Raw genomic sequence first — 85,750 nt, 5'->3', positions numbered from 1 at the left:
AAATTCATTAAACCACTACAAACTGATCTGCAAGGTTATCAAGAATTTTATATTCAGAGTCAGTGTTCCTATCGATAGGCCTACCATCACTAGGCTGTGTCCCTTAATTCAGTTTTTATACAAGCCAATACGATAAAAGCAGCAGGTTAGAGTGATTTTTGAGCCAAAATACCAGAGTCGCCCCCTAAAAATGCTTAATTTGTGAGCATTTTTCCATTCCTAGCAATTAAGGGACACACCCTAGCTTTCAAGGTTTGGTATTGGAAATTCTGACTTCCTTCTCCTACCAACCCTTTACCAGCATTATCGACTCGACTATGTGCTGCCATCTGCTTTGGCATACCAGGTATATCAATTTCAGCAACAGCAGCATTACCAGAATTTTTTACTTTTGAAGATAATCCAGCCCGAACATCAATTACCATCTGTCTAAAAGGCGTTAATTGGGCTTCTGTCACCCTTGTCAGAGTGAACCCCGCAGCCTTAGCACCATAAACCATCCCCACCGTATCCTGGATGGTCATGGCTATCTTGGCCCAGCCGGGAACATCGTCCATCGCCTGCTGGTATTTGGCTGAGTACGCTGCATCCTGAGACATTTTGGCCTTGGCCTGTTCAGGCGTATAACCTTGGTCCACCAACTTGATCAGATCAAGCGAGTAGTCACCGATTAAATCACCGAACTTCGCCATTTCCTCTGGGAACTGGTCACGTAAGTCGTAATAGGTCTGGTATTCGGCATAATCCTGATAGCTTTCTTTAGCTGCCTGTGCCAGCTTCAGTTCATGGATACATCCCGCACTGGCTCCATTGGCGCAAGCATCCTTCAGATTTGCATCACTGGTAAGATCCTTTTGCGTCAGCTCGGCCAGATCTTTCACTTCACTATCAGTAATCGTGTCATTCGCCAGTTTGGCTTCCAGTTGCTGTTTGAGGATCTTATCGTTGGCATTGAGATAGTTATTCTCCACAGAGCAGATTCTACGTCACAACCCGCCGCACCCCAAGCGCGTAAAAGCGTGGTCGGTTACCGCACCAACGGCGGCAGGCCGAACCCGCTGCCACAACTGACCGATGGCTGGAAGCATTAGGCTTTACTCAGGGCCAACCGGTGAGCATTACCGCCGAACAGGGCCAACTGATTATCCGCACCGCGCCCACCACGGAGGGGAACGCATGAACATCACTTTTACCCCTCAACCGATACCGGAACTGACACTGGCAGGCGGCGCGTTGGCCGTATTGGGATTTACCACCAGCACGCCGCTGCAACTGACGCTTCAGCATCACACACTCTGGATCACTGTCGTCACCGATGATGCCACCTGGGAAGCGCTGTGTGAGGCCAGCCAAGACCGGCAGGATTTAGGAGCGGATTGGGTGCGGGAGAACGGCGAGGTAATCATTGGCGGCGACTGGCTCACCGAGTCCGGCATTGCCAGCGCTGAACAACTGGAAGTGACCGCCGCGCCTGGTGTGATTCGGTTGCAGCAGCGGGAAGTCGATGTTTTTAAGGCATAAAAGCAAAAACCCCGGCCAGTTGGCCGGGGTTTTGTTACTTTAATTTAAAAGTATCTGTATACGGATTTTTAGTGAGGATATCATCAATTTCATGCTGAGCTTTTAATCTCCACTCATCACTAATACTCCCCATAAGATCAAGCGCTTTATTAAACGCAATTCGCCGCCCATCTCTGTTCTCAACACGATTTTCCAGTTCATACTGAAAGGCGACTTTATAAATAAAGTCAGACATAATCCAATAAAACAGCTCATCTTTTGAACTCGTTGTTTTTCTAAAAAACTCTACCCCTCTCTCTGCATATATATAATTGTACAACCCACCATCATAGGAAATATGTGGCCTACCATCACCAGGTGATGATGAGAAAATGTGCAAATCACTTTCAGGAATCCCCACACTCTTCCCTAGTTCGTTGATTTTTTTTTGTATCTCAGAAAAAGAGAGCAGCATATTACTTTATCTCCCGTAGATATCCATTTTTCACCAGCCAGTCAACATTCACTCGCTCTTGCATGTTGGGTAATATTTGGACACCCCCACCTGGCTGACCAAAAGCAGGAGCAATTTCTCCCTGTATAGCAGGCAAAGGTTTTATTACCTCATACTCATAATATTTTTCAGCTTTAGCACCAGGCGCAAGGGCTCGTTGTTCGTAAGGTGTCCCTTTCGGTGCAAGGAAAGAACCATTGGGCTCTCCATATCTATCCAAACGAGTGCCTACTGGGATTGTAGTTTTGACAGGATCACCTTCAAATCCCAAATTCTTAGGCCAATCCCATCCCCCATTAGCATTCTTGAATTGGTCATAGTAAGAATACCCGCCTGCCTCAACATCGGTAATAGCACTTGAACTGTTAGGGTTACCAGATGGTGTTTTAAGGTTTGGTGAGTCAATTTTGCCAACCACTTTCGCTGCAATTTTCTCTGTGAGTGCTGTACCCACTTTTGCAACACCAACGCCACCTGCAACAGCACCAATCAGATCAGACACTAGTTTACCGGCTTCAACACCCGCGTTATACGCACCACTCGCGCCAGCTTTCTGATATTCAGACTCCATCAGGTTGATACGATCAATGTAGCTTTGCTTAACCGCATCCGACATCGTGCTAAAGATGTCATCGCTCGCTATCAGTTGCTTGATTGCATCATAAGCCGCAGCAGGATCGCTGATGGATTTCGATAAACTCTCGACTGAGTCATAAAGCCCTTGAGGAACACCAACTAACATGCCTGCACTGTAGGCGGTATCTTGCCCCAGACTGATGGCATCCCATTTGGCACCCACTTGCAATTGGCACGACACACTGCCTTTACAGGCATCGAACTCTTTATCTCTATCTGAACGCTGTTGATTGCTCAGATAGTTATTCTCCACCGCGTTCTTCCCAGCCTGGCCTCCCGCTACCGCATTCGCCGTGCTGTCGCCCACGACACCACCCGCTAACCCTGCCGCCAAGGTCGCCAGAGCGCTGATCCTCTGCTTCTGCTCCTCACTCAGGTTTTCGGGTTTCACGTCAGGATACAACTGACCCGCCAGATAACGTGCGGCCAGTTCGCCACCTGCCGCACCCGCTGCGCCAGCCGCCGCAGAGTTGCCGCTCATCTCTGCCGCTATTGCACCCCATACTGCGTGCGCCAGCACGTTGGCGGTATCATTGTCCCCGGTGTACTTCTTGATTTGCTCTGCTGCATACGGGCTTAATCCACCCGCAATCGCCGCCGCCATATTGCCACCGGCCAGGCCCTGCAACGCTGCTGTGACGGCTTGTGCCGCTTTCTGCAAGTCGCTGCCCGTACCGTATTTCTGCATCTCTGCTTTATAGGCATCGGTATTGCGCAGTGCTTCGGTATCACCTTTTAGCTTCGGATTGGCCTTCAGTGCCGCCTCAAGCCCGTTGATATCCCCTTGTGTCCGGACGATATCCATCGCCTGTGCACCGATTTCACCTATCAGCTGCGCCGCCTTCAGCCGGTTTTGTTCTTTCTCTTTGTCAAATATTGGCCCAATACTGCCGTTAGCATTGTCGGTGTCTCGACTCAGCTCCGCCACATCCTGTTTCTGGTTGGCCTGGTCACGGATGATGATAGTGCCATCACTGACTGCGGCCTGCGTTGTGCCTTCTGCATGCCCACTGTTACCCAACCCCGACAGCGCCATGCTGCCCAGATTGCTCAGCAGGTCAGAGCCCACCGGGCCACCAGTGCTTAGGCTACCGCCCTGATGCTCGGCCTTGAAGTCTGCCTGGTTATGGATATTGCTAAAGCCCAGTGTGCCGGTATCCAACCGGTTTTTATCCGCGTCTGCCGTGCTGGCTATCACCGCACCGTCAAGCTGCGTATGCTCACCCACCGTGATATCAAAGCCGCCTTTACCCGCGTAGATACCCGTCTGCTCCTGCACGCTGTCATAGTTGCTGTGCAGTTTGTCACGGCTCATGCTCAGGTTGGCCGAGCCACCGCCGCCCACCACCGCCACGCTGACACCGCCACTGACGCTGGTCTGCTTCGCATCATAGTTGTCGCTGTCCTGCTGGCTTTGCAGCGTCAGATTACGCCCTGCATCCACCTTCACCGTGTCACCGCTGGCCTGCGCACCCACCAGTGCCGTGTCGCGGCCACTGTGCAGCGACAGCGTACCGCCACTGTCGACCAGGGTTTCGCTCCAGAAGGTGCCGTCGCCGTGCTCATTACCCTGACTCTTGTTGGCGTTGGCAAACACACTCAGACCGCTGCCTGAGCCACCCACGCCCAGGCTGACGCCAATATTGCCGCCGCTGCTGCTGTTGCTGCCTTCAGTTTTTTGCGTATTGGCTGCACCCAGTAACAGCAAATCACGTTGCGCATCCAACGTGGTATCACCACCGGCTTTGAGCTGGCTACCGGCAATCAGGAGGTCGCCGCTGTTTGCCGAATTTCCTTGGCCAGTGGCAGTGACCGTCAGGTTATTGCCCGCCGTCAGTGTCGAACCACTGACGGTTTTCTGTTCCTGATGTTGCTGCGAGGACGATTTCTGCGAACCTAGTGAAACGCTGACGCCCACCATACTCGCCGCATCGCCGCCCTCCGCCTGCACCAGTTGCCCGGCTTGCACGGCCTGAACACCTGACAGCGCCGCTTTGGTCCCTTGCAAGGCGGCCAAGCGCCCATCAGTTTCTTTTTTTGCCTGTTGTGCGGTGGTGACCGCACTGTTGACAGCACTGCCCACCGGGCCAGACAGCGCGATGGTCAAGCCACTGCTCTTCTGCTCAAAGGTCTCATCCCGGCGCGTGATATCGTGCCCTGGGTCAATCTGTACGCTGTCACCGGTCACCGACAGGTTCTGGTTGGCAATCACATCCGCACCGCCGATATGGGTTTTACCGCCCGCCACGATGCTCACATCGCCACCGGTCGACCCGATGGTGCTCACGCTCTGGCTCTGAGTGGTACCGTCTTCGTTCACCTGATGGCGTGACGAGGTGCTGCCGACAGTGAAGCCCAACCCACCGCCGCTGAACACACCGCTCTTTTTCTTCTCATCCAATCGGTAGCTCGATTGCTCTTCGGTGGCGGCCACAATCTCGACGTTATTACCTGCTTTTAGATTAATATTGCCGTCACCGACCACCGCAGAGCCTTTCACCGTCAAGTCATTACCGGCAGACAACGACACGTTGTTGCCGCTGAGCAGTGAGCCTTTTTCCTGCGTCGCGTAGTCTTCACGCACCGTATGGGTGGTGGTCTTCGACAGGAAGCCTTTCTTGGTTTGGGTTTCTTCGAAGAAGGAATAGTCACTCTCGGTGGCAGTATCAAGATTGATATCACGCCCGGCAGTCACACCGATATCACCTTGTGCGTTCACCTGCGCAGCCTGACTGTTGACGTCACGGCCTGCCTGGATCGTGGTATTCCCACCACTGGCTATGTCGGTATTCTGCTGACGGACAGACTCATCGACCTGCTGACGACCGCTCGAGCGGCTTTCTTCATACTCACGTGTCTGTTGAGAAGAAAGATTGACATCCCGACCAGCACGCAAGCTCACATCATTCTCTGCAATCAGGGTCGATGACTGTACATTTACGTCCTGTTTGGCCTGCAGAGACAGATTGTTACCCGCAGCCAACTGACTGCCCTGATGGCTTTCCGTGACCTTCTGCCACGTTGTGCCATTAAATATCCTGTCAGACGTCAACGTATTATTGCCTGCCTTGATAGAAACATCATTCCCCGCCTGAACGGACAGCGTGTTATCTGCCTGGATATTCCCGGAAACAACATTGACATCATGGCCAGCAGCAACATTGATATCACGCCCCGACAGCGAACTTCCCTGAGAAGATGTGGCATCAAGAGTCAGTGTCTGCGTGTAGTTACGGTTACGCCCTCCCCCTGTTTTTCCGCTGTATTCATGATGTGCATCATAAGCAAAGGTATCGGTAACATCGTGAAGATTAACATCCCTTCCAGCCTGGAGAGCGAGTTGCCCCTCCGCAGACATTCTGGCGGCCTGGGTGTTTATATCCTGTCCCGCTGACAGGGTGACATCCCCCTGACCCGAGACCACTGACCCCGTATGCGCTGTTGAACGTTGCGCCACTGTATTATTGGGTCCGAAAACATACCGCTCACTGTTGCTGGTTTCCACCGCATTCAGGTTCAGGTCGCGCCCCGCCGTAATAGAGGTCGTGCCGCCTTCGCCGCTGTTGACTACCTGCGCTGCCGTCAGATTGACATCGCGCCCGGCCTGCAGCGCCAGCGTGCCATCCGCTTGCTGCACATACAGCCCGGCAACGCGGTCCAGCGTATTACGTGCAAAGTCACCGCCCGCGCTTTCGGCACTGCGGGTGGTGGTGATGGCGTTGATATCCCGTCCGGCGGTCGCCACCAGGCTTTGCTGCCCGGCGATCACCCCGCCGACATTATTGATATCGGTGCGCGCTTTCAGCGCCACATCGTTACCCTGGATCAAGCCGCCCAGGTTGTTGATGTTCTCCGCCAGGATCTGCGTGCTCTGCTGGCTACTGATGCGCCCGCTGTTGGTCAGATCGCCACTGAGATTCAGGCCGACGGTTTTCCCGGACAGCAACGCACCGCTGCCGTCCAGATCACCCGCCTTGACGGTGGCATACACCTGCGGCACCAGTACCTGCTGGGTGCTACCATCCGGTAGAGTCACGGTCTGCGCCACCATCCAGACGATATCGCCCGTCAGCAATGCCATCTGTTCAGCGGTAAGTGCCACACCGAGGGTCAGGTTGTATTTCTTGCCAAATTCCACCCCGTTGTTCATCAGGGCCTTGAACTGCTCTTCGTCGTTGGTAAAACCGTCGAGGTAACGGTTACCGCTCAGGGCAATCACCTGCTCGCGGATCAGCCGCTGCTCGTAGTAGCCATCCCCCAGACGTTTGAGCACGTTGTTCGGGTCGGTGGTGAAGGCGTTCATCATGTAATCCGAACCCAGCCACTGTTTCTGGTTGGTGAAGCGTGGATCGGTTTCCACCAGATACGGGCTGCTGTCCGGGCGCACCAGGAACAGGCTGTTGTCCGGCAGTTGGGTATTCGGCCCAACCAGGCGTACTACCTTGCCAGAGTCCCCGAGGCTCACCTCAAAGGTTTTGCCCGCAGGCAGGGTAATGGCACCCGGCACCACCGGCAACAGGCTACCTGCGCCCGGCCCGGCAATCGGTGCGGCGTTAATGCCTGCAGTCCCCTGAATATCACCATTGATCTCCGCCTGCTGCTGGGCGTCAATCACCAGATTACTGCCCTGACCCTGGGTATATTCCGCCAAGGTACTGGGCTTCAGCATGATAGCCTGGATCACTGTCGGGGGCTGATAAGCAACCTCTTCTTTGCCACTCTCATCTGTCCCTTTCTGAGGAATACGCCAGTAATAGGTGGCGTTGCCGACCTCATTGATCTGGCGGTTGGCCTCCACCTCAACGTTATCGACTGACCCCGCCTGTATCGCCAGTGCCCCACCGGCAATAATCTGGCTCTTGTCATTCAGCACACTGCCCGCGTTGATGCTGAGATTGCCGCCAGCAATGATTTTGGCCGGATCAGACTCTTTCACCCGATCTTCGGTGATGGTGCGGGTGTAATCATAATGGGTAAAACGATCGCCGTCGGTGGTGTGGCAGATCACCCCTTCGATACACAGGATGTTCACTTCGTCCTGGTAGATATAGATGGTGTAGTCCTGGTCGTTGTAACGCACGCCGTTGTTGAGGTACGGCACTTCGTATTCAGAAATATGCTCCTGAGAAACCAGCACGTTTTCCAGCGAGAAGTGATCGTTGATGTTGTTGATCTGCCCAATGTTGAGCGCCATGTCTCCGGCAGATTCAATGGTGGAACTGTGATTGTTCAGTACCCCACCCTGGCCGATGGCCTGGTAGTTGCCATCCAGTGCGCCGCCTATAGCCATAAAACCGTCACTGTAAATCAGCGCATGGTCATAGTTGTTGAGGGTGCCGACACCCAGATCCAGCCGTTGCCGTGCCGCGATGGTGGCCGCCTGGCCGTTCTCCGCCAGATTGTTCAATGTCCCCGCCTGGATAGCCAACGCATCACCATAAATGCGGCCACTGCCGATATTGTTGACGGTGGTGCCGTTGAGGCGGGTATAGAAACCGTCAATCAGGCCGGTGTTGGTCAGGGTCTGCGTAGCGGTGAGTTGCGTGGTGCCAGCACTGATTTCTGCCGTGGCGCTGTTGAACAGGTTGGTCGCCGTCAGATCGAGCTGGTTACCGGCCTGGATCAGTGACTGGTTGGTCAGATTACCTTGGGTGCTCAAGACCAGATTATTGCCTGCCTGCACCGTACCAACGTTGAAGAAATCCTGCGCCAGAGTGAGCGACATATCCCCCAGCGACAGCAGCGAACCGTCGCCGGTCAGGGAACCACTGTTCAGCGTGAGTTGCTGGCCTGCTTCCATCGCCCCGGCGCTGTTGGTAATCTGCTGGGCCTGGGTGTGCAGGCTGTTCTGCGCACTCAGCAGCCCCGAGGTGTTGTTGAGATTACCGCTCAGGTTGAGCGTCAGCGCATTATCCACGCGCAGCGCACCCTGGCTGTTATCGACATCTTGTGCATTCAGCGTCAGGCTGCCGCCCTGAATGCCACTGGCTGCATCGAGGGTGTTCTGGTTAAGGATGCTGGCAGCGTTCAGGGTGACATTCAGTGCTCCCTGGATCAGCCCGGCCCCGTTGTCGATCACCGATTGAACGGCGCTAAGCGCCATATTCCCCAGCGCCTGGATCTGGCCCTGCTGGTTATTGATGTTGCTGGCAGTGAGATCCAATGTCCCTTTGCTGAACAGATTACCTTGCAGGCTGTTGTCAAATGCGGTGGTATTGAGCGTCATCGCCCCACCGGAAGCCAGCAGCCCGTCCTGGTTATTCACCTCAGCGGTGGTCAGCGACAGATCACCCTGCGCACTAAAGGTGCCATGCTGGTTATCGAACGCATAACCTTGGGTATTCCACTGTAAATTCTGCCCGGACTGCAAGCTGCCCCAGGCGTTATTCAGCGCCTGCGTCAGCGCATTGATAGAACCCAATGCCGCAATCTGACCTTGCTGGTTATTGACGGCCCCGGAGGTCAGAGTCAGTTGCTGGTTGCTGATCAGCACACCCTGCTGGTTATCCAGCGTGCCGGTTTTCAGCGTCAGCGAACCTTGGCTGGTAATACCGCCCTGGTCACCACTGCGGGTGTTGCTGAGTGTTCCGCCCTGAGTGTCAATCAGCAGGTCGGCAGCGCTTTGCAGCAGACCACCGTCATCGTTGAGCAAGCCGGTATTGAACAGCGATAGAGTGCTGAGAGAAGCCAACTGACCGCCCCGGTTATCGAGTAAGCCGGTGTGTAACACGGTGTCACCACCGCCCACCAGCTTGCCCTGGCGGTTATCCAGCGCCCCGCTGGAAAGCGACAGAGAGCCTGTAGCCCCAACCAGGCCTCCCGCCGTGTTATTGATGCTCTGACCATGAGTATTGAGCGTCAGTGCTGCATCGGACTGAATGTTTCCCGCCTGATTGTTGAGGGCACCGCTGCTGAGCGTCAGCCCATTGTCTGCCAGAATGTTGCCTGCGGCGTTATTGAGTGTGCCGGTCTGGGCAGTCAGGGTGCTGGCGGCAATCTGGCCATGACTGTTGTCGAGGTTGCCTGTCGCAAGCTGCATATCACCTGCGCTGACCAGCCCGCCTTGTGCGCCGCTGTTGCGGTTTATCACCTCAGCGCCGCGACTGTTAAGACTCAAGGTGGAACCGGCCTGCATCAACCCACCAGTGTTATCCACCGCACCGCTGAACGAGGTCAAACGCCCATCGGCGGCAATCAGGCCATCGCGGTTGTTGAGCGCACCGTCCAGGGTCAGCGTCAGGTCGTGCTTATCGGCAGCAATCAGCTGGCCCTGCTGGTTATTGAGCGTTCCGGCGGTGAGCGACAACGCACCGTTGGAGAACACGGAGCCGTCCAGATTGTCGAACAGATCGGTGACGTTGAGGTTCAGCGTGCCGCTGCCGGTCTGGGTCATCTGCCCGCCACGGTGCGACAGGCTAGCGGCGTTGAGGGTGATATTTCCCGCCTGGGTGGCGGTGTTATCCAGGTTCAGTCGGGTGCCCGTCAGTGCCAGGCTGCCGTTGGAGACCACCGCGCCGCTGTCGCCATTCATCTGCCCCGCCTGAATCGACAAGGCTCCATCACCAGCATGGATAATCGTGCCGGTCTCGTTATTGAGGTTGGCAGTATTGAGTGTCAGGTTTTTGCTGTTGCTGGCAATCGTCCCCGCACGGTTGTTGATGCTGGTCGCGTGCGAGAGGGTTAAATCCTGCTGACCCAGTTGTTGCACGGTACCCTGCTGGTTAGACAAGCTACTGGCGGTCAGCGAGAGCTGGTCGGCACTGAGTTTACCGCCGTCGTTGTTGAGCATCCCACCGGTACGGGCAGAAAGTGTTTGTGTGGCTGCCAGATTGGCCCCAACGGTGCGGATATCACCCACCGTGGCCTGAAGGCCAATATTGTTGCCATAAGTCTGGCTGCCGCTGAAATCCAGCGCCGTGCCGGTAGCGGACAATTGCCCGGCTGCGGAGTTCTGGCCGTTGGCGGTCAGTTGCCCCTGGCTGTTGAGCGTCAGGTTGCCGTTGCTGCCGAGTTTGCCATCGCTGGCCATGCCTGCCGCCAGCACACCCTGTGAGGTGCTGTTGATACCAACAGCAGTAAGTGTGGTGTTACCCTGCGCCGCCAGAATGCCGCTGTTGGTCAGTGCTCCTGCAGTCTGAACCTGGGTACTATTTCCGGCATACAGTTTGCCGCTATTGGTAAGATCACCAGAGGTTGTCACCTGGACGGTCTGAGACGCGGTCATCGCTCCGCTGTTGGTGAGCGTGCCATCCGCATTGACCACCACGTCACCGGCAATCGCATTGAGCGCCCCGGCATTATGCACGCCGACCCCGGCTTCGGTGCCGCGCAGCAGGATTTTATTGGCATACATGCCGCCCAGTTGGGAGACATCCACCGCGACAGAAGGACGGGGGCTGCCATCAGCGGTTTTTGCATTCACTGTCTGGTGCGCTGCATCCACCTGGTTGCGCCCGGTGGTGACGTTGAGGTCATTGGCCCAGACTCCGGCATTGATTTTGACCGAGCGGGCAATCAGGTCGGTGTGGTCCTGCAGGCTGCTGTCCAGCCCATTGCCCTGTACCACAATCTCGCCACGCTCGACGTTGTACCCCGTCAGTTGGCCGTTGGTCATTTGTGCCTGGCCGGTGGTGAGCGTGGCACGGTTGGCGTTGATAAAACCGCAGCCGCTACAGGTGATGCCTGCCGGGTTGGCAATCACCACCTGCGCTTTCTGCCCGGCCACTTCAATAAAGCCGTTCAACTGGCTGGGGTTACTGGCATTGACTTCATTGAGAATGACTTTGGCTTCACCTTTTGCCAGCCACGGGTTGGCGGTGACCATCCCGGCGATCTGGGTCTGGGTGTTGAGGTGGCTGTTATTGAGCACCACACCTTTATTATCGACGTCGAACTGGCTGTAGACGTTGCGCGAAACGCCCTCTGCGCTTGGCGTCTGGATATTGACCTGCGGCGTGCCGTTGGCACTGCTGATAATGGTCGGCTGCTGGTTGCCCGGTGCACTGCCATCGGCCACGATGTTGGCCTGCACCGGCTGAATAGCCCCCAGGGCCAGCAGCACCGCAAAACTCAGTCCATGAACTTTACCTATCATCTGGCTGAGGGTGTGGCCCGTGCCGGACGGCGACGACGCGGCCCCCATACGACCAGCCCCGGCGATATCGGGCACCACCATCAGCATGCCACGGGCGGTATTAAAAACGATACGATAGAGATTCTTGTTCACGGTAACATCCTTGACCGGTCTTGCGGGTATTCGGGAAGAGAAACAGATAATGGGTTGGCCACACGCCAGGCGCGGGCCTGTGGGTGACTGATCTGGTCACCCTTGAAATTCATCACGCGTTTACCGTGTTGTGCGCCACGGTGATAAAGGGAACGAAAACAGTGCTCGGGGAACAGCGTCTCGGTGACCAGGCGGCTCATGGCGCGGGTTTCACCAAACGGGGCGATCCAGTCACGGATCCACAGGCGCTCGCCACTGGCCCAGTCTGCGTCCTGCACCAGAATGGCCGGTTGTGTAAGATAACGCGCTTCCGCCTCAACACTCAGCCACATCCAACTGAGAAAAAACAGCGGCTGGGTGCCCCGGCTAACCAGCATGTAATGCTGGTATTTGATAATCGGCAGCAATACCGTGGGCAACGCGTGCAACGGCACATCCCGGTGCTGGGGCGAGTGCATCCACAGCCAGACGGCAGCCCCGAGCACCTCGGCTTCACTGCGGTCGCCCCCCAGTATCAATGGGGCATGCACGTCATACGCACCTATCAGCATCGTCTTACCCTTAAAAATCCCAGTTCAGGGTAAAACCCAGCGTCACCGGGCTGGTCTTGAAGCCATCCGGTTTGGAGAGCGGTACCCCGGCAAACAGGTCATAACGGGTTTTGAAGGCGCTGCCGCGCACACCGAGCACGCTACCGGCCAGGTTGGTCCCGGTCAGGTTTTCGGTACCGCGACCGCTGACATGGCCGTAATCGGCTCCCAGATACAGTTCCTGATTGGGAACCGGTGTCGTCCAGGCCAGTTCGTTGCGCACCGTCCAGCCTGCATTGGCATTGAGGGTACGCTCACCATCAAAGCCGCGTACCGTAAAACGGCTGCCGATGGCAAACTGGTCCTGCGGCGTCAGCGGGGTGTTGCTCATCTGGCGCTGGTAACCCAGGTTGTAGCGGAATGTCTGCTTGCCCAGCGCAAACGGCACGTTCAGTTGGCTGGAAAGCTGGATAATCTTGCTCAGTGCGGTGGCATCACCATACGACTCTTCCGGTGCAGGCAGTGCGCCGAACCAGCGGGTGCCGCGTTGATAGCTGATACCGGCGTCCAGTGTGGCCTGTTGGATAAAGTGGCGGTGTTGCAGCCCCATGCGCCAGCCTGCGGTGCGGCGGCGCTGCACTTCCACCTCTGTGTCATTGATGTAGTTCTTCGACCCACGCGTCAGGATATCGTAAGTGAAGGTGGTTTTCTGGGTACCGCTGCGGTGCAGGACGCGGCTCAGTTGCACCGTCAGGTTCTGGCTGTCGCCACGGTAGCGGTAATCGCCATTCAGCCCGGCGACGGTCTGATGATAGTCGTAATCGTTGGCAGTAACCGACAGCATGGCGTAGCGGAACGGCACCGAATAGTGAGCGGTGAGGTTCTTGCTGCCCTTGTCATTACCGGGTTGCAGCGCACGGGTGCCGGAGATGTAGAACAGGTCACTGAGGGATAACGGATTATCCAGCGAGAAGGTCAATCCGCCTTGGTAACGCCCGGTACTGCGGGTGCCGGAATCGTCCAGCGACGCGCCCAGCCGCCAGATTTTGGCCTGCTGCCAGTTGAGTTGGATATCGCTTTCCCCCGGTTTTTCCCCCGGGACGATGTCCATCTTGGCCTGTACGGTCGGCAGGCGCTGCAGGTTCTCCAGGCCTTGCTCAATGCCGCGTAAATCCAACAATTGACCGGATCGCGGCGGGAACGCATTGAACAGCGTGATATAGCTCCCGCTGTCCGGCGTCAGTTTCACCTGACGGATGAAACCAGGCAGGATGTTCAGCTTCAATGTCCCGCTTTTTAAGTCTTGCTGCGGGGCCAGCACGCGGGTGGTGATATAGCCGTGGTCCACCAGGCGATTCTGCATCGTGCTCATAAGCAGATTGATGCCCTTGCCGCCCAGACACTGGCCCTGCGCCTGATTGGCGAGGCGTTGTAACGGCAACCAACGTGGCAAGGCTTCCTGACCACTCAGTTCCACGCGATCGATGTTGAAGCAGGGTTTTTCCTGCGGGAACATCAGGCTTCCCAGGCGGGAAGCCGGGGGCAGCAGACGCACATCGGGCGTAGGCGGCAACAGCTGTTGTTCCAGCGCGCGCTGACGTTGCTGTTGCAGGATCAGTTGCTCACTGCCTGTCGCAGCAAGTGATAACGGGGAAATCATCAGAAACGCAGGCACAGCAATAACGCAGGTGCGGAAATAACGCGCCCGACGGATAAAACGGGGGGATGGCATCAAACAATCCTTGTTGGAAAACGCTTAATATTTGCTTATATAAATTTTGCGCGAATATTAACCATGAGGGAGTTTATTTGCAATCACTATTCACCTGTACCTCAATAAAGCGCTGAACGTTGTTTGCCCTCCTAGAATTGGGGGGTATCGTCATCATTGTGACTTACTTCACTGCCTGTATCATCACGCTGAAGTGGTTGAACATTCATAATGCGTTACCCTATACTCCCGCCCGGTTTATAACCCATGGATGTCAGTCTGACTATAATGCGCCATCTGTCATCCTGTGGCGGTAAAGCAAGGATGCACACCTCGTTTATTCCCGTGTCAGGTTAATCCTCTTTTCCCGTCAGTTGCTTATTTGGTTTCGTTTTCTGCTAGCTTGCCTGCGAAGGAATGACTTCTCCAAGGTGGACGATGCAAGGGGAAACGATCGACAAAACAACATTATTATTCTCTGAGGCATGGATGAAAATAAACGCTTTAACGCTGGCAATAACCCTGTGCTATTGCGGGGTGGCAACGCAGGCACAGGCGTATACCCAGCAAGTCGATGGAACTACCGTCAATAATGAATCTGTCTTTAAAACGACGGAAACTTCACCCTATGCCTCGCAGTATGTTACCGAAGGCATTGTTAATAATGGTGTCGTTTATAACAACGGCATGATTTATCTGGATAACAATTCTCAGGGCAACGCTATCACCGTCAACAATGACGGCTGGCTACAGGTTGAAGACGGTTCAACAGCCAATGATACCGTGGTCAACCAAGGTGGGCGGTTGTCGGTGAATGCTTACGGTACCATCAACAACACGCTGATTAATAGCGACGGTCGGATGTCTATGGAGGCTAACAGCCGTTCGCTGGGAGCGTTGACGGTAGGAGCCGGAGGGAGTTTGTATATCGCCAACACCGATAGCAAGCTGATTGATGTCACCTCCAATGCGCCTGCGACCCCAACCAATATCACCCTCGAAAAGCTGACAATCGCAGGCAAGGTCACCATCGGACCTTCCTGGTCTGGCAAGCAAGGCGATCTGGGTACAGCGCCACCTGCAACACAGCTTGGGCCCGTGATGGTCACCCAGGTTGGCACGTTAACCATGCAGGGTGGCAGTATTGAGATGATCCCGTACATTTCAGCCGACCAGGTTAACCGCCTGGATGTTGAAAACCTTGCTGGTCAAGGCACCTTTACCCTCACTACCAGCCTGGCCGATGGCGTAAGTGACAGCCTGCGGGTGACGCAACGTGCCACTGGCCAGTTTGGTCTATTGGTGCAAGACAGTGGTCGGGAGATCGGTCTTCCTGCCAACGTGCCGTTGGTCTACATCAACAGTGGCGATGCCAAATTCAACCTGCTGAATCAGGGGGGGCTCGTTGAGGCAGGTGTCTATCAATACCGGTTGTACAACAGCTCACAGGATGGGCATACCCAGTGGTATCTGGTCGGTGGCAAGGCGGGTACCGTGCCAGAGCAAAACACGGAGGAGCCCGGTGTGCTCCCAACGCCTGGACCGACCCCTGTCGAACCTACGCCAGTTGCTGCTCCCACACTGAGTGCCAGTGCGCAAGGCGTACTGAGCATGGCGGCAGCGTCACAGCATATTGTTAATACGGAACTGAGCACACTACGCCAACGGCAAGGTAACCTGCGTAGCAGTGTGGCAGACGTTGGTGTCTGGGCTCGTTATCTGAATGACGACAGCAGATTGAACGATCACCGCTATACGTCATTCAAAAATACGCTGAACGGTATGGAGATCGGTGCCGACAAATCGTGGGATGTGGTTGACGGTAAATGGTTGCTGGGTGCCTTTACGGCCTACAGCAAGTCCAATGTCAGCTTCAATCTGGGGGGCAACGGTGATGTCGCAAGCTACAGTGGTGGCCTGTATGCCAGCTATCTGGCTAACTCCGGCTGGTATCTGGACAGCGTGCTCAAGGGAAACCGCCTGAGCCAAACGGTCCGAGCCCGTATGAATGATGGCGCTATCGGCAAAGGCGATTATAGCCAGAGTACCTTCACTACCTCGTTGGAAACCGGCTACACCGTGCCTCTTTCCAGCCTGTTTGCTCTGGAGCCCTATGGCAAAGTGAATTACTCACGCCTTGGCGCTGCAGATTATACCCTGAGCAACGGAATGCAATCTGCTGTTAACGCGGCCAACAGTGTGCAGGGGGAATTGGGGACGCTCCTCAGTGCCAAGATGACACTGGGAGAGGTTGAGCTAGCCCCTTATGTCAAACTGGCCATTGCTCGCGAATTCACCCGCAGTAACACAGTGACCATCAACGATATTACTCTGGATAACAACTATTCGGGCAATGTCGGCAAGTACGGTCTGGGTGTCAATGCCAACATCACCAAGAACACTGCCATTTACGCCGAAATGAATTATCTGAAGGGTAACAAGGTGGAAAGCCCGCTGAACGCCACGACCGGGTTCCGCATTCTGTTCTAAGCCGACACCCCCATTGTTCCTCAATGGGGGCACTAACCTACCCCAAGATGACCGTAAATGAGCGTTTCAGGCTTTATGGTATCAGCATCACCGTCTCCCCCGACAGGTTGGCTGTCAGGAAGCTCGTGGCCAATGTCTCAATAAAATGCTGCGGATTGACTGTCACCCTAAATGCCAGCGGCGTGATTAGCCGACCTTCAGACGTAAACGCCGCATTGAGTGCTGACTTGACGACATACAGCGCAGGCTCAGGCCCTTCAATAATCCCGTTATCCCACTCGGTCTGGGTCATCAGTTCATTACGCCAGCCTTGTGCCTTCAGGCTCTCGATGGCGTAGGTGAGCCTGAACAGGTCGTTCTGGTGCTTGAGTTCACCGGTACAGGAGTGCCAAACATAGTCGAGGCGAGTTCTGAGTTTGGCCTCAATCCCTTGCTTACGTCCCTTGTCCAGCCACTGCTGAATATCTAACGCCACACTGCGGGGAAACCGTTTTTGTTTCTGCGCTGTGGCCAACCAACGTACCAGGAACAGGTGTTCCGCCATCGGAGACGTGACGGTACCTTGCTGAATGGCCGTATGCAAGGCTACCAGGGCGCAGAACGCGAGGTGGGCGAGGTCTTTTACGGTTTGGTCGGGAGGCGTTGTCATGGGGTTATTAATGTTCAGTAAAAGTGATACCAAGGGTAATGGAGCAGTGAGCCCGTATCAACCTCATGGAAGTTTACCTTGTCATCCAGGCGGTTTCGTTATTCCTGGCATCGTTATCAACACGATGGGGTCAGCATGCGTCGGTTTTATTCAGCGTAGCAATACAAGGCCGTTGAAAATCCAGGTCACCACCACGATATAACACAGGCTACCCCGTACCGGCTTCGTGATGTTTTTTAGGGTTAAACATCGGTGATGGGGGTGCTTCTGTCAGCCCCGTTGTACCGTCTCAGCTGTCACCAACCTGCGGCGGATCGGCAACGGTGTGTTCAACGGTCAATCAATGCCTGTTTTCACCCGCAACGGTAGACCGGTACAGGGCGGAGGGTGGCAGTGAGGCTGTCCCAGACGGGTATCTCTGAGGTCGCAATACGCATCCCTTTTTTTCTGAGCACCGCCACATCGGCGGCGATCCGCTGCATACCGAACCAGAACAGACCATCCAGCGCCGTCACCGCCAGTCCGTTCTCCAGCGCACGCTTAAGCCGCTCGCGCGGCACTTTTATTTCCCTGGCAATCTCCCGGTAAGGCGTAGCAGTCTCGCCTGACGCCCCTTCCCGGCGAATGCGGGTTGACAAACGATAGTGAAACTCCTCCGGTACCTGACTCAAATCAGATTTCACGCTGTAAACACAGCCAAAACGCTTGCCGTTAAACACGACGTTTTTCTGACTGAGTGGCAGTTCATCACGCAGCCCGGCAATCAGTTGCGGGGCACGTACCAACAGCAAACGAAAAGGCAGCTCAAAACTGGTGACATAATCCACATTCAGCAAGGCGATACGCAGACGCTCGGCACTCCCCGCCTGAACCTGACGGCACTCTTCGATGACCTCAGCCCACTGCTGAGCAATACGCGGCGTTTCACTGATTTCCGCGAAGTGGTATTTTCAAGGTGGTAATCAATACGTTCGATCATGCGGTTGCCCTTTGCCTGCTCACCGGTCACTTTATCAACGGGCTACGATAAGCGAAAGTCAATTTACTGGAGGGTAATACCAGCAGCGATTGAGACGGAATACACCCTGTTAAATGGCAGTTTTGGGAGCAACCTTAAAACCTCACTGAGTGTTGATGGGCATTCAGGGGGGAACAAGTATGACTTTAGTGTGCAAATATTGTCGATGTGCCACTGACTAAAACAGAGTCAGGTATAATTCTCCCACCATTTTCCCTCCCCAATGCTGTATATCCCCGTACCACATGCAATGTAGTGCTTTTCCCCCAGAGATGACCCCGGCACCAAACGCAGTACCATGATCGTAACGCAACGGGGGCGTCCAGACCATTCACAGCGCTACGCAATGCCTCATGCCTGCGGGCGTTGCTGCAACCTCTGATGAGAACCACCCGCACGGCGGAAGGCATTGCCAGTGTGATAAAGACGCAAGCCCCCCAGACGCAGGTGACGGTCAATCCTCACCAGATGATAAAGATGCCGAGCGGGAGTCAGCAGGCCAGCTTCTTACTCACACAGCCGCAATATCTGGGGGAACATCTGGTGCTGGGCAGTGAGGCCGAGGACGCGAACTACTGCTTCGGCGTGGCGTTGTATACCGAAGACCCGGCAGAAGCCAAAGGTTGGTTACCCGGCGGTCAGTTGGGTGAAGACGTGTTTTCGCTGTTGGGTATCTATCTGGGGTGTGACTACGATGCGAGCCTGGCCCTGGCCATTCCGATGTCACTGGCCCCGGTGCCGCGTCTGGGTGACCCGTTCCTGCTGTCGGGTTACAACGTGGTGCTGGGGCTGCGCGAAGACAATCTGGATGAGATGCCCCGGCAAGTGACCATGAATCTGGGGCGCGTCAGAGACAAGATACGGTGAGTGACCCCAATAACATGACGAATGAATGAGAGAGGATCCAGTGACACAATTGATACAGGACATCAACTATCACCGGTTCCTCCCTGAGGAACTGCATCAGGACGCCGACAATCTGGTTGACTATTTTACCTACGCCCCGTTTGAACAACCTACGGCCTGCCCGTATTGCGGTAATCCCCACTTTACCGGTGGACGTGACGATAAAAAACCCTACTGGTGTGGTCGATGCCAGCGGGCGTTCAGTGCTCATACAGGCACTCCCTTTGCCAATTGTCGCCATCATGAACTGTGGGGGGCTTATGCGGCCAGTCGACTATCGGGGTTGTCATGGAAGAAAGTGAGTGAGTCTATTGGGTTATCAACCGGGGCCTGCAAATACCGTGAAAAAGTGTTCAATCAGGAGATGGAGAGCCAGTTCCCCGTGTTGTTTCAATGGTGGCATGCACATCAGGAACGCCACGATCTGACGCTAACACCCGAAGTCGACGTTCAGCACCAGCAGCTTCAATCCTGGCTTGAACAACTACGCACGCAACCGACCGCAACGTGTCCCCAATGCGCTGCTGTTTCAGTACGCGTAAAAGAAACGCGCCCGGATTTTCGTTGCCATCATTGCCAATCCAGTTTCAGCCTGTTGGCAGGCACGCCACTGGTAAAAACCTGGTATATGGAGTTGTGGCCTGAGTTCCTCAACGGTCTGGTCACGGGGGAAAGTGCATGGGATTTGAGCCGTCGTCTGGGGGTAACGAATAAAAGACTTTATCAGTGGCGCAGGAGTTTTCTGCAAGTGATGGAGGATAAAGGATTGGATGCTCTGCTGGAATGGAGTCGATGGCAGCGCAGTCGCCGGTATAGCCAGGTGACAAAGCTCACCCGTGAGGGCGTTGAGTTCCCCGTACCGGGGAGATCAAGGATGAACCGGCGAAAATCGCGCAAAGTACAGCAACCAGAAGATCAGTGATCATTCAACGCTCAGCGGACTGGAGAACAATGACTCAGAGGGGGAAATGTGAGCGCTGCGAGATCTTTGCCGTTTGGCACGTTTTGCCGGATCTCCGAGGTCTGAAATTCAGAATAATTTTTACGGGCACAATGTGCAGTCATTCATGGCTGTCTTCTCTGTGCTTCGCTATAATACCTTGATTAGCTTTCCCTGGTGTTTGGCAGCTTGTCAACCCGGACGCCATTAACAGATGGGTTCGGGATTTTTTTCTGTAAATCATACTGATACTGACTTCAATAGCGTTAATAATAAGACACATGTCTGGATAAAATAATCTGTCTTTAAGTACAGTCTGACACCTGCACTTCTCATCTGTACTTGAGTCGCCGAAGTCTCTGTGTACGGTATGCGTTATCTGGCATTATACGTCAGCACTCTGGTGAGCAATGGATGTGATTGAAAGTCAGGTGATGTCGGCTTGGTGCCCCTATTAGGTATACTCTACTCTGTGAAATTATTTGAGCCGTCGGAGCCGTGAATGGAACATGAAGATAATATGAGTGACGTTATCAGAAAACATCTGGAAGCGGCATTAAAGGATTTTGGCGAGTTAATCTGGGCGTATGTTGTCTTATCCAAAAAAGATATGTCATATATGTTTGGCGTAACAAACTACCCTGGTGAATGGGTAAAACGTTATAAAGAAGAGGGTTTACAGTATACCGACCCCGTAGTCATCACTGCGCTGAATCGGTTGACACCTTTTTCATGGGATGAAAATCTGACCATTGGTGCAGGGTTTCATTTTTCTGAACTCTTCGATCAGGCTCGGGAGTTTGGTATAACTAATGGTTATACATTTGTTTTGCATGATTATAACAATAACCTCGTCACGCTATCTTTTATTATCACGTCTGATCGAAAGGCGGAAATAAGACAATCTCTCATCAATAATAAAGGCGATCTCTCTGTATTATTGGCATCAGTACATGAAATGTATCTTGCGCTGGTTTCACTGTCAGAAAAAAATACCGCTATTTCAGAAAGGGAACCTCAATTTACGGAGAGAGAAAACGAGATCCTCTATTGGGCAAGCGTGGGTAAAACGTACCAGGAGACGGGGATGATCCTGGGGATAACAACACGTACCATTAAATTTCACATGTCAAATGTTGTCAAAAAATTGGGAGTGGCAAATTCCCGGCATGCAATACGTCTAGGTGTGGAACTTCAACTGATTAAACCGGTTAATTAATTACATGGAAGGGTCAGACGACAGCGGCCAATCGTTCAGAATGTTTTCATCTGACAAGCTGCATTTACTGAATATTCTGCTTTTAAGCACCTTCTGACTTTCAAGATCAACATGTCCAAGCAAGAGATAGACAGGTTCATTCTTTTCGGAAAAGCCTGTCTCCAGCACAGAGACATTCCAGCCTGAACGTTTGATGATATACATCATCGGATGGCTGGCAACAGCAAGTATCCCGTCATAATGATGCTGTCTGGCATAATTAACCAGCGCGAGAAACAAAGCCATGGTAACAGGAAACCGGCGTCCAAGAAGTGAATGGGTCCTCTCTTTATCCACGAAAAAACGCGTAGACTCAATGAATTTCCCCTTTGGAATAGCCATGTTCTTAAAAAATGATGAGAATGTATCATTCAACATATTACTGTGCTTCATGTCAATCATCCTTGTTCCACATATAATCATCCCATTTTCAACGCCAAAAATATAATTTGTCTTTTCATTGTCAAACTGATCAAACTCCTTCCCATCAGAGCAGTTTACGGCCCATTCCAGTCTGTCTTTAAATATGTTTTTCCGTAACATAAATAAATCTTCTGATTTCTCATCACTCAATGATGAGTAGTTAATGTTGTAGATATTAAACATAATGTCACCTGTGTATGAATATATAGAAATAAGTTCATCCGGTAACACCAGTAAAGTTTCATTTAAGAGCATGCCGAGACACAAGCATGATAATTCTTTTGAACGGGTTTCGGCTACGGTGCAAAATGGCGTCTGAATCGATCACGGTTTGGCGTGCACCCGATCACTGATTAGCATCCTGTTGCGTATTACCGTGAAGGGGATCGGTGAGTACAGGCGCTCAACCACGACGATCACCCCGCTCCTTTGCGTACCACACCGTTCACCCATGCCGACGACGCCTGGGCACACCATAACCACGAATATGTACAATGCCTGGAGTGCGGCAAAATGTTCTCTGCGCTGGGAGCCCATCTGCGCATCACACATGGCATGAGTGCGATGGAATACCGTGAAAAATGGCAGATCCTGAAAAAAATCCCGTTATCCGGTTTCGCCAACCGCCGCCGTCACCGTGATTATATTAATCACCAGATCGCCATCGGTGCGGTCGATCCTTATGAACTGGCCGGTTTGATGCAGGAAGCCAATCGTCAAAAACCCAAGGCAAAACTGTTTAAAACCCGGTACGACCTTGAGGGCTCCCGTCAAAGCATGCTGGAAAGACACCAGACCGGCGAATCCGCCAAATCCATTGCCAAAGGGTTTGGGGGTTGGGGTGTGGCCCAGCACAGTCTATGACTGGGAGAAACAGTTCACACAGGAGAATGACGCAGATCCAGGTGAAGAATGAATCACAATCTTGCCGTTTTTTTGACACCGTTGTCATTCCAAAAATCAGAATGATAAAGGTCAAACCTCCGTGAATGAAGATACACAGCGTTTACGTTATTCATCATGGAGCGATTGTTTTTTCACGCTGACTGTAGTTCCCATTGGAATAAAACAGGAACCCGCTATTAATTCTCTCTAGTTCCCTATTCACCCACTACGCTACACACTTGATAGTCAAAATATTTAAAATAAGGTGCGCGACAAAAAGACAATTAACCTATAGATTAACTAAAAATCGGTTGAATAATTCAATAAATGATAGATATACAATAAAAAACAATGTATTTAAATAAAAAATAGACCAGTAATGTTGAATTAAAGTCAATCTCACTCATTCCAAGTATTGTATTCTACTAGACCCAAATCACAACTCTAGGAATGAAAATGTCACCAGAAATGGATAAGTATGTAAGACACGCCTTTGGGTCCAATGAAGAAGAAAATGAAGAAATAGATTTTTCACCACCACCTGACTTATCAGAATTACAGCATCAACCACTTCCGTTTCCTATTGAAGAATTTGTACCACTCTTACAGGATGCGATCATTGAGATACAACGGGCTCTGCAACTTCCCGCTGGAATGATTGCCACTGCCCTACTCGCTGGAGCGTCATATGGATGTCAGTCTTTTATTGAGGTGATAAGTAGAATCAGGTCATACGTTGAATATGCTGCATTGGTGTAAAACCATTTAACGCCATATTCGGTCTTTCGTGATTATAAAACCATTGCCACTGAGTGGCATAGTCCTGTAGTTCATCCAGTGATGTAAACAGGTGTTGCCCCAGCCAGTCATAACGCACCGTCCGGTTATATCGCTCAATATAGGCATTCTGCTGAGGTTTGCCGGGCTGAATAAAACGAAGGGCTATCTTCTGCTGAACTGCCCATGACGTCAGTATTTTGCCTGTATATTCTGGCCCGTTATCACACCGTATGGCTGTCGGTTTTCCTTTCCATTCGATGAGCCGTTCCAGTGTTCGCACAACCCGATTCGCCGGTAGAGAAAAATCGACCTCTATTGCCAGTGCCTCACGGTTAAAATCATCGATAACATTCAGCAGACGGACTGAGCGACCATCCGATAGCTGATCATGCATGAAGTCCATCGACCAGCATTCGTTGCTGCTTTCAGGCACCGCCAGCGGTTCAGGTTTATCCCGCTTCAGTCGCTTTTTCGGCTTTATTCGCATATTCAGCGACAACTCGCAGTAAATTCGGTACACCCTCTTAGGGTTGAACCGGAAGCCTTTTACGTTGCGCAGGTATAAAAAACACAGGCCAAATCCCCAGTTGCGCTGACTGTCAGTGATGCGGAGCAGCCAGTCAGCAATGAGGTCATTTTCTGCATTCAGTTGAGGCTGATAGCGATAGCAACTTTCGCTGACCACAAACAGCTTACAGGCAAAACGCACGCTGACGTTTCGGCTTCTGACCGCGTGCTGTGCCATCTGCTTTCGACGCGATGGCGTCACCACTTTTTTGCCATGGCCTCCTGAATGATTTCGGCTTTGAGCCGCTCTTCGGCATACATCTTTTTGAGGCGACGATTTTCGTCTTCCAGCTCTTTCAGACGGGCCATCATGGAGGCATCCATCCCGCCAAAACGTGAACGCCACTTATAGAAACTGGCATTGCTCATGCCATACTCGCGGCACAGTTCAGCCACCGGTGTTCCGGCCTCGGCAAGCTTTAGGATGGACATGATCTGGCTGTCAGTAAAACGTGATTTTTTCATAGAGATCTCCCCGGTTCAGATTACGAGAAAATTCTACTTATAAACACACCGATTTTTCGGGGGGATTACCATGTGACACTTCAACTATTTTTTATTGTCAGCAGTATTGCAGGTTGGGTGAATTGGTTAAGCGGAAATAAGGGTAAGGCTATACATGTCCGTAAAACGCCAATATGGGTTCTTGCCGCTTTTGCTCTCGCCGCCTTGTGCGTATCATCTTGTTATGCCTACTTACTACACACTTTTACTGACGCCTGGTCCCCTTGGGTCGATTCATTAGTCATGACGTTTAGCATCATGGCACAGTTTATGCTTATGGGGCGGAGGCTTGAGAACTGGTATGTCTGGTTGCTGGTAAATACCATAGCCATTCCTCTTTACGCTTCTCGTGAATTATATCTTACCGCAGGTCTCTATCTCATTTTTTGGTGTAATGCCTGGTACGGACTCTATCAATGGCGTCGGGAGATGAAAACCTTATGAAGCGTTTTACTACTGGGCTGATCGTAGGGAAATTTGCCCCTTTGCATTGTGGTCATGAAATACTGATTAATGCTGCTCTTGACGCATGCGAGAAGCTGGTGATTGTCAGCTATTCGTCGCCAGAGCTCCCCGGCTTCTCTCCTGATAAACGACGGTGCTATCTTCAGGCACGTTTCCCGCAGGCACAAGTTCTCGTATTCTCCTCCGAAGAGGCTTCATTTTGGGGCATAGGGCCGATGCCCCAAAATGAGCATGACGACGATTCACACCGCCATTTCGTTGCCTTATTGTGCCTACAGAAATTGAACATTATGCCCGAGGCAGTATTCACCGCGGAGGACTATGGCGATGGATTCGCCCAGGTTCTCAGTATGCATTTTCATCAGCAAGTTTCTCATGTGCGACTGCAGCGTGAATCAGGGCCTGGGGCTGTATCAGGAACCTTAATTCGGTCTGATATTCATAAATATAGATATCTCGTTGCTCCTGAAGTGTACGCTCACTTTGTACACCGCATCTGTATACTGGGTGGGGAGTCCACGGGTAAGAGTACCCTGAGTGCCGCATTGGCCACTGCGCTAGGCACAGAATCTATCAGTGAATACGGCCGCGAGCGTTGGGAACAACGGAAAGGACATTTAATTTTCGATGACATGCTAGAAATTGCACAAACCCAGCTCTTGCGGGAAACAACCGCACGCCCCTATCGCTATTTGGTTTGTGATACTTCGCCACTAACTACATTATTTTATTCACTTGCCATGTTTGGCAAAGCGGAACCTAGTTTGGAAGAGTTAGCCTGTCAACATTATGACACCGTTGTGCTTTGTGCTGACGATTTCCCCTTCCAACAGGACGGTACGCGTCAGGATGAGTCTTTCCGTCAACGGCAACAAAAGTGGTATATTGATGAACTTACCGCACGCAATATTCCCTTTTTATACGTTACCGGCAGTGTGGAACAACGGTTAAACACAATACTGGAAAACTTGATTCCACTTCCAACAGATTCTGGGCATCTTAAATCAGTATGATTCATACTACACAGCTCAAAGAAAAAACTTAAATAATTACAGATAGATAAATCATGCAACGGATGTTGGCCGGAATTTACCGGCACTTGCACGATCAGTGAATCTCTGATTGACTATGATTTAATTTTAATCGCAAGGAGATACTCATGGGACAATCACCTACACGCGTCATTACTGCTCATGTTCCTATTGAAATGGCAGAGAAGATCGACGAACTGGCTGCTAACTATGACCGTTCTCGTGGCTGGATCGTCAAACAGGCTTTGGCTGCGATCATTGAGCAGGAAGAGAACCGCCATCAAATGATCCTGGAAGGCCTGGCAGATGTAGATGCGGGCAGAGTCGTGGAACAGGCCGATGTATTGAGTTGGGTGAATAGCCTGAACAGTGACACGCCACTACCTGTACCGCAGTCAGGGAAAAGGTAATGCAGGTTATTTGGTCAGATCATGCGTTGCAGGATTTAGAGCGATTGCGCGAGTTTATTGCCAACGTCAATCCAGAAGCAGCAGCACAAGTGCTTCAATCGCTGGTGCTTGCCCCCGTTAACCTGCTGACACATTCACGGATGGGGCCAGCACTGGTAAGGTATGAACCACGGGAAGTACGCCGTCTGATCATCGGTAACTATGAAATGCACTACGAACTCAGAGTTAAAGCGCTCTACATCTTACGTGTTTGGCATACGCGAGAAAATCGGTAATATAACGCCGTGAATTAGGCTCAGCCAAACAGGAATAGAAATAAAGAATCGAACACGATGCCGACGCGATTTTTTTCACTTCACTTGGCGTCTTCTGTAACAACATTATCCCCACTTTGGTCCCCAAAAACACTCAAAAGGGACTGCGGGTATAATTGAGGGTATAAAAATAATCACATCAGAAAATACATCTAAATATCAATGAATTAAATGGCAATATCGATTCCGAGTCCGGCACCACAAATTCATATCAACGGACCTCCACGGAGGTCCGTTCAGACTGCTGACTAACCCCACTTTTTCAGGTGGGGTTCTTCTTTTCTAGCGACCGTAGGTCGTGATCGCGATATTTTTCCATAATACCGTCAGTTGAGCTTTCTGACCGCCTAAGCTGGCGCTCTGCCCTTCCCAAGACGCTTTCCACCACCGGTAAAAACAATAAAGAAGCGCCAGCAGCGCCATCTTTTTCATATTCTGCGCTGTCGCCGCCAGCAGGCACTGCATCTGCACTTTTGACAGTCCACGGAACCGCGCATATCGATGACCATGGTGCTGTTTCGCATCCGCGAAGCTCCTCTCCACCGTCTCTTTGCGCCGCGTGTAGATTTTCTTACCCCATGTCGTCAGCCTTAACCTGTTCGCCTCCTCTTTCGACGCCTCCCACACATGCCGCGTTATCGTTTTCTGCACCTTGCTGCTCTGTGTACATTGCTGCCTCTGCTCACACCGCTGGCACACTGCCGGGTCTGAACGGTAATGCCGATACCCGTTACGGTCTGTCGTGCTGTAGACCAGCAACGCGTCTGCCGGGCACACATACACATCACGCTTCTCATCGTACCTGAAGTGCTTTTTCTGGAAGGCATTCTGACCCTTGTGCGGCCGCCGATAGCCGGGAACCAGCGCGATACCCCTTTCCTGCGTCAGATGGCACACCGCGGCGGTGAAGTAACCCGCATCCACCGCCACCGGCTCCAGAGCGAAGCGCGCTACCTGCCGTTCAAGTCGCCCGATAAAGGGCTGGCTATCATGGACATTACCCGGTGTCACATGCGTATCTATGATGATGCCGTGCTTCCCGTCCACCGTGCGGTGGTCCAGATAGAAGAAGCCCTTCGGTTTGTTGTCCCGGTGCATAAAGCCGCTGTCCGGGTCAGTGGTGCTGACTTTGGTGTTCTTAACGGCGACGGCGTTTTCGGGTGTCTTTTTTACGGCGGGCAGCGGCTTTTTTGCGTGCTTCTTCCTGTCAGCCTCCACGGCAGCATCAAGCTGCTCCAGATAGTCACTGACGCCCACCGGACGTTCTTCATTCACCGCTTTGCGTGGGTTGGCGTCGGCTTTCAAGTGTGTGCTGTCAGTGTAGAGAACACGCCCGTTAGCCATACCACGGCTGAGAGCCAGTTCCACGATGTGGTCAAAAATCTGCTGGAAGATATCGCTGTGGTTGAAACGGCGGAGACGGTTCTGGCTCAGAGTCGAGGCGTCAGGGACTTTTTCGGTGAGGACCATACGCAGGAACCAGCGATAAGCAACATTGACCTGTATTTCCTTGGCCAGACGGCGCTCGCTGGGGATACCGAAGAGATAGCCCAGCAGCATCATTTTAATCAGACGAACGGGGTCAATGGCGGGTCTGCCGTTATCAGGGCAGTAGAGATGGGCAACGGCATCGCGGATAAATTCAAAATCGATGGCGGCATCAATCTTGCGTACCAGATGGTCTTCGGGGACCAATTCATCAAGGGTGATGGTTTCAAACTGATATTGCTGGGGAGAGGGTGTTTTGAGCATGGCAGTCAGTCCATTTTTTGCACTGACCTTATTAGATCAAAGTCCTGGCCTCACGGCCAGGACTTTGTCATCAATCTGAAGCCTCTGTATTAACAGAGGCTTGATAGAAAATTCATTACAAAAATTCTTAGGTAAATCGTTGGGTAGGGCACGTGCGCCCAGAACGGGATAGCCGTTGCCCCCCCACCGAACCGTACGTGCACATTTCTGTGCATACGGCTCTCTATTGGATCAAACAAAGCTTCTTCGGTCTGGCAGTGTTCCTCTGTGAAGGTTAACGTGACAGATCCGGCAGATCACTAATGTTTTCCTGTTACGGGCAATCATCAGCTTCTTCCAGTTATCTGTACCCGACTTGATATCCTTAAGTTTCCTCACATGGTGGACTTCAAAAGGACCGGTTCTGGTACCGCAATATTCACATTGGCATGCAGCCATCCTGTCCAGCAATTCAGTTCTACCAGAATATTTATACGTGTTCGGCAATATATCCGGTGAACTGTGTTTTGGCGCACTCCTGTTTTTGAGTCTGAATACCTCCAACTCATATACCTTTCCATTACGATTTTCCCGATAAACATACCTGCCATCCGCTTGCCTTAACCGCCGCGCGATTTTGGTGCGTGACATCCGATGTTTACCTGCCAGCGTCTTATAAAGACTATTTTCCCATATCCAATGCAACTTATTGAGATAGAGAACGGGGGCAAGATTGTAGTAATTCGCATAGCCGCGCATTTCGGCGTTGTACTGACCAATTATTTCATAGTCAGACATGTGCATCATTGCTGGCCGACCAGCACTATTACCATATCCGCCATCGTAATTCCCATAGCCACGTAGAGAGCAGAATTTCAGGATTCTTTCCCTCGGTACACCCAGATGGACGTGTTCCGTTATCGTACGTTTTACCGCATGAGTTTTACTTCCATCTGCATTAAGCCCTACAACACATTTGACCTGTTTGCTTTCACGGCGTGTTTTAATTTCATAACCGAGAAAAGTGAATCCTTTCTTTGGGTCAATAATGCCGGATTTCTCTTTTGATATTTCCAGGTGAAGTTCAGTTTCAACAAAATCGACAACCTCTTTCATTATCTTTTTTGCCTCATTTTTACTTCCTGTCACACCAATCAGAAAATCATCAGCATATCGAACATACCGCATTCTTTTGAATTCAGAATCATCCATAATAACACTAGATAGCGTGCGCAATTTTTTCTCCAGTTCATCCGCTTCATGTCTCCATTTTTGGATTTTCTGCTCATCAGCAGGCATTCCGGAAGCGCCGAAACCTTGCCTGATCCATTTAATACGATTTGCCCGGTTCTGTAGTGCCCTTTTGTATATGGGATTGGGTTTCCTCCGTCCCCCTTTGCCGAACTCGCTGATTCTATTTTTCATAAACTCATCAAGTTCATGGAGAAATACATTGGCAAGAATAGGGGAGATAATACCACCTTGCGGTGTCCCGCTATGGGTGCCAAAGTAACGCCAGTTGTCCAGATAGCCAGCTTTCAGGAACTTCTTGAGAAGCGCCAGAAATTTGTTATCGGCGATCCGCTTACTCAGGAATTTCAGCAGCAGATCGTGGTCAATGTTGTCGAAGTAACCTTTGATATCAACATCACATACCCATTTTGTTCCTTTCCAACTGTTTCTGATTTCTTTTAATGCAGAATGGCAGGAACGTTTAGGCCTGAATCCATAGCTCCAGTCGCTAAAAACCGGTTCATAGATTTCTTCCAGTAACATCCTCATTACTTCCTGTATTAATTTATCGTCTCCAGTTGGAATACCTAATGGACGTTTCTTTCCACTCGGTTTTCGGGCATCTTTAGGTATGTATGTGCGCCTACAAGGCCTGGGCTTATACGAGCCTGAATTTATAAGCTGAATGAGATTAATAATCCTGTCCACGCTCATTTCATCCATCGTATTATTATTTATTCCTCTCGTCATGGCTCCCTGATTAGAATAAATATTGGCATAGGCCTGTACCCAAAGATCTTTATTGCTACACATGATTTTGTGCAGCTTCTTGATCTTATAACCTTGTGTACTGGCTTTGTTTATACCACTTAGAGCATTGAGTGTTCTTTGTGATAGCACTGACTATCAAACCTCGCTTCTATTAGTATAGTTCCAACTGACTCCCTTCCCCCTTACGAATATAATTTCACCGATAATTGCTTATCCATTTATATATATTTTTCAGATTGGTTAGCCAATTGCGACTCCATTACAGAGCTACATTGGGTACTACGGAGCCTCCGTTACCATATTGGTTAATTACTTAACCAACTTAGGTAATCCCGTATTTCTTTGTAGTCAAGGTGCATCCCACTTAGGTTCCACTTACGTTCAATTACCACTCTCACCGAGCAGGTGCCAATATTGTTGGATATAGTAACCTTCTAAAAATAATTACTATAAATACTGGTATGACTCCTGAATAACCGTGAGTCAAAGGCATCCCGAAACCCACTATGAACTATGATTCAACCAATCAGGCTTAACCATATGGGACTTGCAATGGCTGGCGCAAAGTAGGTTATTTCCCCGCAACCAGCCTTTTCCTGACATGCTACACTCCCCTCCCTCTTTCGAGGTTCAAACCCATTACTGGGTAAGGATAAGTCAGGCTTGCAATAGGCTCTCCAACAGCCTATGATTAACTCACAACATTGAGTTAACCACTTGATTTACAAAGCAAAACGGCGAACCTAGAACGGAATATCGTCGTCAAAATCCATTGGCGGTTCATTGCTGCTGGCTGGCGCGCTGTTTTGTGTCGGACGAGCCGGAGCCGCCTGCTGGCCACCGCTGAACTGGTTACCGCCCTGTGGTTGCTGAGGCTGACCCCATCCGCCCTGCTGGCCACCCGCTGACTGACCACCCGCCGGAGCACCACCGCCCTGACGGCCACCCAGCATCTGCATGGTGCCGCCCACGTTAACCACGATTTCAGTGGTGTACTTTTCTACGCCAGCCTGATCGGTCCATTTGCGGGTTTGCAGGGAGCCTTCGATATAAACCTGAGAACCTTTACGCAGGTATTCACCCGCCACTTCAGCCAGCTTGCCAAACAGCACCACACGGTGCCATTCCGTTTTTTCTTTCTGCTCGCCAGTAGCCTTGTCGCGCCAGCTTTCGGAGGTCGCCAGAGTAATGTTGGCAACCGCGCCGCCATTAGGCATGTAACGGACCTCAGGGTCTTGGCCCAGATTCCCGACCAGAATTACTTTGTTTACGCCTCTGCTGGCCATGTTTAATCTCCTGATGAGTCATATAGGCGGGGTTACGCCACAATTTTGCATAGTCTAAACCACAAATTGTAGCATGCCACCTGCTTAGATTATACCTGCGAAGCACCTTGCAGAATTGCCTGCGCACTCCACCTTGTTGCATACCTATACTGGATATTCATTCAGGTTATTTTGTGTCATAATTATGCGTTTCGACTTGGCTGTGCCGGTTTTTTGCACGTTACATCACAAAATTGCCTGCCAAAGACCCCAGATAAGCACGGTGTATCATCCTGACGGGAAGTGTAAATGGACAATATTGAAGTTCGTGGTGCTCGAACCCATAATCTCAAAAACATTAACCTGACTATCCCGCGCGACAAGCTGATTGTCGTCACCGGTCTGTCGGGCTCCGGCAAATCATCACTGGCCTTTGATACGCTGTATGCCGAAGGGCAGCGGCGTTACGTTGAGTCGCTTTCCGCCTACGCACGCCAGTTTCTTTCTCTGATGGAAAAACCGGACGTCGACCATATCGAAGGTCTGTCACCGGCAATCTCCATTGAGCAGAAATCCACCTCGCACAACCCGCGCTCCACCGTTGGGACTATTACCGAGATCCACGATTACCTGCGCCTGCTGTTTGCCCGCGTCGGCGAACCGCGCTGCCCGGATCATCAGGTTCCGCTGGCAGCCCAGACGGTCAGCCAGATGGTGGATAACGTGCTCAACCAGCCGGAAGGTAAGCGCCTGATGCTGCTGGCTCCGGTGGTGAAAGATCGTAAAGGCGAGCACACCAAAACGCTGGAACACCTGGCCACCCAAGGCTACATCCGGGCACGTATCGACGGCGAAGTGTGCGATCTCTCCGATCCACCTAAGCTGGAGTTGCAAAAGAAACACACCATTGAAGTGGTAGTAGATCGCTTCAAGGTACGGGACGATCTGGCGCAGCGCCTGGCGGAGTCGTTTGAAACCGCGCTGGAGCTTTCTGGCGGTACGGCGGTCGTCGCCGATATGGACGACGAACAAGCAGAAGAGCTGCTGTTCTCGGCCAATTTTGCCTGTCCGATTTGTGGTTACAGCATGCGCGAACTGGAACCGCGCCTGTTCTCGTTCAACAACCCGGCGGGGGCCTGCCCGACCTGTGACGGGCTGGGCGTACAGCAATTCTTCGATCAGGAACGCGTGGTGCAAAACCCCGAGCTTTCGCTGGCGGGTGGCGCGATCCGCGGTTGGGATCGCCGCAACTTCTATTACTTCCAGATGTTGCGCTCATTAGCAGAGCATTATGATTTTGATGTGGAAGCGCCGTTCAACAGCCTGACGGCCAGCGTACAGAAAGCGGTGCTCAACGGTTCCGGCAAAGAAACCATCGAATTCAAATACATCAACGATCGCGGTGACACCACCGTGCGCCGCCATCCGTTTGAAGGCGTGCTGCACAATATGGAACGCCGCTATAAAGAAACCGAATCCAGCGCAGTGCGCGAAGAGCTGGCGAAGTTTATCAGCAATCGTCCTTGCACCTCGTGCAGCGGTACTCGCCTGCGCGAAGAAGCGCGTAACGTGTTTGTAGAAGACACCACTCTGCCGCAAATCTCCGATCTCAGCATCGGCCATGCGATGACGTTCTTCCAGAATATGAAGCTGAGCGGCCAGCGCGCCAAGATCGCCGAGAAAATCTTGAAAGAGATCGGCGATCGGCTGAAATTCCTGGTTAACGTCGGGCTGAACTACCTGTCACTTTCCCGCTCGGCAGAAACGCTGTCCGGCGGCGAAGCACAACGTATCCGCCTCGCCAGCCAGATCGGCGCAGGCCTGGTGGGCGTGATGTACGTGCTGGATGAACCTTCTATCGGCCTGCATCAGCGTGATAACGAACGCCTGCTGGAAACCCTGATCCATCTGCGTAACCTGGGTAACACGGTGATCGTGGTTGAGCATGACGAAGATGCGATCCGCGCCGCCGACCATGTGATCGATATCGGCCCCGGTGCCGGTGTACACGGCGGCCATGTGGTGGCAGAAGGCACCGTTGACGACATCATGGCTCAGACAGAATCGCTGACCGGCCAGTTCCTCAGCGGCAAGCGTGAGATTGCGATCCCGGCAGAACGCGTACCGGCGGATCCGAACAAGGTGTTAAAACTGAGCGGAGCGCGTGGCAACAACCTGAAAGACGTCACGCTGACGCTGCCGGTCGGGCTGTTTACCTGCATCACCGGGGTTTCCGGTTCCGGTAAATCCACGCTGATCAACGATACGCTGTTCCCGATCGCCCAGCGCCAACTCAATGGCGCAACGATTGCCGAACCGGCACCTTACCGCGAAGTGAACGGGCTGGAACATTTCGACAAGGTGATCGACATCGATCAGAGCCCGATTGGCCGCACGCCGCGCTCCAACCCCGCGACCTATACCGGCATCTTCACGCCAGTGCGTGAACTGTTTGCAGGTGTGCCGGAATCGCGCACCCGTGGTTATACGCCGGGCCGCTTCAGCTTTAACGTGAAGGGTGGCCGCTGTGAAGCCTGTCAGGGCGATGGCGTAATCAAAGTGGAAATGCACTTCCTGCCGGATATCTACGTGCCTTGCGATCAATGCAGAGGCAAGCGTTATAACCGCGAAACGCTGGAAGTGAAGTACAAAGGCAAAAGCATTCACGAAGTGCTGGAAATGACCATCGAAGAAGCCCGCGACTTCTTCGATGCGGTTCCGGCGCTGGCGCGCAAGCTGCAAACGCTGATGGATGTCGGGTTGTCTTACATTCGTCTCGGCCAGTCAGCCACCACACTTTCCGGTGGTGAAGCGCAGCGCGTGAAGCTGGCACGTGAACTATCGAAACGCGGCACCGGCCAGACGCTGTATATCCTCGATGAACCCACCACTGGCCTGCATTTTGCGGATATCCAGCAGTTGCTGGCGGTGCTGCATCAGTTACGCGATCAGGGCAACACCATCGTGGTGATTGAACACAACCTGGACGTGATTAAAACGGCGGACTGGATTGTCGATCTGGGGCCGGAAGGCGGCAGCGGCGGCGGGGAGATCCTGGTTTCCGGCACGCCAGAAACCGTGGCGAACTGCAAAGAATCGCACACAGCCCGCTTCCTGAAGCCGATACTGGACAAAAAGTGATGATGACCGCTCCTGTGCAAGCAGGAGCGGTTTTTCACGTTCAGATGCCCAATTCCTGGCGTTTTTTCTTCGATAATCCGGCCACCACCAGCTGATACGAAATATCAATCAACTGATAAAACTGCGAATCCGGCAAGGCACCATCCAGATAAATACTGTTCCAATGCGCTTTATTCAGATAGTAACCGGGGATAATGTCCGCATGTTGCTCGCGCAACTGCTCCGCCAGTTCGATGCCACACTTTAATGAGATCACGGGCCGGCCATAGGCTTCACCAATGAGTGCAAACATTTTCTCCGCGACCCTGACCCGATCGGCCTGCCAGTCGCTCTGATAATCCTGTTCACTGCCCGGTAATCCAGCAATTGCTGCTTGTTCACGGTTATCTCCTCTGATAGCGCCCCGGATCTTATTTACTGTACAGCAGCAAATGCCTCGGCGACTTGACGCACATTATGATGATTCAACCCCGCCACGCACATACGGCCACTGTGGATCAGGTAAACACCGAACTCTTCACGCAGGCGATCAACCTGCTCGGCGCTGAAACCGGTGTAGCTGAACATACCGCGCTGTTCCAGCAGATAGTCAAAATTACGCTGTGGCAACGCGCTCTTCAGCGTCTCCACCAATACCTGACGCATCTCAAGGATACGGGTACGCATGGCTTCCACTTCCGCCAGCCACTGCGCGTTCAGTTGAGCATCATTCAACACCTTGGCGACCACCTGCGCACCAAAGTTTGGCGGGCTGGAATAGTTACGGCGCACGGTGGCTTTCAGTTGCCCCAGCACGCGCTCAGCGGCTTCGCTGCTTTCGCACACCACGGAAAGCCCACCCACGCGCTCACCGTACAATGAGAAGATTTTCGAGAACGAGTTGCTGACCAGGCAAGGTAAACCCGCCGCCGCGATGGCACGGATGGCATAAGCATCCTGTTCAATGCCGCCACCGAACCCCTGATAAGCGATATCCAGGAACGGGATCAAATCACGCTCGGCGATCACTTTTACCACTTCATCCCACTGCGCCGCCGTGAGATCGGAGCCGGTCGGGTTATGGCAGCAAGGATGTAACAGCGCAATGCTCTTGGCGGGCAGTTTTTTCAGCGCGCTCAGCATGGCATCAAACTTCACGCCCAGGCTTTCGCCATCAAAATAGGGATAGGTATTCACGGTAAAACCGGCACCGCCAAAGATGGCGACGTGGTTTTCCCAGGTCGGATCGCTAACCCATACCTGTGAATCAGGGAAATAACGCTTCAGGAAATCAGCCCCGACTTTCAACGCACCGGAACCGCCCACGGTCTGGATGGTGGCAATGCGCCCTTGCTGCAGCATCGGGTGCTCGGCCCCAAACAGCAGGTGCTGAATCGCACTGCGATAAGGTTGCAGGCCTTCCATCGGCAGATAGACTGACGCCCCCTGTTCAACGCTGTTCAGCTGCGCCTCGGCGGCGGCCACTGCCTGCATCTGAGGGATGATGCCCTGCTCGTTATAGTAAAGGCCGATACTCAGATTCACCTTGTGCGCACGAGGGTCTTGCTTGAATTTTTCCATCAGCGACAGGATCGGGTCACCGGCATAGGCATCAACATTCTGGAACACGGGTTGTTCTCCTGATTTTAGGGGTTCGGGGTACAATATATACTCTTCAGCCAGCAAACTGCAGTGTCGCGCTGAGAAGCCAGTGCTTTATTTCGCCAACGGCAGCAAACCATTCTCTTTGATGCGATTGAGCACCACCGCCGTTTTTATCCGCGCCACGCTTTTATGCCGCGAAAGCGTCTGGCTGATGAAATCACTGAGTGCGGGCAAATCTGCCACCGCCACTTTTAATAAATAATCGGCATCTCCGGTGGTTTTATAAGCGTCCAGAATCGCATCCACGTCTTCCAGCATCTGGTGAAAGCTGTCGATCTGCTCCTGGGTATGAGTCAGCAGGCTCACTTCAATCAGGCCCACCAGCCCAAGCCCAACCGCTTCTGGAGCCAGCCGTGCGTGATAGCCCCGAATCAGTTGTGTCTGTTCCAGGCTGATACGACGGCGTGAGCATTGGGAGGCCGAAAGCCCAACCAGTTCGCTTAATTCCTGATTGGTCAGGCGGCCATTAGCCTGTAGCAGCGTCAGGATTTTCATATCAAAATCGTCAATGTTGTACATAACTACCTGTAAACTGTGTTAAGAAATGTTGACGTTACAGCCTATCAGTTTTTTTAGCGTTGCAACCATCGCCCCTGCTGGTTTGTGAGATATGCAGTAGCAAAGCGGCGATCTGCGCTCATCAGCGGCATAAAAAACGGATAAATTACGCAAACTAACAACAATTAACGGCTAAATGGCGCATAAAACCATTAATATAAGGACGTTTATGAAAAAGATATTCCCTCTCGCTCTGCTGATTGCCGCCGGGAGCGCCTGCGCTCAATCGCATCTGGATAAAGTGCTGCAGCAGAAAACGCTCGACGTTTGCACCACGGGTGACTACAAACCCTATACCTTCCTGAAAGAGGACGGTAGCTACGAAGGTATCGATATCGCCATGGCGGAATCGCTGGCCAACAGCCTGGATGCCAAAGTGAAATGGGTAAAAACCAGTTGGAAGACCCTGATGCCTGACTTTGTTGCGGGAAAATGTGACATCGCCATGGGCGGTATTTCGGTGACGCTACCGCGCCAAAGACAGGTGTTCTTCGCTGAGCGATTGGATACCGATGGTAAGATCCCGTTGGTACGCTGCACCGACGTGAAGAAATATCGCACCATTGAGCAGATCAACAAGGCGTCGGTACGGTTGATCGAACCTGCGGGCGGCACGAACGAAGCCTTCGTTCGTGCCTATCTGCCAAAGGCCAACCTGACGCTGTCGCACGACAATATGGGGATCTTCCAACAGTTGGTGGATCGCAAAGCGGACGTAATGATTACCGATGCTTCCGAAGCGCTGTATCAGCAGAAACGCTATCCGAAACTCTGTGCCGTGAACCCGGACAAGCCGATGCAGTATGGCGAGAAAGCTTACATGCTGCCGCGTGATGATATGGTCTGGAAGCTGTATGTGGATCAGTGGCTGCACTTGAGCAAAGCCACCGGGGAATATCAGAAGATTATCGATCAGTGGCTGGCAGTGAAGAAGTAATGAGGGCTTAACGTTTCTCCCCTTCCCTTATCAGAAGGGGAGAAACACAGGTTACTCGCCGATATATTCCATCTCGACGCGCTGAGTCAGTTTGGTGATCAGCTCATAGGCACTGATCCCACTGTAAGCGGCGACCTGTTCAACCGGCAACGGGTTACCCCACAGCACCACTTCGTCGCCCACTTTATCCGTCGCGCCCGGCCCCAAGTCCACCGAGATCATATCCATCGAAACACGGCCAACCAGCGGTACCTCACGGCCATTCACCCACACTGGCGTTCCGGAGGGCGCGCTGCGCGGGTAACCGTCACCGTAGCCTATTGCGACCACTCCCAAACGGGTATCGCGCTCGCTCACCCAGATACCACCGTAACCCACCGGTTCACCCGCTTTATGCTCGCGCACTGCAATCAGGCTGGATTTTAGCGTCATGGCCGGTTGCAGACCAAAGCGCTCGGCCTGTGAGTGATCCATCGGCGACACGCCATAAAGAATGATACCGGGCCGTACCCAGTCACGATGCGCCTGTGGCCACAACAGGATCCCGCCAGACGCGGCGATCGACTTTTGCCCCGGCTTATCATTGGCAAAGCGTTCGAAACAGCTGATTTGCTTTGGCGTCGCATCCGCCTGCGGCTCATCCGCGCGGCTGAAGTGGCTCATGATATTCACCGGCTGCACCACATTACGGCAGGCGCACAAACGCTGATAAAACGCTTCCGCCTGCTCAGGGCGCACGCCCAGGCGATGCATACCGGTATCCAGCTTCATCCACACTGGTACCGGGCGCGCCAGTTCGGCCTGCTCCAAGGCTTCAAGCTGTTCAATACAGTGCACAGCGGTTTCGATGTTATTCGCCACCAGCACCGGTAAATCTTCAGCACAGAAGAACCCTTCCAACAACAGAATCGGTTTGACGATGCCGCCGGAGCGTAACATCAGGGCTTCGCCGAGACGGGCGACGCCGTAGCAATCGGCATCTTGCAGGGTGTGCGCGGTTTCCAGCAGGCCATGTCCATAAGCATTGGCTTTCACCACGGCAATCAGGCGGCTTTGCGGCGCCATACGGCGCACCTGTTGCAGATTGTGTCGCAGAGCGCGACGATCAATAACAGCGGTTGCCGCTTTCATTGCAATTCCTTGGAGCCTAATGGATAGGCTCTTAGTTGATTATTCGTCATCATATTGTGGCCCGGCGTAGTTATCAAAACGCGACCACTGGCCGTTAAAGGTCAGGCGTACGGTACCAATCGGGCCGTTACGCTGCTTACCCAGAATAATTTCAGCCACCCCTTTCAGGTCACTGTTCTCGTGATAAACCTCATCACGGTAGATAAACATAATCAGGTCAGCATCCTGCTCGATAGAGCCCGACTCACGCAGATCCGAGTTCACCGGGCGTTTATCGGCACGCTGCTCCAGGCTACGGTTCAACTGCGACAACGCCACCACCGGCACCTGCAACTCTTTCGCTAACGCTTTCAGCGAGCGGGAGATTTCGGCAATTTCCAGCGTACGGTTATCTGACAACGAGGGTACGCGCATCAATTGCAGGTAATCGATCATGATCAGGCTCAGCCCGTCGTGTTCGCGGAACACACGGCGCGCGCGCGAACGCACTTCGGTGGGCGTCAGGCCGGAGGAGTCATCGATATACATATTGCGCTTCTCCAGCAAAATCCCCATGGTGCTGGAAATCCGCGCCCAATCTTCGTCGTCGAGCTGGCCGGTACGGATACGGGTCTGATCCACGCGCGACAGCGAAGCCAGCATACGCATCATGATCTGGTTGCCGGGCATCTCAAGGCTGAAGATCAACACCGGTTTGTCCTGCATCATCGCGGCGTTTTCACACAGGTTCATCGCAAAGGTGGTTTTACCCATCGATGGACGGGCCGCGACGATAATCAGATCCGATTTCTGCAGGCCAGCGGTTTTCTTGTCCAGATCGCCATAACCGGTGGAAACCCCTGTAACGCCGTCGTGTGGGCGCTGATAGAGTTGCTCAATACGAGCAACGGTATCTTCCAGAATACGCTCAATGCCTTTCGGGCCTTCGTCTTTGCTGGCACGGTTTTCAGCAATCTGGAACACGCGGGATTCTGCCAGATCGAGCAGATCTTCGCTGCTGCGCCCTTGTGGATCGTAACCCGCATCGGCGATCTCGTTAGCCACCGAGATCATCTCACGCACCACTGCACGTTCGCGTACGATGTCCGCATAAGCGCTGATGTTGGCCGCACTTGGCGTATTTTTTGACAATTCGGCCAGATACGCAAAGCCACCGACCGACTCCAGTTCCCCCTTCTGTTCCAACGACTCGGACAGGGTGATCAAGTCGATAGGCCGGCTCATTTCCAGCAAGCGCTGCATTTCGGTGAAAATCAGGCGGTGTGGGCGGCTAAAGAAGTCATTAGAAACAACGCGTTCTGCCACGTTGTCCCAGCGTTCGTTATCCAGCATCAAACCGCCCAACACGGACTGTTCTGCCTCCAGCGAATGCGGTGGCATCTTCAGCCCTTCCATCTGGCGATCTCTGGGTTCGTTCGCGAATGTTTTGTTGGTTGGTTTTTTTCCTGCCATGAAGCCTATTCTTTATCCGGTGGCGAAAGGAAGATCCTGACGCGAGAGTATACGTGATTTTTATCCATGATTCTTGCGCCATCACCATGGCAAAAAAGGATGAATCACTACAGTACAGGCTGGATAGCCGATAAGAGAAAGCGTAGGGTGGAGTCAAACATCCAGACGAGGTAATAACATGGCAAAACGCATCCAATTCTCCGCCACTGGCGGCCCGGAAGTGCTGCAGTATGTTGATTTTACGCCTGTCGAACCGGCAGCCGGCGAGGTTCAGGTTGAGAACAAAGCCATCGGCATCAACTTTATCGATACTTACGTGCGCAGCGGTTTGTATCCTCCGGCAACTTTACCGAGCGGTCTGGGGAGTGAAGCCGCCGGGGTAGTGCTCAAAGTCGGAGCGGGTGTCACTGCGCTGAAACCGGGCGATCGGGTGGTATATGCGCAGTCTCCACTCGGTGCTTACAGCGAGGTTCACAACGTACCACAGGAAAGGCTAGCGATTCTGCCGGACAACCTGAGTTTTGAACAAGGCGCCGCCTCGTTCCTGAAAGGCCTGACCGTGCATTATCTGCTGCGCCAAACCTATGAGATCAAGCCCGGTGAAGTGTTCCTGTTCCACGCCGCTGCCGGTGGCGTTGGGCTGATCGCCTGCCAGTGGGCCAAAGCCTTGGGTGCCAAGCTGATCGGTTGCGTGGGGTCTGATGAAAAAACCGAGTTGGCCAAACGCGCCGGGGCTTGGGCAACCATCAACTATCGCCGGGAGAACATTGCTCAGCGCGTAGCAGAACTGACCAACGGTGAGAAAGTCGGCGTAGTATACGATTCCGTCGGTAAAAGCACCTGGCAGGATTCACTCAACAGCCTGAAACGCAGGGGGTTGATGGTCAGCTTCGGCAACGCTTCCGGCCCGGTGACCGGGGTCGATCTGGCGCTGTTAAACCAGAAAGGCTCACTGTATGTCACCCGCCCTTCACTCTACGGCTACATTACCAACCGCCAGGAATTACAGTTCGCCAGTAACGAACTGTTCTCGCTGATCGGCAGCGGCGCAATCAAAGTCGAGGTGAAGCAGGAGCAGAAATTTGCTCTGGCAGATGTGCAAAGAGCGCATCAGGTGCTGGAAAGCGGCCAAACCAGTGGCTCCAGCCTGTTGATTCCTGGGCTTTAAGCCAAAGAAAAGGGTTCCTTGCGGAACCCTTTCTCATTGCTGCGTTTTGTAGGGGTAGAGCAGAGCCCACAAGAAACATCGGGGTTGCTTAAGCAACACTATTATTGTCTCTCGCGGTAATGAAATCATCGACCTCACTGCTGCGGGAGCCATCCTAACAGCCCCTAAAAGTAAAAAACATGCTTAACGTGCCACATTCGTTGCTAAAACATCAAGGTGTGATCTCCGCCGCATTAAGCAAGTAAATTGTTGCGTAATTTGCAGTGCGACTGACTGATAAATCAGCAAAAAATGTTAATAGCGGCGAATCTGCGGTTTCTGCATGGAACGGTATATCCATACGCCGATCACCGCCAAAATCAGCCACGGCAGCAATTTAATTACCATAGCGAACAGCCCGCCGAGCAGCATAAAAGCCGCCGCCACGAACAATGCGGCGATCACCCCCAGCAGAGAAATACCGGTCACCAGCAGCATGACCACAAAACCGATAATGAAGAAAAGTTCTAACATGGGTTGCTCCTTGGCAAAACAATGTGTCTGCATTGTTATTTACAAAAAGCGTGCCAACTTGGCAGGGAATTTAACCTATTGAAATAGGGTAAAAAGAGTGCCATAGCCTCTGGCACTCTTGGTCAAAAAAACCAAATATTGGTCAAATCAATTAATGATTACGCCACTTCGGCACGTGGAGAGCGCACCAAGCTCAACGCCTGCTCAACCACTCTCACATCAGCCCCCGGTTTGTGAGCATTTTCGCTCAGATGACGACGCCACTGGCGCGCCCCTGGGACGCCCTGGAACAACCCCAGAATATGGCGGGTGATATGACCCAGATAAGTCCCGTTAGCCAGTTCACGTTCGATGTACGGATACAGCGCTTCGATAATCTCCACGCTGCTGAGCACATCTGTTGGGGACCCGAAAATCTCACCGTCGACACGCGCCAGAATCCCTGGGTTCTGATAGGCTTCACGGCCCATCATCACGCCATCTACGTGTTGTAAGTGCTGTTGCGCTTCTTCCAGCGTTTTCACCCCACCATTAATCGCGATTGTGAGCTGCGGGAAATCGCGTTTTAACTGATAGACACGCGGATAATCCAGCGGTGGTACTTCACGGTTCTCTTTCGGGCTCAACCCGGAAAGCCAGGCTTTGCGCGCATGAATAGTGAACATATCGCACTCACCGCGCCCGGCAACCGTGCCGATAAAGTCACACAGGAAGGCATAGCTATCCTGCTCGTCAATGCCAATACGGGTTTTCACCGTTACTGGGATAGTAACCACATCACGCATCGCTTTGATGCAATCAGCAACCAGCTCCGCCTGCCCCATCAGGCAAGCACCGAACATACCGTTCTGCACCCGATCAGACGGACAACCCACGTTGAGGTTGATCTCATCATAGCCGCGCTGCTCCGCCAGCTTGGCACAATGCGCCAACGCTGCCGGATCGCTACCGCCCAGTTGTAACGCCACCGGATGCTCTGCTTCGCTATACGCCAGATAATCGCCTTTACCGTGGATAATCGCGCCAGTGGTCACCATCTCGGTATACAGCAGCGTTTCCTGGGTCAACAAGCGGTGAAAATAACGGCAATGACGATCGGTCCAGTCGAGCATCGGCGCGATGGAGAAACGATTAGCGGCGTATTGGGAAGCGTGGTTATCTGTCGTCATGCTGAATTACTGGCTACCTGAAATGTCTGGAGTTCAACAACCGGCGGTCTATGCCAGCGTCGCAAACGGCTATTATAACGGCAATCGGCAGTCTTGGGAAAACTGCCGAAAAAGAAATGAATAAATAGGTGTTCACAGGTGTTCACTCGGTAATGGCGTAACACCAGCGCCTACCCTACCGAGGAACACACTATGAACCGTTTCGTCAAAATCCTGCTGCTGCCCGCCATCGCCAGCACAGTGCTGTTTTCCGGCTTTACCCATGCCATGGGCGACAACAGTCAGAGCACCCCAACCTGCCCGAAAGGGCAGATCTATGACAGTAAAACCAAAACCTGCATGGTGGAAAAGAGCAGCATGCTCAGTGACAGTGACCGAGCTAACTACGCTTATGCGTTGGCAAAAAGTGGTCGCTATCAGGAAGCTCTGGATGTCCTTAATACGCTGCAAGATCCCAACACCGCTGTAGCGCTGAATTATCGCGGTTATGCCACCCGCAAACTTGGCCGCACCGATGAAGGTATCAGCTACTATTTAAAATCAGTGGCGCTGGATCCCCACTACCCGAAAGTCCGCGAATATCTGGGGGAAGCCTACATGATTAAAGGCCGTCCGGATCTGGCCAAACAGCAGTTGGCGGTGATCAAATCACTGTGCGGAACCGGGTGCGAAGAGTATCGCGATCTGGCCACAGCTATCGATCATCACCCTGAGTCATGAGGTTGCCCCCTGGAGGCCGCTATCAGCAACGACGCGATTCGCAACGAGATCGGGCAATATCTTTCCCGCCTGTGGCGCTATGGCCTGGTACTTTGCCACCGGCGGGATATTGCCGATGATTTGGTTCAGGCTACCTACGTGCGGGCGCTTGAGCATGCCGCACAGTTTAGCGAAGGGACGCGTCTGGATCGCTGGTTGTTCTCAATTCTGCACTCTATCTGGCTCAATGAAGTACGAGCGCAACATATCCGCCAGGGGCAAGGCTTTGTCGACGCAGAGGAACTGGCTGATTCAGCAAGTAATGAAGACCCCATCTGGGCCAATCAAGTGATGCAACGCGTTAACCGGCTACCGGAGGCTCAGCGTAATACGGTGTTTCTGGTGTACGTGGAGGAGCTTTCCTACCGGGAAGCCGCAGAGGTGCTTGGCGTGCCGATCGGCACCATCATGAGCCGCCTGGCGGCAGCACGCCTGAGATTGGCGAACGACAGCGTATTGCAAAGCACGCCAACGCGGTCAAAAGGAGAACAATCATGAGCACTCATCGCAATGTTGATGAACTGCTGGTTGCCTATCTGGATAATCAACTGGCGCGTTCACAGCGGCATGAGTTGGAACAACAGCTCACCAGAGAACCTGAACTGGCCGCGCGCCTGGCTTGGCTGGCGGGCAGCAACCTGCCGTTCAAAGCCGCTTTCCAGCCATTGCTCGACGAAGCACCAATACAACGGCTACAGGCCGAGCTGCATGTTCTCTTAAGGCCAACGCCGCGAAGGATCACCCGTCGCCAACTGATTGCGGCAGCGATTGGTTTACTAGCTGTAGGAGTAGCTGGCGATCGTGCCTTCCTGCAGCTCAACCAGCCAGAAGAGAACTGGCGCAGCCTGGTGGCACAATATATGGCGCTCTATACACCCGAAACGTTGGCAGGCCCTCCCCCTTCCTCTCAAGACCTCGCCGCTCAATTGCAACAGACTGGCACGCAGATCGGTATCACTTTACTGCCGCAACAACTGGTGTTGCCGGGAGCGACGCTGAAAAATGCCCGGCTCCTGGCTTACGACGGCAAACGCATCGCGCAATTGACCTATCTTGATGAGCAATATGGGCCACTGGCTTTGTGCATCATTCAGCAAGCTGGCGAAGCCTCCCCAGAAAATGAACAGCGCCTGGGGATGAACCTGGTGTACTGGTCCGGCAGCAATCACAGCTTTATGCTGATTGGCCATAATCCACCACCGCAGATGAACGCGCTTGCCAGCCAATTGCGGCAAGCGCTGGCAAGCTGAAGCCACTATTCCAGCTCGCGGATCACCCGGCACGGTTGCCCCAGCGCCAATACGTTGGCTGGGATATCCCCGGTGACCACGCTGCCTGCACCAATGGTGGTGCCATCACCAATGGTCACCCCTGGCAGGATCACCACGTTACCGCCAATCCAGACGTTACTGCCGATCACTACCGGTTTGGCCGAGGTTTTAAACGGGAAATCAGGATCACCGCTAAAGCGTTCACTGGCCTTGAGCGGGTGACTTGGCGTGTAGATTTGCACATTTGGGCCGATCAGCGTGTTATCACCAATGGTAATGGTGTTGCAGTCGAGAAATACCGCATTCACGTTGATAAAACAGTTTTTACCGATACGGATATGCTGGCCATAATCACACCAGAACGGTAATTCGATCCAACTTTCATCCCCCCAGGCAGCAAACAGTTCACACAACAGACCTTTCTTCTCTTCCGCCTGATGCGAATCCAGTGCAGCCAGTTGCTTGGTGAGGCCACGCGCCCGGTGATACAGTGCAATCAGCTCTTCATCACGGCTGTTATAAACCTCACCGCGCAGCAATTTTTCTCTTTCTGTCATCTTAAAGCTCCTGAAAGGTATCGTTCCTGTTTCGCGTTATACCGCTACCCTAGGCCGGAAAACAGTAAAGATGTCCTGTTCAGGTGCAATAGCGACAAATCGTGAGCGATTTCTCACTTTACGCTTCATGTTCCTGCGTCTGCTGGGTAGGGAACATGGCACAACCCTCGGCGATTCCGCTGAAACATGTTAAAATCAGCTTCTTTTTTGCGTACCGGGATATTTGCTATGAGCTCAACCAACCAGGAAAAGCTGCTCGCACAGGCCGAACGGCTCTGCCAGCAACGCAACGTGCGGCTGACTCCGCAGCGGCTGGAAGTGTTACGCCTGATGGCGGAGCAACCCGGTGCCATCAGCGCTTACGATCTGCTCGATCTGCTGCGCGTGGCGGAACCCCAAGCCAAGCCGCCAACGGTGTACCGGGCGCTGGATTTTTTATTGGAACAGGGGTTTATCCACCGCGTCGAATCGGCTAACAGCTATGTGCTGTGCCATCATTTCGAACAGCCAATGCACACCTCTGCTTTGTTTATTTGCGATCGCTGTGGGCAGGTTACCGAACGCACAACCGAAGGCGTGGAAGAAATGCTGCAAAAGCTGGCCACAGAGTCTGGATTTGCCTTACGCCACAGCGTAGTTGAAGCACACGGGCTCTGTTCCGCCTGCGTCGAGGTCGAAGCCTGTGAAAGCAAGCATGATTGCGATCATGACCACAGCATTGTAATAAAGAAGAAATAAGCGCTGCGGTAGCAATGCCGCACTATCGCGCCACATCTACCCCCAGTCAGACGTTATGCCCCGTCGGAAACCAGGTTCCGCACACGCGATGGCGATGCCAGATCCAGCCCAATGCGGCTCCACGCAAAGCCAGAAACACCATCAGAGCCAACCAGAGGCCATGGTTGCCCAGTGCGGGTACGGTGAATAACGTCAGCCCATAACCGGCTGCGGCGATTGCCATACTGTTACGCATTTCTGCCCCACGGGTCGCGCCGATAAACATACCATCCAACAAATAGCACCAGACCCCAACCAAAGGCAGTGCCACTTGCCAAGGCAGGTAATGATTTGCCAACGCACGTAACTCCGGCAGCGAGGTTAAGGCCATCACGATCTGCTGCCCGGCCAACATATAAATCACCGCAAAACCCAGAGCGACTAGGCAGGCTTGCCTGCAAGCCGCGCGCCATACGTTATGCAGTTGGCGATCGTCCCGCGCACCATAAGCATGACCGGAATGTGCTTCGACGGCATAGGCAAAACCATCTAGCGCGTAAGCGGTGAACGTCAGCAGATTCATCAGCACCGCGTTAACCGCCACTACATCACTGCCCATACGCGCGCCCAGAATGGTCAGCGAGGCAAAGCACAATTGAAGTAATAACGAACGCAGCATGATGTCGCGGTTAAGCGCCAGCAAACGGCGCAGATTGCCGCGCCAGGCCTGACGCAGTATTGCCAGCGAGATCCCACGCCTGCGCAACACACACCACGACAGCCACAGACCCAACAGCAGTGTGACATACTCGGCAATCGCCGTCGCAGCCGCTGCGCCCGGCACATTCCAGCCCAACCCCATCACCAGCCAGATATCCAGCACAATATTCAGCAGATTGCCGACGATCAGCAAGATCACCGGGGCCCGCACATACTGTACGCCCAAGAGCCAACCCAGCAGCACCATGTTAGCCAATGACGCTGGCGCACTTAACCAGCGGATCTCCAGGAACAACCGAGCCTGTGCCAAGACGGCTTTATCACCCCCGACAATCTGCAAAGCCAGCGTAATCAGCGGCACACGCAGCAGCACAATCGCGATGCCAGCCACCAGCGCCAGCAGCAGCGGTTGCATCAACGCCTTGGCTAACCGTTGCGGATCCTGAGCGCCTAACGCCTGTGCCGCCAGCCCGGTGGTGCTCATACGCAGAAATAGTAACAGCATGAACAGGAAGCTGGTCACCATTGAACCTATGGCAACCCCGCCGAGATAAGTCGGGCTATCAAGATGACCAATAACGGCAGTATCCACCAGGCCAAGCAAGGGAACGGTGATATTGGAAAAAATCATCGGCAATGCCAAACGCCACAAAGCTTTATCGGTGTCGCTGGTAAAAGCAGAAATCAGGCGCATAGTGAAATGTTCCCGTGGCCGTGCGGTAGTGATAGTTCAGAAAAGGTATCGCCCCAGAGCTGGGGCGATATGAGTATGATGTATCAATCAGGGCAGCAACGCTTAGATCCAGTCACCGTTGCGGATCACGCCAACCGCTAAACCTTCGATAGTGAAATTCTGCTCACGCAGATCGACAACGATCGGTTGAAACTCACTGTTTTCGGGCAGCAGCTCAACCGTGTTACCGTGCTTTTTCAGGCGTTTGACCGTGACCTCATCTTCGATACGGGCAACCACCACTTGGCCGTTACGCACGTCCTGGGTTTTATGCACCGCCAGCAGATCGCCGTCGAGAATACCAATATCACGCATCGACATGCCGTTAACGCGCAGCAGGAAATCCGCACTAGGTTTAAACAGGGAAGGATCGACTTTGTAATGCCCTTCGATATGCTGCTCAGCCAGCAAAGGTTCACCGGCAGCAACGCGGCCAACCAAAGGTAACCCTTCTTCATCTTCCATCAGCAAGCGGATACCACGCGAAGCACCAGAGACAATTTCAATCACCCCTTTACGGGCCAGCGCTTTCAGGTGCTCTTCGGCGGCATTCGGTGAACGGAATCCCAGACGCGTTGCGATCTCGGCACGAGTTGGTGGCATGCCCGTTTGCAAAATATGATCGCGAATCAGGTCGTAGACCTCTTGCTGCCTGGTAGTTAGTGCTTTCATTCCGCCCCCTGTTTGTTTATACAGTCTTGCTGTGAGTATATACAGGTAAGTCAGGATTGGGAACCAAAGAATGAATAAAAATCAGGGATTAGCGAAGCAATTCGCAACATTTATTCAAGCAAAGTGCTGCCACAGCACCGACCCCCACACGAACAGCGCCAGGATAATCGTCAACGAGACCGCCGCCGATCCCATATCTTTTGCCCGGCCCGACAGCTCATGGTAGTCCGTCCCCACACGATCGACGATAGCCTCGATTGCACTGTTGATAATTTCAACGATCATCACCAACAGCACCGAACCGATCAATAAAATGCGTGCTATCGCACCCACATCCAGCCAAATCGCCAGTATGATAGCCACGACAACCGCGAGCGATTCCTGGCGGAATGCCGCTTCATGCCGCCAAGCCGCAGTCAGGCCTTTATATGAATAACCTGCCGCTTTAATGATACGTGTCAGGCCAGTTGCTTTATTTGCCATGTTAAAACGCCTTTCTCAAAGGTGGTGCCCCATCGCGTTTCAAGCAGCAACTTGAAATCCATAGGGTATAATTTAACGATGAGTGCCCAGAGGCGACCGAGCCTCGGGAATTCCCGACGCCACAGATCTGCTACCCGGTTTCTGGTATGCTTGCGGCGCATTGCTAACAAGAGGCTTTATGTTGTTATGTTAGGTTGGCGTAAAATATATTATAAACTATTGAATTTACCACTGAAAATGTTGGTAAAAAGCAAGATTATCCCTTCAGATCCGGTCACGGAGTTAGGGTTGGATCCCTCACGACCTATTCTGTATGTTCTGCCTTATAATTCCAAAGCAGATTTGCTGACATTGCGTACCCAATGTCTGGCACAGGAGCTGCCCGATCCTCTTAACTCACTGGAGATCGACGGCACCGTTCTGCCAAGCTATGTGTTTATCCATGAAGGCCCGCGCGTCTTCCGCTATTACACGCCTAAAGAAGAGTCGGTCAAACTGTTCCACGACTATCTGGATCTGCACCGTAGCAATCCGGATCTCGACATTCAGATGCTGCCGGTATCGGTGATGTTTGGCCGTTCACCGGGGCGTGAAGGGCATGGAGCACCGCATCTGCGTTTGCTGAACGGCTTCCAGAAATTCTTCGCCATCTTGTGGTTGGGGCGCGACAGTTTTGTCCGTTTCTCCAATACCGTTTCTTTGCGGCGTATGGCCACCGAGCACGGCACCGACCAAACCATCGCGCAAAAACTGGCGCGTGTGGCGCGCATGCACTTCTCACGCCAGCGTTTGGCTGCCGTGGGGCCAAGCCTGCCAGCTCGTCAGGATCTGTTCAACAAACTGCTGGCATCCAAGGCCATTGAGAAAGCGGTTGAAGATGAAGCCCGCAGCAAAAAGATCTCCCACGAAAAAGCCCAGCAAAACGCGATTGCGCTGATGGAAGAGATTGCCGCCGACTTCTCCTATGAGGCCGTGCGTCTTTCCGATCGTGTGCTGAGCTGGACCTGGAACCGTCTGTATCAAGGCCTCAACGTCACCAAAGCCGAACGGGTGCGCCAACTGGCGCAGGACGGCCACGAGATCGTCTATGTGCCCTGCCACCGCAGCCACATGGATTACCTGTTGCTGTCTTATGTGCTCTACCATCAAGGATTGGTGCCGCCGCATATTGCCGCAGGTATCAACCTGAACTTCTGGCCAGCCGGGCCAATCTTCCGCCGTTTGGGGGCGTTCTTTATCCGCCGTACCTTCAAGGGCAATAAGCTCTATTCCACCGTGTTCCGTGAATATCTCGGCGAGCTGTTCACCCGTGGTTATTCGGTGGAATACTTTGTGGAAGGGGGTCGCTCGCGCACCGGGCGCTTGCTGGAGCCAAAAACCGGCACCCTGTCGATGACCATCCAGGCGATGCTGCGTGGCGGTACTCGCCCTATTACCTTAGTGCCGGTTTATATCGGTTATGAACATGTGATGGAAGTAGGAACCTACGCCAAAGAGCTGCGGGGCGCGACCAAAGAGAAAGAGGGGCTGCTGCAGATGCTGCGCGGCCTGCGCAAACTGCGCAACCTCGGCCAGGGCTACGTCAACTTTGGCGAGCCGCTGTCATTGACCTCTTACCTCAACCACCATGTGCCACAGTGGCGCGAGTCTATCGATCCGATTGAAGCCCAGCGCCCAAGCTGGTTGACGCCAGTAGTTAACGATCTGGCTACCCGGATCATGGTGCGCATCAATAATGCGGCAGCAGCTAACGCCATGAACCTGTGTTCTACCGCATTATTGGCTTCACGCCAGCGTGCGCTAACCCGTGAGCAGTTGATTGAGCAGTTGGATTGTTACCTGCAGTTGATGCGTAATGCGCCTTATGCGCCAGATGCCACCGTACCAACGCAAACACCGGAGCAGTTGCTGGATCACGCGTTGAACATGAATAAGTTTGAGGTGGAGAAAGACAGCATTGGTGACATCATCATCCTGCCGCGTGAACAAGCGGTGCTGATGACCTATTACCGCAACAATATTCACCACATGCTGGTATTGCCTTCGTTGATTGCCACTATCGTGATGCATCATCGTCGCGTATCACGCGATGAACTGCTGCGCCAGGTCAGCCTGATCTATCCAATGCTGAAAGCCGAGCTGTTCCTGCGCTATGAAAAAGAGCAGTTACCGCAGGTGCTGCAGCCACTGATCGACGAACTGGCCCGCCAGCAGTTGATTGGCAATAAAGGTGACGAACTGGTGCTGAACCCGGCGCGTATTCGCCCGCTGCAACTGTTGGCCGCCGGTGTCCGCGAAACCTTGCAACGTTACGCGATTACCATGTCGATCCTCAGCGCCAACCCGAGCATCAACCGCGGAGCGCTAGAGAAAGAGAGCCGTATTATGGCTCAGCGCCTGTCGGTGCTGCACGGCATCAACGCACCGGAATTCTTTGACAAGGCGGTGTTCTCTACTCTGGTGGCGACGCTGCGCGAAGAAGGTTATATCGACGATATCGGCGATGCGATCCGCGAGCACACCATGGAGGTTTACACCATGTTGAGCGATCTGATTACGCCAGAAATCAAGCTGACCATCGAGAGCGTCAGCACGCCGGAAGAAGCCAACGATGAGGCAGAAACGGCAGACGAGCAAAAAGAAGACGAATAGCTATAGATCAAGGCACCGCAAGGTGCCTTTTTTATACCCGCCGCTGTGCTATCAGAGATAACTCAACGCAATGCCGATAAACAGCACCAGACCAACATAGTTGTTGTTCAGGAAAGCACTGAAACAGGCCGCACGATCGCGGCTGGCAATCTGTTTCTGCTGATGGATAAACAGCGCTCCGGCCAGCAGCAATGACCAATAGTAGGCACCGCCAAGCTGCATCAGGTAACCCACCCACAGCATCAGCAGCAGCGTGGCAAACTGCAGTAACCCCACCACCAGCTTGTCATGGCGGCCAAACAGCACGGCGGTGGACTTAATGCCGATTTTCACATCGTCATCACGATCCACCATGGCATATAAGGTGTCGTAGGCCACCGTCCAGCAAATATTCGCCAGGAATAGCAGCCAGCAGCTCAGCGGTAACGATTCGCTGACGGCAGCGTAGGCCATCGGGATCGACCAGCCAAAAGCAGCTCCCAGCACCACCTGCGGCAGATTGGTCACCCGTTTCATGAACGGGTAAACCCACGCCAGGGCCAGGGCCGCCAGCGATAGCCAGATTGTCATCGCATTCAGGGTCAATACCAGGGCAAAAGAAATCAGTACCAGCGCAACAAACAGAATCTTGGCTTCTTTTTCACTGACCTGACCACTTGGCAACGGGCGGCCCGCAGTGCGCTTCACATGCCCATCAAAGGCACGATCGGCATAATCATTAACCACACAGCCTGCGGCTCGCATCAGGAATACACCAAGCACAAACACCAGCAATACAGGCAACGCTGGTACTCCCTGCCCGGCCAGCCACAATGCCCATAACGTTGGCCACAGCAACAACAACGAGCCAATCGGTTTATCGATGCGCATCAGGTGGCCATAAGCACGCCATTTGCTTCGAGTCACGCTTCCTTCCAAGATCCTTGTCTCCCCTTATGTTACCGGAATACCTTCCTATACCTGTCATACTTCAAGTTGCTTGGGTGTTGGCTGCCTTCACTCACCCCAGTCACTTACTTGAGTAAGCTCCTGGGGCTTCGTTCCGTTGCCGCCTACAAGCAACTCGAATTATTTTGGGTATACACCGAATACAGCGGCGAAGCAGGTAAAAACAGCTCGGTCAGCAACAGCGGTTTATCCGCCAGACGCAAACGGGAACGCCGGGCCCACAATGCCCCCTGCTGGCCAACGTGAATATAATCGCGAGTTAACGCATTACTGCTGAACAGATAACGGCCCAGCGGCAAAGTTCCCAGATCGACCAGTGCCTGATCCGGGCCAGTCAGCGTTTCTTGTGGGATCACCGTGCGCCCTAAAAGCCAGGGTTGACCGTCGCCCAGCAACACAATTTCACGCAGCCAATAGCGCTCACTGTAGGGTAGATGTTCTGCTTCTTCGCCCAGTTGATCGCCGGTCACGAAGCATTCGCGTTGGGGTTCAACCTGCACCTGCTGGCAATGACGCTCAAAACGGCGAGTCATGGAACCCAACTCCATCAGCCAGTCACTAATGGTGTCGGATATCGGGAAGTTTTCAGGCAACCATGCAATGGGCGGCAGGATCGAGTCCCTATTGCCAGACATGTTCTACTCCATGGCAGCAGAAACCGCACTGAACGGGCGTTTCCTGACCATACAAATCGTTAACAGAGAGCCATTGTAACGCAGAAATCCGAAAGCGGCAGGTTGATTCGCAGTGAAATCAGTGGCGTTTTTAACAGAAAAGGCAGGAGAAACCGCAGAACATAAATCCCGCTATAAATGAAAAAAGGTGCGCTGGAGGCGCACCAATCATCAAGCCAGCATCAGCAGCGTGGGGGTTACCCCTTGCCTTTCACGCTACCAATAAACGTATCTCGTGCAGTGGTAGAACCCAGTTTTTCGGCCTCGTTCATCAGTTTCAGGGCCTTATCAATATCACCCGCCTTGACCGCCTGTTTGATACCTTTATTGAAATAGGCTTCGGTATCACTGAGCATCGGCTCTGCCGGCGTTTTAGCAACCGGGGCAGGAGCAGCGGCAGGTGCAACTGGCGCTGGAGCCGTTGAGCCCACCACCACAGGTGCCGGTGCTGAAGAGTTTGTCAGCGGCAAGCCAATCATGACGCTGCCCATATTTTGTTCTGAGCGCACTTTCAGATTCAACTCGCCCGTTGCGCTGTGCCGAGCAATAGGATCTGGAATATCGGGAACCGCATTCCCCACGCCCATTGCATAGGCTTTAGCCGGATCAACAAGTTGCGTGGTAGCAGCCAAATCCTGACGAGTGGTGTACACCAAAACATAGATCTGTTTCTGCCCTAGAGCGGGCGTCAGCTTCATCGTGCCTTCCAAACGATCGCCAGACATCACGCCTGCACGTTCATAAGGGAAATAGCTGCTCGGGTAAAAAGCGGCAGGCCGCATTTGTTCATCCAACACCAGCACGCTTGGTGCAAACACGCTGCGATCGTTCACCAGGCTGCTCAAGGTGATCTCCAGCGAACCGCGATCGGCAGGCAAAGTAAACGCGGCTACCTGGCCCTGAATATCACCCTGGCTAACCTGTGGGTTGGCTTCGTTGATCTTAAAACTTTCACTGGCTGGCGGCACTACCGGTTTCCAGGGCAGTTTCTGCAACGTGTCATGGGCAATCACCGGGGCAACCGAGACATCCGCTGGCGCGTTAAACGCTGTCGCGTGCGCCATCAATGGGATTGCTGAGCCGCAGACCAGCGACAGGTAAAAAGCGAGTAGATTTTTTTTCATTGTGATGGCCCTTGCGAAAAGAGGCGAAGAAACTGACGCGTCACTGGCAAGAAAAACGCGTCAGCCAAACAGATTAGCAAAGAAACAATGCAGCCGAACTTACGTTCGGCTGCGAGATTGCTTACCACCAGGCTTCGAATTGTGCGCCAAAGGTGACTTCATCATTGTCACCACGACCACCGTCGTTAACTGCAACGCCGTTATCATAGCCCCACTTCTCATGCCAGTTGGCATAGGTAGCGAAAACGCGCAACGCCGGGCGTGACCAGATGCTGTCGCCAGCTTGCCACTGTTGGGCCAGGGTCAATTTGTACTGTCTGTTACGCTCATCGGTTCTTTGCGACTTAACGTTGTCATAGCCCGCTTCAAACAGGGTACTCATGATTGGAGTCCACTTATACATCGGGCGGATACCCACGGTGTACCAGGTGGTGCCGTTGTTGTTGTCCAGGTTGATATTCTGGTACATACCGACGTACATCATTTCCCAATCATCAGCCAGCTTCACCGCACCATGATCCAGAACGCGCAGCATATGGCCATCATTGTTGACGCTAGCGCCTTGGCTATGTCCTGAGTTCCAAGAGGTCATAGAGTCGGTAGCATACTGTACGACAAACTTGTTAAAGCCACCGAGCATGCTCTGGGTATGTTCTGCCGTTGCCATTACGCCATCTTTCGAGGCGCCTTCGGCCAGATAATAATTATCTGCTGTATTGGCTCTGCCGTAGTCAAAGCCCAGTTCCAATGTACCACCTGGGTTGGTTTCCAAGCCTGCCAAGCGAACATCATATACATCGTTAGAAGTTTTAGACTCGTCTGAAAGCTGGTTATTGATCCAGCGATACGAACCACCGTCCTCTGTGCTACGAGTGACGGCAAACGACAGTTTACCAAAGCCCAGATCGACGTTTTCCAGACCTGCGCCTGGGCCAGAGATATCCCAGTAGTAGAAGTCGATCATGTGGACGTCATGACGTTGATAAAAGCGCTTACCTGCCCACATATTGGCACCAGGTAATGCAGCAATCAGGTTTTTACCTTGCACGTTGATCTCGCGGAGAGCAGGATTAGTGGGTTCCCAATCTTTTTCCTGATCGATACCGTAAGCAAGGTTAGAATCCAGATAGAAGCTCTTATCACCGTCTTTCCACAGCTCCTGACCCAACTTCAATTCCGCGTAGGTGTCACATTCGTTACCAAGGCGGTATTTGCTTTGAGCACCGGTTGCGGTGAAACACTGTTGTTTACCACCGCTGCCGGTCCAACCGATACCAGAACGGGCGTAACCATGAAAATCCACTGCCATTGCTTGCGTTGATAAAACTCCCGCGGCGACAGCCAGTGCCAAAGGAAGTTTGCGCAGAGTAGTCATCATTATTCTCCTGTTATAGTTGCCTGTCGGCATGCATGCTTCCCCCTCTTACTTGAATTTGCAGGGATGTTGACTACCTGCAACGCCAAGTAGTTAGGGGATCAAACGCCCGGTTCCTGATGCAGCCTGCGGCATGCCGTACCGTCCTCACGGAACAGATGGCAGCGGTGAGGCGGCAACCCGATAGCGAATGTTGCACCTTCTTCTACCAGCACTACGTCATTCTGGCGGTAAACCAGGTTCTGACGGATTTCTGGAATTTGAATATGAATCTGGGTTTCGTTGCCCAGTTGCTCTACCACCTGCACTTCACCCATCAGTGTTACCGGAGATTCAGAGCTCGGTAACAGATGTTCAGGGCGAATCCCCAACGACAGGTTAGCGCCCACCTCAACCCCGTCAGATTCAACCGGTAACCACACCAGCTGGCGGTTCGGCATCGGCAGTTCAACCTGCACATTATTGTGTTCAACGGCGGTCACTTTAACCGGCAGGAAGTTCATCTTCGGTGAGCCGATAAAACCGGCAACGAAGCGGTTAGCCGGGTAGTGGTATAACTCCAGCGGCTTACCGATCTGAGCCACACGACCAGCATCCAGCACCACAATCTTGTCCGCCAGCGTCATCGCTTCGACCTGATCGTGGGTGACATATATCATGGTGCGCTGCAGGCGTTTGTGCAGACGTGAGATCTCAATACGCATCTGCACACGCAGTGCGGCATCCAGGTTAGACAGCGGTTCATCGAGCAGGAATACGTCCGGTTCAGCCACCAAGGTACGGCCAATCGCCACCCGCTGACGCTGTCCACCAGACAGCGCCTTCGGACGCCGTTCCAGCAAATGTGCCAATTGCAGCACTTCAGAAACCTGATTGACCCGCTGGTTAATCTCCGCTTTTTTCGCCCCAGCCAGTTTCAGGCCAAACGACATGTTATCGGCCACCGAAAGATGCGGATACAGCGCATAGGACTGGAACACCATGCCAATACCGCGCTCGGCTGGGGGGATCTCATTCATGCGTTTTTCGCCAATGAACAGGTCGCCGGAAGTAATATCCTCAAGACCGGCAATCATGCGTAACAGCGTCGATTTACCGCAGCCAGACGGCCCAACAAACACCACAAATTCACCGTCATCGATGGTCAGATTGACGTCCCTGGAAATTACGGCCTCACCAAAGGCCTTATAAACGCTGCGCAGTGTGACGCTAGCCATGCGTTACTCCCCTGCTTTCGCAGTTAACATTTCTTGTAAAAATGGCAGATGCAAAACCTGCCAAAACCCATTGTTGACCCTCTTGCTGCGCACCGTGCTGCCAGGCCAAAGGAATGGTTGCCTCAGACGGCACGACCGGCTGAGTATAGGGCTGCAGATTGATTAGCGCTTCAAGGCATTGATCCTGATGGGTAATGCATAAACGAATTACGCCATCTTGCTGGCTGACCGAGCTCAGTTCACCGTGCTGAATCACCGGCAACTGGCGCAGTGCCAATAAAGCCTGGCAGTAACGTAATGTTGAATTATTGTCATGCTGCTGGCGGCTGATCGCCAACGCCCGGTGTTCGATAGCCACTTGCTGGTACCAGTGAATTTCGCCTGCGGTGACTTGCTCTGGGGCCTCATGCCAAGGCATCGGCGTTTGTGCGCCGTGCGGTTCTTGCAACCCAGCAGCATGCGGCAGGCCGAGCTCTTCCCCCTGATACAGACAGATAGGCGCTGGCAGCAACGCCAGTAACGTCAGGAAAGCCTGAGCCGAGCGCAAATCACCCTGCCCCCAGTGGCTGACCACGCGTGGCTGATCGACTTCACCGGTACTCCAGACGTTTTCCGCCAGCCGATGGCGGTGTGCATTGAGGACCGACACCAATTTCTCAACGCTGAACGGCGCGACCTCCAACGCCAGCACACCACGAGCATAATGTTGATCGGGGGCTGCACTGAGGCAGATGCGGTTAGGGTCTTCGTTGTGCCAGAGCGCCAACCCATGGCTGGCAACTTGCGCCCCTGCCTCTGGTGGCAATGCTTTCGGTAACAGTAAACCATCGACCGCCAGCCTCTTCAGGTAGGGCAACGCCGTCATCATGCCAGTCACATCGCCAATACCATCACCGTTTCCATCTCGGAAACTGACCGGATGGATCCGGTACAACGTCGGGTGATTGGCAGTGTGCATTGACGACATAAGTCCAAGTTCCTGCGGCGATATATGGCGATAAAAACAATGTTGCTGATAGTGAGGTAATGGCAAGAAGGGGTAATCATCCGTAACAGGATTTTTCATGGGGGAGGAGATGGGAGGATGAGAGAACGACACTTCTTGGCCAAAGTTCCCGGCACCAGACAAATCTGTGATCAGCTTTGCAAAAATAGCGCCCCCTTTGTGTGCCTGACGCCACAGAATAGGGTGCAATGTTAGCTGGATCACACTACTTAGGCATGGGGCGTAGACGGGGGGAGGATGAGAAAGTATCCGCTTGTGACCCACTATGAGCGCGAAATTGCTCTCCTTATCGCAGTGCCCACAGAAGGATGGAATTATGAATCTCAGAATGAAAAAAAGCGCACGCGTCCTAGCGCTTTCGGCCTTAACCACACTGGTGCTGTCTTCTTCTGCTTTTGCCAAGATCGAAGAAGGGAAACTGGTTATCTGGATTAACGGCGATAAAGGCTATAACGGCCTGGCCGAAGTTGGCAAAAAGTTTGAGAAAGATACCGGCATTAAAGTAACCATTGAGCATCCGGACAAGCTGGAAGAGAAATTCCCGCAGGTTGCAGCCACTGGCGACGGCCCGGACATCATCTTCTGGGCTCACGACCGTTTTGGTGGTTACGCGCAGTCTGGTCTGTTGGCAGAAATCCATCCTTCTAAAGCCTTCCAGGAAAAAATCTATCCTTTCACCTGGGATGCGGTTCGCTTTGACGGCAAGCTGATTGGTTACCCCATCGCGGTTGAAGCCCTGTCGCTGATTTATAACAAAGATCTGGTAAAAGAAGCACCGAAAACCTGGGAAGAGATCCCGGCGCTGGATAAAGAGCTGCGTGCCAAGGGCAAAAGCGCCATCATGTGGAACCTGCAGGAACCCTACTTCACTTGGCCAATCATCTCTGCCAACGGCGGTTATGCCTTTAAATTTGAAAACGGCAAGTACAACGTTAAGGACGTAGGCGTAGCCAATGCAGGCTCGCAGGCTGGCTTGCAGTTCATCGTCGATCTGGTGAAGAACAAACACATCAACGCCGATACCGATTACTCAATTGCTGAAGGCGCATTCAATAAAGGCCAGACCGCAATGACCATTAATGGCCCATGGGCCTGGTCAAACATCGAACAGAGTAAAATCAATTATGGCGTGACTCTGTTGCCTACTTTCCAGGGCAAGCCGTCTAAACCGTTCGTGGGCGTACTGACCGCCGGTATCAACGCCGCCAGCCCGAACAAAGAGCTGGCAACCGAATTCCTGGAAAACTATCTGATCACCGATCAGGGCCTGGCTGACGTCAACAAAGACAAACCACTGGGTGCCGTGGCACTGAAATCGTTCCAGGAGCATCTGGCGAAAGACCCAAGAATTGCAGCCACCATGAAGAACGCGCAAAACGGCGAAATCATGCCAAACATCCCGCAAATGAGCACCTTCTGGTACGCAATGCGTAGCGCCGTGATCAACGCCATCACCGGACGCCAAACGGTGAAAGCCGCTCTGGAAGACGCACATACCCGTATCACCAAGTAAGACCCGGCAATGAGTGGGCCACTGTGCCCACCCTGGCCTTAAGTTGTGCGGGATGCGGTCAGTATCCCGCTGTAATACCCCAGAAAGGAATGCCCTATGCAATTAGCTCACGCTGGTTCGCCTGCGCGAAAAAAATCGAAGTGGTGGCAAAGCGACATTCTGAAATGGCTGCTGGTCGGCTTTTTCAGCTTGGTGACTTGTTATCTGATTGTATTGATGTATGCACAGGGAGAATATCTGTTCGCGATCCTGACGCTGGTGCTGGTGAGCGCCGGGTTATACGTGTTCGCCAACCGTCGTGCCTATGCGTGGCGCTATGTGTACCCCGGTATCGCTGGTATGGGGTTGTTCGTCCTGTTCCCGCTGATTTGTACTATCGCAATTGCATTTACCAACTACAGCAGTACCAACCAGTTAACCTTTGAGCGGGCGCAGTCAGTCTTGATGCAGCGCCAGTTCCAGACCGGTAAAACCTTTACTTTCGATCTCTATCCAACGGCAGACCAACAATGGTTGATGCAGTTGACCCACCCTGATAGCGGCCAATTACTGATTTCCAAGCCGTTCAGCTTGCATGGCAGTGAACCGCAGACGCTGAAGTTAACCGCTGAAAGCGCCGCCCCTGCGGGTGAGCGTGCTACGTTGCGGGTCATTACTCAAAACCGCCAGACGTTGAGCCTGATTGTGGCAACGTTGCCGGACGGCGGTGAGCTGCGCATGAGTTCCCTGCGCCAATTCTCTGGCACCAGCCCTTTGTATACGCTGGGCCAAGACGGCAAAACGCTGACCGATAATCAAACCCAGATCCAATATCGCCCTAATCCGGAAATCGGCTTTTACCAGGCGATCAATGCCGATGGCAGTTGGGCCAAAGACACCCTCAGCCCCGGCTATACCGTGACCACCGGCTGGAAAAACTTCCTGCGCGTGCTGAACGATGAAGGTATTCAGAAACCTTTCGTCTCAATCTTCGTCTGGACCATTATTTTTTCGGTGCTGACTGTGATTTTCACCGTCGCAGTGGGCATGGTGCTGGCCTGCGTGGTGCAGTGGGAAGCGCTGAAAGGCAAAGCGGTTTATCGCGTGCTGTTGATCTTGCCTTATGCGGTGCCATCATTTATTTCGATTCTGATCTTCAAAGGCTTGTTCAACCAGAGCTTCGGTGAAATCAACCTGATGCTGAGTGCGCTATTCGGCATCAAACCCGCTTGGTTTACCGATCCGCTCACCGCCAAGAGCATGATTTTGATCGTCAATACCTGGTTAGGTTATCCGTACATGATGATCCTGTGCATGGGGTTGCTAAAGGCCATTCCAGACGATCTGTACGAAGCCTCGGCAATGGATGGCGCCAGCCCGATGCAGAACTTCTTCCGCATCACCTTCCCACTGCTGATCAAACCGCTGACGCCGCTGATGATCGCCAGTTTTGCCTTTAACTTTAATAACTTTGTCCTGATTCAACTGCTGACCCGCGGTGGGCCGGACATGATTGGTACCACCACCCCGGCTGGCTATACCGATCTGTTGGTGAGTTATACCTATCGCATTGCCTTTGAAGGGGGTGGCGGGCAGGACTTTGGCTTGGCTGCGGCGATTGCTACGTTGATCTTCCTGTTGGTCGGCGCACTGGCAATCCTGAACCTGAAAGCCAGCAAGATGAATTTTGATTAAGGGAAAACGATAATGGCCATGGTCCAACCCAAATCCCAGCGCGTGCGCCTGTGGATCACCCATATTCTGATGCTGAGCTTTATCGCTCTGATCATGTTCCCGTTACTGATGGTGATCGCAATTTCGCTGCGTTCCGGGAACTTCGCTACCGGTAGCCTGATCCCGGACCAGATCTCTTGGGATCACTGGCGCCTGGCGCTCGGTATGAGCGTTACTAATACCGATGGCAGCATTACTCCACCGCCTTTCCCCGTGCTGTTGTGGCTGTGGAACTCGGTTAAAGTGGCGGCGATCACCGCCGTTGGTATCGTGACGCTTTCAACCACCTGTGCCTACGCTTTCGCTCGTATGCGTTTTCGTGGCAAAAGCACTCTGCTGAAAAGTATGCTGATTTTCCAGATGTTTCCCGCCGTGCTGTCTTTGGTGGCGTTGTATGCCTTGTTCGATCGTTTAGGCCAATACATTCCGTTTATCGGCCTGAATACCCATGGCGGTGTGATTTTTGCTTATATGGGGGGCATTGCGTTGCACGTCTGGACGATTAAGGGCTACTTCGAAACCATCGATAACTCATTGGAAGAAGCGGCTGCGCTGGATGGTGCAACACCGTGGCAGGCATTCCGCCTGGTGTTGTTGCCGCTTTCGGTGCCGATTCTGGCGGTGGTGTTCATTCTGTCATTTATTGCGGCGATCACCGAAGTCCCAGTGGCCTCGCTGCTGTTACGTGATGTGAACAGTTACACCCTGGCCGTGGGTATGCAGCAATATCTGAACCCGCAGAACTACCTGTGGGGCGACTTTGCCGCCGCTGCCGTGCTGTCAGCTATTCCAATCACCGCCGTGTTCCTCTTGGCACAGCGCTGGTTGGTGGGTGGCCTGACCGCGGGTGGGGTGAAAGGCTAATGGATTACCGGGCTTAGTGATACAGGGCCCGTAAAGTGTTAAATCCTGTGTTTTGTCTACTGCAATACGTTTGATGTACTTTGCGTTAATCTGATCAATACCTGTGTCTTGGGCGGCCTGCGCTAGGCCGCCATTTTTATGCCTGCAAAACACCATCAATCATTACAACTGAGCGAACCGGTAGAAGAGAAGCAAACCCTGGTGACAATAATAGAGGTCTTGGGGGATGATTAATCCCCCAGATTGAGAAACAACAGATGATTAGCGGAAGCGAGCATCGCGATCGGACGTCATACCGTACAGTTGATATTTGCGGCTCAGCATTTGCCCACCATCGCGGGTCAGTGGTGTCCAGCCGATCCCTGCACGGCTACGGGAAGGAGACGTGGTCAACAATTCCAGAGGCACGGAAATGTAGAAGCCCTTGGTGAATGAACCTTCACCATATTCCTTTTGAGACGCATCCGTAAACGAAGCATACACGCCGGCCACAACACCGCTGTCAAAGCGTCTCGACAGCCCCAGCGTCGCCCCTTTGTCTTTCGCCAGATACTGGCCCACGCTTAAGGCAACCAGCACATCATCAGCAAAAGGCGGCTTCCAATAACCGGTAATATGCCCGGTGACGACATCATAATCGGCAAAACGCATCATGTCGTCCCAGTCACGCTGTTTAACCCAGTTAGCATTCACGCCAACCGCCCAGTCGCTGTCTAATGGCCGATAGAGCAGTTCCCCACCAACGCCACCGAACATGCTTTCCAGATAGCCACCGTACACCTGCCCATAGATGCCATTCCCAAAGGATTGGAAGTAATTGGCTTGCAGATCGTTGATGTACACATCGTTCCCAACATATTCACGAATATGGGTACGCACCCGTGGTAATTGGGAGTCTGGCGGCGGTGCCGTATAGTTGAATCTACCGTAGTTGTTCGCCAGGTTAACAAACACGCTGCCACTCGTTAATAAATGATCTGTTGCCCACCAGCTAGCACTGCCCAGCAAACCAATCTGATACAAATAGAATGATTCTGCACCGCCTACCGACTGGGTTAACGTTGGTGACAGACTGAAACTCAGCCGGTCATCCTCGATGTAGTAACCTTGCTCAACATTCTCTGGCAACTGGGGCTCAAGGCGTTTTTGCTGCAACGTCTGTTCCTGCCCAAGTGGGTAGCCTTCCAGTTGCGAACGCAAACTTTTTACATCAGTCCTGGTTGTCACCTGCGGCAGATTATAACGAGTCTCTGTCACATCCAGCGTATCAACACCTGCTGGAAGGTGATTCATGAGAATAATGTTAGCTCGCTCAACCCCGTCTTCGCTATAGCGATAACGAGACTGGGTCCCCGTCATATACAGGGTATTGTCTTTCACCTGAATCTTAGGCGCGGTAAAACCCGCTTGATCTTCAAGTTCAGAAAGCTGGTTGGTCACCACATCCATCTGCAGTTGTTCGCCCTGCGGCTCAGGCTGGTAGACTGGCTTTGACTGATCAACATGGGAAGACGTTAAATCGTTAAAGTTAGTGCGTAAGGTAACCCCTGCCATCAAGGTATTGCCGCGCTCATAACTCAGGTTAACGTCGGCCCAATCGGTGACACGGTAAACCGCACCAACGTTAAATTTGCTGTCTTGCGTAAGCTTACCGGCAAAGTCACCCTGATAATCATTCCCTTCGTATTCCAACTTCAAGCGCAGCGGTTGCCAAGGGGTCTGATACTCAACACCACCAAAAATAGCCGCAGGCCCACGGAAAGATTCGCCAAGGTCAATCGTGCCGCCATTCGTCGAATGCGAGTTGTCACGCTTACAGAAGCGATCGCCAACATCACAGAACGGGTTCCTGACGTTGCCACTGTTACCCAAATAGCCCCATCCCATACCCAAGGTAAAATCGAGAGGCCCCCAGGCTTTACTGGCCACCAGGTATTCACCATCGAACAACCCGGTGCCGCCGATGTCACGCACCCCCGCAGAGACCTCAGGCAGCCAATACCCTTCTTCCCAAAGACGCACTTTCACATCAAAAGACTTGTCTTTATAGGTTTGGTCACCGCTGAATGATGGGTCACTACTGTATTTACGCGTCCGCACATCGGTATATCGGACAGTGGTCTCTAACCATGGCATGGCTTGAACAGAAATCGAATAAAAACGGTATTGATCATTATCACGGTAGTTAAAACTGAACTCGCCCTCTTTCGCCATGCGCGCAGTCGGAGTTTGCAGCAAACCCGCGCCGCCGAAGTCAGTCTGAGATGGCCCTAACGGGGCAGGATATGAAGCCGCCTGACACGCATTCGCGACAGACAGCGCAACCAAGCTAAATAAGTAACGTTTTTTCATCAGTCTGGGATCCGGTGCGTCAATAACGAAATAATCTGCTCGTTGATGTCTTTGAAATCTTCAGGCAATGCGGAAACAGCAAACCCCAGAAATAAAAGACTCCCTGGCGTCATTTCATTATGCCGCCGGTTCCAGTACGCAACAGGAACGGGCTGTGCCTCCCCCTGAGGAGTAATAATCCAGGCGGTATCGTCTTCAGCCCCATCAAGACGCTGAAGCCCGGTAAAATAATCACTGACATCTTTTCCGACTAAGAAATCACGTTTGCCATACGGTGCCAATGCGCCTAACAGCGTGACCCTTTTGGGCTCCACCGTTACATAAACTTGATATTGCCCCGACAACCGACGGTCAAGCACGGGATCTAACTGGATCCTATCAGGATCAAGCGGCACAAACAGGCGGCCAACGACTTTAATCTCAGCAAGTTGGGCATAGACGCTGTCAACCGTTGCCGCCAGCGACGTATCGCCATCTTGCCGCAAAACCGCACTGAGCGCCTTCAAGCGCGCTAATACTTGCTGTTGCTTGTGCTGCTGGAGTTGAGTGGCGCTCGGCACGGCAATCACCGCTCCCGGCCACCAAACGTTGCCTTGCAAAGCCGGGTTGTTCAGCACGAGGTTCTCTAACGTAGGAACATTTTTGAGAGTCACTGACGCCTTATCCGGATAAAAAATGGTTATCTGGCTTTCTGCATGTGCAGAGTTCAGTGAAAGACACAGGAGTGTGCTCAAAAGCAGATTAATTTTTTTCATTATGCCTCTGCTTCAATAATAGAATTTCAATCGGGAAAAAGTCCGCACCCATGGATTGCTCTGATTTAACTACCCTGCCCGTTTGCGGATCCAACCAGAAGCTGTTTACCCAGCTTTTACCTAAGCCATCAACGTTCACTGTCTCTTCAATGACGTGATAAGTCTGGCTCTTACCGCCAATAACCAGAGATTTATCTGCTAATCGGTGAAATACCGATTCGGCATAGCCGGAACGGACCTGATTATCTTCAGTCCAAGAAAGCAGATATGACCAGCGAGCACCCTCCACCAGATGCTGTGGATCTGCCAAAGGATCCTGCTCCAGATTAGACACACTGAGCAAATTATCCTTCCAACCCAGCGTCTTGACTACCCGGCCATTTCTTAGCGTCATTAAAGTGCGGTCCTGACTCACCCACTTCTCTTCGCCGTTTTCAAACGCCCCGAGCACCATCACAATCTGTTGCTGTCCATCAATACGAACATAAGCGCTAGGCTTGGAGAGGCTCTGGATCTCTTGATCGGTGAGTTCAATATCCGACGATTCAAACAAAGAATGATAAATTGCATCATTAACGTTTTTTTGGGCTGACGTACAGGCCTGGAGAGATAGGCATATGATTAACAAAGATAGATAGCGCAATTGAGCAATCCCGGCACGTAGATAAAAAAAAAGAATAACCGCTATTTTATCTTTAGCCCTGAAGTTGCGGTTACAAAAAGAAGTGTCAGTTCGACCAACTCGTCAGGTTCTACCCACTCCCTGCAACACCAAGCTCTGTAGCGATATGCGGTTATTCTTTTACTGTTTATTTCGTTCTGGTCGTGGTCGTGGTGGTAGGGCTAATAGCAACCCCATCCTCTTCACCACCCCGGTTTTCGGCCACCATTGCGCACGCAGCAGCAACAGCAACAGCACTAGTCCCCGCAGCAACCGCCTTACCTTTAGCGCCAATAACAGCGAAAGCAGCCCAAGAATTGGAAGCACCGAGTAAAGCCATAACGACTAATACCGGATACAGTATTTTCTTCATACACACCCCTTTTCGTAGTAGTAAATCAAGTGCTTAGGGCACTTTCTTAAATTGTTAGCACACCCTTCGAACTTATCACTGTGAGATTTAACCCAGGTTAAGCTCATCGGTAGCTCAATATACCCTTAATTTGAAATTGCTGAAACATTGGTCACACAGCAACACCAAAAATGCTGGATATACACCTAACACCCTACAGCTTAAAAGGAAAAAGGTGTCATCAATAAGCTTAATTTTTATAGCACAATAAATAATAAAAACAAACTTCATGAGAATTTTAGGAAAAAGCTCAACCCTATAATATATCTTATATTTTTTATGGAACACGTCCATTACAGGGTAAGTATATCAATCATCTACAGATAAAATATTTTGTATCGCAATAGGACAGCTACCAAACAAATCCACTGTTATCACTACGCATCAAACTGGTGTGGGCTCAGCATTGTGGATGCTATGAATGGAATTATTTTCAGTATAGACCCAAAATAATTCGATTTACTTGTAAAAGACAGGGGGCAGCCAACATCCAAGCTGCTTGAAGTATGACGACTACAGACAAGCAAATCACTTATTGTGCGAAGGATGAGCCCCATAATCGGGCTCATCCTTCAGTGCATCAATACCTGTCAATCGAACGCTGGCAGGTTTTGCTCACAGATTAACGCCATGCTTTAAAGCGATTGATCAGGCCATTGGTTGAGCTGTCGTGGCTCTCTACGGCTTCTTTGCCTGCCAATTCAGGCAGAATGCGGTTTGCCAGTTGCTTACCCAGCTCCACACCCCATTGGTCGAAGGTGAAGATATTCAGGATCACACCTTGGGTAAAGATCTTGTGCTCATACAGGGCAATCAGGCTGCCCAAGCTGAACGGTGTGATCTCACGCAACAGAATGGAGTTAGTTGGGCGGTTACCTTCAAATACCTTGAATGGTGCGACATGCTTCACGTCTTCCGGCTTTTTACCCTGTAGCGCAAACTCTTCTTCAACGGCTGCCAGTGATTTACCAAATGCCAGAGCTTCCGTCTGGGCAAAGAAGTTTGATAGCAACTTGGCGTGGTGGTCGCTTAACGGATTATGGCTGATCGCCGGAGCGATAAAATCACAAGGAATCAGTTTAGTGCCTTGGTGAATCAACTGATAGAACGCGTGCTGGCCGTTGGTCCCTGGCTCACCCCAGATGATTGGGCCAGTCTGGTAATCCACCGGATGGCCGTTGCGATCCACATATTTGCCGTTGGATTCCATGTTGCCCTGCTGGAAATAGGCGGCAAAGCGATGCATATATTGGTCGTACGGCAGAATCGCTTCGGTTTCTGCACCGAAGAAATTGTTGTACCAGATACCAATCAGAGCCAACAACACAGGTAGGTTGTTCTCGGCAGGCGTCTGTGCAAAATGCTTATCCATCTCGTGCGCACCGCTCAGCAACTGCTCGAAGTGGTCAAAGCCCAGCGACAGCGCAATAGACAAGCCGATAGCCGACCACAGTGAGTAACGGCCACCGACCCAATCCCAGAACTCGAACATATTGTCGGTATCAATCCCGAACTCGGCCACCGCTTTACCGTTAGTGGACAATGCCGCAAAGTGCTTCGCCACGTGCTTCTGGTCACCTGCGGTTTTCAGGAACCAATCGCGCGCACTGTGGGCGTTGGTCATGGTTTCCTGGGTAGTGAAAGTTTTAGAAGCCACCAGGAACAGCGTTGTCGCCGGATCCAGCGGTTTCAGCGTTTCGGCAATATGGGTGCCATCCACGTTGGAAACGAAGTGCATGTTCAGGTGGTTTTTATACGGACGTAGCGCTTCGGTCGCCATATAAGGACCAAGATCGGAGCCACCGATACCAATATTCACTACGTCGGTAATCGGCTTGCCGGTGTAACCTTTCCAATCACCGTCAATCACGCGATCACAGAATTGTTTCATTTTTGCCAGCACCGCATTCACTTCCGGCATCACATCTTTGCCATCGACCATGATTGGCGTATTGCTGCGGTTACGCAGTGCGACATGCAATACGGCGCGATCTTCGGTACGGTTGATCTTCTCACCAGCGAACATCGACTTAATCGCGCTCTGCAGGTCAGTTTCTTTCGCCAGCGCTTGCAGTTTTTCCAGGGTTTCTGCCGTGATGCGGTTTTTGGAATAATCCACCAGCATCTGATCGTTGAACGTGGCAGAGAACTTGGCGAAACGCTCGCTATCCTGAGCAAACAGATCGCGGATCTGCACGTCTTTCATTTGTTCAAAATGCTGTTGCAGGGCTTGCCAAGCAGTGGTTTGACTAGGATTGATATTTTTCATAGCGACGCTCTTATGCTTGAGAATAGAAAGGAAGGTGATTGGCCGATTGTAGCCTGTTCGCCTGTGATTAGGATCCCTTTTCTTGCGATAGGTATTCACTGTCAAACTGAAACCGCCGCTTTTTACCTTTCCACAACAACCCTTCCGTCTTTCGGGCAACAACCTGTTATCACCACCATAAAGATGAACATCCCTCAACCTTTGCCCGTTGACAGCAGCACATAAACCCGCTATTCCTAACAACCTACTTGCGCACCCGGTGCGCAAGCCAGAAGAGGCGCGTCGCCCAGGTAGAGTGTCAGAGGAGCCGTTATCCGATGACGGCATTTGAGGGGGAGCGACGCCGAGGCGCGGTGAATGCGGCAATCATCACGTCGGCTACAGGGGCTGAATCCCCTGAGTTGTCACCATGGGCCACCTTGCAGGGTGGTCAGCAAGGTGGGGCGCTTCTGGGTGTATCGTAGCCTCAACCTCTACGCCTGCTCCCTGTTTACCGCTCTCCCCTTGTGCCAAGGCTATGGAAATCAATTGCCATGTGAATGGCATCCCTGACACGAGGCTTTACATGAATCAAGCAGCCCCCCTGAACAATACCGTAGTGGCAAAATTTGGCGGCACCAGCGTGGCCGATTTCGATGCGATGAACCGCAGCGCCGATGTCGTCCTGTCCAATCCTAATGTCCGCCTGGTCATACTCTCTGCTTCTGCGGGTATCACCAACCTGTTGGTGGCCTTGGCCGAAGGGTGTAACGCCGAAAAACGCACCTACCAGCTCGATGAAATTCGTCGTATTCAATATGCCATTCTCGATCGCCTTGATAATCCGGCAGTGATCCGTGAAGAAATCGACCGCATGCTGGAAAATATCGCCATGCTGTCGGACGCTGCTGCCTTGGCCACTTCCCCCGCCTTGACCGACGAACTGGTCAGCCATGGTGAACTGATGTCCACCCTGCTGTTTGTGGAAATCCTGCGCCAACGCCATATTCAGGCTGAATGGTTCGATGTGCGTAAAGTGATGCGTACCGACGATCATTTTGGCCGCGCAGTGCCGGACCATGCCGTATTGACCGAACTGGCTCAGACGCTGTTGAAACCGCGCTTGCAAGAGGCTCTGGTCATTACCCAAGGTTTCATCGGTAGCGAAGCCAAAGGCCGGACTACCACGCTGGGCCGGGGTGGCAGCGACTACACCGCCGCACTGCTGGGTGAAGCGCTGAACGTCAGCCGTGTGGATATCTGGACCGATGTCCCTGGCATTTACACCACCGATCCGCGCGTGGTGCCTGCCGCCAAGCGCATCGACAAAATCGCCTTTGAAGAAGCAGCAGAAATGGCCACCTTTGGTGCCAAAGTGCTGCATCCGGCAACGCTGCTGCCCGCCGTGCGCAGCGATATCCCGGTTTTTGTCGGTTCAAGCAAAGATCCTGCTGCGGGGGGGACGCTGGTGTGCAACACCACAGAAAACCCACCGCTGTTCCGGGCGCTGGCGCTGCGCCGCAAGCAAACTCTGTTGACGCTGCACAGCCTGAATATGTTGCACGCACGCGGTTTCCTGGCTGAGGTATTTAACATACTGGCGCGCCACAATATTTCTGTCGATCTGATCACCACATCTGAAGTCAGCGTGGCACTGACGATGGATACCACCGGTTCTACCTCTACCGGTGGCAGCCTGCTGACCACCTCACTGCTCACCGAACTTTCTTCGCTGTGTCGGGTTGAAGTGGAAGAGAATCTGGCCTTGGTTGCCCTGATTGGTAACAAACTTTCCCAAGCCTGCGGCGTCGGCAAAGAAGTGTTTGGTGTGCTGGATCCGTTTAATATCCGTATGATCTGCTACGGGGCCAGCAGCTATAATCTCTGCTTCCTGGTACCGGGTGACGATGCAGAGCAGGTGGTACAAACGCTGCACCGCAACCTGTTTGAATAATACGACTGACTATACCCAAAATAATTCGAGTTGCTTGTAGGCGGCAACTGAATAACAAACCGGTCAAAGACCGGTTTGAACAGCGCTTGCGCTGGCCCGCAGGGGGAGCCTCATTTATGAGGCTCATAATCCTCAGGAGCTTACTCAAGTAAGTGACTGGGGTGAGTGACAAATCTGCGAAAGCAGATTTGAACGCTGCTTGCAGCGGCCCCGAAGGGGCGAGGCCCAGGATGGGCCTAGTAACGCAGCCAACACCCAAGCAACTTGAAGTATGACGGGTATAAATGCCTTGTGAAGGGAAACACTATTAATGCTGGCAAAAATAACCCGTTTATTCCCGCTGTGGGCCGTACTGCTTTCCGTCGCTGCTTATTACACCCCTGCCACCTTTACCGGCCTTAGCCCTTATATCAGCCCATTATTGATGCTGATTATGTTTGCTATGGGCGTGACGCTGCGTCTGGACGATTTCAAACGCGTGCTATCGCGCCCCGGCCCGGTAGCCGCTGGGATCTTCCTGCATTACCTGATTATGCCGTTGGCGGCGTGGCTCCTGGCGTTGCTGTTCCATATGCCGCCGGATCTCTCCGCCGGTATGGTATTGGTGGGCAGCGTCGCCAGCGGTACAGCGTCCAACGTGATCATTTATCTGGCGAAAGGCGATGTGGCACTTTCAGTAACTATTTCAGCCGTCTCTACGCTGGTTGGCGTGTTTGCCACACCGCTGTTGACGCGCCTGTACGTCGACGCCGAGATCAGCGTCGATACTATGGGGATGTTATTGAGTATCCTGCAGATCGTGGTGATCCCGATCGGCCTGGGCTTGATCATTCATCATACCTTTACCAAAGCGGTAAAACGCGTCGAACCGTTTCTACCGGCACTGTCGATGGTCTGTATCGTGGCCATCATCAGCGCGGTCGTGGCAGGCAGCCAGAGCCATATCGCCTCTGTAGGGTTAGTGGTTATCGTCGCCGTGATCCTGCATAACGGTATCGGGTTAGTAAGCGGTTACTGGGGCGGTAAACTGTTCGGCTTCGATGAATCCACCTGCCGCACGTTGGCGATCGAAGTAGGTATGCAGAACTCCGGGCTGGCCGCCACGCTAGGCAAGATTTATTTCTCGCCATTGGCGGCGTTACCCGGCGCGTTGTTCTCGGTGTGGCACAACCTTTCCGGCTCCCTGTTGGCCGGTTACTGGTCTGGCCGCCCCACCAAGAAAGAGTAGTTCACCGTATTCCCCACACTGCCGATATCGTTAGTGTGGGGAATTTATCGCTTTAATCGGCATCGTACCCCAAGTTCGGGGCCAACCAGCGTTCAACCTCGTTCACTTTCATGCCCTTGCGTGCCGCATAATCCTCCACCTGATCGCGCTGAATTTGTGCCACGGCAAAATATTTGCTCTCCGGATGGCTGAAATACCAACCAGAAACCGCCGCTCCCGGCCACATAGCGAAGGATTCGGTCAATTTCATACCGGTATGGCGGTTTACGTCCAACAACTGCCAGATCTCGGCCTTTTCGGTATGCTCTGGGCAAGCCGGGTAGCCTGGCGCAGGGCGAATACCCTGATAATTTTCCCGAATCAGCTCTTCGTTACTCAGGTTCTCATCTGCCGCAAAGCCCCAATGCTGTTTGCGCACCTGCTCATGCAGGTATTCGGCAAAGGCTTCCGCTAAGCGATCCGACAACGCCTTTACCATGATCTTGTTGTAATCATCGTGTTTAGCGTCATAGGCTGCCGCCAACGCATCTTCTTCCAGCCCGCCAGTGACGGCAAAAGCACCAAAGTAATCGGCCTTGCCGCTACTTTTCGGTGCCACGAAATCTGCCAAGCAGTAGTTCGGGAAGTCGGTTTTTTCAGTTTGCTGGCGCAGATGGCGGCTCACCACCCGCACCTCGTCGCGGTTTTCATCGCGATAAACCTCCACGTCGTCACCCACACTGTTAGCCGGGAACAGGCCGTAAACACCGCGTGGGTTGAGGCTGCCGCTTTCTACCAGTTGATCCAGCATCTGGTTAGCATCGTGGAACAGGCGTTTTGCCTCTTCCCCTACCACTTCATCTTCCAGAATGCGCGGATATTTACCCGCCAGCGACCAGGTCATAAAAAACGGCGTCCAGTCGATATAGTGGCGCAGTTGGTTAATACTCGCCGTCACCGGGAACACCCCCAGTTGGTTCGGCACCGGTGGCTGATAGTTTTCCCAATCCAGCACCATGGCGTTATCCCGCGCCTGCTGCAGGCTGACCGGCGGAGTGCGCGGTTTCTTGCGCCCATGTTGGATACGCACGGTTTCATACTCTTTGCGCGTGCGCGCCACAAACTCCTCACGCTGGGTATCCGACAGCAGCGCCGACACCACACCGACGGTGCGTGAGGCGTTTTGCACATAAGTGGTTGGCCCACTGTAATTCTGTTCGATCTTCACTGCGGTATGCGCTTTGGAGGTGGTCGCCCCGCCAATCAGCAGCGGTAAAGTGAAGCCCTGGCGTTCCATCTCCTTAGCCACGTTCACCATCTCATCCAGCGACGGGGTGATCAGGCCCGACAGGCCGATAATATCCACCTTCTGTTCACGCGCGGTCTTGAGGATTTTGTCCGTCGGCACCATCACGCCCAGATCGATAATTTCGTAGTTATTACATTGCAGCACCACGCCGACGATGTTTTTGCCGATGTCGTGTACATCGCCCTTCACCGTCGCCAGCAGGATTTTACCTGCGGTAGTGCCCTTCTGCTTACTGGCCTCGATATAAGGTTCGAGGTAAGCCACCGCTTGTTTCATCACACGGGCAGACTTCACCACCTGCGGCAGGAACATTTTCCCTTCGCCAAACAGATCGCCCACCACGTTCATCCCGGCCATCAGCGGCCCTTCGATCACTTCGATCGGGCGTTCCGCCTGTTGGCGCGCTTCTTCGGTGTCGAGCTCAATAAACTCGGTGATACCTTTAACCAGTGAATATTCCAGCCGTTTGGCTACCGGCCAGCCGCGCCATTCCGCCTGCTGCACCGCCACTTCGTTATCTTTGTTACCACGGTATTTTTCCGCCAGATCCAGCAAGCGCTCGGTGCTGTCCGGGCGACGGTTGAGGATCACATCTTCCACCGCGTCGCGCAGTTCAGTACTCAGATCGTCGTAGATCGCCAGTTGCCCGGCATTAACGATCCCCATATCCATGCCGTTACGGATGGCGTGATACAGGAACACCGCGTGGATCGCCTCACGCACCGGATCGTTACCACGGAACGAGAACGACACGTTGGAAACGCCACCGGAGATCATCGCGTGCGGCAGGTGGGTTTTGATGTCGCCGCAGGCTTCGATAAAGTCGACGGCATAGTTGTTATGCTCTTCGATCCCGGTAGCGACGGCAAAAATGTTCGGGTCAAAAATGATGTCTTCCGGCGGGAAACCGACGCGTTCGGTGAGGATCTGATAAGCGCGGCGGCAGATCTCGAACTTGCGCTCGCGGGTATCGGCCTGGCCGACTTCGTCAAACGCCATCACTACCACCGCCGCACCATAACGGCGCACCAGTTTGGCATGCTGGATAAAGGCCTCTTCGCCTTCTTTCATTGAGATAGAGTTAACGATGCCTTTGCCCTGAATGCATTTCAGGCCCTTTTCGATCACGCTCCATTTGGAAGAGTCAATCATGATCGGCACCCGCGCAATATCCGGTTCACCAGCAATCAGGTTGAGGAAACGCACCATTGCCGCTTCGGCATCGAGCATGCCCTCATCCATATTGATGTCGATGATCTGCGCGCCGCTTTCCACCTGCTGGCGCGCCACGTCGAGCGCCTCGCTGTATTTTTCTTCTTTGATCAGACGCTTGAAACGGGCCGAACCGGTAACGTTAGTGCGTTCACCGACGTTGACGAATAACGACTTCGCATCAATATTCAGCGGTTCCAGGCCGGATAAACGGCAGGCGACCGGCAGTTCTGGCAGCTGGCGCGGCGGCACACCGGCTACCGCTTGCGCCATCGCCGCAATATGAGCTGGCGTGGTGCCACAGCAACCACCGATGATATTCAGGAAACCAGCCTGCGCCCATTCGCCGACCTGTTTAGCCATTTCTTCGGCATCCAGATCGTATTCACCAAACGCATTCGGCAAACCGGCGTTGGGGTGCGCGGTCACGTAACTTTCAGAAATGCGCGCCAGCTCCGCCACGTATTGGCGTAATTCATCCGGGCCGAGGGCACAGTTCAGGCCGAAAGTCAGCGGCTTAACGTGGCGCAGCGAGTTGTAGAACGCTTCGGTGGTCTGGCCGGACAGGGTACGACCGGAAGCATCGGTAATGGTGCCGGAAATCATGATCGGCAGCGTCACACCCAAAGCTTCAAATTCGGTTTCTACCGCGAAAGCTGCGGCTTTGGCATTTAGAGTATCGAAGATGGTTTCGATCATGATCAGATCGACACCGCCAGCCACCAGCGCGCGGGTTGATTCACGGTAGGCTTCCACCAACTGATCGAAAGAGACATTGCGGAATGCCGGATCGTTAACATTGGGTGAGATAGAAGCGGTACGGTTGGTTGGGCCCAACACCCCGGCGACGTAGCGCGGTTTATCTGGGGTGCGCGCGCTCCATTCATCGGCACAGGCACGGGCCAACAATGCAGCCTGGTAGTTAATTTCGGCAGACAGCGACTCCATATGGTAGTCGGCCATGGCAATGGTGGTGGAGTTGAAGGTGTTGGTTTCGAGAATGTCGGCCCCGGCCTCTAGATAGCCGTTGTGGATCGCCGTGATCACCTCTGGCTTGGTCAGCACCAGCAGATCGTTGTTGCCTTTCAGGTCGCTTTGCCAATCAGCAAAACGTTCACCGCGATAATCCTGCTCCTCCAGCCGATAGCTCTGGATCATGGTGCCCATACCGCCGTCCAACACTAAAATACGCTGCGCTAACTGCTGACGCAGTTGTTCTACTCGATTTGTCACAGTCATCCCTCATACCCACCGACTTTAAAATTGCTCTCAAAAATCTACCGGATATAGATAATCGCCATCGCCCAAATAAACGAGCCATCCTAGCACAGGTTAGGTCAGCAGAGGTGTGAGCACTTATTGAGAGTTTTTCATGCTCGGCGTGCTTCAAGTCGCTTGGCCAACAGATCCGATGAGCGGATATGTGTATTGCAATTCATACTCAAAAAACGAAAATGAATTCCACCATACGGAAAATAGAAGGTGAATCATGGCCACTCCCGTACCCGCCAAGCGCGGCAAGAAGCCGCGTGCCGCAGCCCCCGCTGCCAGTGCCGCAACCGGTCAGGTCCAGTCACTGACCCGTGGCCTGAAGTTATTGGAATATATTGCTGAGGCGCACGGTAATGTGGCGCTGACCGATCTGGCCCAGCAGGCCGGGTTGCCTAACTCCACCACCCATCGCCTGCTCACCACCATGCAACAGCAAGGGTTTGTACGTCAGGTGGGCGATCTTGGCCTGTGGACCATGGGCGCACATGCGTTTGTGGTCGGCAGCAGTTTCCTGCAGAGCCGCAATCTGCTGGCGATGGTGCACCCGACGCTGCGCCGCCTGATGGAAGAATCGGGCGAAACGGTCAATCTGGCAGTCTTGGATACCAGCGAATATCAGGCAGTCATTATCGATCAGGTGCAATGTACGGCATTGATGCGCATGTCAGCCCCTATCGGTGGCAAATTGCCCATGCACGCCTCTGGCGCGGGCAAAGCCTTTCTGGCGACGCTTTCAGACGATCAGGTCACCAAATTGCTACATAAAAAAGGCATGCAGACCTATACGGTACACACCCTGACACCGCATAACCTGAAAGAAGGATTGGCGCAGATCCGCAAACAGGGTTTTTCGTTTGATGATGAAGAACATGCGCTCGGCCTGCGTTGCGTTGCAGCCTGTATCTTTGATGAGCACCGAGAGGCTTTTGCGGCGATCTCCATTTCCGGCCCGGTTTCACGCATCACCGACGATCGCGTAACAGAACTCGGCGCACTGGTGATACACGCAGCGAAGGAAATCAGCCTGGAATATGGTGGGGTGCGTTAACATTTCCAGCAGCCCTCACCTTGGCCAATCGGCTGAGGTGGGGAAAAACCCCTGTTGTATTTCTGTGACAACCTGTAGAGATCTTGTTTCCCTGCCAAGCAGAACCATGAAGCCGATCACAGTTAACGATCCTGTCAGCTAAAGCCGATTGCCTAAGGCAACAGGTTATCCGATATTGTTACCGATAACATGTTACCGGTAACTTACTCTGACAGTAACGACACCATCGGCAATCGCCTATCAGGGCCGCCACGTGAGGACAGAATGCTTAACGACACCTTATCCCGCGTAACACAACGCATCATCGAACGCTCAAAACCGAGCCGCACCACCTATCTGGCGCGCATCGCCGCAGACCGTTCTCACACCGTGCATCGTTCACAATTAGCCTGTGGCAATCTGGCGCACGGCTTTGCCGCCTGCCAGCCCGATGATAAAGCCGCGCTGAAAAATATGGTGCGTAGCGATATCGCTATCATCACTGCCTATAACGATATGCTTTCAGCCCACCAGCCTTACGCAAATTACCCGCAACGGCTGAAACAGGCGCTGCACAGCGTGGGGGCTATCGGCCAGGTGGCCGGTGGAGTACCCGCCATGTGCGATGGCGTCACTCAGGGGCAGGATGGCATGGAGCTTTCATTGATGAGCCGCGATGTGATCGCCATGTCCGCCGCTGTCGGGTTGGCGCATAACATGTTCGACGGTGCGCTGTTCCTCGGCATCTGCGACAAGATTGTGCCGGGGCTGGTGATGTCAGCATTGTCCTTCGGCCATTTGCCTGCGGTGTTTGTGCCTGCCGGGCCAATGAGTAGCGGCCTGCCAAATAAAGAAAAAGTGCGGGTGCGTCAGCTTTATGCCGAAGGCAAGGCCGATCGCCACGCCCTACTGGAAGCCGAGGCGGCCTCTTATCACAGTATCGGCACCTGTACCTTCTACGGCACCGCCAACACTAACCAGATGGTAATGGAAGTGATGGGCCTGCATCTGCCGGGGGCCTCCTTTATTCACCCGGACACGCCACTGCGCGATGCGCTAACCGACGCCGCCGCACGCCAGGTGACCCGGCTGACCGAAACCAGTGGCCAGTATTTACCGATCGGCCAGTTGATGGATGAAAAAGTGGTGGTTAACGGCATAGTTGCCCTGTTGGCTACCGGCGGTTCAACCAATTTAACCATGCATCTGGTCGCCATGGCGCGAGCAGCGGGCATTATCATCAACTGGGATGATTTCTCTGAGCTTTCCGATGCCGTACCGCTGTTATGCCGCATCTATCCCAATGGCCCGGCTGATATCAATCAGTTCCAAGCCGCCGGAGGCGTACAGCTGGTAGTGCGTGAGTTGCTGAAAAACGGCCTGCTGCATCAGGATGTGCATACCGTCGCCGGTTTTGGTCTTGAACGCTATACCCAGGAACCCTGGCTGGAAAATGGTCAATTGGCCTGGCGCGATGGAGCGCAACATTCGCTGGATAACAACGTGATTGCCAGCGTCGATGCGCCCTTTGAACACCACGGCGGTACCAAGGTGCTTTCCGGTAATCTTGGGCGAGCGGTGATGAAAACCTCGGCGGTACCCGCCGAGCACCAGATTATCGAAGCCCCTGCCATGGTGTTTGACAGCCAGCACGATATCGCACCCGCTTTTGCAGCCGGTAAACTGAACCAGGACTGTGTGGTGGTGGTGCGCTTCCAAGGTCCACAGGCCAACGGCATGCCGGAATTGCATAAACTGATGCCACCACTCGGGGTGCTGATGGATCGTGGCCTCAAGATCGCGTTGGTGACCGATGGCCGCCTTTCAGGTGCCTCCGGCAAAGTGCCTGCGGCGATCCACGTCACGCCAGAAGCCTATACCGGCGGGATGTTGGCAAAAGTACAAAATGGCGATCTGATCCGCGTTAATGGCCAAACCGGCGAGTTGCAACTGTTGGTGGATGCTGCGGAGTTGGCCCAACGACCCCCTTATCAACCCGATCTGAGCGCCGAACGCGTCGGCTGTGGCCGCGAACTGTTTAGTGCGTTACGCAGCCAGCTTTCCGGCGCAGAACAAGGCGCTTGCTGCATCCCCTTTTAATCATTCGTTTTGGCTCAGCCATGCTGGGCCAAAGCTTGTTCGGCAAGTAGACGTTGGCTGAAGCGGCGCTTTTTGCGGTAGGCAAACACATCTTCCACGTGCCCGTTCTTAATCCGCTGTTGCAAACCCCGCCAGTAATCCGCTTCAAACAAATCGCTGTGCATCTCTTCGAATACCTGCCGGATACGCCGATCGCCACACAGGAAATGGCGAAACTCTTCTGGAAAAACATCGTTCGGTGAGATGCTGTACCAAGGTTCACTGGCCATTTCATCTTCCGGGTAACGCGGCGGTGGGATATCGCGAAAATTCACCTCGGTCATGTAGCAAATCTCGTCATAGTCGTAGAACACGACGCGCCCGTGGCGGGTGACACCGAAGTTTTTAAACAGCATGTCGCCAGGGAAGATATTCGCCGCCGCCAGTTGCTTAATCGCATTACCGTATTCTTCTATTGCATCATGCAGTTGCTGTTCGTTGGCCAGCTCCAGATACAAATTCAGCGGCGTCATCTTCCGTTCCATATACAGATGCTTGATGACCACGCGATCGCCGAGATCTTCCAGCTTTTCCGGTACTTCCTGTTGGAGTTCCGCCCACAGTTCCGGGCTGAGCCGCGCCTTATCCACCACAAAATTCTCATACTCCTGCGTATCCGCCATGCGACCAACGCGATCGTGTTCCTTCACCAACTGGTAACAGGCCATTACCTGAGCCTGCGTGACCTCTTTCTGCGGGGCAAATTCATCCTTGATCACCTTAAACACCCGATCAAAAGACGGCAGGGTAAACACCAGCATCACCATACCTTTCACGCCCGGCGCAATAATGAACTGTTCCTGCGACCCCGCCATAAAGGTCAGGTATTCGCGATAACATTCCGTTTTGCCGTGCTTCTGGCAGCCGATCGCCATGTACAGTTCGGCAGTCGTTTTGCCCGGCAGGATCTCACGCAGCCATTCCACCATTGCGGCAGGCAGCGGTGCATAAACCATAAAGTAAGAACGGGCGAAACCAAATACGATGCTGGCCTCGGCTTTGCTGGTCAGGCAGGTATCAATAAACAAGGCACCGGAATCGCTGCGATGGATCGGCAACAGGAACGGATAAACACCGTCTGCCAGCCGCAGTTTGCCCACCAACCAGGCGGCTTTATTACGATAAAACAGCTCATTAGCAACCTGGAGCGTCGCCCCGGCCAGTTGCTCAGGGTTGAAGTCCCGCTGCAATGTCTGAGTGATATAACCGATATCACGTGGCAGATCCTCCCACGCCAGCCGCAGCGGCAGATCGCTCAGCAAGCTATGCAACATGGCGGCCATATCACCATGAGGCATAAAATTACGCGACAATGGCCGTGGGATATCTCGAAAACGTTGCTCGGGCTGTGAACTGAATACAAACAGCTTATCCGGGGTTAAATCACGGTGTTTAAACAGGCGGCAATAAACCGAATTAAAAAAACTCTCGGCAATTTCAAAACGCGGGTAATCCGGCAGCAATTCGGTGTACACCGCCTTCACCCGGTTGGGGAAGTCCGCATCGTAATAGCGTTGCCCGGTGATACATTTCAACTGTTCCACCACCAGGCCCACATGGTGATCGTAAAGATGGATACGCTTCTTCATCGCCTGCTGCACGGCAGGCCAATCAGCCTGCTCAAAGCGCTGCTGCGCCCCGGCAGTGACTTCCAGAAAGCGACCATATTGTGCATCAAATCCCTGCAAGATCGTCTGCGCGATTAACAATTCCCGTTTTGCCACCATCGTTCCCCTCCTGCCCACGAGGCAGAGCCTGCAAATGCAGGCTCTGAATGACACATTGCTACTACGGTGAGATTAGAACTGCTGTTCTTCAGTCGATCCGGTCAGCGCGGTAACGGAAGAAGCTCCGCCCTGAATCACCGTGGTGACTTTATCGAAGTAGCCAGTGCCCACTTCCTGCTGATGCGAGGCAAAGGTATACCCACGTTCAACTGCCGCGAACTCCGGCTGCTGCACTTTTTCGACGTAGTGCTTCATACCTTCGCCACGGGCGTAGGCGTGTGCCAGATCGAACATGTTGAACCACATGCTGTGAATACCGGCCAAGGTGATGAACTGGTATTTGTAACCCATGGCAGACAGTTCGTCCTGGAAGCGAGCGATAGTCTGATCGTCCAGGTTCTTCTGCCAGTTAAAGGACGGTGAGCAGTTGTAGGCCAGCAGCTTGCCGGGGAATTTGGCATGAATGGCATCGGCAAAACGCTTCGCCGCCGCCAAGTCTGGGGTCGAAGTCTCACACCACACCAGGTCGGCGTAAGGAGCGTAAGCCAAGCCACGGCTGATTGCCTGTTCAATACCGGCATGGGTACGGAAGAAACCTTCAACGGTGCGCTCACCGGTCACAAAAGCGCTGTCATACGGATCGCAATCAGAAGTCAGCAAATCTGCCGCATCAGCATCGGTACGCGCAATCAGCAGGGTCGGCACGCCGAGCACATCCGCCGCCAGACGTGCAGCCACCAGTTTCTGAATCGCTTCCTGCGTCGGCACCAATACTTTACCGCCCATATGGCCGCATTTTTTCACTGCTGCCAGTTGGTCTTCAAAGTGAACCCCGGCAGCACCGGCTTCGATCATCGCTTTCATCAGCTCGAACGCATTCAGCACGCCACCAAAACCGGCTTCCGCATCGGCTACGATCGGCAGGAAATAGTCGGTATAACCTTTGCTACCCGGCTCAATCTGGTTAGCCCATTGGATCTGATCGGCACGGCGGAAGGTATTATTGATACGCTCAACCACCGCCGGGACAGAATCCACCGGATACAGCGACTGATCAGGGTACATGGCGGAGGCGGTATTCGCATCCGCAGCTACCTGCCAACCCGACAGATAAATCGCTTCTACGCCCGCTTTCGCCTGCTGCAAAGCTTGGCCACCGGTCAGTGCACCTAAGCTGTTGACGTACCCTTTGCGTGATTTACCGTGCAGCAGTTCCCACAACTTGGCCGCACCGTTTTGCGCCAGCGTGCATACCGGGTTAACTGAACCGCGCAGGTTGATCACATCTGCGGCACTGTAAGGGCGGGTAATCCCTTCCCAACGTGCTGATTTCCATTCCTGTTCCAGTTGTTGGATCTGTTGGGTACGAGAGGTTGTCATATTTTTATCCTTTGCAATTAATGTAGGGTTAATAGTCAGGAACGGTTTATCAGGCCAAGAGTTCGTAGCCGGGTAGAGTCAGGAAATCGATCAGTTCATCTTGCGTAGTAATACGCTCCATCAGGTGCGTCGCTTCTTCAAAGCGGCCAGCGCTGTAGCGCGCCTCACCCAATTCTTCACGCACCACCAACATTTCTTCTTTCAGCATTTGACGGAACAGCGCTTTGGTCACCAGTTGGCCGTTACTGAGGCTCTTTTCATGGTGGATCCACTGCCAGATAGAGGTTCGGGAAATTTCAGCAGTGGCCGCATCTTCCATCAGGCCATAAATCGGCACGCAGCCATTGCCAGAGATCCAGGCTTCGATGTACTGCACCGCAACACGGATATTGGCGCGCATCCCCGCTTCTGTACGCTCACCCTCACAAGGCTCCAGCAGTTGAGCGGCAGTGATCGGCGCGTCCTGCTCACGCAGTACTTCCAACTGATTGCGGCGATCGCCCAAGATGCGATCGAAAACCTCCATCACCGTATCGGCTAAGCCCGGATGTGCCACCCAAGTACCGTCGTGGCCGTTAGTGGCTTCCAGCTCTTTGTCTGCCCGTACCTTAGCGAGCACGATGGCATTCTGCTCTGCATCTTTGCTCGGGATAAATGCCGCCATTCCCCCCATCGCAAAAGCCCCACGCTTATGACAGGTTTTGATCAGCAAGCGTGAATAAGCACTGAGGAAAGGTTGGGTCATGGTGACGGATTGGCGATCCGGCAGCACACGCTCACCGTGGTTCTTCAGCGTTTTGATATAACTGAAAATGTAATCCCAACGGCCACAGTTCAACCCGACGATATGATCGCGTAGGTGATAGAGGATTTCGTCCATCTGGAAGACGGCAGGCAAAGTCTCGATCAGCACGGTCGCTTTGATCGTACCGCGTGGCAGTTCGAAGCGATCTTCGGTAAAGCTGAACACGTCACTCCACCAAGCCGCTTCCTGCCAAGACTGGGTTTTCGGCAGATAGAAATACGGGCCGCTGCCCTTTGCCAGTAACTGGCGATAGTTATGGAAAAAGTACAAAGCAAAATCGAACAGTCCACCGGGAATGGCTTCACCTTGCCACTGCACATGTTTCTCTGGCAAGTGCAGGCCGCGCACACGAGCAATCAATACCGCTGGGTTCGGTTTGAGCTGGTAAATCTTGCCAGCTTCATTGGTATAAGAAATGGTGCCGTTCACCGCGTCGTGCAGATTGATTTGCCCCTCGATCACTTTGTCCCAGCTTGGGGCCAGCGAATCTTCGAAATCGGCCATAAATACTTTGACGTTGGCGTTCAATGCGTTGATCACCATCTTGCGTTCAACCGGGCCAGTAATCTCGACCCGGCGATCGCGTAAGTCTTCTGGAATGCCACGGATTTTCCAGCTTCCGTTACGAATGGAATCAGTTTCCGAAATAAATCCCGGCAAACCACCGCGATCGATGCTCTCCTGCCAGCAGACGCGCGTGGCCAATAGCTTATTGCGCTGTGGAGTAAACTTTACCACCAGTTCCGCCAGGAATTCGACCGCGTCATCCGTCAATACCTGCCGCTCAGCCGCGCTGAAAACCCGCGTAAACGTTAACTCCGTGCCAGCCATCTGTTGCATCATTGTCTTGCTCCTTCCCCATCATTCCGTACTGCCATTGCTGGCGGTACGAAGTATTATTATCGGAAACCACAGCAATTCAGGGTGAACATACAACCTCTTATTGGTTAGATATCAGCCCTTTTGACTCTAGAATAACCAACAAAAATTAAAAATCAAAAACGATTTCCATTATTTTATTAAATATTTATTTAACCTTTTATTATCAATAAATTACAAAAAATATCATTATTAACAAACAAGGAAAGCAGTTCCGACAATACAGATTTATGCTGTATCAATTTGTTTTAAAAGGATTAATGTCAGATAGGGGATTGGAAAGTACCGAGGAGAGCAGCAGAACAAACAGAGGTGGCCTCGATTCAGCCACCATGTCAGGGAGGAAGGTTACTCTAGGGTAGGATTCATATGACGCAGATCGAACGGGGTGATCTGGTAAACGTAGTAATTCAGCCAGTTGGAAAACAGCAGGTGCCCATGGCTACGCCATGAAGCTTTGGGGGGCAGTTCAGGATTGTCTTCAGGGAAGTAATTCAGCGGAACGCTCGGGTTAAGCCCAGCATCATGGTCACGAAAATACTCGCCCGCCAGCGTCAACGTATCATACTCAGGGTGCCCGGTAACAAACGCCAGGCGCTTGTCGCGGCTTGCAAACAGATAGGCACCAGCCTCATCAGACTCGGCCATAATATCCAGATCGGTATACTGACGGATGATTTCAGTCGGGAAGTCGGCATAGCGCGAATGTGGAGCCAGAAAGGTTTCATCAAAACCACGGGTCAGCAAGGCATGCTGCTGCAGCGTCTGATGCTGATACACCCCAGAGAGCTTTACCTCCCTGGTCATCTTCGGAATACCATACAGGATGTTTAACGCCGCCTGTACCGCCCAACAGACAAACAGCGTGGAAGTAACGTGGTTCTTTGCCCAGTCGATTACACGCTCGATCTGCGGCCAATAGGCCACATCACAGAAATCAATGAGGCCCAGAGGTGCACCAGTGACGATTAAACCATCAAAGTTGTCATCCTGAATATCTTCAAAATTGCAGTAGAAATTGTTCAGATGCTCGGCAGGCGTGTTCTTCGATTCACGACTGTCGATACGCAGCAATTGAATATCGATCTGCAGCGGAGAATTAGAAAGCAGGCGTAGAAACTGGTTCTCCGTCTCGATCTTTTTTGGCATCAGATTGAGGATAAGCACTTTTAACGGCCTGATTTCCTGTGTTTTTGCTCGTGAGGATGTCATCACAAAGACATTCTCATTACGCAAAAAACTCACTGCAGGTAACTCATCAGGAACACGAATCGGCATTGTCTCACCCTCACATATCCATTTATACGTTTAGACTTCTAGATGCCTGAAGATAGCGTTTTTTTATCACCATGTCGAGTCTTCAACTGGCAGGTGAAAATGTTTCATCGCTAAAGGGAAGATTGAGTTCAAAATATGAATTTGGCAAATCAATAAAAGCAAAAAGGCCATCCTTGCGGATGGCCTCTCGGCTTAATTGATGCTTGGCAGTGTCCTACTCTCGCATGGGGAGACCCCACACTACCATCGGCGCTACGGCGTTTCACTTCTGAGTTCGGCATGGGGTCAGGTGGGACCACCGCGCTATTGCCGCCAAGCAAATTCTTTAATTCTTTTCTGCCAAACTTCTAAACCACTTCAATAAAGTGGTGCTGATACCCAGAGTCGAACTGGGGACCTCACCCTTACCAAGGGTGCGCTCTACCAACTGAGCCATATCAGCACACAAATTTGATGCCTGGCAGTGTCCTACTCTCGCATGGGGAGACCCCACACTACCATCGGCGCTACGGCGTTTCACTTCTGAGTTCGGCATGGGGTCAGGTGGGACCACCGCGCTATTGCCGCCAGGCAAATTCTTTCTCATTCCAGCCGTTACATCACATACTCCTCTCTCGTATGCACGCAACCACCAGAACCAATCTCGGAACATCCGCTGAAAATCA

At 52.9% G+C, this 85,750-nt stretch carries 62 protein-coding genes, 1 tRNA gene, 2 rRNA genes, 4 pseudogenes and 1 riboswitch; of the genes and pseudogenes, 27 read left to right on the top strand and 42 right to left on the bottom strand.

Translation table 11 applies throughout. The features are described 5' to 3' along the window. Nucleotides 1–194: 194 nt before the first annotated feature. Nucleotides 195–971 (bottom strand): DUF6862 domain-containing protein, encoded by a 777-nt coding sequence (locus IV04_RS26725; protein WP_037404026.1) that lies wholly within the window; start codon nt 969–971, stop codon nt 195–197. Here IV04_RS26725 and IV04_RS26720 point away from each other — a divergent pair. Both IV04_RS26720 and IV04_RS07525 read left to right on the top strand, forming a co-directional pair. Then, nucleotides 963–1,180, top strand: a pseudogene (locus IV04_RS26720) (SymE family type I addiction module toxin). The gene IV04_RS26725 and the pseudogene IV04_RS26720 sit on opposite strands and share 9 nt — an antisense overlap. Beyond that, complete coding sequence (locus IV04_RS07525; protein WP_037404024.1) at nt 1,177–1,521, top strand: hypothetical protein; 345 nt, start codon at nt 1,177–1,179, stop codon at nt 1,519–1,521. Before IV04_RS26720 ends, IV04_RS07525 begins: the two are co-directional and overlap by 4 nt. A gap of 34 nt (nt 1,522–1,555) precedes the next feature. Here the strand turns inward: IV04_RS07525 and IV04_RS07520 are convergent, their stop codons facing one another. The 4 genes from IV04_RS07520 to IV04_RS07505 are packed head-to-tail and all read right to left on the bottom strand — an operon-like array spanning nt 1,556 to nt 14,066. Beyond that, nucleotides 1,556–1,975 carry an Imm63 family immunity protein gene (locus IV04_RS07520; protein WP_037404022.1) on the bottom strand — a complete coding sequence of 140 codons (420 nt, stop codon included), beginning with the start codon at nt 1,973–1,975 and terminating at the stop codon, nt 1,556–1,558. Nucleotide 1,976: 1 nt separating this feature from the next. Continuing rightward, entirely contained in the window at nt 1,977–11,876 is a 9,900-nt protein-coding gene (locus tag IV04_RS07515) for a hemagglutinin repeat-containing protein (protein WP_051916724.1), read from the bottom strand. Continuing rightward, entirely contained in the window at nt 11,873–12,427 is a 555-nt protein-coding gene (locus IV04_RS07510) for a toxin-activating lysine-acyltransferase (protein WP_037404021.1), read from the bottom strand. The genes IV04_RS07515 and IV04_RS07510 overlap by 4 nt, the downstream gene beginning before the upstream one ends. A 10-nt stretch (nt 12,428–12,437) precedes the next feature. Continuing rightward, on the bottom strand, nt 12,438–14,066 hold the full coding sequence (locus IV04_RS07505) for a ShlB/FhaC/HecB family hemolysin secretion/activation protein (protein ID WP_051916726.1): 1,629 nt from the start codon (nt 14,064–14,066) through the stop codon (nt 12,438–12,440). 540 nt (nt 14,067–14,606) lie between these two features. Between IV04_RS07505 and IV04_RS07500 the strand changes: the two genes are divergently transcribed. Further along, nucleotides 14,607–16,607: an autotransporter outer membrane beta-barrel domain-containing protein gene (locus IV04_RS07500; protein WP_037404034.1), complete on the top strand. Its 2,001-nt coding sequence runs from the start codon at nt 14,607–14,609 to the stop codon at nt 16,605–16,607. A gap of 73 nt (nt 16,608–16,680) precedes the next feature. On the opposite strand, the gene IV04_RS07495 is transcribed toward IV04_RS07500, so the two are convergent. Then, nucleotides 16,681–17,256, bottom strand: coding sequence for a DUF2913 family protein (locus IV04_RS07495; protein WP_051916722.1), 576 nt, complete (start codon nt 17,254–17,256; stop codon nt 16,681–16,683). A 353-nt stretch (nt 17,257–17,609) separates the two neighbouring features. After that, nucleotides 17,610–18,235, bottom strand: a pseudogene (locus IV04_RS07490) (DNA-binding protein). 393 nt (nt 18,236–18,628) lie between these two features. Here IV04_RS07490 and IV04_RS25105 point away from each other — a divergent pair. The 3 genes and pseudogenes from IV04_RS25105 to IV04_RS07475 form a co-directional block, all read left to right on the top strand. Then, nucleotides 18,629–19,141: pseudogene (locus IV04_RS25105) on the top strand (type VI secretion system baseplate subunit TssG); the annotation flags it as partial. A gap of 40 nt (nt 19,142–19,181) precedes the next feature. Then, nucleotides 19,182–20,102: a hypothetical protein gene (locus tag IV04_RS07480; RefSeq protein ID WP_152562835.1), complete on the top strand. Its 921-nt coding sequence runs from the start codon at nt 19,182–19,184 to the stop codon at nt 20,100–20,102. A 520-nt stretch (nt 20,103–20,622) separates the two neighbouring features. Then, nucleotides 20,623–21,339, top strand: a complete 717-nt coding sequence (locus IV04_RS07475) for a LuxR family transcriptional regulator (RefSeq protein WP_037404017.1) — start codon at nt 20,623–20,625, stop codon at nt 21,337–21,339. On the opposite strand, the gene IV04_RS07470 is transcribed toward IV04_RS07475, so the two are convergent. Continuing rightward, complete coding sequence (locus IV04_RS07470; protein ID WP_037404016.1) at nt 21,340–21,984, bottom strand: acyl-homoserine-lactone synthase; 645 nt, start codon at nt 21,982–21,984, stop codon at nt 21,340–21,342. A gap of 246 nt (nt 21,985–22,230) precedes the next feature. On the opposite strand from IV04_RS07470, the gene IV04_RS07465 reads away from it, so the two are divergent. Both IV04_RS07465 and IV04_RS26020 read left to right on the top strand, forming a co-directional pair. Then, nucleotides 22,231–22,665 carry a MucR family transcriptional regulator gene (locus tag IV04_RS07465; RefSeq protein ID WP_072010850.1) on the top strand — a complete coding sequence of 145 codons (435 nt, stop codon included), beginning with the start codon at nt 22,231–22,233 and terminating at the stop codon, nt 22,663–22,665. A gap of 477 nt (nt 22,666–23,142) precedes the next feature. Further along, on the top strand, nt 23,143–23,445 hold the full coding sequence (locus IV04_RS26020; protein ID WP_152562834.1) for a hypothetical protein: 303 nt from the start codon (nt 23,143–23,145) through the stop codon (nt 23,443–23,445). Here IV04_RS26020 and IV04_RS07460 read toward each other — a convergent pair. Then, a protein-coding gene (locus IV04_RS07460; RefSeq protein ID WP_152562833.1) for an IS3 family transposase occupies nt 23,411–24,498 on the bottom strand; the annotation gives its coding sequence in 2 pieces (ribosomal slippage) (nt 23,411–24,246 and nt 24,246–24,498; 1,089 coding nt in all). The genes IV04_RS26020 and IV04_RS07460 overlap by 35 nt on opposite strands. 72 nt (nt 24,499–24,570) lie before the next feature. On the opposite strand from IV04_RS07460, the pseudogene pnuC reads away from it, so the two are divergent. The 4 genes and pseudogenes from pnuC to IV04_RS07435 all read left to right on the top strand — a co-directional run. Continuing rightward, nucleotides 24,571–24,981, top strand: a pseudogene (gene pnuC / locus IV04_RS07450) (nicotinamide riboside transporter PnuC); the annotation flags it as partial. Next, nucleotides 24,978–26,015, top strand: coding sequence for an AAA family ATPase (locus IV04_RS07445; RefSeq protein WP_051916718.1), 1,038 nt, complete (start codon nt 24,978–24,980; stop codon nt 26,013–26,015). The pseudogene pnuC and the gene IV04_RS07445, both read left to right, overlap by 4 nt. A 146-nt stretch (nt 26,016–26,161) precedes the next feature. Beyond that, the gene (locus IV04_RS07440) at nt 26,162–26,443 is read left to right on the top strand and encodes a CopG family ribbon-helix-helix protein (protein WP_037404012.1); all 282 of its coding nucleotides are present in this window, start codon (nt 26,162–26,164) and stop codon (nt 26,441–26,443) included. Then, nucleotides 26,443–26,718: a type II toxin-antitoxin system RelE/ParE family toxin gene (locus IV04_RS07435; protein WP_037404011.1), complete on the top strand. Its 276-nt coding sequence runs from the start codon at nt 26,443–26,445 to the stop codon at nt 26,716–26,718. The genes IV04_RS07440 and IV04_RS07435 overlap by 1 nt, the downstream gene beginning before the upstream one ends. 321 nt (nt 26,719–27,039) lie before the next feature. On the opposite strand, the gene IV04_RS07430 is transcribed toward IV04_RS07435, so the two are convergent. The 3 genes from IV04_RS07430 to ssb1 all read right to left on the bottom strand — a co-directional run bounded on the left by IV04_RS07430 (nt 27,040) and on the right by ssb1 (nt 31,778). Continuing rightward, the gene (locus IV04_RS07430) at nt 27,040–28,509 is read right to left on the bottom strand and encodes an IS1182 family transposase (RefSeq protein ID WP_037404010.1); all 1,470 of its coding nucleotides are present in this window, start codon (nt 28,507–28,509) and stop codon (nt 27,040–27,042) included. A 231-nt stretch (nt 28,510–28,740) separates the two neighbouring features. Beyond that, nucleotides 28,741–30,621: a reverse transcriptase domain-containing protein gene (locus IV04_RS07425; RefSeq protein WP_037404008.1), complete on the bottom strand. Its 1,881-nt coding sequence runs from the start codon at nt 30,619–30,621 to the stop codon at nt 28,741–28,743. A gap of 614 nt (nt 30,622–31,235) precedes the next feature. Beyond that, entirely contained in the window at nt 31,236–31,778 is a 543-nt protein-coding gene (gene ssb1, locus IV04_RS07420; RefSeq protein ID WP_037404006.1) for a single-stranded DNA-binding protein SSB1, read from the bottom strand. Between the two features lie 288 nt (nt 31,779–32,066). Between ssb1 and uvrA the strand changes: the two genes are divergently transcribed. After that, nucleotides 32,067–34,898: an excinuclease ABC subunit UvrA gene (uvrA, locus tag IV04_RS07415; RefSeq protein ID WP_037404005.1), complete on the top strand. Its 2,832-nt coding sequence runs from the start codon at nt 32,067–32,069 to the stop codon at nt 34,896–34,898. 40 nt (nt 34,899–34,938) lie between these two features. Here uvrA and IV04_RS07410 read toward each other — a convergent pair whose 3' ends face one another. The 3 genes from IV04_RS07410 to IV04_RS07400 all read right to left on the bottom strand — a co-directional run bounded on the left by IV04_RS07410 (nt 34,939) and on the right by IV04_RS07400 (nt 37,061). Beyond that, complete coding sequence (locus IV04_RS07410; RefSeq protein WP_037440717.1) at nt 34,939–35,265, bottom strand: MmcQ/YjbR family DNA-binding protein; 327 nt, start codon at nt 35,263–35,265, stop codon at nt 34,939–34,941. Between the two features lie 47 nt (nt 35,266–35,312). Further along, nucleotides 35,313–36,506 (bottom strand): amino acid aminotransferase, encoded by a 1,194-nt coding sequence (locus IV04_RS07405; RefSeq protein WP_037404002.1) that lies wholly within the window; start codon nt 36,504–36,506, stop codon nt 35,313–35,315. A gap of 87 nt (nt 36,507–36,593) precedes the next feature. Further along, the gene (locus tag IV04_RS07400) at nt 36,594–37,061 is read right to left on the bottom strand and encodes an Lrp/AsnC family transcriptional regulator (RefSeq protein ID WP_037404001.1); all 468 of its coding nucleotides are present in this window, start codon (nt 37,059–37,061) and stop codon (nt 36,594–36,596) included. 208 nt (nt 37,062–37,269) lie between these two features. Between IV04_RS07400 and IV04_RS07395 the strand changes: the two genes are divergently transcribed. Continuing rightward, nucleotides 37,270–38,037 carry a transporter substrate-binding domain-containing protein gene (locus IV04_RS07395; RefSeq protein ID WP_037403999.1) on the top strand — a complete coding sequence of 256 codons (768 nt, stop codon included), beginning with the start codon at nt 37,270–37,272 and terminating at the stop codon, nt 38,035–38,037. A gap of 51 nt (nt 38,038–38,088) precedes the next feature. Here IV04_RS07395 and alr read toward each other — a convergent pair whose 3' ends face one another. Both alr and dnaB read right to left on the bottom strand, forming a co-directional pair. Next, nucleotides 38,089–39,168 carry an alanine racemase gene (gene alr, locus IV04_RS07390; protein ID WP_037403998.1) on the bottom strand — a complete coding sequence of 360 codons (1,080 nt, stop codon included), beginning with the start codon at nt 39,166–39,168 and terminating at the stop codon, nt 38,089–38,091. A gap of 39 nt (nt 39,169–39,207) precedes the next feature. After that, nucleotides 39,208–40,620 (bottom strand): replicative DNA helicase, encoded by a 1,413-nt coding sequence (gene dnaB, locus IV04_RS07385; protein ID WP_037403997.1) that lies wholly within the window; start codon nt 40,618–40,620, stop codon nt 39,208–39,210. Between the two features lie 178 nt (nt 40,621–40,798). Between dnaB and IV04_RS07380 the strand changes: the two genes are divergently transcribed. Beyond that, a complete protein-coding gene (locus IV04_RS07380; protein WP_037403996.1) occupies nt 40,799–41,788 on the top strand; it encodes a quinone oxidoreductase in 990 nt (329 codons plus the stop codon). Nucleotides 41,789–42,082: 294 nt separating this feature from the next. Here IV04_RS07380 and pspG read toward each other — a convergent pair whose 3' ends face one another. Together pspG and dusA are read right to left on the bottom strand one after the other, a co-directional pair. Then, nucleotides 42,083–42,301 (bottom strand): envelope stress response protein PspG, encoded by a 219-nt coding sequence (gene pspG, locus IV04_RS07375; RefSeq protein ID WP_037403994.1) that lies wholly within the window; start codon nt 42,299–42,301, stop codon nt 42,083–42,085. A gap of 158 nt (nt 42,302–42,459) precedes the next feature. Next, entirely contained in the window at nt 42,460–43,470 is a 1,011-nt protein-coding gene (dusA, locus tag IV04_RS07370; protein WP_037403992.1) for a tRNA dihydrouridine(20/20a) synthase DusA, read from the bottom strand. Between the two features lie 192 nt (nt 43,471–43,662). On the opposite strand from dusA, the gene IV04_RS07365 reads away from it, so the two are divergent. From IV04_RS07365 to IV04_RS07355, 3 genes are read left to right on the top strand one after another with little or no spacing between them, the layout of a single operon-like run. Then, nucleotides 43,663–44,190 (top strand): tetratricopeptide repeat protein, encoded by a 528-nt coding sequence (locus IV04_RS07365; protein ID WP_037403991.1) that lies wholly within the window; start codon nt 43,663–43,665, stop codon nt 44,188–44,190. 48 nt (nt 44,191–44,238) lie between these two features. Next, nucleotides 44,239–44,727, top strand: coding sequence for a sigma-70 family RNA polymerase sigma factor (locus tag IV04_RS07360; RefSeq protein WP_072010849.1), 489 nt, complete (start codon nt 44,239–44,241; stop codon nt 44,725–44,727). Then, nucleotides 44,724–45,479: an anti-sigma factor gene (locus tag IV04_RS07355; protein WP_037403988.1), complete on the top strand. Its 756-nt coding sequence runs from the start codon at nt 44,724–44,726 to the stop codon at nt 45,477–45,479. Before IV04_RS07360 ends, IV04_RS07355 begins: the two co-directional genes overlap by 4 nt. Before the next feature lie 5 nt (nt 45,480–45,484). On the opposite strand, the gene IV04_RS07350 is transcribed toward IV04_RS07355, so the two are convergent. Next, entirely contained in the window at nt 45,485–46,057 is a 573-nt protein-coding gene (locus IV04_RS07350) for a sugar O-acetyltransferase (RefSeq protein ID WP_037403987.1), read from the bottom strand. A 228-nt stretch (nt 46,058–46,285) separates the two neighbouring features. Here IV04_RS07350 and zur point away from each other — a divergent pair, with 228 nt between their 5' ends. Further along, a complete protein-coding gene (gene zur / locus IV04_RS07345) occupies nt 46,286–46,795 on the top strand; it encodes a zinc uptake transcriptional repressor Zur (RefSeq protein ID WP_037403986.1) in 510 nt (169 codons plus the stop codon). A 46-nt stretch (nt 46,796–46,841) separates the two neighbouring features. On the opposite strand, the gene dinF is transcribed toward zur, so the two are convergent. From dinF to IV04_RS07330, 3 genes are all read right to left on the bottom strand, one after another. Next, on the bottom strand, nt 46,842–48,188 hold the full coding sequence (gene dinF, locus IV04_RS07340; protein WP_037403985.1) for an MATE family efflux transporter DinF: 1,347 nt from the start codon (nt 48,186–48,188) through the stop codon (nt 46,842–46,844). Between the two features lie 102 nt (nt 48,189–48,290). Continuing rightward, nucleotides 48,291–48,899 carry a transcriptional repressor LexA gene (gene lexA, locus IV04_RS07335; protein WP_037403984.1) on the bottom strand — a complete coding sequence of 203 codons (609 nt, stop codon included), beginning with the start codon at nt 48,897–48,899 and terminating at the stop codon, nt 48,291–48,293. A gap of 114 nt (nt 48,900–49,013) precedes the next feature. Then, complete coding sequence (locus IV04_RS07330) at nt 49,014–49,382, bottom strand: diacylglycerol kinase (RefSeq protein ID WP_037403983.1); 369 nt, start codon at nt 49,380–49,382, stop codon at nt 49,014–49,016. Nucleotides 49,383–49,568: 186 nt separating this feature from the next. On the opposite strand from IV04_RS07330, the gene plsB reads away from it, so the two are divergent. Further along, a complete protein-coding gene (gene plsB / locus IV04_RS07325; protein WP_037403982.1) occupies nt 49,569–52,034 on the top strand; it encodes a glycerol-3-phosphate 1-O-acyltransferase PlsB in 2,466 nt (821 codons plus the stop codon). Nucleotides 52,035–52,085: 51 nt separating this feature from the next. On the opposite strand, the gene ubiA is transcribed toward plsB, so the two are convergent. The 6 genes from ubiA to IV04_RS07295 form a co-directional block, all read right to left on the bottom strand. After that, nucleotides 52,086–52,952 (bottom strand): 4-hydroxybenzoate octaprenyltransferase, encoded by an 867-nt coding sequence (ubiA, locus tag IV04_RS07320; RefSeq protein ID WP_037403980.1) that lies wholly within the window; start codon nt 52,950–52,952, stop codon nt 52,086–52,088. 134 nt (nt 52,953–53,086) lie between these two features. Next, nucleotides 53,087–53,617, bottom strand: a complete 531-nt coding sequence (ubiC, locus tag IV04_RS07315) for a chorismate lyase (protein ID WP_037403978.1) — start codon at nt 53,615–53,617, stop codon at nt 53,087–53,089. A 236-nt stretch (nt 53,618–53,853) separates the two neighbouring features. After that, nucleotides 53,854–54,780: a maltose operon protein MalM gene (gene malM, locus IV04_RS07310; protein ID WP_037403976.1), complete on the bottom strand. Its 927-nt coding sequence runs from the start codon at nt 54,778–54,780 to the stop codon at nt 53,854–53,856. A gap of 121 nt (nt 54,781–54,901) precedes the next feature. Further along, nucleotides 54,902–56,155 carry a maltoporin gene (locus tag IV04_RS07305; protein ID WP_037403975.1) on the bottom strand — a complete coding sequence of 418 codons (1,254 nt, stop codon included), beginning with the start codon at nt 56,153–56,155 and terminating at the stop codon, nt 54,902–54,904. A gap of 101 nt (nt 56,156–56,256) precedes the next feature. After that, nucleotides 56,257–57,372, bottom strand: a complete 1,116-nt coding sequence (gene malK, locus IV04_RS07300; RefSeq protein WP_037403974.1) for a maltose/maltodextrin ABC transporter ATP-binding protein MalK — start codon at nt 57,370–57,372, stop codon at nt 56,257–56,259. Next, nucleotides 57,365–58,339, bottom strand: a complete 975-nt coding sequence (locus tag IV04_RS07295) for an alpha-amylase family glycosyl hydrolase (protein WP_037403973.1) — start codon at nt 58,337–58,339, stop codon at nt 57,365–57,367. Before IV04_RS07295 ends, malK begins: the two co-directional genes overlap by 8 nt. Before the next feature lie 367 nt (nt 58,340–58,706). On the opposite strand from IV04_RS07295, the gene malE reads away from it, so the two are divergent. The 3 genes from malE (at nt 58,707) to malG (ending at nt 62,468) form a co-directional block, all read left to right on the top strand. Beyond that, nucleotides 58,707–59,891 carry a maltose/maltodextrin ABC transporter substrate-binding protein MalE gene (gene malE / locus IV04_RS07290; RefSeq protein ID WP_369794880.1) on the top strand — a complete coding sequence of 395 codons (1,185 nt, stop codon included), beginning with the start codon at nt 58,707–58,709 and terminating at the stop codon, nt 59,889–59,891. Nucleotides 59,892–59,987: 96 nt separating this feature from the next. Continuing rightward, nucleotides 59,988–61,565, top strand: coding sequence for a maltose ABC transporter permease MalF (gene malF / locus IV04_RS07285; RefSeq protein WP_037403971.1), 1,578 nt, complete (start codon nt 59,988–59,990; stop codon nt 61,563–61,565). Between the two features lie 12 nt (nt 61,566–61,577). Beyond that, entirely contained in the window at nt 61,578–62,468 is an 891-nt protein-coding gene (gene malG, locus IV04_RS07280) for a maltose ABC transporter permease MalG (protein ID WP_037403969.1), read from the top strand. A gap of 261 nt (nt 62,469–62,729) precedes the next feature. On the opposite strand, the gene IV04_RS07275 is transcribed toward malG, so the two are convergent. From IV04_RS07275 to pgi, 5 genes are all read right to left on the bottom strand, one after another. Then, nucleotides 62,730–64,820 (bottom strand): YjbH domain-containing protein, encoded by a 2,091-nt coding sequence (locus tag IV04_RS07275; RefSeq protein ID WP_037403967.1) that lies wholly within the window; start codon nt 64,818–64,820, stop codon nt 62,730–62,732. Further along, nucleotides 64,820–65,575, bottom strand: a complete 756-nt coding sequence (locus IV04_RS07270; protein ID WP_037403965.1) for a capsule biosynthesis GfcC family protein — start codon at nt 65,573–65,575, stop codon at nt 64,820–64,822. Before IV04_RS07270 ends, IV04_RS07275 begins: the two co-directional genes overlap by 1 nt. Continuing rightward, a complete protein-coding gene (locus IV04_RS07265) occupies nt 65,562–66,218 on the bottom strand; it encodes a YjbF family lipoprotein (RefSeq protein WP_037403963.1) in 657 nt (218 codons plus the stop codon). The genes IV04_RS07270 and IV04_RS07265 overlap by 14 nt, the downstream gene beginning before the upstream one ends. A gap of 166 nt (nt 66,219–66,384) precedes the next feature. Beyond that, the gene (locus tag IV04_RS07260) at nt 66,385–66,609 is read right to left on the bottom strand and encodes a hypothetical protein (protein ID WP_037403962.1); all 225 of its coding nucleotides are present in this window, start codon (nt 66,607–66,609) and stop codon (nt 66,385–66,387) included. A 661-nt stretch (nt 66,610–67,270) separates the two neighbouring features. Continuing rightward, nucleotides 67,271–68,917 (bottom strand): glucose-6-phosphate isomerase, encoded by a 1,647-nt coding sequence (pgi, locus tag IV04_RS07255; RefSeq protein WP_037403960.1) that lies wholly within the window; start codon nt 68,915–68,917, stop codon nt 67,271–67,273. A 264-nt stretch (nt 68,918–69,181) separates the two neighbouring features. After that, a riboswitch (Lysine riboswitch) is annotated at nt 69,182–69,374 on the top strand. A 108-nt stretch (nt 69,375–69,482) separates the two neighbouring features. Here pgi and lysC point away from each other — a divergent pair. After that, nucleotides 69,483–70,850, top strand: a complete 1,368-nt coding sequence (gene lysC / locus IV04_RS07250) for a lysine-sensitive aspartokinase 3 (RefSeq protein WP_037403958.1) — start codon at nt 69,483–69,485, stop codon at nt 70,848–70,850. 310 nt (nt 70,851–71,160) lie between these two features. After that, entirely contained in the window at nt 71,161–72,078 is a 918-nt protein-coding gene (gene panS, locus IV04_RS07245) for a ketopantoate/pantoate/pantothenate transporter PanS (protein ID WP_037403957.1), read from the top strand. A gap of 52 nt (nt 72,079–72,130) precedes the next feature. Here panS and metH read toward each other — a convergent pair whose 3' ends face one another. After that, entirely contained in the window at nt 72,131–75,817 is a 3,687-nt protein-coding gene (metH, locus tag IV04_RS07240) for a methionine synthase (protein ID WP_152562832.1), read from the bottom strand. A gap of 250 nt (nt 75,818–76,067) precedes the next feature. On the opposite strand from metH, the gene iclR reads away from it, so the two are divergent. Further along, a complete protein-coding gene (iclR, locus tag IV04_RS07235; protein WP_037403956.1) occupies nt 76,068–76,898 on the top strand; it encodes a glyoxylate bypass operon transcriptional repressor IclR in 831 nt (276 codons plus the stop codon). A gap of 264 nt (nt 76,899–77,162) precedes the next feature. Then, entirely contained in the window at nt 77,163–78,977 is a 1,815-nt protein-coding gene (gene edd / locus IV04_RS07230) for a phosphogluconate dehydratase (protein WP_037404028.1), read from the top strand. A gap of 14 nt (nt 78,978–78,991) precedes the next feature. On the opposite strand, the gene aceK is transcribed toward edd, so the two are convergent. The 7 genes from aceK to rrf (IV04_RS07195) form a co-directional block, all read right to left on the bottom strand. After that, nucleotides 78,992–80,743 (bottom strand): bifunctional isocitrate dehydrogenase kinase/phosphatase, encoded by a 1,752-nt coding sequence (gene aceK, locus IV04_RS07225; RefSeq protein ID WP_037403955.1) that lies wholly within the window; start codon nt 80,741–80,743, stop codon nt 78,992–78,994. Nucleotides 80,744–80,815: 72 nt separating this feature from the next. Beyond that, entirely contained in the window at nt 80,816–82,123 is a 1,308-nt protein-coding gene (aceA, locus tag IV04_RS07220) for an isocitrate lyase (protein ID WP_037403953.1), read from the bottom strand. 49 nt (nt 82,124–82,172) lie between these two features. Continuing rightward, the gene (gene aceB, locus IV04_RS07215; protein WP_037403952.1) at nt 82,173–83,771 is read right to left on the bottom strand and encodes a malate synthase A; all 1,599 of its coding nucleotides are present in this window, start codon (nt 83,769–83,771) and stop codon (nt 82,173–82,175) included. A gap of 384 nt (nt 83,772–84,155) precedes the next feature. Then, the gene (gene metA, locus IV04_RS07210; RefSeq protein WP_037403949.1) at nt 84,156–85,085 is read right to left on the bottom strand and encodes a homoserine O-succinyltransferase; all 930 of its coding nucleotides are present in this window, start codon (nt 85,083–85,085) and stop codon (nt 84,156–84,158) included. A gap of 201 nt (nt 85,086–85,286) precedes the next feature. After that, a 5S ribosomal RNA gene (gene rrf / locus IV04_RS07205) occupies nt 85,287–85,402 on the bottom strand. Between the two features lie 49 nt (nt 85,403–85,451). Continuing rightward, nucleotides 85,452–85,527, bottom strand: a tRNA-Thr gene (locus tag IV04_RS07200). Nucleotides 85,528–85,540: 13 nt separating this feature from the next. Next, nucleotides 85,541–85,656 (bottom strand): 5S ribosomal RNA (gene rrf, locus IV04_RS07195). Nucleotides 85,657–85,750: the final 94 nt, after the last annotated feature.

The organism is Serratia sp. Ag1 (assembly GCF_000743355.1).
Lineage (GTDB): Bacteria > Pseudomonadota > Gammaproteobacteria > Enterobacterales > Enterobacteriaceae > Chania.
The sequence above is the reverse complement of the archived record's forward strand: the minus strand, read 5'-3'. Positions and strand labels throughout refer to the sequence as shown.

Excerpts from the sequence above, each read along its gene's own strand:
- IV04_RS07440 (WP_037404012.1), top strand. The coding sequence starts at position 26,162 with ATGGGACAATCACCTACACGCGTCATTACTGCTCATGTTCCTATTGAA.
- uvrA (WP_037404005.1), top strand. The coding sequence starts at position 32,067 with ATGGACAATATTGAAGTTCGTGGTGCTCGAACCCATAATCTCAAAAAC.
- pspG (WP_037403994.1), bottom strand. The coding sequence starts at position 42,301 with ATGTTAGAACTTTTCTTCATTATCGGTTTTGTGGTCATGCTGCTGGTG.
- dinF (WP_037403985.1), bottom strand. The coding sequence starts at position 48,188 with ATGCGCCTGATTTCTGCTTTTACCAGCGACACCGATAAAGCTTTGTGG.
- IV04_RS07430 (WP_037404010.1), bottom strand. The coding sequence starts at position 28,509 with ATGCTCAAAACACCCTCTCCCCAGCAATATCAGTTTGAAACCATCACC.
- plsB (WP_037403982.1), top strand. The coding sequence starts at position 49,569 with ATGTTAGGTTGGCGTAAAATATATTATAAACTATTGAATTTACCACTG.
- panS (WP_037403957.1), top strand. The coding sequence starts at position 71,161 with ATGCTGGCAAAAATAACCCGTTTATTCCCGCTGTGGGCCGTACTGCTT.
- IV04_RS07445 (WP_051916718.1), top strand. The coding sequence starts at position 24,978 with ATGAAGCGTTTTACTACTGGGCTGATCGTAGGGAAATTTGCCCCTTTG.
- malK (WP_037403974.1), bottom strand. The coding sequence starts at position 57,372 with ATGGCTAGCGTCACACTGCGCAGCGTTTATAAGGCCTTTGGTGAGGCC.
- lysC (WP_037403958.1), top strand. The coding sequence starts at position 69,483 with ATGAATCAAGCAGCCCCCCTGAACAATACCGTAGTGGCAAAATTTGGC.
- IV04_RS07380 (WP_037403996.1), top strand. The coding sequence starts at position 40,799 with ATGGCAAAACGCATCCAATTCTCCGCCACTGGCGGCCCGGAAGTGCTG.
- IV04_RS07330 (WP_037403983.1), bottom strand. The coding sequence starts at position 49,382 with ATGGCAAATAAAGCAACTGGCCTGACACGTATCATTAAAGCGGCAGGT.
- IV04_RS07470 (WP_037404016.1), bottom strand. The coding sequence starts at position 21,984 with ATGTTTAATATCTACAACATTAACTACTCATCATTGAGTGATGAGAAA.
- IV04_RS07435 (WP_037404011.1), top strand. The coding sequence starts at position 26,443 with ATGCAGGTTATTTGGTCAGATCATGCGTTGCAGGATTTAGAGCGATTG.
- IV04_RS07495 (WP_051916722.1), bottom strand. The coding sequence starts at position 17,256 with ATGACAACGCCTCCCGACCAAACCGTAAAAGACCTCGCCCACCTCGCG.
- malG (WP_037403969.1), top strand. The coding sequence starts at position 61,578 with ATGGCCATGGTCCAACCCAAATCCCAGCGCGTGCGCCTGTGGATCACC.
- malE (WP_369794880.1), top strand. The coding sequence starts at position 58,707 with ATGAAAAAAAGCGCACGCGTCCTAGCGCTTTCGGCCTTAACCACACTG.
- ubiC (WP_037403978.1), bottom strand. The coding sequence starts at position 53,617 with ATGTCTGGCAATAGGGACTCGATCCTGCCGCCCATTGCATGGTTGCCT.
- malF (WP_037403971.1), top strand. The coding sequence starts at position 59,988 with ATGCAATTAGCTCACGCTGGTTCGCCTGCGCGAAAAAAATCGAAGTGG.
- IV04_RS07510 (WP_037404021.1), bottom strand. The coding sequence starts at position 12,427 with ATGCTGATAGGTGCGTATGACGTGCATGCCCCATTGATACTGGGGGGC.
- edd (WP_037404028.1), top strand. The coding sequence starts at position 77,163 with ATGCTTAACGACACCTTATCCCGCGTAACACAACGCATCATCGAACGC.
- IV04_RS07270 (WP_037403965.1), bottom strand. The coding sequence starts at position 65,575 with ATGAAAAAAATTAATCTGCTTTTGAGCACACTCCTGTGTCTTTCACTG.
- IV04_RS07400 (WP_037404001.1), bottom strand. The coding sequence starts at position 37,061 with ATGTACAACATTGACGATTTTGATATGAAAATCCTGACGCTGCTACAG.
- IV04_RS07295 (WP_037403973.1), bottom strand. The coding sequence starts at position 58,339 with ATGTCGTCAATGCACACTGCCAATCACCCGACGTTGTACCGGATCCAT.
- IV04_RS07475 (WP_037404017.1), top strand. The coding sequence starts at position 20,623 with ATGGAACATGAAGATAATATGAGTGACGTTATCAGAAAACATCTGGAA.
- metA (WP_037403949.1), bottom strand. The coding sequence starts at position 85,085 with ATGCCGATTCGTGTTCCTGATGAGTTACCTGCAGTGAGTTTTTTGCGT.
- aceB (WP_037403952.1), bottom strand. The coding sequence starts at position 83,771 with ATGATGCAACAGATGGCTGGCACGGAGTTAACGTTTACGCGGGTTTTC.
- IV04_RS07260 (WP_037403962.1), bottom strand. The coding sequence starts at position 66,609 with ATGAAGAAAATACTGTATCCGGTATTAGTCGTTATGGCTTTACTCGGT.
- IV04_RS07505 (WP_051916726.1), bottom strand. The coding sequence starts at position 14,066 with ATGATTTCCCCGTTATCACTTGCTGCGACAGGCAGTGAGCAACTGATC.
- lexA (WP_037403984.1), bottom strand. The coding sequence starts at position 48,899 with ATGAAAGCACTAACTACCAGGCAGCAAGAGGTCTACGACCTGATTCGC.
- ssb1 (WP_037404006.1), bottom strand. The coding sequence starts at position 31,778 with ATGGCCAGCAGAGGCGTAAACAAAGTAATTCTGGTCGGGAATCTGGGC.
- dnaB (WP_037403997.1), bottom strand. The coding sequence starts at position 40,620 with ATGGCAGGAAAAAAACCAACCAACAAAACATTCGCGAACGAACCCAGA.
- IV04_RS07355 (WP_037403988.1), top strand. The coding sequence starts at position 44,724 with ATGAGCACTCATCGCAATGTTGATGAACTGCTGGTTGCCTATCTGGAT.
- dusA (WP_037403992.1), bottom strand. The coding sequence starts at position 43,470 with ATGACGACAGATAACCACGCTTCCCAATACGCCGCTAATCGTTTCTCC.
- malM (WP_037403976.1), bottom strand. The coding sequence starts at position 54,780 with ATGAAAAAAAATCTACTCGCTTTTTACCTGTCGCTGGTCTGCGGCTCA.
- IV04_RS07525 (WP_037404024.1), top strand. The coding sequence starts at position 1,177 with ATGAACATCACTTTTACCCCTCAACCGATACCGGAACTGACACTGGCA.
- metH (WP_152562832.1), bottom strand. The coding sequence starts at position 75,817 with ATGACTGTGACAAATCGAGTAGAACAACTGCGTCAGCAGTTAGCGCAG.
- IV04_RS07500 (WP_037404034.1), top strand. The coding sequence starts at position 14,607 with ATGAAAATAAACGCTTTAACGCTGGCAATAACCCTGTGCTATTGCGGG.
- alr (WP_037403998.1), bottom strand. The coding sequence starts at position 39,168 with ATGAAAGCGGCAACCGCTGTTATTGATCGTCGCGCTCTGCGACACAAT.
- IV04_RS07520 (WP_037404022.1), bottom strand. The coding sequence starts at position 1,975 with ATGCTGCTCTCTTTTTCTGAGATACAAAAAAAAATCAACGAACTAGGG.
- IV04_RS07365 (WP_037403991.1), top strand. The coding sequence starts at position 43,663 with ATGAACCGTTTCGTCAAAATCCTGCTGCTGCCCGCCATCGCCAGCACA.
- IV04_RS07395 (WP_037403999.1), top strand. The coding sequence starts at position 37,270 with ATGAAAAAGATATTCCCTCTCGCTCTGCTGATTGCCGCCGGGAGCGCC.
- IV04_RS07305 (WP_037403975.1), bottom strand. The coding sequence starts at position 56,155 with ATGACTACTCTGCGCAAACTTCCTTTGGCACTGGCTGTCGCCGCGGGA.
- IV04_RS07350 (WP_037403987.1), bottom strand. The coding sequence starts at position 46,057 with ATGACAGAAAGAGAAAAATTGCTGCGCGGTGAGGTTTATAACAGCCGT.
- IV04_RS26020 (WP_152562834.1), top strand. The coding sequence starts at position 23,143 with ATGTCACCAGAAATGGATAAGTATGTAAGACACGCCTTTGGGTCCAAT.
- pgi (WP_037403960.1), bottom strand. The coding sequence starts at position 68,917 with ATGAAAAATATCAATCCTAGTCAAACCACTGCTTGGCAAGCCCTGCAA.
- IV04_RS07275 (WP_037403967.1), bottom strand. The coding sequence starts at position 64,820 with ATGAAAAAACGTTACTTATTTAGCTTGGTTGCGCTGTCTGTCGCGAAT.
- aceA (WP_037403953.1), bottom strand. The coding sequence starts at position 82,123 with ATGACAACCTCTCGTACCCAACAGATCCAACAACTGGAACAGGAATGG.
- aceK (WP_037403955.1), bottom strand. The coding sequence starts at position 80,743 with ATGGTGGCAAAACGGGAATTGTTAATCGCGCAGACGATCTTGCAGGGA.
- zur (WP_037403986.1), top strand. The coding sequence starts at position 46,286 with ATGAGCTCAACCAACCAGGAAAAGCTGCTCGCACAGGCCGAACGGCTC.
- iclR (WP_037403956.1), top strand. The coding sequence starts at position 76,068 with ATGGCCACTCCCGTACCCGCCAAGCGCGGCAAGAAGCCGCGTGCCGCA.